At 39.2% G+C, this 115343-nt stretch carries 111 protein-coding genes, 1 other RNA gene, 2 pseudogenes and 3 riboswitches (2 of these 117 cut by a window edge); of the genes and pseudogenes, 89 read left to right on the top strand and 25 right to left on the bottom strand.

From position 1 onward, the window contains the following. From ACIQZI_RS18045 to ACIQZI_RS18025, 5 genes are all read left to right on the top strand, one after another. Positions 1 to 256, top strand: partial view of an alpha/beta hydrolase gene (locus ACIQZI_RS18045; protein ID WP_403075608.1) — the 3' portion only. It extends 491 nt beyond the left edge of the window; the window shows 256 of its 747 coding nt (coding positions 492–747); the start codon falls outside the window, past its left edge; it ends in the stop codon at positions 254 to 256. A gap of 42 nt (positions 257 to 298) precedes the next feature. Further along, entirely contained in the window at positions 299 to 2686 is a 2388-nt protein-coding gene (rnr, locus tag ACIQZI_RS18040; protein ID WP_403076199.1) for a ribonuclease R, read from the top strand. 186 nt (positions 2687 to 2872) lie between these two features. Continuing rightward, positions 2873 to 3340: an SsrA-binding protein SmpB gene (smpB, locus tag ACIQZI_RS18035; protein ID WP_062185752.1), complete on the top strand. Its 468-nt coding sequence runs from the start codon at positions 2873 to 2875 to the stop codon at positions 3338 to 3340. A gap of 126 nt (positions 3341 to 3466) precedes the next feature. Further along, positions 3467 to 3828: a transfer-messenger RNA gene (gene ssrA / locus ACIQZI_RS18030) on the top strand. Positions 3829 to 4055: 227 nt separating this feature from the next. After that, entirely contained in the window at positions 4056 to 4211 is a 156-nt protein-coding gene (locus tag ACIQZI_RS18025; RefSeq protein ID WP_082675187.1) for a DUF1540 domain-containing protein, read from the top strand. A 685-nt stretch (positions 4212 to 4896) separates the two neighbouring features. Here ACIQZI_RS18025 and ACIQZI_RS18020 read toward each other — a convergent pair. Further along, a complete protein-coding gene (locus ACIQZI_RS18020) occupies positions 4897 to 5340 on the bottom strand; it encodes a YfmQ family protein (RefSeq protein ID WP_062185754.1) in 444 nt (147 codons plus the stop codon). A 746-nt stretch (positions 5341 to 6086) separates the two neighbouring features. Here ACIQZI_RS18020 and pdxR point away from each other — a divergent pair. The 8 genes from pdxR (at position 6087) to ACIQZI_RS17980 (ending at position 15987) form a co-directional block, all read left to right on the top strand. Further along, entirely contained in the window at positions 6087 to 7511 is a 1425-nt protein-coding gene (gene pdxR / locus ACIQZI_RS18015) for a MocR-like pyridoxine biosynthesis transcription factor PdxR (RefSeq protein ID WP_403075599.1), read from the top strand. 234 nt (positions 7512 to 7745) lie between these two features. Then, positions 7746 to 7901, top strand: coding sequence for a DUF1540 domain-containing protein (locus tag ACIQZI_RS18010; RefSeq protein WP_082675187.1), 156 nt, complete (start codon positions 7746 to 7748; stop codon positions 7899 to 7901). 762 nt (positions 7902 to 8663) lie between these two features. Next, positions 8664 to 9407, top strand: coding sequence for a metal ABC transporter ATP-binding protein (locus tag ACIQZI_RS18005; RefSeq protein WP_403075595.1), 744 nt, complete (start codon positions 8664 to 8666; stop codon positions 9405 to 9407). Further along, the gene (locus ACIQZI_RS18000) at positions 9407 to 10279 is read left to right on the top strand and encodes a metal ABC transporter permease (protein WP_403075592.1); all 873 of its coding nucleotides are present in this window, start codon (positions 9407 to 9409) and stop codon (positions 10277 to 10279) included. The genes ACIQZI_RS18005 and ACIQZI_RS18000 overlap by 1 nt, the downstream gene beginning before the upstream one ends. Before the next feature lie 448 nt (positions 10280 to 10727). Continuing rightward, a complete protein-coding gene (locus ACIQZI_RS17995) occupies positions 10728 to 11654 on the top strand; it encodes a metal ABC transporter solute-binding protein, Zn/Mn family (RefSeq protein WP_062185761.1) in 927 nt (308 codons plus the stop codon). Between the two features lie 407 nt (positions 11655 to 12061). Further along, positions 12062 to 12907: an iron uptake system protein EfeO gene (gene efeO, locus ACIQZI_RS17990; RefSeq protein ID WP_403075589.1), complete on the top strand. Its 846-nt coding sequence runs from the start codon at positions 12062 to 12064 to the stop codon at positions 12905 to 12907. Between the two features lie 2 nt (positions 12908 to 12909). Continuing rightward, positions 12910 to 14211, top strand: coding sequence for an iron uptake transporter deferrochelatase/peroxidase subunit (gene efeB, locus ACIQZI_RS17985; protein WP_403075586.1), 1302 nt, complete (start codon positions 12910 to 12912; stop codon positions 14209 to 14211). Positions 14212 to 14241: 30 nt separating this feature from the next. Beyond that, the gene (locus ACIQZI_RS17980) at positions 14242 to 15987 is read left to right on the top strand and encodes an FTR1 family iron permease (RefSeq protein WP_403075583.1); all 1746 of its coding nucleotides are present in this window, start codon (positions 14242 to 14244) and stop codon (positions 15985 to 15987) included. A gap of 89 nt (positions 15988 to 16076) precedes the next feature. Here the strand turns inward: ACIQZI_RS17980 and ACIQZI_RS17975 are convergent, their stop codons facing one another. Beyond that, entirely contained in the window at positions 16077 to 17075 is a 999-nt protein-coding gene (locus tag ACIQZI_RS17975; RefSeq protein WP_403075580.1) for a YpdA family putative bacillithiol disulfide reductase, read from the bottom strand. 766 nt (positions 17076 to 17841) lie between these two features. Between ACIQZI_RS17975 and ACIQZI_RS17970 the strand changes: the two genes are divergently transcribed. From ACIQZI_RS17970 to ACIQZI_RS17895, 16 genes are all read left to right on the top strand, one after another. Next, entirely contained in the window at positions 17842 to 18810 is a 969-nt protein-coding gene (locus tag ACIQZI_RS17970; protein ID WP_403075577.1) for an ABC transporter permease, read from the top strand. Continuing rightward, on the top strand, positions 18807 to 19640 hold the full coding sequence (locus ACIQZI_RS17965) for an ABC transporter permease (protein WP_403075575.1): 834 nt from the start codon (positions 18807 to 18809) through the stop codon (positions 19638 to 19640). Before ACIQZI_RS17970 ends, ACIQZI_RS17965 begins: the two co-directional genes overlap by 4 nt. Further along, entirely contained in the window at positions 19637 to 21259 is a 1623-nt protein-coding gene (nikE, locus tag ACIQZI_RS17960; RefSeq protein WP_403075572.1) for a nickel ABC transporter ATP-binding protein NikE, read from the top strand. The genes ACIQZI_RS17965 and nikE overlap by 4 nt, the downstream gene beginning before the upstream one ends. After that, positions 21240 to 22841 carry an ABC transporter substrate-binding protein gene (locus ACIQZI_RS17955; RefSeq protein ID WP_403075569.1) on the top strand — a complete coding sequence of 534 codons (1602 nt, stop codon included), beginning with the start codon at positions 21240 to 21242 and terminating at the stop codon, positions 22839 to 22841. The genes nikE and ACIQZI_RS17955 overlap by 20 nt, the downstream gene beginning before the upstream one ends. Positions 22842 to 23103: 262 nt before the next feature. Then, positions 23104 to 23523 carry a nickel-responsive transcriptional regulator NikR gene (nikR, locus tag ACIQZI_RS17950; protein WP_049683860.1) on the top strand — a complete coding sequence of 140 codons (420 nt, stop codon included), beginning with the start codon at positions 23104 to 23106 and terminating at the stop codon, positions 23521 to 23523. A 132-nt stretch (positions 23524 to 23655) separates the two neighbouring features. Continuing rightward, positions 23656 to 24675: a HoxN/HupN/NixA family nickel/cobalt transporter gene (locus ACIQZI_RS17945; protein WP_403075565.1), complete on the top strand. Its 1020-nt coding sequence runs from the start codon at positions 23656 to 23658 to the stop codon at positions 24673 to 24675. 378 nt (positions 24676 to 25053) lie between these two features. Then, positions 25054 to 25626, top strand: coding sequence for a DeoR family transcriptional regulator (locus ACIQZI_RS17940; protein WP_403075562.1), 573 nt, complete (start codon positions 25054 to 25056; stop codon positions 25624 to 25626). Between the two features lies 1 nt (position 25627). Further along, complete coding sequence (locus ACIQZI_RS17935; protein ID WP_403075560.1) at positions 25628 to 27211, top strand: copper resistance CopC/CopD family protein; 1584 nt, start codon at positions 25628 to 25630, stop codon at positions 27209 to 27211. A gap of 30 nt (positions 27212 to 27241) precedes the next feature. Next, positions 27242 to 27898 (top strand): YcnI family copper-binding membrane protein, encoded by a 657-nt coding sequence (locus ACIQZI_RS17930; RefSeq protein ID WP_403076196.1) that lies wholly within the window; start codon positions 27242 to 27244, stop codon positions 27896 to 27898. A 287-nt stretch (positions 27899 to 28185) separates the two neighbouring features. Continuing rightward, positions 28186 to 28800, top strand: a complete 615-nt coding sequence (locus ACIQZI_RS17925; protein WP_403075557.1) for a PH domain-containing protein — start codon at positions 28186 to 28188, stop codon at positions 28798 to 28800. 491 nt (positions 28801 to 29291) lie between these two features. Further along, positions 29292 to 30332 (top strand): Delta(5) desaturase DesA, encoded by a 1041-nt coding sequence (gene desA, locus ACIQZI_RS17920; protein ID WP_403075555.1) that lies wholly within the window; start codon positions 29292 to 29294, stop codon positions 30330 to 30332. 247 nt (positions 30333 to 30579) lie between these two features. Beyond that, complete coding sequence (locus tag ACIQZI_RS17915) at positions 30580 to 31713, top strand: sensor histidine kinase (RefSeq protein ID WP_403075552.1); 1134 nt, start codon at positions 30580 to 30582, stop codon at positions 31711 to 31713. Next, positions 31710 to 32309 carry a response regulator gene (locus ACIQZI_RS17910; RefSeq protein WP_403075549.1) on the top strand — a complete coding sequence of 200 codons (600 nt, stop codon included), beginning with the start codon at positions 31710 to 31712 and terminating at the stop codon, positions 32307 to 32309. The genes ACIQZI_RS17915 and ACIQZI_RS17910 overlap by 4 nt, the downstream gene beginning before the upstream one ends. 258 nt (positions 32310 to 32567) lie before the next feature. Next, positions 32568 to 32861: an antibiotic biosynthesis monooxygenase family protein gene (locus tag ACIQZI_RS17905; RefSeq protein ID WP_403075546.1), complete on the top strand. Its 294-nt coding sequence runs from the start codon at positions 32568 to 32570 to the stop codon at positions 32859 to 32861. Positions 32862 to 32956: 95 nt separating this feature from the next. Further along, positions 32957 to 33478: a peptide-methionine (S)-S-oxide reductase MsrA gene (msrA, locus tag ACIQZI_RS17900; protein ID WP_062185795.1), complete on the top strand. Its 522-nt coding sequence runs from the start codon at positions 32957 to 32959 to the stop codon at positions 33476 to 33478. A gap of 327 nt (positions 33479 to 33805) precedes the next feature. Continuing rightward, complete coding sequence (locus ACIQZI_RS17895; RefSeq protein WP_403075542.1) at positions 33806 to 34759, top strand: LCP family protein; 954 nt, start codon at positions 33806 to 33808, stop codon at positions 34757 to 34759. Positions 34760 to 34940: 181 nt separating this feature from the next. Here the strand turns inward: ACIQZI_RS17895 and shc are convergent, their stop codons facing one another. The 3 genes and pseudogenes from shc to ACIQZI_RS17880 all read right to left on the bottom strand — a co-directional run. Next, positions 34941 to 36824, bottom strand: coding sequence for a squalene--hopene cyclase (shc, locus tag ACIQZI_RS17890; protein WP_403075539.1), 1884 nt, complete (start codon positions 36822 to 36824; stop codon positions 34941 to 34943). A 332-nt stretch (positions 36825 to 37156) separates the two neighbouring features. Further along, complete coding sequence (locus ACIQZI_RS17885) at positions 37157 to 37435, bottom strand: DUF1450 domain-containing protein (RefSeq protein ID WP_403075536.1); 279 nt, start codon at positions 37433 to 37435, stop codon at positions 37157 to 37159. A gap of 180 nt (positions 37436 to 37615) precedes the next feature. Beyond that, positions 37616 to 38074 (bottom strand): annotated as a pseudogene (locus ACIQZI_RS17880) (iron chelate uptake ABC transporter family permease subunit); the annotation flags it as partial. Between the two features lie 536 nt (positions 38075 to 38610). Here ACIQZI_RS17880 and ACIQZI_RS17875 point away from each other — a divergent pair. From ACIQZI_RS17875 to ACIQZI_RS17855, 5 genes are all read left to right on the top strand, one after another. Further along, the gene (locus tag ACIQZI_RS17875) at positions 38611 to 39567 is read left to right on the top strand and encodes an ABC transporter permease (RefSeq protein ID WP_062185803.1); all 957 of its coding nucleotides are present in this window, start codon (positions 38611 to 38613) and stop codon (positions 39565 to 39567) included. Next, positions 39554 to 40510, top strand: a complete 957-nt coding sequence (locus ACIQZI_RS17870; RefSeq protein WP_403075533.1) for an iron chelate uptake ABC transporter family permease subunit — start codon at positions 39554 to 39556, stop codon at positions 40508 to 40510. The genes ACIQZI_RS17875 and ACIQZI_RS17870 overlap by 14 nt, the downstream gene beginning before the upstream one ends. Then, entirely contained in the window at positions 40507 to 41274 is a 768-nt protein-coding gene (locus ACIQZI_RS17865) for an iron ABC transporter ATP-binding protein (protein ID WP_403075530.1), read from the top strand. The genes ACIQZI_RS17870 and ACIQZI_RS17865 overlap by 4 nt, the downstream gene beginning before the upstream one ends. A 161-nt stretch (positions 41275 to 41435) precedes the next feature. After that, the gene (locus ACIQZI_RS17860; RefSeq protein ID WP_403075527.1) at positions 41436 to 42470 is read left to right on the top strand and encodes a siderophore ABC transporter substrate-binding protein; all 1035 of its coding nucleotides are present in this window, start codon (positions 41436 to 41438) and stop codon (positions 42468 to 42470) included. Between the two features lie 89 nt (positions 42471 to 42559). Then, the gene (locus ACIQZI_RS17855; protein WP_062185811.1) at positions 42560 to 42892 is read left to right on the top strand and encodes an antibiotic biosynthesis monooxygenase family protein; all 333 of its coding nucleotides are present in this window, start codon (positions 42560 to 42562) and stop codon (positions 42890 to 42892) included. Between the two features lie 44 nt (positions 42893 to 42936). On the opposite strand, the gene ACIQZI_RS17850 is transcribed toward ACIQZI_RS17855, so the two are convergent. Further along, the gene (locus ACIQZI_RS17850; protein WP_403075523.1) at positions 42937 to 43251 is read right to left on the bottom strand and encodes a hypothetical protein; all 315 of its coding nucleotides are present in this window, start codon (positions 43249 to 43251) and stop codon (positions 42937 to 42939) included. 101 nt (positions 43252 to 43352) lie between these two features. Here ACIQZI_RS17850 and ACIQZI_RS17845 point away from each other — a divergent pair. From ACIQZI_RS17845 to ACIQZI_RS17835, 3 genes and pseudogenes are all read left to right on the top strand, one after another. Then, positions 43353 to 43588: pseudogene (locus ACIQZI_RS17845) on the top strand (ABC transporter); the annotation flags it as partial. 930 nt (positions 43589 to 44518) lie between these two features. After that, a complete protein-coding gene (ltaS, locus tag ACIQZI_RS17840; protein WP_403075520.1) occupies positions 44519 to 46498 on the top strand; it encodes a lipoteichoic acid synthase in 1980 nt (659 codons plus the stop codon). A gap of 497 nt (positions 46499 to 46995) precedes the next feature. Beyond that, the gene (locus ACIQZI_RS17835; protein WP_403075517.1) at positions 46996 to 47586 is read left to right on the top strand and encodes a YhcN/YlaJ family sporulation lipoprotein; all 591 of its coding nucleotides are present in this window, start codon (positions 46996 to 46998) and stop codon (positions 47584 to 47586) included. A gap of 160 nt (positions 47587 to 47746) precedes the next feature. Here the strand turns inward: ACIQZI_RS17835 and ACIQZI_RS17830 are convergent, their stop codons facing one another. Next, positions 47747 to 49195 carry an amino acid permease gene (locus ACIQZI_RS17830; protein WP_403075514.1) on the bottom strand — a complete coding sequence of 483 codons (1449 nt, stop codon included), beginning with the start codon at positions 49193 to 49195 and terminating at the stop codon, positions 47747 to 47749. Positions 49196 to 49430: 235 nt separating this feature from the next. Continuing rightward, positions 49431 to 49609: riboswitch (Lysine riboswitch) on the bottom strand. 180 nt (positions 49610 to 49789) lie between these two features. On the opposite strand from ACIQZI_RS17830, the gene ACIQZI_RS17825 reads away from it, so the two are divergent. The 3 genes from ACIQZI_RS17825 (at position 49790) to ACIQZI_RS17815 (ending at position 51766) form a co-directional block, all read left to right on the top strand. Then, on the top strand, positions 49790 to 50056 hold the full coding sequence (locus ACIQZI_RS17825) for a hypothetical protein (protein WP_403075511.1): 267 nt from the start codon (positions 49790 to 49792) through the stop codon (positions 50054 to 50056). A 151-nt stretch (positions 50057 to 50207) separates the two neighbouring features. Beyond that, entirely contained in the window at positions 50208 to 51392 is a 1185-nt protein-coding gene (locus tag ACIQZI_RS17820) for an FtsW/RodA/SpoVE family cell cycle protein (RefSeq protein WP_062185819.1), read from the top strand. A gap of 119 nt (positions 51393 to 51511) precedes the next feature. Then, positions 51512 to 51766, top strand: a complete 255-nt coding sequence (locus ACIQZI_RS17815) for a DUF2573 family protein (RefSeq protein ID WP_403075507.1) — start codon at positions 51512 to 51514, stop codon at positions 51764 to 51766. A 75-nt stretch (positions 51767 to 51841) separates the two neighbouring features. On the opposite strand, the gene ACIQZI_RS17810 is transcribed toward ACIQZI_RS17815, so the two are convergent. The 3 genes from ACIQZI_RS17810 to ACIQZI_RS17800 form a co-directional block, all read right to left on the bottom strand. Next, positions 51842 to 52120 carry a spore coat protein gene (locus ACIQZI_RS17810; RefSeq protein ID WP_062186043.1) on the bottom strand — a complete coding sequence of 93 codons (279 nt, stop codon included), beginning with the start codon at positions 52118 to 52120 and terminating at the stop codon, positions 51842 to 51844. An 81-nt stretch (positions 52121 to 52201) separates the two neighbouring features. Continuing rightward, positions 52202 to 52480 (bottom strand): hypothetical protein, encoded by a 279-nt coding sequence (locus tag ACIQZI_RS17805; RefSeq protein WP_062185823.1) that lies wholly within the window; start codon positions 52478 to 52480, stop codon positions 52202 to 52204. A 208-nt stretch (positions 52481 to 52688) separates the two neighbouring features. After that, entirely contained in the window at positions 52689 to 52820 is a 132-nt protein-coding gene (locus ACIQZI_RS17800; protein WP_082191192.1) for a YuzL family protein, read from the bottom strand. A gap of 207 nt (positions 52821 to 53027) precedes the next feature. Here ACIQZI_RS17800 and ACIQZI_RS17795 point away from each other — a divergent pair, with 207 nt between their 5' ends. From ACIQZI_RS17795 to ACIQZI_RS17700, 21 genes are all read left to right on the top strand, one after another. Beyond that, a complete protein-coding gene (locus ACIQZI_RS17795; protein WP_403075503.1) occupies positions 53028 to 55415 on the top strand; it encodes a 3-hydroxyacyl-CoA dehydrogenase/enoyl-CoA hydratase family protein in 2388 nt (795 codons plus the stop codon). A 112-nt stretch (positions 55416 to 55527) separates the two neighbouring features. Next, positions 55528 to 56706 (top strand): acetyl-CoA C-acetyltransferase, encoded by a 1179-nt coding sequence (locus ACIQZI_RS17790; protein WP_403075501.1) that lies wholly within the window; start codon positions 55528 to 55530, stop codon positions 56704 to 56706. A 60-nt stretch (positions 56707 to 56766) separates the two neighbouring features. After that, on the top strand, positions 56767 to 58551 hold the full coding sequence (locus ACIQZI_RS17785; RefSeq protein WP_403075498.1) for an acyl-CoA dehydrogenase family protein: 1785 nt from the start codon (positions 56767 to 56769) through the stop codon (positions 58549 to 58551). 297 nt (positions 58552 to 58848) lie between these two features. Beyond that, on the top strand, positions 58849 to 59205 hold the full coding sequence (locus tag ACIQZI_RS17780) for an arsenate reductase family protein (protein WP_062185829.1): 357 nt from the start codon (positions 58849 to 58851) through the stop codon (positions 59203 to 59205). Between the two features lie 77 nt (positions 59206 to 59282). Beyond that, the gene (gcvH, locus tag ACIQZI_RS17775) at positions 59283 to 59666 is read left to right on the top strand and encodes a glycine cleavage system protein GcvH (RefSeq protein ID WP_062185831.1); all 384 of its coding nucleotides are present in this window, start codon (positions 59283 to 59285) and stop codon (positions 59664 to 59666) included. 122 nt (positions 59667 to 59788) lie between these two features. Further along, complete coding sequence (locus tag ACIQZI_RS17770; protein WP_157279659.1) at positions 59789 to 60136, top strand: toprim domain-containing protein; 348 nt, start codon at positions 59789 to 59791, stop codon at positions 60134 to 60136. A gap of 15 nt (positions 60137 to 60151) precedes the next feature. Further along, on the top strand, positions 60152 to 60463 hold the full coding sequence (locus ACIQZI_RS17765; protein WP_062185835.1) for a thioredoxin family protein: 312 nt from the start codon (positions 60152 to 60154) through the stop codon (positions 60461 to 60463). A 319-nt stretch (positions 60464 to 60782) separates the two neighbouring features. After that, positions 60783 to 60889, top strand: a riboswitch (SAM riboswitch). 109 nt (positions 60890 to 60998) lie between these two features. Continuing rightward, the gene (locus ACIQZI_RS17760) at positions 60999 to 62312 is read left to right on the top strand and encodes an O-acetylhomoserine aminocarboxypropyltransferase/cysteine synthase family protein (protein WP_062185838.1); all 1314 of its coding nucleotides are present in this window, start codon (positions 60999 to 61001) and stop codon (positions 62310 to 62312) included. A 421-nt stretch (positions 62313 to 62733) separates the two neighbouring features. Continuing rightward, positions 62734 to 62845, top strand: a riboswitch (SAM riboswitch). 173 nt (positions 62846 to 63018) lie between these two features. After that, entirely contained in the window at positions 63019 to 64056 is a 1038-nt protein-coding gene (locus tag ACIQZI_RS17755) for a methionine ABC transporter ATP-binding protein (protein ID WP_403075492.1), read from the top strand. Continuing rightward, entirely contained in the window at positions 64046 to 64714 is a 669-nt protein-coding gene (locus tag ACIQZI_RS17750) for a methionine ABC transporter permease (RefSeq protein ID WP_062185842.1), read from the top strand. The genes ACIQZI_RS17755 and ACIQZI_RS17750 overlap by 11 nt, the downstream gene beginning before the upstream one ends. Positions 64715 to 64730: 16 nt before the next feature. After that, complete coding sequence (locus ACIQZI_RS17745; protein WP_403075487.1) at positions 64731 to 65591, top strand: MetQ/NlpA family ABC transporter substrate-binding protein; 861 nt, start codon at positions 64731 to 64733, stop codon at positions 65589 to 65591. A 360-nt stretch (positions 65592 to 65951) separates the two neighbouring features. Then, a complete protein-coding gene (locus ACIQZI_RS24310; RefSeq protein WP_483878424.1) occupies positions 65952 to 66104 on the top strand; it encodes a YuzK family famiily protein in 153 nt (50 codons plus the stop codon). A gap of 447 nt (positions 66105 to 66551) precedes the next feature. Continuing rightward, complete coding sequence (sufC, locus tag ACIQZI_RS17740; protein ID WP_062185846.1) at positions 66552 to 67337, top strand: Fe-S cluster assembly ATPase SufC; 786 nt, start codon at positions 66552 to 66554, stop codon at positions 67335 to 67337. A 15-nt stretch (positions 67338 to 67352) separates the two neighbouring features. Further along, positions 67353 to 68660 carry a Fe-S cluster assembly protein SufD gene (gene sufD, locus ACIQZI_RS17735; protein WP_403075484.1) on the top strand — a complete coding sequence of 436 codons (1308 nt, stop codon included), beginning with the start codon at positions 67353 to 67355 and terminating at the stop codon, positions 68658 to 68660. Next, a complete protein-coding gene (locus ACIQZI_RS17730; RefSeq protein WP_062185851.1) occupies positions 68660 to 69889 on the top strand; it encodes a cysteine desulfurase in 1230 nt (409 codons plus the stop codon). The genes sufD and ACIQZI_RS17730 overlap by 1 nt, the downstream gene beginning before the upstream one ends. Then, positions 69879 to 70307 (top strand): Fe-S cluster assembly sulfur transfer protein SufU, encoded by a 429-nt coding sequence (gene sufU / locus ACIQZI_RS17725; RefSeq protein ID WP_062185853.1) that lies wholly within the window; start codon positions 69879 to 69881, stop codon positions 70305 to 70307. Before ACIQZI_RS17730 ends, sufU begins: the two co-directional genes overlap by 11 nt. A gap of 183 nt (positions 70308 to 70490) precedes the next feature. Further along, a complete protein-coding gene (gene sufB / locus ACIQZI_RS17720) occupies positions 70491 to 71888 on the top strand; it encodes a Fe-S cluster assembly protein SufB (RefSeq protein WP_062185855.1) in 1398 nt (465 codons plus the stop codon). A gap of 413 nt (positions 71889 to 72301) precedes the next feature. Then, entirely contained in the window at positions 72302 to 73150 is an 849-nt protein-coding gene (locus tag ACIQZI_RS17715; RefSeq protein ID WP_403075480.1) for a DUF72 domain-containing protein, read from the top strand. 179 nt (positions 73151 to 73329) lie between these two features. Further along, positions 73330 to 74712 (top strand): bifunctional metallophosphatase/5'-nucleotidase, encoded by a 1383-nt coding sequence (locus tag ACIQZI_RS17710; RefSeq protein ID WP_403075474.1) that lies wholly within the window; start codon positions 73330 to 73332, stop codon positions 74710 to 74712. A gap of 60 nt (positions 74713 to 74772) precedes the next feature. Then, on the top strand, positions 74773 to 75075 hold the full coding sequence (locus ACIQZI_RS17705; protein ID WP_062186045.1) for a YunC family protein: 303 nt from the start codon (positions 74773 to 74775) through the stop codon (positions 75073 to 75075). Positions 75076 to 75801: 726 nt separating this feature from the next. Further along, positions 75802 to 76890: an HD-GYP domain-containing protein gene (locus tag ACIQZI_RS17700; RefSeq protein ID WP_403075471.1), complete on the top strand. Its 1089-nt coding sequence runs from the start codon at positions 75802 to 75804 to the stop codon at positions 76888 to 76890. Positions 76891 to 77230: 340 nt separating this feature from the next. Here ACIQZI_RS17700 and ACIQZI_RS17695 read toward each other — a convergent pair whose 3' ends face one another. After that, positions 77231 to 78184, bottom strand: coding sequence for a M23 family metallopeptidase (locus ACIQZI_RS17695; protein ID WP_403076191.1), 954 nt, complete (start codon positions 78182 to 78184; stop codon positions 77231 to 77233). A 222-nt stretch (positions 78185 to 78406) separates the two neighbouring features. On the opposite strand from ACIQZI_RS17695, the gene lipA reads away from it, so the two are divergent. Further along, the gene (gene lipA / locus ACIQZI_RS17690; protein ID WP_062185862.1) at positions 78407 to 79324 is read left to right on the top strand and encodes a lipoyl synthase; all 918 of its coding nucleotides are present in this window, start codon (positions 78407 to 78409) and stop codon (positions 79322 to 79324) included. 119 nt (positions 79325 to 79443) lie between these two features. Here the strand turns inward: lipA and ACIQZI_RS17685 are convergent, their stop codons facing one another. Further along, positions 79444 to 80091, bottom strand: coding sequence for a YhcN/YlaJ family sporulation lipoprotein (locus ACIQZI_RS17685; protein ID WP_062185864.1), 648 nt, complete (start codon positions 80089 to 80091; stop codon positions 79444 to 79446). A 114-nt stretch (positions 80092 to 80205) separates the two neighbouring features. On the opposite strand from ACIQZI_RS17685, the gene ACIQZI_RS17680 reads away from it, so the two are divergent. Next, on the top strand, positions 80206 to 80478 hold the full coding sequence (locus ACIQZI_RS17680; RefSeq protein WP_028393699.1) for a YutD family protein: 273 nt from the start codon (positions 80206 to 80208) through the stop codon (positions 80476 to 80478). A 161-nt stretch (positions 80479 to 80639) separates the two neighbouring features. Here ACIQZI_RS17680 and ACIQZI_RS17675 read toward each other — a convergent pair whose 3' ends face one another. After that, on the bottom strand, positions 80640 to 80924 hold the full coding sequence (locus ACIQZI_RS17675; RefSeq protein WP_403075466.1) for a cytosolic protein: 285 nt from the start codon (positions 80922 to 80924) through the stop codon (positions 80640 to 80642). Between the two features lie 352 nt (positions 80925 to 81276). On the opposite strand from ACIQZI_RS17675, the gene ACIQZI_RS17670 reads away from it, so the two are divergent. Together ACIQZI_RS17670 and ACIQZI_RS17665 are read left to right on the top strand one after the other, a co-directional pair. Continuing rightward, positions 81277 to 81714, top strand: a complete 438-nt coding sequence (locus tag ACIQZI_RS17670) for a DUF86 domain-containing protein (protein ID WP_062185868.1) — start codon at positions 81277 to 81279, stop codon at positions 81712 to 81714. A 26-nt stretch (positions 81715 to 81740) separates the two neighbouring features. Next, positions 81741 to 82508, top strand: a complete 768-nt coding sequence (locus ACIQZI_RS17665; RefSeq protein WP_403075462.1) for a TIGR01457 family HAD-type hydrolase — start codon at positions 81741 to 81743, stop codon at positions 82506 to 82508. Between the two features lie 84 nt (positions 82509 to 82592). Here the strand turns inward: ACIQZI_RS17665 and ACIQZI_RS17660 are convergent, their stop codons facing one another. After that, positions 82593 to 83087: a phosphatidylglycerophosphatase A family protein gene (locus ACIQZI_RS17660; protein ID WP_062185872.1), complete on the bottom strand. Its 495-nt coding sequence runs from the start codon at positions 83085 to 83087 to the stop codon at positions 82593 to 82595. Positions 83088 to 83761: 674 nt separating this feature from the next. On the opposite strand from ACIQZI_RS17660, the gene yutH reads away from it, so the two are divergent. The 5 genes from yutH to thrB all read left to right on the top strand — a co-directional run bounded on the left by yutH (position 83762) and on the right by thrB (position 89430). Continuing rightward, a complete protein-coding gene (yutH, locus tag ACIQZI_RS17655; RefSeq protein ID WP_403075457.1) occupies positions 83762 to 84781 on the top strand; it encodes a spore coat putative kinase YutH in 1020 nt (339 codons plus the stop codon). 81 nt (positions 84782 to 84862) lie between these two features. Further along, positions 84863 to 85831: a 2-hydroxyacid dehydrogenase gene (locus ACIQZI_RS17650; protein ID WP_403075451.1), complete on the top strand. Its 969-nt coding sequence runs from the start codon at positions 84863 to 84865 to the stop codon at positions 85829 to 85831. 304 nt (positions 85832 to 86135) lie between these two features. Continuing rightward, positions 86136 to 87434, top strand: a complete 1299-nt coding sequence (locus tag ACIQZI_RS17645) for a homoserine dehydrogenase (RefSeq protein WP_062185874.1) — start codon at positions 86136 to 86138, stop codon at positions 87432 to 87434. Next, the gene (gene thrC / locus ACIQZI_RS17640) at positions 87431 to 88495 is read left to right on the top strand and encodes a threonine synthase (RefSeq protein ID WP_403075446.1); all 1065 of its coding nucleotides are present in this window, start codon (positions 87431 to 87433) and stop codon (positions 88493 to 88495) included. The genes ACIQZI_RS17645 and thrC overlap by 4 nt, the downstream gene beginning before the upstream one ends. After that, positions 88492 to 89430, top strand: coding sequence for a homoserine kinase (thrB, locus tag ACIQZI_RS17635; protein WP_403075443.1), 939 nt, complete (start codon positions 88492 to 88494; stop codon positions 89428 to 89430). Before thrC ends, thrB begins: the two co-directional genes overlap by 4 nt. Before the next feature lie 79 nt (positions 89431 to 89509). Here thrB and ACIQZI_RS17630 read toward each other — a convergent pair whose 3' ends face one another. After that, positions 89510 to 89746 carry a NifU family protein gene (locus ACIQZI_RS17630; protein WP_049683041.1) on the bottom strand — a complete coding sequence of 79 codons (237 nt, stop codon included), beginning with the start codon at positions 89744 to 89746 and terminating at the stop codon, positions 89510 to 89512. 315 nt (positions 89747 to 90061) lie between these two features. Between ACIQZI_RS17630 and ACIQZI_RS17625 the strand changes: the two genes are divergently transcribed. Further along, positions 90062 to 90394: a YuzD family protein gene (locus ACIQZI_RS17625; RefSeq protein ID WP_403075440.1), complete on the top strand. Its 333-nt coding sequence runs from the start codon at positions 90062 to 90064 to the stop codon at positions 90392 to 90394. Positions 90395 to 90534: 140 nt separating this feature from the next. On the opposite strand, the gene ACIQZI_RS17620 is transcribed toward ACIQZI_RS17625, so the two are convergent. Continuing rightward, entirely contained in the window at positions 90535 to 91602 is a 1068-nt protein-coding gene (locus ACIQZI_RS17620) for an NAD(P)/FAD-dependent oxidoreductase (protein ID WP_403075437.1), read from the bottom strand. Positions 91603 to 91903: 301 nt separating this feature from the next. On the opposite strand from ACIQZI_RS17620, the gene ACIQZI_RS17615 reads away from it, so the two are divergent. Beyond that, positions 91904 to 92140: a YuzB family protein gene (locus ACIQZI_RS17615; protein WP_062185883.1), complete on the top strand. Its 237-nt coding sequence runs from the start codon at positions 91904 to 91906 to the stop codon at positions 92138 to 92140. 156 nt (positions 92141 to 92296) lie between these two features. On the opposite strand, the gene ACIQZI_RS17610 is transcribed toward ACIQZI_RS17615, so the two are convergent. Then, positions 92297 to 93010 (bottom strand): DUF2225 domain-containing protein, encoded by a 714-nt coding sequence (locus tag ACIQZI_RS17610; protein WP_062185885.1) that lies wholly within the window; start codon positions 93008 to 93010, stop codon positions 92297 to 92299. Between the two features lie 189 nt (positions 93011 to 93199). Here ACIQZI_RS17610 and ACIQZI_RS17605 point away from each other — a divergent pair, with 189 nt between their 5' ends. Continuing rightward, the gene (locus ACIQZI_RS17605; protein WP_062185887.1) at positions 93200 to 93562 is read left to right on the top strand and encodes a HesB/IscA family protein; all 363 of its coding nucleotides are present in this window, start codon (positions 93200 to 93202) and stop codon (positions 93560 to 93562) included. 254 nt (positions 93563 to 93816) lie between these two features. Here the strand turns inward: ACIQZI_RS17605 and ACIQZI_RS17600 are convergent, their stop codons facing one another. After that, positions 93817 to 94812 carry an NAD(P)/FAD-dependent oxidoreductase gene (locus ACIQZI_RS17600; protein ID WP_403075433.1) on the bottom strand — a complete coding sequence of 332 codons (996 nt, stop codon included), beginning with the start codon at positions 94810 to 94812 and terminating at the stop codon, positions 93817 to 93819. A gap of 545 nt (positions 94813 to 95357) precedes the next feature. Between ACIQZI_RS17600 and ACIQZI_RS17595 the strand changes: the two genes are divergently transcribed. Both ACIQZI_RS17595 and ACIQZI_RS17590 read left to right on the top strand, forming a co-directional pair. Beyond that, positions 95358 to 95675, top strand: coding sequence for a YuiB family protein (locus ACIQZI_RS17595; protein WP_403075431.1), 318 nt, complete (start codon positions 95358 to 95360; stop codon positions 95673 to 95675). 337 nt (positions 95676 to 96012) lie between these two features. Then, positions 96013 to 96627, top strand: coding sequence for a 3D domain-containing protein (locus ACIQZI_RS17590; protein WP_403075429.1), 615 nt, complete (start codon positions 96013 to 96015; stop codon positions 96625 to 96627). Positions 96628 to 96869: 242 nt separating this feature from the next. On the opposite strand, the gene ACIQZI_RS17585 is transcribed toward ACIQZI_RS17590, so the two are convergent. Further along, positions 96870 to 97349 carry a divergent PAP2 family protein gene (locus tag ACIQZI_RS17585; protein WP_403075426.1) on the bottom strand — a complete coding sequence of 160 codons (480 nt, stop codon included), beginning with the start codon at positions 97347 to 97349 and terminating at the stop codon, positions 96870 to 96872. A gap of 315 nt (positions 97350 to 97664) precedes the next feature. Between ACIQZI_RS17585 and ACIQZI_RS17580 the strand changes: the two genes are divergently transcribed. Then, positions 97665 to 99167, top strand: a complete 1503-nt coding sequence (locus ACIQZI_RS17580) for a leucyl aminopeptidase (protein ID WP_403075424.1) — start codon at positions 97665 to 97667, stop codon at positions 99165 to 99167. Positions 99168 to 99397: 230 nt separating this feature from the next. On the opposite strand, the gene ACIQZI_RS17575 is transcribed toward ACIQZI_RS17580, so the two are convergent. After that, complete coding sequence (locus ACIQZI_RS17575) at positions 99398 to 99763, bottom strand: YuzC family spore coat inner layer protein (RefSeq protein WP_403075422.1); 366 nt, start codon at positions 99761 to 99763, stop codon at positions 99398 to 99400. Between the two features lie 228 nt (positions 99764 to 99991). Here ACIQZI_RS17575 and ACIQZI_RS17570 point away from each other — a divergent pair, with 228 nt between their 5' ends. The 5 genes from ACIQZI_RS17570 to kapD all read left to right on the top strand — a co-directional run bounded on the left by ACIQZI_RS17570 (position 99992) and on the right by kapD (position 104510). After that, entirely contained in the window at positions 99992 to 100738 is a 747-nt protein-coding gene (locus ACIQZI_RS17570; protein WP_403075419.1) for a GTP cyclohydrolase II, read from the top strand. Positions 100739 to 100751: 13 nt separating this feature from the next. Continuing rightward, positions 100752 to 101852, top strand: a complete 1101-nt coding sequence (ribD, locus tag ACIQZI_RS17565; protein WP_403075416.1) for a bifunctional diaminohydroxyphosphoribosylaminopyrimidine deaminase/5-amino-6-(5-phosphoribosylamino)uracil reductase RibD — start codon at positions 100752 to 100754, stop codon at positions 101850 to 101852. A gap of 87 nt (positions 101853 to 101939) precedes the next feature. Further along, on the top strand, positions 101940 to 102503 hold the full coding sequence (locus ACIQZI_RS17560) for a 5' nucleotidase, NT5C type (RefSeq protein WP_062185905.1): 564 nt from the start codon (positions 101940 to 101942) through the stop codon (positions 102501 to 102503). Positions 102504 to 102803: 300 nt separating this feature from the next. Further along, the gene (locus ACIQZI_RS17555; protein WP_062185908.1) at positions 102804 to 103202 is read left to right on the top strand and encodes a hotdog fold thioesterase; all 399 of its coding nucleotides are present in this window, start codon (positions 102804 to 102806) and stop codon (positions 103200 to 103202) included. Positions 103203 to 103883: 681 nt separating this feature from the next. After that, positions 103884 to 104510, top strand: a complete 627-nt coding sequence (gene kapD / locus ACIQZI_RS17550; RefSeq protein WP_062185910.1) for a 3'-5' exonuclease KapD — start codon at positions 103884 to 103886, stop codon at positions 104508 to 104510. A gap of 37 nt (positions 104511 to 104547) precedes the next feature. Here the strand turns inward: kapD and kapB are convergent, their stop codons facing one another. After that, the gene (gene kapB, locus ACIQZI_RS17545) at positions 104548 to 104934 is read right to left on the bottom strand and encodes a kinase-associated lipoprotein KapB (protein WP_062185912.1); all 387 of its coding nucleotides are present in this window, start codon (positions 104932 to 104934) and stop codon (positions 104548 to 104550) included. Positions 104935 to 105244: 310 nt separating this feature from the next. On the opposite strand from kapB, the gene ACIQZI_RS17540 reads away from it, so the two are divergent. The 3 genes from ACIQZI_RS17540 to ACIQZI_RS17530 all read left to right on the top strand — a co-directional run bounded on the left by ACIQZI_RS17540 (position 105245) and on the right by ACIQZI_RS17530 (position 107184). Next, positions 105245 to 105835 (top strand): peptidylprolyl isomerase, encoded by a 591-nt coding sequence (locus ACIQZI_RS17540; RefSeq protein WP_403075409.1) that lies wholly within the window; start codon positions 105245 to 105247, stop codon positions 105833 to 105835. Between the two features lie 179 nt (positions 105836 to 106014). Beyond that, positions 106015 to 106761, top strand: coding sequence for an AAA family ATPase (locus tag ACIQZI_RS17535; RefSeq protein ID WP_403075406.1), 747 nt, complete (start codon positions 106015 to 106017; stop codon positions 106759 to 106761). Between the two features lie 198 nt (positions 106762 to 106959). Then, the gene (locus ACIQZI_RS17530) at positions 106960 to 107184 is read left to right on the top strand and encodes a hypothetical protein (protein WP_403075404.1); all 225 of its coding nucleotides are present in this window, start codon (positions 106960 to 106962) and stop codon (positions 107182 to 107184) included. A gap of 91 nt (positions 107185 to 107275) precedes the next feature. Here ACIQZI_RS17530 and ACIQZI_RS17525 read toward each other — a convergent pair whose 3' ends face one another. Continuing rightward, positions 107276 to 107914 carry an NAD(P)-dependent oxidoreductase gene (locus ACIQZI_RS17525; RefSeq protein ID WP_403075400.1) on the bottom strand — a complete coding sequence of 213 codons (639 nt, stop codon included), beginning with the start codon at positions 107912 to 107914 and terminating at the stop codon, positions 107276 to 107278. Between the two features lie 80 nt (positions 107915 to 107994). Next, positions 107995 to 108405, bottom strand: coding sequence for an Rrf2 family transcriptional regulator (locus ACIQZI_RS17520; protein ID WP_049683020.1), 411 nt, complete (start codon positions 108403 to 108405; stop codon positions 107995 to 107997). A gap of 212 nt (positions 108406 to 108617) precedes the next feature. Here ACIQZI_RS17520 and ACIQZI_RS17515 point away from each other — a divergent pair, with 212 nt between their 5' ends. Continuing rightward, positions 108618 to 109370 carry a TraR/DksA C4-type zinc finger protein gene (locus ACIQZI_RS17515; RefSeq protein WP_403075398.1) on the top strand — a complete coding sequence of 251 codons (753 nt, stop codon included), beginning with the start codon at positions 108618 to 108620 and terminating at the stop codon, positions 109368 to 109370. Between the two features lie 397 nt (positions 109371 to 109767). Then, positions 109768 to 110268 carry a superoxide dismutase family protein gene (locus ACIQZI_RS17510; RefSeq protein WP_403076189.1) on the top strand — a complete coding sequence of 167 codons (501 nt, stop codon included), beginning with the start codon at positions 109768 to 109770 and terminating at the stop codon, positions 110266 to 110268. A 412-nt stretch (positions 110269 to 110680) separates the two neighbouring features. On the opposite strand, the gene ACIQZI_RS17505 is transcribed toward ACIQZI_RS17510, so the two are convergent. After that, positions 110681 to 111850, bottom strand: a complete 1170-nt coding sequence (locus ACIQZI_RS17505; protein WP_403075396.1) for a MalY/PatB family protein — start codon at positions 111848 to 111850, stop codon at positions 110681 to 110683. Positions 111851 to 112118: 268 nt separating this feature from the next. Here ACIQZI_RS17505 and ACIQZI_RS17500 point away from each other — a divergent pair, with 268 nt between their 5' ends. Next, complete coding sequence (locus ACIQZI_RS17500; protein ID WP_403075393.1) at positions 112119 to 112379, top strand: DUF1871 family protein; 261 nt, start codon at positions 112119 to 112121, stop codon at positions 112377 to 112379. A gap of 440 nt (positions 112380 to 112819) precedes the next feature. Here the strand turns inward: ACIQZI_RS17500 and ACIQZI_RS17495 are convergent, their stop codons facing one another. After that, positions 112820 to 113638 carry an alpha/beta fold hydrolase gene (locus ACIQZI_RS17495; protein WP_403075390.1) on the bottom strand — a complete coding sequence of 273 codons (819 nt, stop codon included), beginning with the start codon at positions 113636 to 113638 and terminating at the stop codon, positions 112820 to 112822. Between the two features lie 513 nt (positions 113639 to 114151). On the opposite strand from ACIQZI_RS17495, the gene ACIQZI_RS17490 reads away from it, so the two are divergent. Together ACIQZI_RS17490 and ACIQZI_RS17485 are read left to right on the top strand one after the other, a co-directional pair. Beyond that, entirely contained in the window at positions 114152 to 114655 is a 504-nt protein-coding gene (locus ACIQZI_RS17490; protein ID WP_062185930.1) for an Lrp/AsnC family transcriptional regulator, read from the top strand. Next, positions 114652 to 115343 carry the 5' portion of an aminotransferase gene (locus ACIQZI_RS17485; protein ID WP_403075385.1) on the top strand. 475 nt of this gene lie beyond the right edge of the window, so only the first 692 of its 1167 coding nucleotides appear in the window; it begins with the start codon at positions 114652 to 114654; the stop codon falls past the right edge of the window. The genes ACIQZI_RS17490 and ACIQZI_RS17485 overlap by 4 nt, the downstream gene beginning before the upstream one ends.

Genomic DNA, 115343 nt, shown 5'->3' with positions numbered 1-115343 from the left:
AGCATTACGAGCACTTATGGCAGATGTTCGGGATCATATCGACCATGTGTATGCTCCGACATTCGTCGTTCAAGGTAGGCATGATACGATGATTAATACAGATAGTGCCAATATTATTTATAATGAAGTGGAATCAGATAAAAAGGAACTGAAATGGTATGAAGAATCTGGTCATATCATTACATTTGATAAAGAGAAGGAACAGCTTCATGAAGACGTATATCAGTTTTTAGAAGGCTTAGACTGGTCTAAATAACCTTTAATTAATAATAAATTACCCTACTAAGGAGGGATTATGATGGAAGATCAAATCCGTGATTATATGGATAAGCTTCTTTCTTATATGAAGGAAGAAGCATACAAGCCATTAACAGTACAGGAGTTAGAAGAAGCATTAGGTATTGAAGATTCTGCTGACTTCAAAAGCTTTGTTAAAGCACTTGTGAAAATGGAGGAAAAAGGGCTTGTCATCCGCACACGTGCCAATCGTTATGGCTTGCCGCAAAAAATGAATTTAATCCGCGGAAAGTTATCTGGGCATGCGAAAGGTTTTGCATTTGTCACACCGGACGAACCTGGAAGCGATGATATTTTCATTCCGCCGAACGAAACGAAAAATGCGATGCATGGCGATATTGTTTTAGTAAGAGTAGCAACAGAAAGTTCAGGTTCTAGAAAAGAAGGTACAGTTGAAAAAATTATCGAACGGGGCATCACAGAAGTTGTCGGGACGTATTCAGAAAGCAAGAACTTTGGCTTTGTGATCCCAGATGATAAGAAAATTGCGAATGACATTTTTATTCCTAAAAATGTTTCTGGCGGTGCAGTGGAAGGTCATAAGGTCGTTGTTCGTTTAACATCGTACCCTGAAGGTAGAACGAGTGCTGAAGGAGAAGTTATTCAAATACTTGGACATAAAAATGATCCAGGTGTTGATATTTTATCCATTATTCACAAGCACGGATTACCGCTCGAATTTCCGAAGGATGTCTTGGAGCAAGCCCATGCCGTTCCTGATGCCATTTCCGAAAGCGAAATAGGCAATCGTCGTGATTTGCGAAATGAGACACTAGTAACGATTGATGGAGCCGATGCCAAAGACTTGGATGATGCTGTTACGGTGACGCAGCTTGAGAATGGCCATTATAAGCTTGGTGTACATATTGCGGATGTTAGCCATTATGTAACAGAGAATTCACCACTTGACCGTGAAGCGTTTGAAAGAGGGACGAGTGTTTATTTAGTAGACCGAGTGATTCCGATGATTCCACATCGTTTGTCAAACGGCATATGCTCATTGAATCCGAAAGTCGACCGTTTCACATTATCATGTGAAATGGAAATCAATGAAGCAGGTCAGGTCGTGAATCACGAGATTTTTGAAAGTGTGATTAAAACAACCGAACGAATGACATATGATGATGTAAGAAAAATCCTTGTCGATCAAGATGAAGCATTAATGGAACGCTATGAACCGCTCGTTCCGATGTTTCAAAATATGGAGAAATTAGCTGCGATTCTTCGTAAAAAACGAATGGAACGTGGCGCAATTGATTTTGATTTTAAAGAAGCCAGAGTTCTTGTTGATGAAGATGGACATCCGAATGATGTTGTCGTTCGCGAGCGGTCTGTTGCAGAGCGTCTTATTGAAGAATTTATGCTAGCGGCAAACGAAACAGTTGCAGAGCATTTCCATTGGCTGAAGGTTCCGTTCATTTATCGGATCCATGAAGATCCTAAGGAAGAAAAGCTACAACGATTCTTTGAATTTATTACAAACTTCGGCTATATTGTTCGGGGCAGTGCGAATTCAGTCCATCCAAGAGCATTACAATCGATTATTGAAGAAGTACAAGGCAAGCCTGAAGAGATGGTCATTTCAACCGTCATGCTAAGGTCGATGCAACAAGCAAAATATGACCCAGATAGCCTAGGACATTTTGGACTTTCTACAGAGTTCTATACACATTTTACATCGCCAATTCGTCGTTACCCAGATTTAATTGTCCATAGACTCATACGGACTTATTTGCTTGAAGGGAAAATGGATGACGCCACACAAGCGAAATGGGATGCACAGCTTGATGAAATTGCTGACCATACGTCGAAACGTGAGCGCCGTGCCGTAGATGCGGAACGTGAAACAGATGATTTGAAAAAGGCAGAATTTATGCTCGATAAAATTGGCGAAGAATTTGAAGGAATTATCAGTTCTGTTACCAATTTTGGGATGTTCGTTGAGCTTCCAAATACAATTGAAGGGCTTGTCCATGTCAGTGCGATGTCTGACGATTATTATCGCTTCGATGAAAGACAGCTAGCGATGATTGGGGAACGCAAAGCGAAAGTTTATCGAATCGGTGATGAAATCTCCATTCGTGTGGCGAATGTAAACAAAGATGAACGTGCAGTGGACTTTGAAATCCTTGGTATGATTAATAGCCGTCCGCGTATATCTGGAGAAAAGAAAATCTTTAAAGCGAATGCAGGTACCAGCAGGCGTCGTAAAGGGGATCATCAAGACGACAGTAAAGGTGGAAACCGTAGAGGTAGTAGTCAAGGCGGCAGAAAACGAAGTGCAACGAGCAGTGAAGGATCGGGATCTGCACGTAAATCGAAAAAGAAGAAAAAATTCTTCGAAAATGCTCCGGCTGCTAAACGGAAGAAGAAACCGAAAAAGAGATAAAATGAAACTCCAATTAGAGGGAGTTTTGACTTTCCGTTAATGCGGGATAAAATGTAGGGAAGCTGTCCCAAAAACGGTCAGAGCCTGCAACTATACATTGTCAGCTGAATAACACTAAAACTATGTATGGAATGCAGGTTTAACCCCTTTTGGGACGCGGACTAGTTTTTTGAAGGGGAGATCAAGATGCCAAAAGGCACAGGAAAGCAATTAGCACAAAATAAAAAAGCTTATCATGACTATTTTATAGAAGAAACGTTTGAAGCAGGAATCGTGCTGCAAGGAACAGAAATTAAAGCCATTCGTGCTGGCAAGGCGAATCTTAAAGATTCCTTTGCGAAGATTGAAAGAGGAGAGCTCTATTTACACAATATGCATGTCAGCCCGTATGAGCAGGGAAACCGTTATAACCATGATCCGCTCCGTACGAGAAAGCTGCTACTTCACCGTAAAGAAATCAATAAGCTGATCGGAGAAACGAAGGAAACAGGGTACACAATCGTTCCATTGAAAGTATATTTGAAGAATGGTTTTGCCAAAGTGTTAATCGGACTTGGTAAAGGGAAGAAGCAATATGATAAGCGTGAAGATTTGAAAAGGAAAGAAGCGAAACGAGACATTGAGCGTGCATTTAGAGATCGGCAAAAGATGTAGGTATTTGCAAAACCTTACAATTGATTTTCTCGTGGAATCTGCTATAATAAATCTTGTACCGATGATGACAACTGAATATCAGCAAAAAGCTTTTGATTCATCTCTCGTACGCTCCATTCTTATATTGGGGACGCTACGGATTCGACAGGGATAGTTCGAGCTTAGGTTGCGAGTCGAGGGGATCGGCCTCGTTAAAACGTCAACGCCTATAACTGGCAAACAAAACAACAACTTCGCTTTCGCTGCTTAATAACAGTCGATAGCGGTTCCTCCCTCCATGGCCCATGTGGTAGGGTAAGGGACTCACTCTAAGTGGGCTACGCCGGATTCCACCGTCTGAGGATGAAGGAAGAGACCAATCAGACTAGCTGCTCTGCCGCCTGTCGATAGGCAAATGAGTAAGCGAAACAATAATATGTCGACTACACTCGTAGAAGCTTAAGTGCCGTTATGTCTGGACGTGGGTTCGATTCCCACCGTCTCCACCAAATACATATTGTTGGTGGCTAAATACGAATTGATACACGGACTTGCCGATTATGGCAAGTCCGTTTTTATTGTGAAGCTGGAGGTAATTTTTCTAAAAAGTTATAGATGCAACTCTGGGACTTATCTAACAATGATTTGAATACATGTAAAGATACTTAAAACGTTAGATATGTAGTATTAACTTTCTCGATTTTGTTAAAGATAACAAAGGAGGGGGTGTGATACCATGGCTCAAGATGTTCTATGTGAGGTAAATAACTGTCAGTATTGGAGTTCTGGAAACCACTGTCAAGCAGAATCTATTTACGTAGTAAGTAATAAGGGCAAACACGCATCCAATAGTGAAGAAACGGATTGCAAAACATTTGTACCTGAAGTTTAAGTAAAGATTGAGGGGATGTCCGATGGGTCTAGCCGAGCACACAACAAACAGTTTATCCACTACAGTGTAAATTGTTTGTCGTAGTTGTGGGGTCGATCTATCTAGGACATCCTTTTCCTATTTATAGTATTGATAATAACTATCATTTTCATTCAGACTAATGGAAATTATTTTTAAAAGGCTTTATCCCGTATTAACGGAAAGTCAAGACCCCACTTCAAGGCTTAGAGGAATCGAAGAAGCGTTAGGACAACTGCCCGTAATCTAGTTGTGGCTCCTAGCCCGTCTGAGGTCATAATAAGCTGTAATACTCTGTGGCAAACTACGCCACAGAGTATTACAGCTTATGCTTGTCGGACTACCACAGGATGTGATGGCGTCTCTGTTGCTCACAGGACGTGATCGATCTTAGGAGACGTTCCTTGTACCAGTCGCCTTGCTTTTTAATGTAAAAGCCCGATTGGTGAGATACAGTGAAACTTACCGAGAGTTGCGCAGAGGTTTAGTTGAGGCTCACAGGATGTGGGTCACACAAACATTGCCGCAGGACGCGGCGCACTTAGTCTGTGATTCATTGATTCGGGTCCGTACTGTCGATTGATCGAAGCTGTCGCTGCGATCTTAGCGACAGTAGAACGGGATTAACAAAGAAACCCCCACTGATTGAAGTTTCACTTTATTACATTTATGCTAATCCCTTAGTTGACATAGTAAATGTTTGTAGATTATCAGAACTAAGACTATAAGAAACAACTTTCTCTTTGTACTGCTTGACTACATCAACGTGATTATCGTAATTATAAACAAAGAAATTAACATCTTTTTTGCCTTTTTTTACGTTGATGACAAATGGAGTAACATTAGTCTCTGGATGTAAAAATAATTTTTCATTGCCTGGAAATATATAATATTTTTTTAAAAAGTTAGCTTCATTAAAATAGTCAGTAAATCTAACTTTTTCTTCCTCTTTTAAATTCTTTCCGTTAAATGTTACAGTAACCTCTTTTGAATCAAGTTTTGGATGAAGTTCAAATTTACCTATGACCCATCCCACCATTGCACTTGGAGGACTAAGTAAAAATTTGAGAATAAATCCAATTACTAAACTAATAACAACAGTCCATGTCATATTATATTAACTCCTTTTTTAGTTCCAGTGAAAATGAAATCGTTTTGATCGTTTAACTGATTCACTATTGTTGATTTTTATAATAAAGACACCAATTTTAAAATGCAATTAAATATGAGATGTGTCACTAATTGTTCAAATAAGAAAAACTTTTTTTTACCGGATATTTAGCTGTTTAATCGGGTTCTAAAATCTTTAAATAACTTGATATATGGGCTTTTATTAATAGCTAAATATGAAGGGAAATGGTGTAAACAATCAAGTGGATGGTAAAATTCATTAAAAAGTGGATGGGTACAAGTGTTGCAAATTATTTTATAGTGATAAATTAGATGAAATATTATATATGGGCATTTTGATAGAACTTTTTATTCCGCTTTAACGGGCAGTAAACCCCCCCCACTGATTGAAGGTTCACTTTATAAAAATACAATAAAGAAGTGGACTATGAAAATGTTGATTGCTTTTGTCGGATCAGTATGGGAAGTGAGTAAGAGTAACAAAAATTATAGTGGCTCTACTAAAAAAATATTACAAACTTAACATTCATATATGTCATCGTTATTCTATTGTCTATCATTGCACTTGGTGCGTATATTAGTTTTTCCGTTTAGTAGAAATTAACGTAAATAACCTATTAGTCGTGATGACTCAATAGGTTATTTATAATGATTGAATCTAAGATAAAAGTAAGGAGAATTAGGGTACAATATTTAAAAAGAGTTTTTAAAAAGGGATGCAAATAAATGGACTGGAACATTGATCGAAAAGCTAAAAAACCGATTTATAAACAAATTGCTGAGTATATTGAGAATGGCATTGCTGATGGAACTTTCCCCCCAGATAAACCTCTACCCTCTGAGAGATACTTAGCGAAAGAGCTAAATATAAATAGGAGTACTGTTGTAGCCGCATATGATGAGCTTGAATCAAATGGTCTCATTCAACGTAATCATGGAAGTGGTACCACTATAAGTAAGGATATATGGGGGATAACTAAAAAACGTATACCTAGTTGGAACAGATACATTGAAGCAGGTTCATTTTTACCTAATCTACCGGTTACTCAAAGAATACGTAAAGAGATGGAAGAGCAAAAATTAATCAATTTAGCCAGTGGTGAATTATCGGAGGACCTCTTTCCAGTGAACGCCTTAAGGGAAATTACTTCAACTCGGTCTTTTATCGGTAGGCTAGGTTATGATCATCCACAGGGTAATGCAGTATTAAGGACTACCATTACAAAGCATGTGAAGGGATTCCGAAATATTGAAACAAATCCATCATCCATACTTATTACTTCTGGAGCACAACAAGCTTTACACCTAGTCGTTCAATGCTTATTAAAGCCTGGTGATGCAGTGGTGATTGAAGATCCGTCCTATCATTATAATCTCCCAATATTTAAATCAGCAGGTTTAAAAATTTTATATTTACCAGTAAATGACAATGGTATAGATCCTAATGAGTTACTGGAATTACATAAAAAACATCGTATAAGAATGATATTTTTAAATCCAGCTTTTCAAAATCCAACTGGAACTTTGCTAAAAGAGAGTCAGCAGAAAGCGATTTTAGAAATATCATCAGAACATGGAATTCCTGTTGTGGAAGACGATCCGTATAGTTTAACGTCTTTTAAAGGAGAAGAAGTTTCAACATTAAAATCTCTGGATAAACACGGAAATGTTCTATATATTAGTTCTTTATCGAAGTTCGTAGCATCAGGTTTAAGAATTGGCTGGATTATAGGACCACGATCGGTAATAGAGAGATTATCTGATGCTAAACAACAAATTGATTTTGGACATGCTAGCTTTACCCAATGGATCGCTAACGATTTTTTAGAATCAGAGCATTTTCATTCTCATCTCAAGAAATTAGTAAAGGAATTAGAAAAGCGGCGCAATCAAATTGTATCAAGTTTTAATTATTTTCTAAAAGATCAAGTGGAGTTTACTATTCCTCAAGGTGGAATCCATATTTGGTGCCAATTAAAAAGAGATGTGGATGAAATGAAATTATTGGAAAATGCTATAAATCGAGGAGTTATTTATGTTCCCGGGTCTATGATGGGAACTAAAAAATGTTATGCACGATTCACTTTTGCTAGAGAGAATGAAGAGAACATAAATGAAGGAATAAAAAGGTTTGCAGATGCACTCAAATAAAGCCAGATGAAAAAAGAGGCGGGACTTCGCAAAATCAGCGCAGATACCCACCTTCGTAAGGTGATGCAATTGGAGAACCTGAATTCTTTTCATCGTTGGGTTGCGTGTAGTCGCTCATGGATGTTTTTTATGGTCTAGGAGTAAATTGGATGGGCGATCATCCAAAATGAGTTTACGCAATAGTATTAACTTTCCTAATTTTGTTAAAGATAACAAAGGAGGGGGTGTGATACCATGGCTCAAGATGTTCTATGTGAGGTAAATAACTGTCAGTATTGGAGTTCGGGAAACCATTGTCAAGCAGAATCTATTTACGTAGTAAGTAATAAGGGCAAACACGCATCCAATAGTGAAGAAACGGATTGCAAAACATTTGTACCTGAAGTTTAAGTAAAGATTGAGGGGATGTCCAATGGGTCTAGCCGAGCACACAACAAACAGTTTATCCACTACAGTGTAAATTGTTTGTCGTAGTTGTGGGGTTGATCTATCTAGGACATCCTTTTCCTATTTATAGTATTGATAATAACTATTATTTTCATTCAGGCTAATGGAAATTATTTTTAAAAGGCTTTATCGACTTTTAAATTTATCCTAAATGAATTCCACAAAATTAGTATGTATTGTTATTTCCAAAATGCAGCCTAAAGAAGGATAATTAAATACAAGAGATGTAATGAGGGTCTGACTCGCACTCTAAATCAGTATGTAGGAACGCTTATCCTATACTGTATTTAGTTGTTGCTGGGTCTGACCCTTTTTTTGATCTACTTTTTCCCGTATTTCTTCCTATGTTTTTTTATTAACTGGAGTAATTTCTTTTTCATTTTAGAACCATTCGCTTTTATAATGTGAAATCTTAAAAGTTTGTCATTAATTAATCTCTTCTATTGTCAACAAAATAGATATCTAATACCGTTCAAACAAAAATCTGTAAACAATAATACGTTATTTAATTTAAAATTATCAAATTATTGTTTACAAAATGACAAGAGCATAATATTATATAAAGTATAAAAGTTTCCCAAGGGAAACAAACTTGATGTTGAGTTAAATATTTATGCTTGGTCTAAAAAAATAACCCTAGCTATAATCTATGACTAAAGGAAAGACCTTTTATAGAACATAATGAAGTGGGGAGTTGTCTACAAAATGACATATGCAATGTCTGTTCAAAATTTATTTGTTTCATATCATGGCGAGGAAGCTTTGCATGATATAAACTTCACCATTGAAAAAGGAAAATTGGTTGGAATTATCGGACCAAATGGAGCAGGGAAGTCTACACTACTTAAATCTTTGCTTGAACTTATTCCAAAAGATCAAGGTACAGTTGAAGTGTTTGGTAAATCAATCAATGAGATGCGTAAAAAAATTGCTTATGTTCCACAACGAAGTGATATGGATTGGACCTTCCCGATATCAGTGATTGATACAGTTCTTCTTGGAACTTACCCAGGTTTAGGCGTATTTCGCCGTCCAAACAAGAAACATAGAGAATGGGCCTACCACTGTTTAGAAAAGGTGGGAATGGAGAAATTTAGCCAGCGGCAAATTGGCGAGCTTTCCGGTGGACAGCAGCAGCGTGTTTTCCTTGCGAGAGCGTTAGCGCAGAAAGCCGATTTATTTTGTCTAGATGAGCCATTCGTCGGGATTGATATAACAAGTGAGGAAACGATCGTGAGAATTTTAAAAGAATTACGTGACGAGGGAAAGTCCGTGTTTGTAGTCCATCATGATTTGAGTAAAGCAAATACGTATTTTGATGAACTTATATTATTAAATAAGGAGCTGATTGATGTAGGCCCTGTTAGTGAGGTATTTCGTCCTGAAATTATGATGAAAGCTTACGAATCACAACTTACATTTATGAAACAAAATGAGGTGACCGTCTAATGGAGTTTATCCATGCATTATTGGAATATACATTTTTACAAAAGGCTTTATTAACTTCGGTAATGGTCGGGATTATATGTGGTGTGATTGGCTGTTTTATTATTCTAAGGGGAATGGCATTGATGGGAGATGCTATATCACATGCCGTGTTACCAGGGGTCGCTATTTCTTACATGCTAGGTATTAACTTTTTCTTTGGGGCAGTGTTAACTGGAGTACTAACTGCCGTTGGAATTGGATATGTCAGTCAAAATAGCCGAATAAAAAATGATGCTGCAATCGGCATTATTTTCACAGCATTTTTTGCGATTGGGATTATTCTTATATCATTGGTCAAAAGCTCGACGGATCTTTATCATATATTATTTGGCAATGTGCTGGCCGTCCGTTCTTCTGACATGTGGATCACATTAGTTATTGGGATTATCATTCTTGCAGCGGTCTACGCCTTCTATAAAGAGTTGCTTGTAAGTTCTTTCGATCCAACTATGTCAGCAGCATACGGACTACCCAATCGATTAATTCACTACTTCTTAATGACATTATTAACGATGGTGACAGTCGCTTCATTACAGACTGTAGGGGTCATCCTCGTCGTTGCGATGTTAATTACACCTGCTGCAACAGCCTATCTATTGACAAATCGCTTATCAGTCATGATTTTCATGTCAGCAGCATTTGGAGCAATATCAGCAATTTTCGGTTTGTTTTTAAGTCTTATTTACAACGTAGCCTCTGGAGCGGCAATCGTCTTGGTAAGTACATTTCTCTTTGCTTTGGCATTTATATTCTCGCCTAAGCAAGGCGTGCTGTTTAGAACCATTAGAGCAAGAAAGGCGAAATCTGTACTTCGAGATAAGTCACTCTCTTAAAGGATAAAGTGAAACTTCAATCAGTGGGGCTCAGCCCCACTGATTGTTAGTCCCGTTCTACTGTCGCTAAGATCGCAGCAAACGATTCGATCAATCGACAGTACGAACCCAATTCAATGAATCACAGACTAAGTACGCCGTGTCCTCATGGCTTCGTCTGTGAGACCCACATCCTGTGGGCCTCAACTAAATCGCTGAAGATCACAGCGGTAAGTTTCACTGTATCTCACCAATCGGGCTTTACTTCAAAAAGTGAGGCGACTGCCCAGCCGCAACAAGCGTAAGATGGAATACGGCGTGGCGTAGTTTGCCACAGCGTATCACAGCTTATGACCTCAGACGGGCTAGGAGCCGCAACTAGATTGGGCAGGTATCCCCCTCTCCACTTCTTCGATTACTGTCCGTTAATGCGGAATAAATAAAAAGTAAAAATAAGGAGGAGAACGTAATGAAAAAAATCGGATTATTATTTTTAGTTGCACTATTCGTAATCAGTGGATGCTCACCTAAAGCGAACACGTCAACGAAGGGTAAGGATGATAGAATAAAAGTAGTCACAACTTACTCCATTCTTTACGATATTGTAAAGAATGTCGGAGGTGACAAAGTCGATATTTACAGCATTGTTCCTGTTGGAACGGACCCACATGAGTATGATCCATTGCCAAGAGATGTTCAAAAAACAGCGGATGCTGATATCGTATTTTCTAATGGATTGAATTTAGAAACGGGAAATGGTTGGTTTGATCGACTGCTAGAAACAACAGATAAGAACGGAAAAGATGCACCTGTATATGTATTAAGTAAGGGAGTTGAACCACAATATCTAACTTCCAAAGGCAAGGAATCAGAACAGGATCCTCATGCTTGGCTAAATATAGAAAACGGGATTAAATACGCTGAAAACGCTCGTGATGTTTTAGTAAAAAAAGACCCTGATAATAAAGAGACCTATGAAAAAAACGCTGAAAATTATATTAGCGAACTACAAAAGCTGCATGATGATGCAGTTAGTCGATTTTCTGATATTCCAAAAAATCGACGTATTTTAGTGACAAGTGAAGGTGCGTTCAAGTATTTCTCAGCTGCTTATGGACTTGAAGGTCAATATATTTGGGAAATCAATACGGAAAACCAAGGGACACCAGATCAAATGAAACGAATCGTTGATATTGTAAAGGATAAGGAAGTACCTGCATTATTTGTAGAAACAAGTGTTGATCCGCGAAGCATGGAAAGTCTTTCAGACGAAACTGGAGTTAACATTAAAGGTAAGGTCTTTACCGATTCAACAGGAAAACCAGGTGAAGATGGCGATAGTTACCTGAAAATGATGGAATGGAATTTAGATATGATTCACGGTGGATTAGAATAATAAAGCGCGAATTAGTTCTATAGTTCGGGATAGTTGCTTGCGATATAACAAAAAGCTCCTCCTAGGTGTTTGAATAAATATGGTTCGCTAACCAATATTCAAACACTAGGAGGAGTTTTTATGTCAAAAGATAAATTCATTTTTAGTATACACAACATAATATTGTAACTACCATATTGTTTTCGCAGCAAAGTACAGAAGGTAGATATATATGAAAAAATCAAAAAAAGATATAGATCGGATATGAAGAAAGCTATACTGCATCGTGAGTAATAAATGCGATTGTGGTTTTTGTATATCTTTATAAAAATAATGGTAGTTATCAGAAAAAGTTGAAAATTAGTAGCGCCGTTGTATAATATAGTGAGAATGATTTTCAATATAAGTGAAAAGGGGAATTATAGTTTATGAGAATGTTTGGATTATCTTCCGTTTTATTAATATCTATGAGTCTTTTATTTGGTTGTTCAGCGAATGAACAAACTCCAAAAAAAGATACAAAATCAAAAGAAACTGCTGCTCCAGCCGCCGATCTAGAAGATGTAACAAAGGCTTATCGAGAATTTGCAATAGGTGAAATTAGTCAATTTGTTAAAGCGACAGAAGAGTTTACAGAAGCAGTAAAAAGTGGAGATATTGAAAAAGCGAAAGAATTGTATCCAACAGCGCGGATGTATTATGAACGTTCAGAGCCGATTGCCGAAGTATTTGGCGATCTCGATCCGAAAATCGATGCACGTGAAGGGGATGTTCCAGAAGAAGAATGGACTGGTTATCACCGAATCGAAAAGGGGTTATGGGAAGAAAACACAACAAAAGGGTATGAAGAATACGCTGATCAATTGTTGAAGGATACAAAGCTGCTTCGTGCAAAAGTTGAAACGGTAGAAGTAACACCAGATGTGCTAATTACAGGTGCTGTGGATTTATTAAATGAAGTATCTACTTCAAAAGTTACTGGTGAAGAAGATCGCTATTCACATACTGATTTATATGATTTTGCTGCCAATGTCCAAGGAGCTGAGAAAATCTATGAATTGCTACAATCCGATTTAGCGAAAAAAGATCAAGCCCTTTCGGAAAAAATTGGCGAACATTTTAACCAAGTCAACCAATTACTTGAAAAACATAAAAAAGATGATAAATATATTCTTTACACAGAATTACAGGATTCTGAGATTAAAGAGTTAAGCCAAGCGATCGATGTTTTAGCTGAACCATTATCACAGCTGGGCATTGTTATGGAGGGATAAAATTGTCCGATTCATCCAAGAAACCAGATAAGGAACCCACATTTTTGGATAAGCCAGTGACACGTAGAAATGTCTTAAAATATACAGGCATAGGTAGCCTTGGGGCCCTACTTGGGGCTTCTAGTCTTGGTGGTGTCTTTGCTATGACGAATCAAGCGCCATCTAAGACTGGAAAAGCTGATCAAAATGAAATTATTCCTTTTTATGGGGAACATCAAGCCGGGATTATAACAGAGGCGCAAAATAATGTTTATTTCGTTTCTATGGACGTAATAACTACGAAGAAAGAAGAGTTAAGACTGTTATTTAAGGAATGGACAGAAGCAGTCGCGCTGATGACAGCTGGAAATCCAGTTGGGGAGCCATCTACGAATCATTACATGCCACCGAAAGATACGGGTGAAGTGATGGGTCTTTCACCTGCGAATTTAACAATAACTTTTGGAGTTGGTCCCAGCCTATTTGTTTTGGACGGTAAGGATCGCTTTGGGCTAAAACATAAACAACCAAAGGAATTAGTTGACTTACCGAAATTCCCATTTGATTCATTGGAAAAAGAATGGACTGGTGGAGATTTATGTGTTCAAGCATGTGCTGATGATCCACAAGTTGCATTTCATGCTGTACGAAATTTAGTACGCATTGCAAGAGGGAAAGCAACGATTCGTTGGACACAAGAAGGGTTTCAACGTTCAAAGCAATCCGACCCAAAACAGGAAACGCCGCGCAATTTATTTGGGTTCAAAGATGGAATTGTAAATCCTGATATAAAGAATAACCAAGAAATGGACAAGGGCATTTGGGTTCAACCCGATGACGGACCAAATTGGCTTGAAGGCGGATCTTATTTAATTGTGAGAAGAATTCAAATGTATATTGAAGTATGGGATCGTTCCACTTTAAAGGATCAAGAGGAAACATTTGGACGTTATCGAGAAAGTGGTGCACCGTTAGGCCAGAAACTAGAAAAGGATCCCGTTAATCTTGAATTAAAGGATCAGAGTGGAAAACTTATGATTCCGGAAAATGCCCATGTACGGCTAGCAAAAGGTGATGGAAAGCAAGTGATTCTTCGCCGCCCTTATTCCTATACAAATGGAATGGATGCGAAAACAGGGAGCTTTGATGCAGGATTACTATTTATTTGTTTTCAACGCGAGCCTAGTAAACAATTTATTCCTATGCAGCAACGCCTCGCGAAAATGGATAAATTAAATGAATATACTGTCCACAAAGGAAGTGCAATTTTTGCTTGTTTACCAGGAACATCATTAGGCGGTTTCATAGGGGAAACATTATTCTAGATTAAAATGTCCGTGGAAGAAGGAATGTCTATGCGATCAGTAATTTTTCGGAAATGCTGGATCTTACTATTTATCGTATTGCTCAGTTTTGTAAAATCACCATCGATTTTAGCAGCAGAAAATCATGATGAGTTATTTATCTTTATTGGTGATGCCTTAATGGATACTAAGGATGCCAAATGGGAGTCTGTTCTTGACTCTATGGAACAATTTGAACAAGAGTGGAATTCTATTAAAAAGTCGGATAGTCCGTTTGCGGAAAAAGTTGATACCCAATTGACTACAGTAAATTCCACTTTAAAACATAAGGATCAGCAAGCGGTAAATCAGGTACTTTCTGATTTATCAAAAGCTGTTCAAAAATATGATACTGAGCAAAATCCAGTGAACAATGAGAAGGAAAAAGTGAACGTAAAACGGCTACTTCCAATAGTGGAAAACATGCAAAAAACCGTTGATACAGGCGATTTTATCAAAGTAAACGAGGAGTATAAAGCTTTCCTCTCTGAATGGAATTCCAATGAGCTCATTGTTCGAAATGAGAGTGTCGTCTCTTATGGAGAAATCGAAAAGCAGTCAGCCTTTTTGCGGATTGCTATCACGCAAGATCCTCCGAATCAGCAAAAAGCGTTGTCGGCATTGAATGATTTAAAGATGGCGATAAGCAATTTTCTAAGTGGAAATGTTCAAAAAAAGTCAACGGATACGCATAAGTTAAATGATGGCTTACATTTATTAAACAGTGCCGAAAAAAAAATTCAAGATCAGGAATTTAACGGAGCCATTTCTGACCTGAACGAATTTTTAACAATATGGCCCATGATTGAAGGAGAAGTACGAACAAAGAATAACCAGTTGTACAATGACATTGAAATGAATGTTCCAATGATTATTAGTATAATTAGTTCCAAAGAGATTGATACAAATAAGGCTGAATCGATGACGAATGACCTTATTGATCGAATTGGTTTGGTTATGGAGAATACTAGTTACTCAGCATGGGATGCAGCGCTTATTTTATTGAGAGAAGGTCTAGAAGCACTTTTGATCATTGCAACATTGGTGGCATTTCTTAAGACTACAAATCAAGCAAATAAACAAAAGTGGGTTTGGGGAGGCGTAGCAGCTGGGGTTTTCGCAAGTGGAATTATAGCGATCATCATTAATCTTATTTTTTCAAAAATAACCGCTGCTTCAAGTCGTGAATATATTGAAGGAATTACAGGGATCGTCGCCGTACTAATGATGCTAACGGTAGGAGCATGGTTACACAACAAGACGAACATCAGAAATTGGAATCAGTATCTGGATCGACAAATGAAACAAGCAGTTGCAACGGGGAGCTTATTCTCTTTTAGTCTCATTAGCTTTCTATCAATTTTCAGAGAAGGGGCAGAGACCATCATTTTTTATGCCGGAATGGCACCAGAAATGAGCATGAGCCAGTTATTACTAGGAATCGTTTCTGCTTTACTCCTATTGATTGTAATTGGATATATCATTATTCGGTTTAGTGTCAAAATACCAATTCGTCTGTTTTTTATCATTGCTACACTGCTCATTTATTTCTTTGCTTTTAAAATTCTTGGTGTTAGCATTCACGCATTACAAATCGCGAATGTCATACCTACAAATCCTATCAAGTCATTTGTATTTATTCAATCGATAGGTATTTATCCTACATTTGAAACAATCATCCCACAAGTGGTTCTGCTAGTATTTATTATCGTTGCTGCGATATGGGTACGAATACAGAATCGGGTAAAAATGGTGTAACCAGATTATCTTATGGATAATCTGGTTTTATTTCATTTGAATGAAAAGAAAAGAAATCTTCAAGTTTATTTGCCTGTTTCCCCCATGAACTAAGCTATGAAGTCTAGGCGACGGCCAATTTCTCCCGCAATTTTCAATCCATGGAATCGTCCATCTTCAATGTAAATACGATTTGTAGTACCTCCAGTTACAACACCTGCAAGAAAGACGTTATTAACGTTTGTTTCATAAGTGTCTGGATTAAAGGTAGGTACTAATGTCTGAGAATCAATTGTAATCCCCGTGTCTTGAAGCATCGTTGTATCGGGTTGATACCCAATCAGTGAAAATACATAGTCATTTGGAATCGTGATTGGACCTTCTGGCGTTTGTAAACAAACTGTTGTTTCGTCGATCTGCTCAACGCTGGAATTAGGATAAAATTTTATTTTTTCCTTTTCGACAAAATTTCGAATATCTAAAAGTAAAGATGGTTTAATTCCTTTGTAAACAGTGTCCCCACGATGGACAAGTGTGACACGCGCCCCGCTGCGATAAAGGTCAATCGCTGCCTCAACAGCGGAATTCTTCCCGCCAACTACGGTTACGTCTTGTCCATGGAAGGAATGCCCTTCTTTGTAATAATGCATAACCTTTGACATATTTTCGCCTTCAACGCCGATTCTTTTCGGGTGATCAAAAATTCCGGTAGCGATAACAATCATACGGGCTTGATAAGAACTATTTGTTCCTTTGCGATCAACGGTATGTACAGTAAAAAAATCTGTATCTTTCGTTACACGATCAACTTTTTGATAGCATTTAATATTAATAGCTTGTCGTTCTGTAACGAGGCGATAATATTTTAACAACTCTGTTCGTGTCGGTCGTACTTCTTGGGATAGGAAAGGGATACTCCCTATTTCCAGACGATCTGAAGTACTATAGAAGCGCATATCCAATGGACAATTAACAATTGAATTCACAATCGCTTCTTTTTCAATAATGATATAACTTATTCCTTTTTCTTGTAGAGCAAGGCCGGTAGCTAAGCCGCATGGACCGCCGCCGATAATGACAACATCATACATGATTTGATAATCCTCCATTTATGATTTCGCTTTTTCTTCTATCATCTTTACCTACGTTGAGGATAAAGATACTTTCGTTTGCTCTTTTTTCGCTATAATCAATTGGATTCACCCTTTTGTTAACTAAAAAGTACTACTATTATTTTGAGAATAAATTATTTAGTTAGACTGTCATAATTAAAAAAAACAATTTTCCCATACTGTCGCTTAGGTGTACATATTGAAAAATTAGTATCACCTGAATTAGCAATGATTAGATTGTTAAGTAATTGACACACCGACCAGATGACATTGTAGAATATTTTAAAAAAAGACTGTCATAAAACTTGCATAGTAAGGGTAAGGATTATAATATAAGTATTGGTGTTTTTAAAATTTACTTCGATGTGCATGTCCGTGTTACAAATTAGAATAATCGTGTTACTCAGAATGAACTCTTTGGCATTAGGGAAGTCTCTTTACTAATTCAGAACAAAAAATAAATTTTTTTGATAGTGTATCTGGTTATCACCACCAATTCTTCTTTACTTTTTGAGTAACAGCATCGTCTCTGTCATATTCTTTCTAAAACGCATCAAAATGCTATCGAGTATCAGAAACAGAAGAATTTCATCATAAAAGAGTACATAGGGGAATCTTCTTAAAGAGTAGTTTGCCACTCAGGTACATTCGTGTTACGTAATGTTAAAAATGTGTCACTTTTATAAAAATTGGTAATCAATTTCATGAATGCAAGACAAAGCAGTCCGCTCTTTGATTTGCATAAGGAAAAAAGGGAGGGCTTATGACTAGATATATTGTTTCAAGATTATTTGAGGCGCTGGTGGTGCTTCTTATTGGAAGTATTCTCTGTTTTGCGTTTATTCGAATGTTGCCGGGAAGTCCTGCAGCAGCCATGTATGGGGATCAGATTCAAAAAATGAGCCAGGCTGACCAGGTACGTATTGCTGAAAATCTCGGTTTGAATGAACCGTTATATACTCAGTATGCCAAGTGGTTTATCGGTGTGCTACAAGGAGAATGGGGGCGGTCATACACGACGGGTGAAGAAGTTAAAATTATGATTGCTCATGCGATTGAACCGACCATTATCCTCATATTGGCGTCTGCGGTTTTCACAGTAGTCCTGTCTCTTTTTTTTGGAGTCATAACCGGGCTCCGGCGCTACTCATTTTTAGATCATGCGACCACCGTTGCTTCTTTTATTTTCATGTCACTACCATCTTTTTGGTTTGCCTTAATGCTCATGTTATTTTTCTCCGTCTATTTAGGTGTGCTACCAACAGCTGGTTTAGGTCAAGAAGGAGTAGGAGATTGGTTGAAGCATCTTATCATGCCAGCTTTTGTTCTGGGCATATCTCATATTGGGTATTATATTCGTATATTGCGCAACCACGTCGCTGTCACGCAGGAAAAAGAGTTTGTTTGGGCTCTCCGGGCACGTGGCATTTCTGAGAAAACGATTCTTTGGAAGCATATATTTCCAAATGCTTCACTTCCTTATCTGTCTTTTATGGGGATGTCCCTTTCGCTTACAATCGCCGGATCTGTTGTGGTAGAGACACTGTTTTCATGGCCAGGTCTTGGGAGTCTTTCATTAAAATCAGCGCTTGCCCATGACTATCCCGTTTTGATGGCTGTCATTTTGCTGAGTATGAGTATCGTTATTCTTGGTAGCTTTGTGGTTGATCTCATTTGTGCATGGATTGATCCGAGAATGAGGCAACATCTGTTGAAGGGGGAAGGCAGATGAGGGGAAAAAGAAAGTGGTTTGTAAATGTTCTACTTTGTTATTTATTAATCTTGCTTTTGGTGACCTTTTTGGCACCAGTCTTAACACCATATGATCCTCTTTCAATTGGGTTAGCGAAAACTTTGCAACCACCAAGTGCTGCTCATTTATTTGGAACGGATGAACTGGGCCGTGATGTATTGACACGATTGCTGTACGGGGGGCGTATATCACTTACTGTCGGAGCGGCGGCTATGATGATGGCAATTGTGATTGGCGCAGGCTTTGGGGTTATTAGTGGATTTTTGGGCGGAGTGGTTGATCGCATTATGATGAGAATACTTGATGCACTCCTAAGTATTCCGAGCATCTTGCTTATGATTGGAATTCAAGTATTGATCCCAGCCAGCTTACTTTCAGTTGTGGTTATTATCGGCATGACAAGTTGGATGCCGATTGCCCGTTTAATCCGGACAGAGATTTTAGCTTTGAAAGGAGAGACTTTCATTCAAGCTTCGGTTGTGGTTGGCGCTTCATCCTCTCAATTGTTAACTCGGCATTTACTGCCACAATGCTTACCGACGATTATTGTGATGTCCATTAGTGGAGTGAGTCATGCCATTTTATCAGAGGCAACTCTGAGCTTTTTAGGGATTGGCATACCACCTCATGAACCGTCATGGGGAAATATGTTAATGGGGGCGCAAAGTTATTTATTATCAGGCGCATGGTGGATTGCTTTGTTTCCTGGCCTATTAATTACTTGTACGGTTCTGGCCGTTACCTATTTAGGTGATGTGTTGCAAGACCGCTTTGCTCTACCACAGTTAAAGAAAGGAGGGAGATCATGAAGGAACATGTATTAAGAGTTGAAAACCTTTCTGTATGTCTTCAATCAAATAAGGAACAGCAGCTTTTGGATAATGTTGCATTTGTTGTGCCAGCAGGTGAGATTGTCGCCATTATTGGTGAAAGTGGTTCTGGAAAAAGTATCACAGCAAAAGCGATGCTTAACTTATTGCCAAAAGGAATCGCCATCTCTTCCGGTAAGATAGAATTTTTGCATGAAAATGTGCTTACTATGAGTAAAAAGCAACAGCAGGTTTATCGCGGAACCCAAGTGGGATTTGTGTTTCAAGATACATATGCTACTTTTGATGCCATGCGAACGATTGGGCAGCACTTTAGAGAGTTGTTTTCCACCCATACGAATCTTTCGAAGCAAGAAGTAAAAGAGCGAGCCATTCAATTATTGCAAGATATGCAGCTGCAAAATGCAGAGAATGTTTATGAATCGTATCCGTTTGAACTTTCCGGGGGAATGAGACAGCGTGTTCAGCTCGCACTTGCTTTAGCACTTGATCCAGTGTTGTTAATTGCGGATGAACCAACAACAGCATTAGACTTGCGTATTCAGGCGGATGTCCTTCATCTAATCAAGGATTGGAGCACCCGCACAGGGGGCAGCGTTCTTTTTATCACGCATGATCTTGGAGTGGTTGCAGAGATGGCAGACTATGTTGTCGTTATGCAAAATGGAACGGTTATTGAGACTGCAACAGTCATGAATTTATTTGATCATCCAGTTCATGAGCACACGAAGCAATTGTTGCACCACCACCGGGAGCTTACAAATATACGGGAACAGCTACAAATAGTCGAAAGTAGGCCGCTCCTTACAGTAGAACATGTAGGGAAAGCTTATTTCAAAAAGAAGTGGTTCCGCAAACATTCTGTACAAGCGGTGAGCGATGTTAGCTTTCCTATTCACAAGGGGGAGATTGTTGGGTTAATTGGTGAGAGTGGGAGTGGAAAAAGTACCCTTTCCCGCTTATTACTGCAATTAGAGTCATACGAGAAGGGTAAAATCATCTGGCATGGATCCTCTCCCTTTCGAAAAGGAGTCCAATGGGTACACCAGGATCCACTGGCGTCATTTGATCCTCGCTGGGATGTCGAGAAGATTGTTGGGGAAGGACTGGATTATTGGAAAGAGGATGGTGAGAATAAAAAAGAAAAAATCAAGGAAGTGTTACAAAAAGTCGGGTTACATGGACATATCCTTTCAGTTCACCCTTATGAGCTGTCAGGAGGTATGAAGCAACGGGTTGCCATTGCAAGGGCACTTCTACTAAAGCCGGAACTTCTCATTTTAGACGAGCCGTTTGCCAGTCTGGATATGAGTTCTCAGGCAAGAATGCTTTCGCTATTGCAAGAAATAAATAAAAGGGAAAAAACAGCTATACTATTTATCTCACATGATATTCGCGCAGCAATGGCACTTTGCCACCGTATTCTTGTGATGGAAAAGGGGAGAATTGTTGAAGAGGCACATGCAAATGAGCTGGTCTCTTCAATAAATATCTATACAAAAAGTTTATTATCGTCGATGCTCACTTTGCATCCTAGTGATCGATTAAAAGAAAAAAGTACAATGGAGGAGAATGAATATGCCATTCAAAAAAACTAAAGCAGTCCTTATATCAACATTTGTATCAAGTATGCTGTTATTAGCAGGATGTGTCGGGGACAAATCGGCAGAAAAACCTACAGATAAATCTCATCAAGCAACCAAACAGCTCGTCTATGGAATAGAGGCGGAAATCGAACAAGTAAATCCAGTACTAAATGAAGAAGAACATAGTGAGCTTGATAGCTTGATATTCCGGGGCCTCACTAAACCGACAGAGAAAAATGAAATTGTCGCTGACTTGGCAACGGATTGGAAGATCTCTCCCGATCAGCTGACGTATACATTTACTCTTCGTGATGATGCAAAATGGCAAGATGGAAAGCCGGTCACAGCTGAAGACGTGAAGTTTACATTAGATAAGATAAGGGATCCTAAGACAAATTCGCCGATTTCTGGTGACTTCAATGAGATAAAGGAAGTTAACGTCCTTGAAGAAAATCAAGTGCAAATTACCTTAAGCAATCCGTTCCCGCCTTTGCTTGACAAGCTGAAGGTCGGTATTGTACCAAAACATATATTGCAAGATGAAGATATTAACACAACGGATTTTAACCAAAATCCAGTTGGGAACGGCCCTTTTAAATTGAAAGAGTGGGCAAATGATCATACGATTACGGTCGAGCGCAGCGAAACGTATTATGGCGTGAAACCAAAACTTGATGAAGTCGTCTTTAAACCAATACCGGACGCTAATACACGTGCCTTACAATTAAAGACTGGAGAAATAGATCTTGCTCTCATGGAACCTAATCAACTTGCAAGTGTAAAAGAAAACGATGATTTTACTGTAAAGACGATTTCAACAGCGGATTACAGGGCCGTCATGTATAATTTCCGAAATCCTTTATTCAAGGATGCAAGGATTCGCCAAGCAATGAATTTAGGGATTGACCGTGAGGCAATTGTAAGTGGTATGCTAGCTAATAAAGGAGAGCCAGCATACGGTCCACTACAGAAATCATGGGCTAATGCACCACAAAAAGACATGTACACCTATCAACCTGAAAAAGCAAATCAATTACTAGAAGAAGCAGGCTGGAAAAAAGGGAGCGACGGTGTCCGTGTTAAAGATGGCAAAAGACTGGAGTTTGATCTTGTTTCACCGATCAGTGATCCTGTTCGAGTTGCACTTGCTAATGTTGTAGCAGAGCAATTGAAGCCGCTCGGGGTTTCCGTTATTTTAAAACCATTAGACTGGTCGGCGATAAAACTGGATGAAGTAGATGCCTTTGTAATTGGTTGGGGCAGTCCATTTGATCCTGATGATCACACATACCGTATTTTCCACAGCAGCCAAATTGGTGATGGTCTTAATAATTTGACTGCTTACAAAAATTCAAAAGTTGATCAGCTATTAACAGATGCGCGGATCAATCCGGATAAAGAGAAGCGAATACAATTTTATGAGCAGTTCCAAAAGGAATTAGCAATAGATCCGGCCTTTAACTTTCTTGTTTATTTAGATGCGTTATATGGTGTAAATAAACAAGTGAGTGGCATTACCACCCGTACATTAGGACATCATGGTTCTGGAGTGCTATGGAATATTGAAGAATGGGATAAAGTGAAACTTCCATGATTAGGGGGGAGCTTTTATCCCCCAATCATAGGTAGTCCCGTTCTACTGTCGCTGAGATCGCAGCAAACGCTTCGATCAATCGACAGTATGAAATGAATCACAGACTAAGTACGTGTGGGCCTCAACTAAACCGCTGAAGAGCAGCGTTAAGTTTCACTGTATATCACCAAACGGGCCTTTTTATCCTTCTTCGAATCTGCTAAGCGTGTTCAAGGGGGCTTACTACTCGTTAATCTGCGATAAACAATAGGGGGAAGATGCAATGGAAGATTCTACACTAAAAAGATTTGGCGTTTCCATGGAAGGTCATTTGCTCAGAAAGTTTGACCACTTAGTCCAACAGAAAGGATATGAAAACCGTTCTGAAGCCGTTCGGGACCTTGTTCGTGATGCCCTGATTCAACAGTCATGGGAAGAGGAAGAACAAATTGTGGCAGGAAGCATCCTTTTATTCTACAACCATCATCAAAGAAATCTTCTAGATGAACTAACAAAAGTCCAACATGATATGCATGATTTTATCCTGGCTACTACACACTTCCATTTAGATCATGCCAGCTGTCTTGAGCTCATTGTAGTAAAGGGGAAGGCGAAAGACATTCAGCAGCTCAGTAATAAATTGACCAGTCTAAAAGGCGTAGGTTATGGAAAGTTTACAGTGGCACCAGTAGAGCAAGTATAAGGGGTAATTGAAATTTTTTATCCAGGTTTAACAAGCTGTAATACCCTCACCTAAATGCATGTATAGCGAATCAAGAAAATAGGTGGGGGGATTCCTGGCTAATCTAGCTGAGGGAAGGAAGTCGTTGACGAGATGAAAGCAAGAGACTGGAAAGAATTTATCTGGAATCGGTATATGTTATATGTTTTAGTGATCCATGTTGCCGGATTCATAGCATTATTTACAGCAGTACCAACTCATCCAACCTTTATTGGCTTGGGGATCGCTGCGTATGTTTTTGGTATTCGTCATGCATTTGATATTGATCATATTGCTGCAGTCGACAACACGATTCGTAAATTAGTTGCCCAAAAGCAAGATTCAAGAGGAGTCGGATTCTACTTCTCATTAGGCCATTCAACAGTCGTCTTTTTATTAGCTGTCTTAACAGCTGTATCTGTAAAGTTTGTCGCAAAATACATGTCTAGCATGCAAGATATAGGTGGGATTATCGGGGTTACAGTATCAGGTGTTTTTCTAGTATTCATAGCTATCTTAAATTTAATGTTATTTATGCAACTATGGAAAATTTTCCGTCGATTGAAAGAAGAAAAAGTTTCTGAATCAGAACTAGAGAAAATGTTTGAGGCGAAAGGCTTTTTTACGCGTTATTTAAAGCCGTTATTTAAAGTGGTGACGAAAAGTTGGCATATTTATCCGATTGGGTTCTTATTTGGTCTAGGATTTGATACCGCTACAGAAATTTCATTATTGACGATGTCAGCGGGTGCAGCGAAAAGTAATTTACCTGTACTTGGTATTATCTCACTTCCATTATTATTTGCAGCTGGTATGAGTTTATTTGACACGTTAGATGGTATTTTAATGACGAAGAGTTATGCTTGGGCACATAATAAACCCGTTCGGAAAGTTTACTACAATTTAACAGTAACAGCGATTTCTGTTGTTGCAGCATTAGCAGTTGGGATTGTTGAACTAGCGCAAATTACGACCGAAAAACTTCATTTATCCGGTGGTTTGTGGAATGATCTTGCGGCAATCGATTTTGGCAATTTAGGTTATTTTTTAGTTGCTGCGTTTTTAATTATTTGGGGTGTATCCGTATTTATCTGGAAATATTACAGAATTGAAGAACGCTATACACTTAAATAACTCATTAATGTAATTGGATGTCCCATTTTTCACTATTAGGTGAAGTAGTCTAAATAGGAATAAAGAGACGATTTTCCCTAAGGTTTGGGTAAAATCGTCTTTATTTTATGTACTGATGTTGGCAGATGAAAAAAATGACTTGAGTCTGCCCAGTAGCGAGGGGATCAGATCCTTTTGGGATACCCTCATCTGATGTACCCAGCAATAGAGGCTGTTTAATAAGGGAAAGTCATACAATTGTCATAAAAATAAGGTTTTAATGATTGTTAGGTTCTTATCATAATTGTATTCTATAAATAGAAATGTTAGATTTTGTTTAAAGTTGTTATAGTTTGTATATCAGAAGTAATTAAAGAAAGGGAAGGGGGAGGTGATAAATTGTTAGCGAGTGAGAGGCAGAAACAAATTAAAGAGTTAGTCGTACGCCGCAAAGCGCTTAAGATATCCGAGTTAAGCGAAAGGTTTCAAGTTTCAGATATGACGATTCATAGAGATATAAAAGCGATGGTTGCATCTGGATTTGTTGTAAAAACTTTCGGTGGGATAAGTTTAGCTAATCAAGACACAAACGTATCGAATCGAAATGAATGTGTGGTTTGTTATAAAACTATTAATAATAGACTCTCTTGTCGCTTAATTCTAACAGAGAATAGAGTGGAAACCGCGTGTTGTATGCATTGTGGCTTCATACGTAACGAAATGCTAGATAATGAGGTACTTGAGATATTGTGTGATGATTTTTTTACAAATACAACGATAAGTGCTAGGAATGCTTATTTTGTGTTGGAAACAACTCTTGATCTAGGTTGTTGCCAGCCTCAATTTCTTCCCTTTAATCAAAGTGAACATGCAAAAAGGTTTGCACGAGGATTTGGCGGAAACGTTGTAACATTTACAGAAGCGATGGAAAAAGAAGCTAAACAAAGGGAAAAGAGTAAAGGTTGCTGTTAGTATGAATAAGACTGTTCTAAGAAATATTTTAATAGTATGTGTGATATTTTTTATTTTTGCGGTTCCACAAGGAGTTTTTGCGCATGCATTGCTAGAAAAAGCGACTCCTGCCTCAGATAGTCACTTAAAGTCTTCTCCAAAAGAAATTGTTCTTATGTTTAATGAAAGACTTGAAAAAGAGCTTTATTCGATAAAAGTATTTAATGAAGATGGCGAACTAGTTAGCAAAAGTAAAACAGAGATTGGTAAGGATCAAAAATACATAAAGCAAGCTTTACCGACTCTTCCTAACGGCAACTACGCCATATCGTATAGTGTACTATCAGCAGATGGTCATCCAGTAAAAGGGTCTTATGTCATTTCAATAGGTGAAGGAACGGTTCTAAAAAGCAACATGAACCAACTTGATGTAGATAAAGCCGGTAACGAATCTTCACTGTATAGCATCTATAATTCTATAGTAAGGATTCTTTATTATATTATATTGCTCCTTGCTACTGGTTGGATTATATGGGGCACTTTGAAAAAAGTAGACATTCCAGAAATGAGGACAAGTTATCGACAGTGGGCTATCTATTTGCAAATTATGCTTTTGACTACAACCATTGGCATGGGGTTTATGCAATTTATAGATCTGTTAGATAGTTGGACTTTAAGTGATATTTGGTCCGTATTAACGGGTACGACAATAGGGATATCTTGGTTTCTATCCATGGTATTATCTCTTTCTGGTTTTGTACTTTTACTCCGTTTTAACTGGTTGGATAGATTGTGGGTATTTATGATTCTTGCGGTAAAGAGTATAAACGGACATGCCATGGCCTTTGATCCACCGATTCGTACAATTTCAATAGATATCATCCATTTACTCGCAGCTGCGATATGGGCAGGGGGGCTATTTTATATCCTTGTCTTTTGGAACAAGCAACGAGAGCATGTTCGCCGATTTTTGCCGATGTTCTCTCAAGTAGCGTTAATAAGTATCCTTGTTCTATTCGTAACGGGAATTGCTTCAACCTTGATCTTTTTACCCAAAATTGATTATCTACTCTATACGCCATGGGGAATTATGCTATTAATCAAAGTTTCCTTAGTCTTATTGGTAATTGTAACGGGCGTTATTTTACGATATACAATGAAAAAGGCGAAGGCAGATGCGATCGGGAAATGGTTGAAAATCGATTTTAGTTTGATGATCATCATTTTAATCATAGTGGGGATTTTCACTCACTTAAGTCCTATGCCGCAAAACGAACCGCTAGTGTGGCATGAACGAGAAAAGAATATCGAATTCACAACAACGATTTCACCAAAGGTACCCGGTACGAATCATTTCATGGTTGAAGTAAACTCTCATGAAGAGGGTATAACGATTAAACGGGTTGAGCTATTTTTAAAATACCAAGATAATCCTGATGTCGCTCCGATTCAAGTACCTTTTTCCGAGATAAACCAATCAATGGATGTTCAATACATGGTAGATGGCCAATATCTACCTTTTGCTGGGAACTGGATTGTGGAGACGCGAATATTAGATTCAGAGGATAATGAGCATGTATTCAGTCAGGATTTTATTGTGTACTAAAAGCTAATATAAAAATTGGGGGAATTTATGATGAAAAAATTATTAACATTCACGGTAATGATGATTGCTGCATTTTCTTTATTTGCCGGTATGGCAAGTGCCCATGTTACGGTTCAGCCAAAGGAAACTTCACAAGGGCAATATGAAGTGTTTACAGTCCGAGTTCCGTCTGAAAACGAAGAGGTTCCAACAACTAAAATTGAAGTGAAATTCCCAGCTGAGGTAAATATCACTCGTTTTGAGCCAAAAGCAGGCTGGAAATATGAAGTTCAAAAAGATGCGTCTGACAAAATTACGAGTGTTACGTGGACAGCAGAAGGAGAAGGCTTAACACCAACTGACTTTGGACAGTTTAATATGCAAGGAAAAGTAGCCGATGATGCGACAGAAATCGTTTGGAAAGCATATCAAACGTACAAGGATGGCAGTGTAGTCGAATGGGTTGGGGCACCGGATGCTGATAAACCAGCTTCTGTGACAGTAGTAAACCCAGGTGACGGATCTGGTCATGATCACGGACATGGAGACGTATCACCGGATTCTACAACCAAAGACAATGGAGCTAAAGAACAGGTGTCTGAAGAAACAACTACATCAAGCTCGAGCAATGCACCATTATACCTTTCTATTGCGGCCTTAATTGTAGGATTGTTATCACTAGGGTTGTCTTTTAGAAAAAGAAGTTAAATACACTGCGAGGCAAGAGAATAGACTCTCTTGCCTCCTTTTAATTGTCTATATTCATTTGAATGAACCTCGTCAAATTCAGGGAAGACTACTTAATTCAGGGGAAATAGATGAAGAAGAGCAGATTCCAAATATGAATTTTGAAATCTGCTCTTTGGGTTATAAGTGGCTCATGGCCTAGAACTGCGGTTCGTATAATTCTTTCAACTTCAACTGAAAAAATACACATCACTTCAATCTCCTGTTAAAATTAAACGGAATACTGATTAATGGGAGGAGTTCGTACGATGTTTAAAAAAATTGCTTCAGACGCATTAGGTTTATCAGATATCGGAACCATTATTTCACCTTCGGATTATGACAAAACAGATGCCGACGATTATATCATGCATGAAGATGATGAAAAGATCTATTTTTTAATTAAGACAAAAATGGATGAGTACTGCTTTACGAATTTGGCGATCGTTCATGTGGATGGAGAAAGTGCGATTTCCTCTAAAAGAACATTGAAACGATATCCGTATTCCCAATACATCATATCTGATGTGTTCCTTGAAACGGCAGGAAAAATTGATTTAGATGTTGAAATTAAATTTAAAGTAGGAAAAGAGCAATTTGATATTGATGTAAAAAAAGACCAAATTGAACAATTAAAAGATTTATATAAATCACTTTTACGTATATCTGAAATCACTCATGAAAATAAGATCTATATCGATCTGGCATCGCAAAGCTTAGATAAAGCAGTAAGTATTCTACAAAACTCACGAACGGATGACAATAAATTAGCAGATACATACAGAGACTTAACTGATTTTGGCTTTACGTGGTTAACTTCTGTTCGTGAGCAGTACCATACGAAAGACTTTGGTGAAGTATACGAAAAGTATATTAATAACTAAATATGAGACTGCAAAGTCATCGACCTCAGAAGCTGCTCTTCTGGGGTCATTTGTGTGCTCATTTACAGAGAATAGCGGATGTGAAATGTCAAAGTAGTTTATGATTATGAAGGAATTGCTAAAAAACAACAGTTGGAAATAGCAATGGACAATCAGATGAAATGAGTAGATCTATTAACAAAATCCCTAAATTGGATGGAAGAGCATCGGAACTCTTCCATTTTTAATGTAAAAAAAGAATAATTGAGAATACAACTGGGAAATCCTACTCTATATTAGAAGAATAGGTTAATTAAAAAAACAAAGTTTCAAGTTTTAGTGCCTAGCACAATTAGCTTCGTTTCCTATGAACTGGGCACTTGCGCATGGTGTACATGATATTTGTCATATAGACCACTTGACGTTTATGCCTATCATTACCTGGTGTTATATTCTACTATAAGTATATAAGAGGGCTGAATGTTAAGCCTAATCGGTATTAGGAGGACGTCATGAGTAAACAAAAGACTGCAGAACTAAGAAAAAATGTTGCTCCATTTGAGAAGTCAGATATGATGAGAAGCGTAAAACAACTTTTTAATACATTCCCGCCGTTTTTTTTACTTTGGTTTGCGGCTTATCAAAGCCTAGCGGTATCTTATTGGTTAACACTTGTGTTTGCCATACTAGCTTCCGGGTTTGTAGTAAGAATCTTTATCATTTTCCATGATTGTACCCACGGCTCGTTTTTCAAAAATAAAAAGGCCAATACAATCCTCGGCACGATTAGCGGGATTATCACGATGTTTCCATACGAACAATGGAAAAGAAGTCATTCCATTCACCATGCTACAAGCGGTAACTTGGACAAGCGCGGAACAGGTGATGTTTGGGTCATGACAGTAGAAGAATATGTCGCTGCCACTCCATGGGGCCGCTTGCAGTACAGGCTCTATCGAAATCCAATTGTCATGTTTGGACTAGGTCCGATTTATCTATTTCTCGTGTCTAATCGGTTTAATCGAAAAGATGCAAGACGCAAAGAGCGTTTGAATATGTACGTAACGAATGGTTCAATTGTAGCGATTTATGCACTTCTATGCTGGGCAATCGGCTGGCAGGCTTTTCTTCTCGTGCAAGCTCCGATTCTCTTTGTGTCAGGGTCCCTCGGAATTTGGTTGTTCTATGTACAGCATCAATTTGAGGATTCCTATTTTGAAAATGAATCAGAGTGGGATTATGTGAAGGCGGCAGTGGATGGAAGCTCTTATTATAAATTGCCGAAAATCTTGCAATGGGTAACAGGGAATATTGGATTCCATCATGTTCATCACCTATCTCCAAGAGTTCCGAACTATAACTTAGAAAAAGCTCATGAATCGACACCGCCATTGCAAAAGGCAACGACGATTACACTGGGGACAAGTTTAAAGTCTCTTCGTTTTAGACTTTTTGATCAAAAGAATAAAGCGTTCGTTAGCTTTAAAGAAATTAAGCATTTGCTTGATACGGCTAAAGTAAATCCAGACCAGCAAAGCTTGCAAGAAAAATAAGATTCACACAATATATCCATGAGCGCCTGCCCTAACCCAACGATGAAAAAGGTTCAGGTACTATAAAGTGAAACTTCAATCAGTGGGGGTTTTACTGCCCGTTAATGCGGGATAAACTGTGTCACTGTATAAAGGTGGCGGTGCCCGCCCCTTATCCACTCAAAAAACCATTCCGTAAGCCAAAGAATGGTTTTTTGTTAATTTAGTAGTATATACTAGAATGAACGATACATGTAGGAGGCATCTCATGCAGAAATGGTATCATATTTTTCCTAAAAATACGGGCCTTAGCCCATATGTTGGGATTATCTTTTGTATTCTTCCTTTTTACTTTATTTTTAAGTCCTCGTCATTATTTGTCATTTTCTTTGGAATTATTATGACTATCCTGTTTTTTACTTCCTATCGTTTTGCGTTTAAATTAAAGGGGTGGCCGGTATACGTCTTTGTCGCTATTCAAATCGTGATCAGCGTGGCGATGACCGCTCTATTTGGCTATATTTATTTTTCTTTATTTTTGGCCTATTTCATTGGGAATGTCCAAAATAAAGCTGGATTTATCAGCTTGTATATTGTTCATCTTGTTTCAACCATTGCCGCTGTTAGTTTAGGGTTTATTTTTCAAAAGGAGATATTCGTATCACAGCTTCCTTTTATCGTGATTAGCGTAATTGGCGTTATCCTGCTCCCAGTTAGCACCTATAATAGGAACAAGCGTGAAGAGCTGGAAGAGAAATTAGAAGATGCAAACAAGCGGATCTCTGAATTGGTGAAAATTGAAGAACGTCAGCGCATTGCCCGTGATCTGCACGATACGTTGGGACAGAAGCTTTCCCTTATTGGTTTGAAAAGCGATCTTGCCAGCAGGTTAATGGAGATTAATCCTAAGTCTGCCAAAAATGAAATTAACGATATTCGTCAGACTGCTCGAACGGCACTGAATGAAGTGAGAGAAATGGTTTCCGAAATGCGAGGTACAAAGCTTGAAGATGAGGTTCTGAGGATCAGGCAAATTTTAAAAGCAGCTCAAATGGACTTTAGTATGGAAGGGGATACGAATTTGCCCCATACCCCTTTGTTAGTAGAGAATGTGTTAAGCATGTGTTTGAAAGAAGCTGTAAATAATGTTGTCAAGCATAGCAAAGCGTCTTGGTGCAAATTGTCTATTGAGAAACTGCGTACAGAGCTGCTTATAAAAGTACAGGATGATGGGGTTGGCATTCAAAAAACTGAATTTTTTCATGGAAATGGCCTAAAAGGGATGAAGGAGCGATTGGAATTCGTGAATGGTAGCCTAGAAATCCAATCTTCTGAAGGCACGACACTTTACATTCGAGTACCGAACGGAATTAAGAAGGCAGAACAGGAGGGGATGGTATGATGCGAATCGTCATTGCAGAAGATCAGCGCATGTTACTTGGCGCACTAGGATCTCTACTTGATTTGGAAGAAGACATGGAAGTAGTCGGAAAAGCGAGCAATGGTGAAGAGGCACTTGCTCTTGTTCATCGTCTTTTGCCCGATATTTGCATCATGGATATTGAGATGCCGGCGAAAAGCGGGCTTGATGTAGCGGAAGAATTAAAGGGTCACTCTTGCAAAATCATTATTCTTACGACGTTTGCCCGCCCTGGTTATTTTGAACGTGCGCGAAAGGCAGGAGTTGGCGGATATTTATTGAAGGACAGCCCTAGTGAAGATTTAGCAAGTTCGATACGAATCATTATGGATGGACGACGCATTTATGCACCAGAGCTCGTTGATATGGCCTTCGAAGAGGAAAATCCATTAACCGATCGGGAAAAGCAAGTGCTTGGCCTGATTGCTGATGGGAAGAACACGAAAGAAATTGCCAAGGAACTGTTTATTACAACAGGAACAGTACGTAACTATATTTCTGTCATTCTTGATAAATTAGATGTAAGTAACCGGATTGAGGCGATTTCGCGGTTTAAGGAAAAAGGTTGGTTTAAATAAGAAATGAAGAGCCTTTGGACTGTACTAGAAAAAAGCTGCTTTCACAAAACTAAAAAATGATCTTCTCTTTAATAAGATCTTAAAACGGCTTCCCATTAGGGCAGTCTTTTTGTTTTTCAGCTCTAAAACGTAATAGACCGAGATTCAAGCATAGGCTATACTTAGGGATGAATTATCTGATTTTTTTAACTTCATTAAATATACAGTTGTGCCTATGTGGGGGTATTGTTATAGTATCTTAAATAGGGAGCGATCGTCTTGATATTAGAAGCGGCTTTTTTACAAGTTAAACAAGGACTGGAAGATGAATACGAAGAAACTTTTCGTGAAGCTTCCAAGATTATTTCCTCGATGGATGGCTATGTTACTCACAGTTTGCAGCGTTGCCTGGAGGTAGAAGGGAAATATTTGTTGTTAGTGACGTGGGAATGTTTAGAGGATCATACTGTAGGCTTTAGGGAATCTGCAGAATATCAGGAGTGGAAGAAGCTTTTGCATCATTATTATGATCCATTTCCTATCGTTGAACATTTTGAAAAAGTTAGTCTCTAAAGGAAGTGAAAAAATATTTCGGTCATTAGATTTCTTTCTCGTGGAGCAAATAAGTTATGATTATATTTACGCAAAATAGAAAGGGGACATCATTTATGCAAAAAGCAACATTTGCAGGCGGCTGTTTTTGGTGTATGGTGACACCGTTTGAAGAATTACCTGGTATTGGTGGAATTGTTTCTGGATATTCTGGTGGACATGTTACAAATCCGACATATGAGCAAGTAAAAACAGGCACGACTGGTCATTATGAAGTGGTTGAAATTACATACGATCCAGAGCTTTTCCCTTATGAGCGTTTGTTGGAACTGTTTTGGCAGCAAATTGATCCGACAGATCCAGACGGTCAGTTCCAAGATCGCGGCAATCAATACCGAGCGGCTATCTTTTATCATGACGAGAAACAATTGGAATTGGCTCAAAAGTCAAAAGAAGAAATGGCGATGAGCGGCAAATTCAAGAAGCCGATCGTAACGGAAATCCTACCAGCTCAAACGTTTTATGAAGCGGAAGATTATCATCAAGATTTCCATAAGAAGAATCCGAAGCATTATAAAGAAGATCGCAAACAATCTGGGCGTGATGAGTTTATTGATCAGCACTGGAATGACAAATAATAACTGAATCAAGGGTGTCTCATAAGGGTCTGACCTCGCACGCTAAAACAGTATGTAGTGTTTAAGACACTTATCTTACGCGTATTTAGTTGTTGCGGAGTCTGACCCTTTCTTTGGGACTTCCCGTTTCATTGACACTCACGGTCATTCTGGATAGATCAAAGAAAATAATTGTAATATTTATAGAGGGATCGTGTGATAATACCCCTAATAGATGAAAAGTAAAAAGTGTCACATTACTTACCTGTTTTCTCTAGGGTTACTAACTTGGTTTGACTACTGCAATGAGTTGTTAATAAGTGGATCAAACGAAAAGGGCGTACAAACATGACAAAACCAAACAAAGGGACAAGATCAAGCAAGTATCGAAGGAAGAAAAAGAAGAAAGTCTTTTTATCGATTTTTCTAATACTCGTTCTCATCGGTCTTTCTGGAGCAGGATATTTATATTTTGAATATAAGATGGCATTACAGAAGTCTGAAGCTGAAATTGACACGAACATAAAGTCAGATATTGAGTTCAAGGGTGTAGAAGATCAGTTGGGGCGGGTTAATATCCTCCTACTTGGAGTAGATACAAGGGGTAAAGAAAAGTCCCGAACAGATACAATTATGATTGCTCAATATAATCCAGAAACGAAAAAATCAAAGTTAGTATCTCTCATGCGGGATATCTATGTAGATATTCCTGGACATAAAAAAAATAAACTGAATGCAGCATATGCATTTGGAGAAACCGAATTATTAAGAAAGACGATCAAGGAAAACTTTGATGTCGATCTACAATATTACGCCATTATCGATTTCAAGGGATTTGCTAAAACAATTGATATCGCTTTCCCTAAAGGAGTTGAAATCGATGTGGAGCAGAAAATGTCAAAAGGAATAGATATGACACTAAAACCAGGCGTTCAACAATTAGATGGCGATCAATTGCTCGGATATGTCAGATGGCGCGGTGGTCCGGATAGTGACTTTGGTCGTGTCAAACGACAACAAAAGGTTATGCAAATATTGGCTGATAAAATGGCAAGCGTTCAAGGGGTATTCAAACTACCAAGAATGATTGGAACAATTCAGCCGTACATCCAAACGAATCTTAGTTACGCCAATCTATTAGGAATGGGCACTTCGTTTATATCAGATAGTAATCAAGATATTCAAAAGCTTATGATACCAATCGATGGTACGGCAAAAGACGCAAGGCATTCGGTAGGTTTGGTCCTGGAAATTGAGATGGAAAAGAATAAAGAAGCATTAAAGGCATTTTTAAATGAGTGATGTGTTAAAGGATGATGGATAAGAATAAGGAACCAAGTCATTATGGAATTGGGAGTTACTCTTATCTATCATCCTTCTTTGACTCGTGTAGAAAGAGGTTTGAGTATGATGATTGCGTGGTCCGGCCCTTTCGTTATGGGATCTGTATTTTGATGAATATTCCCGATTTTTACCTTTTTACTTACGAATGATCATATTTATTTTGATAATGACTGAGGGCAAGTAGCGGAAAAATAAACCGGTAGCTGTGATAATGCATATACACATAACCTGGCAAACCTTGGCCCGCTGGATAGTCGTTGGTCCAGTTCTGGCTTTGTCCTTCGCCAATAAGATAAGCGATACCTTTTTCAATGGCAGGTGTAGATGTAGGAGAAATGGATACTAGCGCATCAACAGCCCACGCAGTCTGAGTAAGGGTGCTTGCGCCTAGGGGCATATACTTCTTCCCAATATCGCTTGTGCAAGATTCTCCCCACCCACCATCTTCGTTTTGAATGCTCATCAGCCATTTTGCTGCCTTTTGAATGGCTGGATGATTACTCACAATGCTTGTAGCTCGAAGGCCTGTTAATGCTGCCCAAGTTCCGTAAATATAACAGATTCCCCACCTACCATACCAAGATCCGTTTTTTTCTTGAGCGTGAAACAGCCATTTTACTGCTTTTCTGATGGCGCTTGCGGTTTGTTTGCCATTGGTAAAATTACCGAGAAATTCAAGTGTTCGTCCAGTTAGATCAGGTGTGGAAGGGTCTGTAAGAAAAAATTCTGCTTGTTCGATTGGCAAGAATTGCAACCATTTTTTATCAACATTTTTTTCAAAGGCAGGAAATCCACCATCATCATTCTGTGTCGAAAGCACATAGGCCAACCCACGATTATAGGCAGTTTTTATATATGGCTGAGTGGAGGTGGCTGGATATATCGCCCTTAGTGCAGCCGTTGTGTCATCGATGTCTGGGTTCATCGTGTTGCCGTCCGAAAAGCCCCATCCACCTGGTAGAGCATGAGGATTATGCAGACGCCAATCTCCGTATTTAACTTGCTGCCGGGTGGTCAAATAGTGATTTGCTTTATGAACAATTGGATTATCAGGTTCTAATCCAGCTTCCTGAAGGGCGTAATTAATGAGTGCCGTATTCCAAATTTCAGGCCTTGTGAATTGAATATGCAGCTGTCCATCAATGGAAGTAGCCATGGCTCTTAAGCCTTCAACGGCTTTTAGAATGATCGGATCCTTTTTTGAATAACCTTGTGAGAGTAAAGCAAAAATCATAAAAAATGTAGCACTAAAAAAGTTGTAAAGAGTCCCGTCTTGCTCAATTCGTTCAAGCATATACTTTTTAATACCCTCGACTGCCATTTTATGCAGTAGGGAAGGAAGCCCGATCAGGTTTTTGACACCATAGTAAATCGTTTGAACCAAGGAACGGCCCTCCTCGCATCTGAATTCTTCCCAGAGATCGTCTGAACGGGAGGGAAGCAATGCTTTCAAATTAGGCCCTGAAGCAATATTGATCTGAAATTTATGATCAGAGCATAAAAGGAGTGGGAGAAAGTTTGACCTCGCATATACGGATAAATCATACATGCTAATGGGAAAGGTGGGGGGAAGCAATACGGCTTCGACTGGAATCGGAAAGATAAGCGGCCATTTCAATTGACCGGTAAGTATCAACATAATTTTTGTAATCGAGCTTGCCTTGCTCAACCCTCCGTTAGTAACAATGAATTGTCGAGCCTTTTCCATATGCTCATCATTCTCATGATGCAGACCAGATAAAAGCAATGCATAATAGGCCTCTATTGTCAGTGAAACATTCCCGTCCTGTTCATCATGATATAACTTCCACGCGCCGTTTTTCTCCTGACGGCTTATAATTCTTGCTGCTAAAGCTTGAATGAGTTCATCGTCCCGTATGTCGAGTGCTTTTAATAAAATGATCATAAACGCATCAGGTGTAATGCCGATTTCAAATGGATAGTGCCAAGACCCATCTTCTTGCTGGTCAGTCTGTAGCCGAATGATCAGACGGTCGATTTCATTCTTTACATATTGATTCATTACACTCACTCCTTTAAAGACTGCATGAATACACTATTTAACGATATGACTAGTACGCACTTGTTATGAAAAAACTTATATTTATAATGAGTGAAAAGGAAAAGTGGTTAGGAAAAAAGCAATACTGGTTAGTAAAAGGGTCAAAGAGCTGAGTCGGGGGGAAAGAGGTTCAAAGCGACTAGCAAAATACCTAAATCGATATTCCTGAGAAGCTAACTTCATCTTTTCATCACAAAACAAAGAGCAAATGCGAGAAGAACCTAGGCATTTGCTCTTTTTGGTAATGAATCGATTATTTCAGTCTGAAAAACAGCTCTTGAAATTCTAGTTTTTTACTTGTTGGCATTCACTTTATCTTTCAGCTGAGCCAGTAAATCACCAGAATCAATCCCTGTAATCATGGCACCATTCAGCTTCGCGTAAGCAGACTTCTTACACAGCTTACATTCGCTTAAACATTCATACTCTTTATAGGAAACTTGTGGACTTTTTAAAAATTCTCCATACTCTTCTGCATATTCTTCCTCTAAAAAACGATCCAGGTTCGTTTGGCAGAATTCAAGTGTGACTTTTGGTTTTTTCGTAAATAATTTGCTGATAAATGCCAACATAAAATCTCTTCCTTTATATTAAGCTTTTTCCAGGGAATGTTTACTATAGCTTGTATTATATCATCCTAAATCTTATCGTGATACTTTGATGATTTTCCTTCAACTACTAAAAAAGGCTAAAAATTAAAAATTCATACTGTTTTGGGGTAATATAATAAAGGGAATACCAGTTTAGCTAAATGAGACTAAAAAATAGAAGATGGATGCCGGGATAACATGTTTACGCTTATATGATTTAGTAAATTGAGATGCGACATTCGCCACCATCAATCCAAGAAATGTGGTAGGTCCGACAAGTGCAGTCGATACAAAAGTTAAAATAGCAACTACTATTAATATTCGCTTCATTACATAATCGTAATCGACACCTAAATTAATGGCCTGTGTACTTCCAAACAACATCACATCTAAATATTTTGCAAATCGTAGGAAATAAAGCGTTGTAATAAGCATTAAAATTGCTACTATTAAAAGTAAATCAGTTTTTATATTGTTAAAGCTTGCGAACATTTTGTTTTGAACAATTTGGTATTCGTTTGGATCTATTAATACTTGCGTGAAAGAAGACAAGCTTGAGAGAAGCGTCCCGAAAATCATTCCTATTAGTAGAAGGAAGTAGATATTTCGGCCTCCTTCTTTTCTAAACGGCATTATTCCTATTTTATTAAATAGGCCCTAACATTGCCACATAGGACTGTGAAGGTATTGGCTAAGTAACGTAGCAATTACTGCGAGCACCGTTAATTAAAACTTATTATTCATATGCCTTTCTCCTCATTAATAGATAAATAAATATCACGCTGTCAAATCCCTACTACAAGGCCAATTAGAATTTCAACTGGATAAATAATCAGTCGGCCCACTATGTCGCAGAATTTTTAATAAGGCCGGATCATTGCCAAATTCATTGGCCCTTTCATTTAATAAACTCTTAAATTGGCTTTTTTTATATCTTCAATTTCTAGGAAAATAAGGTTATCGAAACTTGGTTTTTCATTCCTTACTTAAAAAAATTCTCTGTCTGATTGGGTCCATGGCTATGTCGGAAATTCAAAATGAACTTATATAATTATTGATTTTTGGCAATTTTGTGCTTATAATTTATATGTACTCGAGATTGAGAATCATTTTCATTGTTTTACATACTTGAGAATAAATAGAATATGGGGATAAAAATGAGACTGTGGATGTTAATGATCGCTGCAATCATTCTCTCGTTTATCTCGCTATTTGTTGGTGCAATTGATATTAAGCCGAGCGACCTTCTAGATTGGGATTCTGATAAAACACAAATTTTCTTAATTAGTCGTGTGCCTCGTTTAATGGCGATTATTCTAGCGGGTGCGGGGATGAGTATTGCAGGATTAATAATGCAAAGTGTAAGCCGTAATAAATTTGTATCACCAACAACGGCGGGTACGCTAGATGCAGCTAAGCTTGGTATTATTATTTCAATGCTTTTCTTTACAAATGTAACGTATTTTCAGCAAATTATATTCAGTTTTGCATTCGCTTTAGTTGGAACGCTAATTTTCATGCAATTACTTGATCGCATTAAATTTAAAGATGTAATTTTCGTACCGCTAATCGGGATTATGTACGGGAATATTCTATCGGCGATTTCGACGTTTTTAGGTTATGAAGCTGAAATTTTACAAAACGTTCAAGCATTCTTCATGGGTAGTTTTACTTTAATCGTATCTGGACGTTATGAATTATTGTATGTAGCTGTCCCAGCCATCATATTAGCTTACATATATGCGAATAAGTTTACGGTAGCTGGAATGGGTGAAGATTTTGCAAAAAATTTAGGACTAAGTTATAAAATGGTTTTAAATTTAGGTTTAGTTTTAGTAGCTATCATTTCGACTACTGTCGTACTAACTGTTGGTATTATCCCTTTCTTAGGGTTAATTGTGCCGAATATCGTGTCGATTTATATGGGGGACAATTTACGTAAAACGATTCCACATACAATCATGCTAGGAATGGTTTTCTTGCTGGCATGTGATATTCTTAGCCGCTTAGTTGTATACCCTTATGAAATTCCAGTAAACCTAACAGTCGCAGTTTTTGGTAGTGCGATCTTCTTAGTAATGTTATTTAGGGGGAAAGCATATGCGAAAAAATAGTACGAAAATAATTATATTAGCGGTAATTGCGATAATATTCATTTTGCTTTTTGCTTTTTATAATATTCGGGGCGGTTTTGATTATGCCTTCCCACGTCGTTTAGTACGAATTGGAGCAATGGTAATCACTGGGATAGCAATATCATACGCTACAATTATTTTCCAAACAATCACTCATAACCGAATTTTAACGCCTTCTATCATGGGGCTTGACTCGATGTATGAGGTTGTACAAACCGTTATTTTTTTTGCTTTAGGTTCGGCGTCTATTTTTGTTGTAGACCGTTATTTAAACTTTGGAATGGCAATTATTGCAATGATTCTTTTTGCGTTAATTCTATATCGATTCTTATTCCGAGCGGATAAATATCCGATCTTTCTATTATTACTAGCAGGAATGATTATCGGGACATTACTTGGAAGTTTAGTGAATTTCCTCCAAGTAGTGATAGATCCAGTTGAATATCTAAGTTTACAAAGCCGATTATTCGCAAGCTTTAATAACGTTAAGTCAGAGTTATTGTATCTTTCAATGGCGATATTAGGGGCAGCTTTCATCTATGGTAAAAGAATGTTAAGTGATTTAGATGTGATGTCTTTAGGTCGTGATGCGGCAATCAATCTAGGTATAAACTACGATAAAATGGTGTTAAAAGTATTAATTTTATCATCCATTTTGATTGCAACTTCAACTGCACTTGTTGGTCCTATTACATTTTTAGGATTAATCGTATCGAACGTGGCCTATCAATTTATTAATACATATCGACATTCAGTTTTAATTGTAGCATCTAGTTTAATAAGTATTATTGCATTAGTAGGCGGACAGTTTTTGGTATTACACGTATTCCATTTAAATACGACAATTAGTGTCATTATTAACTTTATCGGTGGTATTTACTTTATTTACTTATTGCTGAAAGAAAGTAGGGCTGCTGGATGATTGAAATCAAAGGTATAACAAAGTATTTTGGCAAAAATCCTGTAGTAGAAAATGTAACAGTGACAATCCAACCAAAAACGATTACGTCATTTATCGGGCCAAATGGTGCTGGTAAATCGACGTTATTGTCCATGGTAAGTCGCTTATTAGATTCTGATACAGGTGAAGTCCTTCTAGATAAAGGTAATGTTAAAAAGATGAAGTCTGATGAATTTGCAAAACGAGTGGCCATTCTAAGACAATCCAATCATTTAAATGTTCGCTTAACAGTTCGAGAGCTAGTGTCATTTGGGCGTTATCCGTATTCAAAGGGTCGACTAAATAGTGAAGATGAAAAATTTGTTGATCAAGCCTTAGAATATATGAATTTAACCGATATCCAAGATAAATATTTGGATGAATTATCTGGTGGTCAAAAACAACGTGCGTTTATTTCCATGGTTATTGCACAAGATACAGAATATATCTTATTAGATGAACCGTTAAATAACTTGGATATGAAACATTCTGTTCAAATTATGAAAATTTTACGTAAGCTGGTTGATGAATTAGGTAAGACCGTTGTGATTGTATTGCATGATATTAACTTTGCATCAGTATATTCAGATCGTATCGTTGCTCTTAAAGATGGACGTGTTGTGAAAGATGGTCTAACAAATGAAATTATAAATACTGCTGCATTGCGGGAAATATATGATATGGATATACCAGTCCAAGAACAGGACGGGTGTCGTATTTGTGTATTCTTTAATTCGCATTCGTAAACTTATGGTTTAGAAAAGGGTGATTTGGCATGCTTTTCTAAATCGTTTTTTTGAATAAAGTTGTATAAAATAAATGAAAAATGAGTTGACCTATCATTTTTACATGTTATAATGATAATGATTATCAATATCATTATAAAGGGAACGGGAGAGAATAAAAAATGAATAAATGGAAAATTTTAGCTGTAACAACTTTACTATCTTTAGTTTTAGCAGCATGTGGATCAAATGAAGAAGCGACAACAGATACACCTGAAACTAATACAGAAAAGACAACTGAAGGAACAGAAAAGGCTACTGAAACTTCTGCATTCCCAATGACAGTTGCATCTTTAACTGGTGAAAGAGAAGATAAAGAAGCAGGAACAAAAACGGTGTTTGAAGATGTTACTTTAGAAGAAATGCCAGAACGTATTGTTACTTTAGACTTTGGTTTCTTAGATAATCTTGACGCTTTAGGAGTGGAGGGCGTTGTTGGTCTTCCTAAATCAAATCTGCCAGCAGACTTAAAAGAAAAATATTCTTCTGACGAATATGCTGACTTAGGTACTTTAAAAGAAATCGATTTCGAATTAGTAGCATCACTTGAGCCAGATGTAATTTTCATTTCTGGTCGTCAAGCTCCAATGTATGAACAATTAAAAGAAATTACTCCAAACGTAATATTCGTTGGATCTGATAATGAAGATTATATTAAAGGTATTAAAGAAGGCGCAGAACTTGCAGGGCAAATTTTCGATAAAGAAGAAGAAGCTAAAGCTATAAATGCAGATTTAGATGCAAAAGTAGCCGAACTTCAAGAAAAAGCTGCAGGTTATGAAAATGCATTAGTAGCTATGTATAATGAGAAGAAAATCGCTGGTTTCGACAATGGTCCGGATTCTCGTTTCGCTTATGTATATAACGACTTTGGATTCAAACCAGTAACTGAAGATATTGAGTCAAGTGCACATGGTTCTGATTTCAGTTATGAGTCAATTTTATCAGCTAACCCAGAAGTGTTATTAATCATTGACCGTAATGCTAATGACGATGATGCACTTAAGACAGATATTGAAAACGACATTATTAAACAAACTCGTGCTTACAAAGAAGGCAAAATCGTTTACCTTTATGGAGGTAACTGGTACTTCGCAAGTGGTGGCGTACCAACTGAAATGGAGAAAATTCAAGAAATCTTAGACGAGTTAAAATAAGATTGACATAAATATTTGACTTCAAAAGAGCAGGCTGTCCAATAAATAGGACAGCCTTTACTATAATTAAGAATTAAGGGGGAAGACAGATGTTTGTTCAAATTCGTAAGTGGACAATTACTGAAGGAAATTCAGAAAAGATATTAGAACGTTTTAAAAAGAAACCCGGCCAAGGCCCATCATTAGTGGAACAAAGAGAAGGTTTTATTAGCCGTGAGTTACTTGTAAAAAATATACGTCGTGGGGAAGAAGAAGTAATTATGATTATCCGCTGGGAGTCTGAAGATGCTTGGAAAGCTTGGGAAAAGAGCCCGGAGCATATTGCTGGTCACAAAGAGAAGATTAAACAACATGGTGGTAAACCACCAAAACCAGACTATATTATTAATATGGAGCACGGTAACTACACTGTAGTAGAATAAGTACCAGACGTTCTCTAGAAGCGTTTTAACTTTTTATTAAGACTCTATAATCCGAACATATTCCCTAGACTTAAATGGTTTATATAAGCGTGATCAAAACAACGAGCAAGTAATTCTACCTTTTTCCTACGATTTCGGTCATTAACAGAATCATCAACAATGATTTTGTTAATGACCGTTCGTGTGTCCTCATTGTATGCAACGAAAGGTCTCCCATCGACAAACTCCACTTTATAGTCTTTTAAATCAAAAAGCTCTGTCTCAATATGTGGATGTTGGCCTGCTTTCGTTAGCACCTCATTTACAGAAATAGCTGTTTTTGCCCCGATTAATGCCCCTGATATACCTAATAATTTCATGATGATCCTCCATGCTAATCAGTATTATTGCGTTAGTTGGGGGCAAATGTTGGTCGAGAGAGTCTTTACCTTTTCGACAACACTGGGTATCATCATTCACTAACTTCGAATACATTGTCGAAAAAATCCTGATTATCTATTCGTAGTTGATCGAGATGCAGTTGTAGGTGATAGAGCTGTTACTAAAACAACGATAGAAAATGATTTAGTAAAAGGTACAAAAGCTTTCAAAGAAGGGAATATCATCTATTTAGACCCTGCATACTGGTACCTATCAGGCGATGGACTTGGATCCGTTCAGGAAATGGTGAATGAAATTGCTGAGGGTCTTAGATAATTCTAAAAAACAAACTAAGAATGTCTTAAAGGGATCGCCCCCGTAGCCTATAAAGGATAAAGCGTTAGTTTAACGCACCTAATTCTTTATAGTAGCTGCGGGGTCTGGTCCTTTGCACGTAAGACAAACTTCGTTTATTTTTTTGTTGTGAACAGGACTTTTTTTGATACAAAGAAAAGTGGACGAAGTTTTTAAGTGGAATCCTCAATTTGCCTGTCCGTATCAAGCGTAAACAGCACCATCCCCCACAAGAAACCAACTTCTAATCGAGATTTCCCATCCATCATATACTTGTCGGTTTAGCGCAGATTGTGCTGACTTCGACGTTTATTACAGGAAACGGCCGATTTTAATCAAAGTTCCTAAATAAGTACTTGAGTTTTGTTTATCGTTTGTAATTTAGTGGAAAAAATAGTGGAGTTGTGATATAATAAAAGGATTCAACTCAAGAATACTGTTACATTTATCTTTCTGACAGATGCTAAGTTTATTTACTATTCATTCGGAACTTTGTAAAGGCAGTGTAAAAGCAACCGGAATTGCAGTGGAATAGGGATGGATTGAGACTGCATTTGTACTTGGGAAATATGGAAATGAAAAAAAGTGATATTTAATGGAAGTTCAAGTGAAAGTCCGTTATAGTAGTATTTGTGACGTTAGAAATAAGCATTAATTTGTTATCTTTTTCGGATCGTGTTCATATGATAATGAGTATTTAGCACCTTTCATTGTCTATACTGAATTGTTACAATTTCTTTACAATATAATACGAATGGGAATAAAAGGATAATCACTCAACTAATCTTGACTTATTGAATGAAAGTGATACTATGTATTTTATGCTCGAAATGTCATTTACTTATCAAGATAAATAATCAGGATCTGTATCATCGATTAAGGCTCAGATTACTAGATTAATAGAGGTGAAACATGAATAATTTTCTTAAAAAGGGTCAAAGCATTTTACAAACTAAACTTCTTAGTTTCTTCATAATAGCAGTTACATTATTTTGGATTAAAACATATATTGGCTATCAGGTGGAATTTAATTTAGGGATTGATAACAAACTTCAATCGTTTCTACTGTTTGTTAACCCGATTAGTTCAGCCATTCTTTTCTTTGGAATCGCATTGTTGGCCAAGGGGAAAAAGACATATAAATGGGTGATTCGATTAAATTTCATTTTATCAGCCGTCTTATTCTCTAATATCGTTTATTACCGTTCTTTTACGGACTTCATTACTTTACCAACACTTACGCAAGCATCAAATTTTGGTGACTTAGGTCCAAGTGTATTAGCATTATTCAAACCTTATGATATTTTGTATTTCTTGGATACAATCATCTTGATCGCATTGTATTATTCTAAAGCAATCAAGCCAAGTGAAATTAAAATGAAACGCCGTACGGTTGCAATGGTCTTCCTTGCTGGACTTGCTATTTTCTCAGTAAACCTTGCTTTAGCGGAAAAAGACCGTCCGCAACTACTTACTAGAACATTTGACCGTAACTATATTGTTAAATATTTAGGCATGTACAATTACATGGTATATGACGCAGTACAAAATACGAGAACATATGCACAGCGTGCAACGGCAAACAGCACAGACATTGCTGAGATTGTCAATTTTACAAAAGCGATGTATGCTGAGCCAAACCCAGAATATTTCGGTGCGTCAAAAGGTAAGAATGTGATTTATCTTCATTTGGAATCGATGCAGAATTTCCTTATTGATTACAAGCTTAATGGAGAGGAAGTTACACCATTCCTAAATTCATTAGCGCATAGCACAGACTTTATGTATTTTGATAATTTCTTCCATCAGGTTGGTCAAGGTAAAACATCTGATGCAGAGTTTATGCTTGAAAATTCATTGTACGGTTTGCCACAAGGTTCAGCATTCACGACACATGATCAAAATACGTATCAAGCTGCACCAGCTATTTTAGGTCAAGAAGGGTATACGTCTGCTGTTTTTCATGGTAACTATAAGACTTTCTGGAACCGCGATAAAATTTATAAAGCACTTGGGTTTAATCGTTTTTACGATGCAAGCTATTACGATATGAATGTAGAAGATACAATGAGCTATGGCTTGATGGATAAGCCTTTCTTTCAAGAATCCATTCCGATGCTTGATAAATTGCCACAGCCATTTTATTCGAAGTTTATAACGGTGTCACACCATTTCCCGTATTCGATAAACCAAGACTTAACAACAATCGCACCTCATACAACGGGTGATAAGTCAGTTGATAATTACTTCCAAACGGCCAGATATGCGGATGAAGCACTTAAAGAGTTCTTTACCTATTTAAAGGAATCCGGCTTATATGATAATTCCGTAATCGTGATGTACGGTGACCATTATGGAATCTCAGAAAACCATATGAGAGCTATGTCTCAAGTACTTGGAACTGAAGTTGGGGAATTCGAAAACGCACAACTACAACGTGTGCCTTTACTGATTCATGCACCAGGTGTCAAGGGTGGAGTCAACCATACGTATGGCGGACAAATTGACTTAATGCCGACACTTATGCATTTACTGGGTGTAGACACGAAAGAGAATGTTCAATTTGGTACAGATTTATTGTCTAAAGATCATCACCAATTGATTCCATTCCGAAATGGAGATTTTATTACACCATCTGTAACTTCTCTCAAAGGAAAATACTATGATACGAATACAGGGGAATTAATCGAAGAAACGGAAGAGATTGCTGCGGATAAACAACTTGCGCAAAAACTACTTCAGTACTCCGATAAGGTTGTGAATGGAGATTTATTACGCTTCTATACACCTAAGGGATTCACGCCAATTAAACCTTCTGACTATAATTATAACAATGAAGAAGATAAAGAAACTCCGGTGGAACCATCTACTCAAGAAACATCTGGAGAATAAAGGAACAGGCAGGAAGAATACTCTTCTTGCCTGTTTTTTTGTGTGAAGGATATGGTACAGGGCCTCGCGACTTACTAATATAGCCAATCTCTTAGCGGGTATACTCATTTTATCGAGAAAGCAGCCAAAATTTCGGCTCCGCATCGCCACCATTATGATTAGATGAGTGTAGCGTTTTTAATGAGGGATCCTTCAAAAGTAACTGGTGGAAATTTAACGCCATTTTAGGTTTTGTATGCAAATAAACGAAAATTTGGCACTGGCATGCAAATCATAAATCCCGCTCGAAAAGCGTTAGTTCTGGCGTGAAAATCCTCCATTCTGGCGCGTAAATTTGATTTCCGGATCGTCATTTGATTAAAAAGTAGGCCGGTGCAGATAACAGGACCAGTATTTTACATGGAAGGAATTGTTGCAGGAAATTTAGTTGGGTTCTTACATATTTCATCTTCTCTGGCGAACACTAAATTTGTAATAATGAAAAAGGAGTGATGGATATGAAGAACGCAATTATGGTGGGTGGAATAATAGCAACATTATTTGTTGGAGGATGTACAGCCAACAATACTAAACAGGGTAGTGAGAAAATGGGTGTGAATCATCCGACAGGTGTAAATCATCCGACAGACGTAAATCATCCGACAGACGTAAATTATCCGACAGACGTAAATTATGACAGAGCCATGTTTCCGAATGAAGCCCAAAATGTACGAAATAATGTCAACTATAACACAAGGAATGTCACATATAATAATGATATTAGAGAGGGGAGCAACCTTTCTGCTGAAGTCGATAAGCTAAAAGAAGTGAAGCATTCTACAGTAATGGTGATGGGAAACAGTGCCTATGTTGCAGCCGACTTATCGGACAAAGGAAGCAATGAGTTAGCGAAGAATGTAGAGGAGAAAATTGCTGACAAAGTAAGGGCAGCTGATGCAACGATTGAAAACGTGTACGTGTCTTCAAGCCCTGACTTCATTGATCGTATGCAAGGCTATTCGACTGATGTGAGGAATGGTCATCCAATCGCAGGATTTGCTGATGAGTTCACTGAAACGGTGAAACGCGTTTTCCCGTCTGCACATTAATGATTGTAAGGAAGATGACATCATCCACCTGCTTATGAAGTGATGTAAGAATCTTGAATACCTTGACTTAATTAATTTGATAAGAAGCTGTCCCATACAAAAAAGGGTCAGACCTCACATCAATAGTGTGAAGTCTAACCCTTTTTGGATATCCTTGTTATTATTTAGTTTCAAAATCACAGTCTTTTAAAGGAATTAATTTTGTTTTGTTTTTAACTTTATAGACGAGCCAAACGATTAAGAAAAGAGGTAAACCAATATAAGAAACAAGTACTCCGTTCCAATCGACCCCGCCTCCCGTAAAGGCTTGGTAGTTTTGACCTAATATAATGAAAATACATAAAAATAGTGCTAATAATGGACCGAGTGGGAACCACTTTGCTCGATATGGAAGATCCTTTATGTCGTGTCCTTGTGCGATATAGGCTCTGCGGAAGCGGTAATGGCTGATGGCAATCCCGAGCCAAGTAACAAATCCAGCCATCCCTGACGCGTTTAACAACCAAATATAAACGGCACCATCGCCGAAGAAAGTCGTTAAGAAAGCTAGTGATCCAACTAAAGTAGTTGCGATTAAGGCATTAACTGGCACACCTCTTTTATCCAATTTTCCTAAGAATTTAGGTGCTTTACCATCGCGTGCTAAATCCCAAAGCATACGAGTAGAAGCATACATGCCTGAGTTACCTGCAGACAAGACAGATGTTAAAATAATGGCGTTCATGACGGATGCAGCGAAGGCAAATCCTGCGCGTTCAAAAACGAGTGTGAATGGACTTACAGAAACCGCATCACTTAATAATCGTTCATCTGTGTATGGAAGAATCATCCCGATGACAAAAATAGATAAAATGTAAAAAAGGAGGATTCGCCAAAAAACAGTGCTAATTGCTTTTGGAATATTTTTTTCTGGCTCTTCGCTTTCTCCAGCAGCTACGCCGAGTAATTCAGTCCCTTGAAAAGAGAAACCCGCTGCCATGAAAATTCCTAGGATGGCAAAGAATCCGCCATTAAAAGGTGCATCCTCGATTGTGAAGTTTGTAAAGCCAATAGACTCTCCGCCCATAATGCCAAAAATCATTAAAAATCCAGTAATAATAAAGATGATGACTGTTACAACTTTAATCAGTGCAAACCAAAATTCCGCTTCTCCAAAGCCTTTAACAGACATATAGTTGAAGCCGAACATAATGACAAGTGCCAGTGCACTCCACATAACTGAAGGACTTTCTGGAAACCAAAATTTCATAATGAGTACAACCGCAGCAAGCTCCGCGGCAATCGTAATTGCCCAGTTATACCAATAGTTCCAGCCGATCGCAAAACCAAAAGCCGGATCAACAAAATTCGTGGCATACACTTTGAATGAACCAGCTACTGGCATGTAGGCTGCCATCTCGGCAAGACTGGTCATTAAGAAATAAACCATGATTCCAACAGCTGCATAGGCGAGCAGCGCTCCACCTGGACCAGCAGTATGAATAGCGCCACCACTTGCTAAAAATATCCCAGTTCCGATTGATCCTCCAAGAGAAATCATCATCAGATGGCGTGCTTTAAGAGTTCTCTTTAATTGAGTAGGGTTAGATGTTTGGGTTGAATTCGCCAATGATCGTGTACACTCCTTTTCTGTGGAAAAGGGGCGGGGCTTCGCAAAAATCCGCTCCGTACCGCCACCTTCATAAGGTGATACAATTTGAGTGCCTGAACCTTTTCATCGTTTTAGTTGGGATCAGATGCTCATGGATGTTTTTTTATGATGGAAGGTTAAATGGTATTTAAGGCAAATAAAAAAACAACAGTCGAAAAAGATCGACGGCTGTTTGATGAGTCCGTTAAATCCTTCCGAAGATAGCCCTCCACGTTACTAAACGTGACAGTGATGTTCCTGTTCGGAAACATCGCCAGCATGGATAGTCAATGATTTATCCAAACTTCGGCAATTTATCCTTTCAAACGGAGTCATCAATTTCATTGAATCTCGTCCGCTTTACTATTATAAGTTGCAGCCTCTATCCCATCGGTGAATGGGAATATTTAATTAAATATGATTGTAGTATAGTATATTTCAAATGGACAAGCAATGTTTAATTTTGAAAGGGAAGTAATAATTAGACAAGAATAGATGAAAAGACCCGATACATTGGAGCGAACAAAGAGAAAACGTGGACCATTATGTTTACAGTTTTTTTAGTTTAACCTCTTGTTCGAATTCGCACTTGTAACGACGATTTTTATTGTAAAGAAAAAGGCATTTGATTCTGGATTGGCTTGCGCGATAGGAATCCCGGTCGTTTTCTTTCACTATTTATTAATGGGCTATTACACAGCAGTGATGCTAGATGCTTCGATAGCAGGATGTATGGTCAGTGTTGCGGGTGTGATCTTTGGATGGGCTTTTCTATTTTCGCCAAGTCAGGGACTTGTAACTACCTACATGAAGAGAAGGCGACTTAGCGCAGAAAGATGATAAGTTGGGACTTCGTGGGGGAAAATCAATATACGATATAGTTGTGATTTTGTCTGTTTACAGTATAATGGATAGGTGTACGAAAGGGAGTATTTTCTCAAAAATATGCTATGGATCATAGTTCCCTTAATCCTTCTTATGGGAGAGTTATATGGAATCAAATAATAAAATTTCATCCAGAATTGATTATACCTTAGCTTTTATACTATTTCTTCTGTTTATTACGAGCTGTATTGCGATATACAGTGCGCAGACATCTGGGCAGTATGTAAATAACTTTTTAATTCAACAAGTATTTTGGTACGCGGTTGGTGTAGGTATTGTTGCAGCCATCATTACCTTTGATTCAGATCAATTAAAGAAAATAACTTGGTATGCGTATGGCTTTGGGCTTTTTCTACTTTTCTTGCTAGTGGTAGCTCCAGATACGTTAGCTCCTAACATAAATGGAGCCAAGAGTTGGTTTGTCATTCCCAAAGTGGGTTCGATACAACCATCAGAATTCATGAAGACGTTTTTGATCGTCGCTCTTGCCAATGTGGCGACTACTCATCATGAAAAAAATCCAATGAAGACGATTAAAACGGATTTCTGGCTGTTGTTGAAATTAGGTCTTGTAACGATGCCGCCAATTATGTTAGTTATGCTACAACCTGACTTAGGAACATCTCTTGTCTTAATTGCGATTTTAGTTGGAATCATTTTTGTTTCAGGTGTTTCATGGAAGATACTAACACCCATTTTTGCAGGTGGGGCAGCAGTCGCAGGAACGATATTTTATTTTGTTCTATGGCATCCTGATATTTTAGAAAAGTATCTAGGAGTTAAGCAATATCAATTTGGACGGATTTATTCTTGGTTAGATCCTTATAATTACGCCAGTTCAACAGGGTATCAATTAACGAAATCATTGCTGGCTATCGGATCAGGCCAAACGACAGGGAAAGCATTAGAAGGTGGAATCGGTGCTAGAGAGGTGTATTTGCCGGAAAGTCATTCGGATTTCATCTTTAGTGTAATTGGCGAAGAATTCGGTTTTCTTGGGTCCAGTATTGTCGTTAGTTTGTTTTTCTTGCTGATCTATCACATTACGAAATCTGGAATGGACACGAAGAATAACTTCTATACGTATATTTGTGTGGGTGTAATTAGTATGATTACATTCCATGTATTTCAAAATATTGGCATGACGATTGGCGTTTTGCCGATTACAGGTATTCCGCTTCCTTTCATTAGCTATGGTGGAAGCTCGCTGATGGGGAATATGATGGCGATGGGTTTAATTTTTAGTATTCGATATCATTATAAGAAATACATGTTTTCTACCAATAAATAAGAGAAACGCAAGCGTTAGACACCAACGAGGACTCGAAAAAACATAAAGTGAAACTCCCATCAGTGGGGGGATTGCAGCCTGTTAAACCAGGATAAAGTCACTTGCAAAGGAGTATTGATATGAACGATCAATTTACTGAGCAATTTGATGGTCTGATTGAGAAATATACGAAACTTCTTACTGGAGAAAGTGATCTTGAACTTCAGGAAAAAGTCCGGTACTGGGCACTTTATTCGTATATTGCCAAATCGATGCCTGCCCTTGCTAAGCATTGGAATTCAACTTATCCAGAGGCAAAACAAGAAATGGTTAAGCTGATTCAGGAAATAAAAAAACTGAACGACGACTATCGAGAACAAAAGGAGAAGGCTTAGCCTTCTCCTTTTGTTTGGTATAAATGTTATCCTACATTAACAGGAAGTAAGACCCCTATTAATTGACGTTTCACTTTATTGTATTCCAGCATCATAAGGGAATTGGTTTTTATAGCCACTGAATTGTTGGTAGGCTTGACCGACTTTTTGAGGGTCTTCTTTTTCAAGAGTATACCAGCCTTTTTCGAACATTAAGTAATAGAGCTCCCTTTGCGCTGTCTCTACTTCGGTATAGATGGATTGAATATCCTGATACAAAGTCTGATTGCTCAATTCATTCAATGCCACTCCATAAGAACTTTTTAAATATTTTTCTGTACTTAGTATATCATTAACGAAATCACGTTCATTCATTTGCGGTGTCTTTGGAATGGGAGCTTCAGGGTTTTGTACTTTATTTTGATTGGGCAATTTGCATATCTCCTTTCATCATGATTATTGGAGCTGTTGACTTTGTTTGGCTGGATCAAGATGTGTAAGGATGGTATTATAATGGCGCTGATGCATTAGGCCATATTTATTTAAGGCTTGCACGACTTGTTGATCTTGGCATTGAGCGGCGAAGAAATGAGCTTTCTTCATAGCAAGTAAATTCCAGGACAGCATATCTTTTAAATAAAGGCTATCTTTCGTTGAAACCATTTTGGGTGGCTGTTTCATAGTGCCAACAGGTACATTACTCTGTGGTTGGTTTCCTTGAACATTTTCTTGCATCATATCCACCTCCTTAAAATGATGTTTTTCTAAAGAATACTGTTGTTACAAGCGTTACATACCATGGAGAGTAACGAATTTACTCCGATTTAACGGTTAATCCCACAACCCTATTTTGCAAAAGAATCAAGAAAAAATAGGAAGGAAATAAACAACCTGTAAAACGTAACTACCCTCAGTGGAGGATGAAACGGATGGACGTTTCACTTTATTTTTTAAATTGATTGTTTGTACTGTTCACTTTGTTTTGTCCATGTCCTTCAACACCAGGACCTGCGTTTCCTTTCACACTCGCCGCACTTACTGCAGCTTTGGATGGATTATCTTTACGCTTGACCATTTGCGAATCACCTCCTACCTCGTTATTCTTTGTGGTTAGAGAAATAATATGTCACCATTTGTTGAATGAAAAAATGACGTTTTTAGCCATTAAAGATTGCGCAATTTTCTGAAATATTCTATATTTAAAGTAGGAGAGAGGTCGCTTATTTTTAATGAAAAAATGAATGAGTATTCATTCAAGACATTTGAATAAGGGGGATTGAATTTGGTGCGACGAATCAGAAGGGCTGCTGTTCTGGGGTCAGGGGTTATGGGCTCAGGGATTGCCGCACACCTTGCTAACATAGGAATTCCAACTTATCTTTTAGATATCGTTCCCGCGGAGCTTACAGAGGATGAAAAGAAACAAGGATTGTCACTTAAAGATAAAGCGGTGAGAAATCGAATCAGCCAAACGTCTATTCAAAAGCTATTAAAACAAAAGCCCGCACCGCTTACTTCAAAAAGCAAACTTGCATTGATCGAAGCCGGTAACTTTGAAGATGACTTAGAAAAGCTTGCTGAAGTGGATTGGGTGATTGAAGTTGTTGTTGAAAACCTGCAAGTGAAAAAAGACATTTTCGCAAAAGTGGATCAATATAGAAAGCAAGGTAGTATCATTAGCTCCAATACATCAGGCATTTCGATCGAAGCTATGGCGGATGGGCGTTCGACGGACTTTCAAAAGCACTTTCTAGGCACTCATTTCTTTAACCCACCACGTTATTTAAAGCTACTTGAAATTATCCCAACAAAATTGACTGATCCAAAGGTACTCTTATTTATGAAACAATTTGGTGAAGATGTCCTCGGAAAAGGGGTTGTTGAAGCAAAAGATACCCCAAACTTCATTGCTAACCGAATTGGAACATATGGTTTACTTGTAACTGTACAAGAAATGTTAAAAGGCGGTTACAGTATCGGTGAAGTAGACTCCATCACAGGACCGATGATTGGCAGACCGAAAAGTGCAACGTTTCGTACACTTGATGTTGTGGGGTTAGACACATTTGCTCATGTAGCAAAAAATGTTTATGACCAGGTGGATGGTAAAGAGAAGGAAGTCTTTCGGATACCTGATTTTGTAACAAAAATAGTTGAAAGAGGGTGGCTGGGAAGCAAAAGTGGCCAGGGATTTTTCATGAAAAAAGGAAAAGAAATTCTTGAACTTAATCCGCAAACCCTAGAATACGGACCGAGAAAGAAACTAAAAACAGCCTCTACTGAAATGAGCAAACAGGCAAAAGGCTATTCAAATCAAATGAAGGCGCTCATTTATTCGGATGATCGTGCCGGACAGCTCTTGTGGAAGATATTAACCCCAGTACTTACTTACTCTGCTACACAACTTGGTGAAATTGCAGACGATATCGTGGCAATCGATCAAGCGATGAAGTGGGGATTCGGCTGGTCAAAAGGTCCGTTTGAAATATGGGATGCGATTGGACTAGAGAAGTCCGTTACACAATTAGAGCAAGAAGGCATTCATATACCAGAATGGTTAAAAGAAATGCTCAGAAACGGATTCACTCACTTTTACAAAGAAAATGAACAAGGTGAAACGCTGTACTTCCATCATGGTAAATATAAGCAACTCATCGAAAATCCTAAAGCAATCAATTTAAAAAAAGTGAAAAAGCAAAAAGGGGTCATCAAAAAGAACGCTGGCGCAAGCTTAATCGATATCGGTGATGGTGTGGCATTGCTAGAATTCACCTCACAAAACAATGCAATAGGACTTGATATCATTCAAATGATTAACTTTGCAATTGAGGAAGTAGCCACAAATTACAAAGGTCTTGTCATTGGGAACCAGGGGAAGAACTTCTGTGTCGGAGCGAATATCGCATTAATGCTAATGGAAGCCCAAGATGACAATATTTTCGAACTAGATATAGTCATCACTCAGTTCCAAAAAGCCATGTTGAAGATTAAATACAGCCCGAAACCAGTTGTTGCTGCACCATTTAATATGACTTTAGGTGGAGGGGCTGAAGTGTGTCTTCCGGCGGCCCGTATTCAGGCATCGTTGGAAACATACATGGGTCTTGTTGAAGTGGGAGTTGGTTTAATTCCAGGCGGCGGTGGAGCAAAGGAACTGTATTATAAGACGATAAAGAGTTTACCAAAAGGTGTGGAAGTTGATTTACAGAAAGTCGTAAATAAAGTATTTGAAATGGTGGCGACGGCAAAGGTTTCCTCTTCAGGAGAAGAAGCACATGAAAATAATTTCTTGAATGTTACAGATGGAATTAGTGTGAATCCAGATCACTTAATTTATGATGCGAAGCAAGCTGTTCTTGCATTACATGAGCAAGGCTATACGGCTCCGATAAAGACAAAAATGCCAGTAGTCGGCGAATCGGGATATGCAACCCTTCTACTAGGAGCTGAGTCGATGCGTCTAACAGGATATATCTCTGAACATGACATGGTCATAGCGAAAAAGCTTGCCTTTGTTCTTGCAGGCGGGATGGTGCCATTCGGTACAGAAGTGGATGAACAATACTTATTGAACTTAGAAAAAGAAGCATTCCTAAGCTTAATTTCTATGCCGAAATCTCAACAGAGAATGCAACATATGCTTCTTAAAGGAAAGCCGCTACGCAACTAATCTTGATAATCGTTCATATAGCATTACAGAATAATGACTTACATGTATCCCAGATTCATGGAAAGTCAAAACTCCACTGATTGAAGTTTCATTTTACGTAAGGAGGGTCCTCATGAGAGAAGCGGTAATAGTAGCTGGAGCAAGAACGCCAGTTGGGAAAGCGAAAAAAGGCTCTCTTGCAAAAGTACGCCCGGATGACTTAGGTGCTCTTGTGGTGAAAGAGACCTTAAAACGTGCTGGCGATTATGAAGGAAACATTGATGATTTAATCATTGGTTGTGCCATGCCAGAAGCAGAACAAGGCTTAAACATGGCAAGAAACATTGGTGCACTGGCCGGCTTGCCTCATTCTGTGCCGGCCATTACGATCAATCGCTATTGTTCAAGTGGTTTGAACAGTATTGCCTATGGTGCAGAAAGAATCATGCTCGGGTTTAGCGATACCGTCATTGCCGGTGGAGCAGAATCAATGAGTATGGTGCCAATGATGGGACATGTAACTCGTCCGAATGCGAAGCTCGCAGAAACGGCTCCTGAGTATTATATGGGAATGGGGCATACAGCTGAAGAAGTAGCGAAGAAATTCGGCATCTCTCGTGAAGACCAAGATGCTTTTGCAGTTCGTAGCCATCAAAAAGCTGCGAAAGCAATTGCGAATGGAAAATTTGCTGATGAGATTGTTCCTGTTGACGTGACGATTCATTCTGTTGGTGCAGATTTCAAGCCAGAGTCAAGAAGCTATCAATTTACGACAGACGAAGGTGTACGTGAAGGGACCACGATAGATATTCTAAGCAAATTACGACCAGCCTTTTCAGTAATGGGCTCCGTAACAGCGGGTAATGCATCACAAACAAGTGATGGAGCGGCGGCTGTTATGGTCATGGATCGAGAGAAAGCAACTTCACATGGCTTGGTTCCATTGGGGAAATTTCGTTCATTTGCAGTAGCTGGCGTTCCTCCTGAAATCATGGGGATTGGTCCGGTAGCGGCGATACCTAAAGCATTAAAACTAGCGGGACTTGCGCTCTCAGATATTGGTTTATTTGAATTGAATGAAGCGTTTGCTTCTCAATCGATCCAAATCATCCGTGAGCTTGGTCTAAATGAAGAAATTGTGAACGTAAATGGCGGTGCAATTGCCCTCGGCCATCCACTTGGTTGTACCGGTGCAAAATTAACACTTAGCCTGCTTCATGAAATGAAACGAAAGAATCAGCAATTTGGAGTAGTAACAATGTGTATCGGCGGCGGAATGGGAGCTGCTGGAGTATTCGAATTGATCGGGTAATAACTTGTGCGGTAGAAAAAAGGGGTCTGACCCAATGATCAGATTAGGAGGCACGAGAAGATGGCTAACGAAACTGAAAAGTTAATCAAAGGCGGCGGTTTTTTAGTAGAAGACATTACGTATGATCAAATGTTCACCCCAGAGGATTACACAGACGAGCAAAAAATGATTGCAAAAACAACGGAGGATTTCGTCATTAATAAGGTAGTACCAGAAGTTGAATATTTAGAGAAGCACGAATTCGATCGTTCAGTAAAATTGTTGAAACAAGCCGGTGACCTTGGACTACTAGGAGCGGATGTTCCAGAAGAATACGGTGGACTTGGTCTTGATAAAGTCAGCTCAGCATTAATTGCTGAAAAAATGTCTCGTGCAGGTGGTTTCGGAATTACACACGGTGCTCATGTAGGAATTGGATCTCTGCCAATCGTTCTTTTCGGGAACGAAGATCAAAAACAAAAATACCTGCCATTGCTTGCAACTGGTGAAAAAATTGCCGCTTACGCTTTGACTGAGCCGAGTTCAGGATCAGATGCTTTAGGAGCAAAAACCGTAGCAAAACTGAATGAAAAAGGAACTCACTACGTATTAAACGGTGAAAAACAATGGATCACCAATTCAGCTTTTGCGGATGTATTCATTGTATATGCAAAAATCGATGGGGAAAAATTCTCAGCATTTATCATTGAACGTGAATTCACTGGTGTATCTGTCGGTGCTGAAGAGAAGAAAATGGGTATCAAGAGTTCGTCTACACGTACGTTGATCCTAGAAGATGCCGAAGTGCCGGTTGAGAATCTTCTTGGTGAAGCTGGTCGTGGACACGTTATTGCTTTCAATATTTTAAATGTCGGACGTTATAAATTAGGTGTAGGTGTAGTCGGTGGAGCTAAGCGTGCCTTCGAATTGGCCGCTAGCTATACGAACCAAAGGCAACAATTTAAAACAGCCATATCCTCTTTTAACTTAACAAAGGAGAAATTGGCGACAATGGCTGCGAGAATTTATGCAGCAGAAAGTTCTGTTTACCGTACAGTTGGTCTTTTTGAACAAAGAATGAGTCAGCTGTCTGATGAAGAGGTAAAAGACGGCAAGGCCGTTGCAGCATCCATTGCCGAATATGCGATTGAATGTTCATTAAATAAATTCTTTGCGACTGAAGTTTTGGACTATGTTGTGGACGAAGGCGTTCAGCTACATGGAGGCTATGGTTTCATGCAAGAATACGAAATTGAACGTGCATACCGTGATTCCAGAATCAATCGTATCTTTGAAGGAACGAATGAAATCAATCGTTTATTGGTACCGGGAACATTCTTGAAAAAAGCGTTAAAAGGCGAGTTGCCCCTTCTGCAAAAAGCTCAAACGCTAAAAGAAGAGTTATTGATGATGATGCCTGAGGAACCAGGTGATGAGCTATTGGCACAAGAAAAAATGCTAGTAAGAAATGCAAAGAAAATCGCTTTGCTTGCTGCAGGGCTCGCTGCACAAAAATTCGGACCTAAGCTTGAAGAAGAGCAAGAAATTCTAGTGAACATTGCTGATATTGCATCTCTTACTTATGCCGCTGAATCAGTTCTTTTACGTACAGAAAAAGCAATCGCTACAACTGGAATAGAAAAGAACCAACAAAAAGTTCTTTACACAGAAATCTTCGTTCAAGAAGCGTTCAATGAAATCGAGCAGCATGCAAAAGAAACATTAATTGCTGTAGAAGTCGGTGACCCATTGCGTATCATGCTTTCTTCCCTTCGCAAATTAACTAGACACATGCCAATCAATGTTATTGCCAAAAAGCGTGAAGCCTCTGTTAAATTAATTGAAGCAGGGAAATTTGTGTTATAAAGTGAAACTTCAATAAGTGGGGGGCTTCATCCCCCACTTATTGAAGTTTCACCAATCGGGCTTTTACAGGCAGTTATCCTCCAACTAGGCTTCCTCGATTCTTCTGAGCCTTGAGGTGGGGGTTTTATTGCCCGTTAATGCGGGATAAATTGAGAAATGAGAAAAGATTCCGGATTCGGACCTAGAGTTTAAGCATCTCCAGTGTTCAATATTGCTGGGAGTCTTTTTCTATTTTCGTTGCTGAATCTTTTGTGTTGCTATTGAAAAAAGGGTATTCTATCAATAGGTGGTGAGAAAATGTCCTTAACATTTTATTGGTATCCAAAATGCGGAACTTGCCGCAATGCTAAGAAGTGGCTTGATGCACATGAACTTACATACAAAGACATCCACATCGCGGAAAATCCGCCTTCAAGTTCTGAATTGAAAGAGTTGTTCCATAACAGTGGTCTCGATTTAAAGAAATTCTTCAACACAAGTGGTCAAAAGTATCGTGAATTGGGTTTAAAGGATCGTTTGAAAGAGGCATCTGAACAAGAAATGTTGGAAATTCTGGCTTCTGATGGGATGTTAATAAAACGTCCGATTGTTACGGATGGCAGGAAAGTAACGGTAGGTTTTAAAGAAGAAGAATTTGAGAAGAACTGGATCTAAAGTTTGTACTTCCAAATTGAAAAATCTACTTATATACTATAAGAGAGTTACTACTACATACTTGGAGGGATTTACTAATGACAACACCAAAAGAATTACGTTATTCAGAAGAACATGAATGGGTAAAAACAGAAGGCGAAACGGTTCGTATCGGGATTACACACTTTGCGCAATCAGAGCTTGGTGATATTGTGTTTGTTGAGCTTCCAGAAGTAGGCGATGAAATTAAAGCGGACGAGCCATTCGGTAGCGTTGAATCTGTAAAAACGGTTTCTGAATTATACGCACCGATCAGTGGTAAAGTCGTTGCAGTGAATGAGGATCTAAATGATAGCCCTGAGTTTGTAAACGAGTCTCCTTATGAGAAGGCTTGGATGGTTGTAGTCGAGCCGTCTGACAGCACTGAAATTGAGAAATTAATGACAGCAGAGGCATACGAAGAAATGACTAACGAAGGATAAGATGTTAAATGAGGAAGGCTGTAGCAACGGTCTTCCTTGTTTATTATTCGGGCAATAGGTAGGCCACTTGTTTCAAGTTTCTAGTATTTTGAAAGAACTCAAGATGGGTGATGATGTTGTTCATGCAGTCTGAGGTTGAAAAAATTCTTATTGTCGAAGGAACTTCTGATAAGCGTCAAGTAAAAAAGATTTTGAACGAAGATGTAGAGATTATCTGTACAAACGGAACAATCTCTTTAGTGAGATTGGATGAACTTGTGGAGGAATTGGAAGACAAGGATGTATATATCCTCGTTGATGCAGATAAATCTGGAGAAAAGCTTCGGAAACAGCTGATGCGCGAAATGCCAAACGCTTCCCATATTTATATAGACAAAATGTATCGTCAAGTAGCGGATGCTCCGCTAAAACATCTTTCAACTATGCTACTGGCAGCCAAAATAGACGTGAAAGTGGAATATTTAGAATAGAGGATGAGTGTTACCATGCAAGAATGGAATGAAACAGAATTAAATGACGCAATTCAACGGGATAAGACGGTTTGTTTATATTTGTATACCCCGATGTGTGGAACTTGTCAGGTCGCTTCAAAAATGCTGACTGTTGCGTTAGAGCTTTATCCTGAATTAAAAAGCGGTAAGATGAATATGAACTATAGCCCAGCTATTTCGACGCAATATAAAGTAGAAAGTGTTCCTTGCTTGCTGCTTTTTAAAGAAGGACAATTGATTGAAAAAGTTTATGCTTTTCAATCAGTACCGTATCTGTATGCTCTCTTAAAGGAGCTAGAATCATGAAGAATGATTTTCTATACTACGGATTCATGCCCGAATGATGGAGAAGCTTGCTATCCATTATTCGGGTATTTGCTATTCATTTGATGAGAACCGTTTACATATTCATTGTGGATCCTATTAAGGGATTGATCTTTAAACGTCTATTTCTCGGGAAATAATGACAAGAAATGTTTTTTGATGAAAGTTTTGTCGAAGGAAAGAGAGTAACGTCTGATCGTGGGATGAAAAAAGCTGTGAAATAAAAGAAAGATGCGGTTGACTGGCATTATTGCTCATGATATATTTATCACAAGAACAATTTACCGAAAATTAAATTAATTTCTTATCAAGAGTGGTGGAGGAACTGGTCCTATGAAGCCCGGCAACCGGTATGTGATACATACACGGTGCTAATTCCAGCAGAGTATTAGCTCTGGAAGATAAGGAGAGTTTATAATAAACCTCTTCTTAAAGAAGTGGTTTTTTTTGATTCTCATATACCTATCATTGCGGAGCGAATAGGATCGTAAAAATGAAGAAATGGGAGTGGGACTACATGGGAGAAGAAAAAAACAATTATCGTTTTGAGACATTGAGTGTACATGGGGGATTAGAGGCAGATCCGGTAACTGGAGCAAGATCATTGCCGATTTACCAAAGTAATGCTTTCGCGTTCAAAAGTACGGAGCATGCTGCTAATTTGTTCGGATTAAAAGAGCCTGGGTACATTTATTCAAGAATTCACAATCCGACAGTTACAACATTTGAGGAAAGAGTGGCCTTATTGGAAGGTGGAATTGGCGCTTTAGCGGTATCGAGCGGAATGGCTGCAATCACTTTAGCCATTTTAAATATTGCTGGTGCGGGAGATGAAATTGTAGCAGCTTCAACTTTATATGGGGGTACATATAATTTATTTGCCAATACACTTCCGAAATATGGGATAAAGGTCCGATTTGTTTCACCTGATGATCCTGAAAATTTCAGAGATGCGATTACTTCACGAACAAGAGCAGTTTTTGCAGAAATAATCGGCAATCCAAGTTTGCGTGTGTTTGATATTGAAGCTGTGGCTGACATTGCACATGAAGCAGGCGTTCCACTCATTATCGATAACACGTTTGCTACTCCATATCTGTGCAGACCGATTGAGTTTGGCGCGGATATTGTCGTTCATTCCGCAACAAAATGGCTGCTTGGAAATGGAACAACAATGGGGGGAATCATTGTAGACGCAGGGAAATTCGATTATAATTCACCTAATTTCCCAGGGTTCACTGAACCAGATCCAAGCTATGACGGAATCGTTTATGCAGAAGCAGTTGGTCCAGCCGCCTTTATTACCAAAGCACGTGTACAGCTACTCCGAGATCTTGGACCAGCATTAAGTCCGCAGAGTGCTTTCCAATTCGCAATTGGGCTGGAAACATTGCATGTGAGGATGAAGGAACATATTTTGAATACAAAGATTATCATCGACTATCTGCAAAATCATCCAGCTGTCTCATGGGTCTACTATCCTGGTAATGAAGATCATCCTGATAAGAGCTTGGCTGACAAATATTTGCCAAAAGGAGCAGGTTCCATTGTGACGTTTGGCATTAAAGGTGGTAGAGAAGCAGGTGCGAATCTGATCAATTCCATTCGCCTATGGTCTCATGTAGCCAATGTTGGGGATGCGAAGAGTTTAATCATCCATCCTGCGAGCACGACGCATCAGCAACTTTCAGTCAAAGAACTTGAAAAATCAGGTGTGTCTGAGGATTTGGTACGTTTATCGGTTGGAATTGAGAATGCCCAAGACTTAATCGATGATCTTGAACAAGCGATTGAAAAAGCTACAGGCATTCATTCACTTGCAGTAAAATAATTTTTCCCACTTTTAAGCAGTAAGACCCCCACCTCGAGATTCTGAGCATGCTAAAAGAAGATAGGTGGGGGGATCGACTGCCCGTAAAAGATACAGTGAAACTTACCGATGCATGAGCAGAGGTAAAGTTTACGCCCACAGGATGCGGCGTATGTAGTCCTTAGTTCGTACTGTCGATTGATCGAAGCGTTTACTGCGATCTTAGCGACAGTAGAACGGGACTAACAATCAGTAGGGGATGAAGAAAACCGCCACTGATTGAAGTTTCACTTTATCTAAAGGGATTGTTGCCAAGTTTTTTAACGATTTTTCAATAAATAGAAATATAATACATTGACACTCTATCTTTTTGCATGGTATTATTCCAACGAAAACGAAATGAACTTTAATTGATGATTTGTCAATTTCTTATACTTGTTTGCTCTTATCAAGAGAGGCGGAGGGATGTGCCCGATGAAGCCCGGCAACCGGCAAAGCTAATGCTTTGAAAAGGTGCCAATTCACGCAAAGCTGATTGCTTTGGGAGATGAGAGGAAGGTCTTTTTTCACAATGCCTTTCTGCTCACGCGGAAAGGCATTTTTAATTTCCGATTATGTAAATAAACAATGCATGAATGGAGCAGTTCGTGAAATCTTATTTAGTAGAAGGTTTTTACAAACAACATGAGTAGGTTCATAGGGTTTATTGCAAAAAGAGGTGAGTTCAATGATAACATTGTCGAAAGTTAGTAAGGTATTCAGTACTAAATCCGTGCAAACAAAGCCAATTAAGGCTGTTGATGAAGTGAATTTAACGATTAATAAAGGTGAAATATTTGGAATCATTGGGTATAGTGGCGCTGGAAAAAGTACCCTCATACGCATGCTGAATGGTCTAGAAACCCCTTCATCGGGTTCTGTCGTAGTAGCAGGAAATACCATTTCAAGCATTAAAGGTCGTAACTTGCGAAAGGCACGTCAAGAGATTAGCATGATTTTTCAACATTTCAACTTATTGTGGTCTCGTACTGTACACGATAATATCGCGTTTCCACTTGAAATTGCAGGTATAAAAAAAAGTGAACGCCAAAAACGAGTCAATGAATTAATTAAGCTGGTTGGCTTAGAGGGCAGGGAGGGGGCCTACCCTTCTCAATTGAGTGGTGGACAAAAGCAAAGGGTTGGGATCGCCCGGGCATTAGCGAATAACCCGAAAGTACTCCTTTGTGATGAGGCGACATCTGCACTTGATCCGCAAACAACGGACTCCATTCTAGAGCTTTTGGTCGATATTAATAAACGATTAGGGTTGACGATTGTTCTTATTACTCATGAAATGCATGTCATCCAGAAAATTTGTCACCGGGTAGCTGTCATGGAAGGCGGCAGAATTGTTGAGCAAGGACCGGTTCTTGACGTATTTAGGAACCCTGCTGAGCAAATAACAAAAAGGTTTGTTCAACAAGTAACGGAGCCTGAGGAAACGAAGGACACTGTGGAACATTTACTAGAGCACTATCCACAAGGCAAGGTTGTACAATTAACTTTTGTCGGCGAAAATACGGAAAGTCCACTAATTACAAAGCTTATTCGTAATTTTCAATTGGATGTTAATATCGTACAAGGAAAAATTTCGCAAACTCAACATGGATCGTATGGCACATTGTTTATTCATATGGATGGTAGTGATGAAGAAATCGCCCACGCGATTGAATTCATCAAAGAACAGCAGGTTGGCGTGGAGGTGATGTCAAGTGCTGAGTAATTGGTTTCCGAATGTCATTTGGGAAAATATCTGGCTTGCAACGAAAGAAACATTATATATGACAGGTATTGCTTTACTTGCGACTTTTATATTAGGCATCTTACTAGGGTTATTGTTATTTTTGACGTCTAAAGGACAGATGTGGGAAAACAAATTTATCAACGTGATTATTTCTGCGGTGGTCAATATCTTCCGCTCAATCCCATTTATTATTCTGATTATCTTATTAATTCCGTTTACAATTTTTGTGGTAGGTTCTATGTTAGGTGCAAAGGCGGCTCTCCCAGCATTAATTATCGGGGCTGCGCCCTTTTATGCGAGGATGGTCGAGATTGGCCTTAGAGAAGTGGATAAGGGCGTGATTGAAGCCGCGAGATCTATGGGGGCTAAAACGAGTACCATCATTTTCAAAGTACTATTACCAGAATCCATGCCTGCACTTGTTTCAGGTATTACGGTTACTGCGATTGCATTGATCGGTTATACAGCGATGGCGGGAGCAATTGGTGCGGGGGGACTAGGAGATCTTGCTTATAAAGAAGGATTCCAGAGAAACAACAATGATGTAACGATGTTAGCGACGATTCTTATTTTACTTATTGTGTTCGTCATCCAATTTATTGGGGATTATATAACTTCAAAATTAGACAAAAGATAAGATGGAGGGTAAGGAAATGAAGAAGAAAAAATGGTTATCAACATTAGCAATTACTTCCGCGTTATTATTAGGTCTTACTGCATGTGGTTCTGCCAATAATGAAAAGGAAAGTGGCAATGGTTCTGCAGGTTCAGCTGATGAATCAACTACACTTGTAGTCGGTGCTTCAAATATTCCACACGCGGAGATTCTTGAACAAGCAAAACCCATTCTAAAAGAAAAAGGAATCGATCTTGACATTAAAGTTTTCTCAGATTTTATTTTGCCAAATAAAGCATTGGCTGGAAAAGAAATTGATGCGAATTTCTTCCAACATTTACCGTATTTAGAAGAGGCGAATGCGGATGAGGGCTATGATTTGGTTAATGCTGGCGCCGTGCACATTGAGCCAATTGGGATTTATTCAAAAAAGTATAAAAGTTTAGATGAAATCCCTAAAGGCGGAAAAATTATTATGCGTGATGCTGTATCAGATGAAGGAAGAATTCTTTCTATTTTCCAAGAACATGGTTTGATCAAGTTAAAAGAAGGCGTAAATAAAACAAAAGCAACGATCAATGATATTGTTGAAAATCCGAAGAAACTTGTATTCCAACCTAATATTGAAGCGGCATTGCTTCCACAAGTCTTTAAAAATGGCGAAGGAGACGCTGTAGTAATCAATGCAAACTATGCATTAGATGCTGGACTTGATCCGATCAATGATCCAATTGCAGTTGAGTCAGCAAAAGATAATCCGTACGTAAATATTATTGCCGTTCGTGCTGGTGATGAGAAACGTGAAGACATTAAAGCATTAGTAGACGTTCTCCACTCAAAAGAAATTCAAGATTTCATTACTGAAACGTATAAAGGAGCAGTTATACCTGCTGAATAAATATTGTGAAGAAGGGTGTCCCAAACAAAAGGGTCAAGCCTCGACTACTAATATACAATTTAAAGTAAGTGGGCTAAATCACTTATAAACTGTTGTTAGAGTAGGGGCGAGATCATTGGGACACCCTTCTTCTCTTTTGTGAATTTTGCAAATGGAATGTCGGAGGATATACATATCACATAGCAATGGTCCGTAATAGCAAGGATATTAGTTGTATTCCTAAGCTGATCAAGTGTAATCGACTCTGTGCCAAGTATATGGATTTTGAAAAGTAAATTGCTAAGATGTTACACTAAAATCCAATAAAAAATGGAAGGATGATTCATTATCAACTCTCTAGAGTTAACCGTAACGAGCGAAATGGAAAAAGCGATGCAACAATCACATGGGATAGGCTACAGTGAGTATAGCAGGCGATTGGATGTGCGACTCCAGGTCGAGGAACGAAGAGAGAGGGATTATGAAGAAGGCAACCGAATCGTGAATAATCTGCAGCGCCAGATTTATTCATAATTCCATTTGAATAGACAGGCAAAAGATCGGCCGAAGTTCATTTAATGGACTTCGGCCGATCTTTTTTTTGATTGCTGTGGTAAACATTATTGTTGAGAAAATGATGAGGGTGTCCCATAGCGAAAGGGCAGACTCTTGGGAATAGCCTGATCAACCACCTTTACATAGTCTTCATTATAATAACTTTATCAGAATCGAATCATTGTTTCTTTTCATGGGAAAAATAATGGGATGCCTGTAGGGAATTTCTAGGGACGGGCTTTACTTGCATTGTGGATTGGAAAATACTATCCTTATAGTAGAAAAGCTTCTTAATTAGTTGCTTACAGTTTAAATTTGATATAAGATTATAATGAGAATAAAGTGAGAATCATTTTAACGGTCATAGAAAAGAAGGTATCTTACTTTCTAGCTATAAAATAGGATTTAGATCACGGAGGTATTACTATGTCAGGTTCAACATTAACGGTTAAAGATCTTCATGTTTCAATTGAAGGAAAAGAAATTTTAAAAGGTGTTAACCTTGAAGTTAAAGGTGGAGAAATCCATGCAATCATGGGACCTAATGGAACAGGTAAGTCTACACTTTCTTCAGCAATCATGGGCCACCCTAAATATGAAGTAACTAGCGGAAGCATTACATTTGACGGCAAAGACGTTCTTGAAATGGAAGTTGACGAACGTGCCCAAGCTGGTCTTTTCCTTGCTATGCAATATCCAAGTGAAATCAGCGGTGTAACAAACGCAGACTTCCTTCGTTCAGCAATTAACGCACGCCGCGAAGAAGGCGATGAAATTTCATTAATGAAATTCATTCGCAAAATGGATGAGAAAATGGATTTCCTTGAAATGGATCAAGATATGGCGCAACGTTACTTAAATGAAGGATTCTCAGGCGGAGAGAAAAAACGTAATGAAATTCTACAATTAATGATGATTGAACCAAAAATTGCAATCCTTGACGAAATTGACTCAGGGTTAGATATTGACGCTCTTAAAGTCGTATCAAAAGGGATCAATGATATGCGTGGCGAAGATTTCGGTTGCTTGATCATCACTCACTATCAACGTCTATTGAATTATATCACTCCTGATTTCGTTCACGTTATGATGCAAGGACGTGTTGTTAAATCAGGCGGTCCTGAGCTTGCACAACGCCTTGAAGCAGAAGGATACGAGTGGATTAAAGAAGAATTAGGCATTGAAGACGAAACTGTTGGCCAAGAAGCGTAAGTAGGAGGATTTGTCATGACTACCGAAACAAAATTACCAGTTGAACAAGAGTATATCAGCTCTTATTCGCAACAAAACAACGAACCAGCTTGGCTGACAGAACTTCGAGTTCATGCATTTACAGGACTGGAAAATCTGCCGATGCCAAGACCTGATAAAACAAAAATAGATAAATGGAATTTCACATCTTTCAAATCTCATACTGTTGAGAGTGAAGCATTCACTTCATTGAATGACCTTCCAGAAGCTGTGAAATCGCTTGTTGATTTAGAAGAAAGCAAAAACTTATATATCCAACGCAATAATACGCCTGCATTTTTTAGATTGTCTGAAGAGTTGAAGGCAGAAGGTGTTATCTTTACAGATATCTTCACAGCAGTACGCGACCATGGAGAACTTGTACAAAAATACTTCATGAAAGACGGTGTAAATGCTGATGAGCATCGCCTTGTGTCATTCCATGCTGCGTTAATGAACGGTGGAGCGTTTTTATATGTTCCGAAAAATGTTGAGATAAAAGAGCCGATTCAAACTATTTTCTTAGTAGATCATGCAGATGCTACATTATTCAACCATGTATTAATTGTAGCGGATGACAATAGCTTAGTAACGTATGTTGAAAACTACATTTCTACAGTAGAATCAGCATCTGGAATTGCGAACATTGTGACAGAAGTCATTGCTAATGCGAATGCGAAAGTTACGTATGGAGCTGTTGATACACTTTCTTCAGGGTTTACTACGTATGTGAACCGACGCGGTGTAGCAGGTCGTGATGCTCGAATTGAGTGGGCGCTTGGATTAATGAATGATGGCAACACTATTTCTGATAACACAACGTATTTAATGGGTGATGGTTCATTCGGAGATACGAAATCAGTTGTCGTTGGTCGCGGAGAACAAAAGCAGAACTTCACAACGCAAATTATTCATTATGGAAAACGCTCTGAAGGATATATTCTGAAGCACGGCGTAATGAAAGATGCTGCACAGACCATTTTCAATGGTATTGGGAAAATCGAACACGGAGCGACAAAAGCGAATGCAGAGCAGGAATCACGTGTGTTGATGCTTAGTGAAAAAGCTCGTGGAGATGCGAACCCAATTTTGCTTATTGAAGAAGATGACGTAACGGCAGGACATGCTGCATCAGTTGGTCGAGTAGATCCGCTGCAATTATACTACTTAATGAGCAGAGGAATTCCAAAGACTGAAGCAGAACGCTTGGTCATTCATGGCTTCCTTGCACCGGTCGTAAATGTTCTTCCAATTGAAGGCGTTAAGAAGCAACTAGTTGAGGTTATTGAAAGGAAAGTTAGATAATGAATCCATACGAAATTCGTAAGCTTTTCCCAATTTTAGATCAAGAAGTTAATGATCAGCCTCTAGTTTATCTCGATAGTGCTGCAACTTCCCAAAAGCCAAGCGCAGTGATTCAATCCATTGAAGATTACTACCGCGGCTACAACTCCAATGTACACCGCGGAGTTCATACACTTGGAACAAAAGCTACGGATGCGTATGAAGGAGCCCGTGAAAAGGTTCGCAAATTCATTAATGCCTCTGCGATGGAAGAAATTATTTTTACAAGAGGCACAACGACTTCTTTAAACATAGTAGCGAAAAGCTATGGTGGCGCCAATCTATCTGAAGGTGACGAGATTGTCATTTCTTATATGGAACACCATAGTAACATCATTCCATGGCAGCAGATCGCCAAGCAGACTGGAGCGGTTCTCAAGTATGTACCGCTCACACCTGATGGAACAATCTCGTTAGCTGACGTAAAAGCAACGATAACAGATGCAACGAAGATTGTTTCGATTGTGCATGTTTCGAATGTATTGGGCGTGATTAACCCGATTAAAGAAATTGCTCAGATTGCTCATCAGCATGGAGCGATTATGGTGGTGGACGGTGCCCAAAGTACACCACATGTAAAAGTAGATGTTCAAGATTTAGATTGTGACTTTTTTGCTTTCTCAGGTCATAAGATGGTCGGACCGACTGGTATCGGCGTATTATATGGTAAGAAAGAGCTTCTCGAGAAAATGGAACCGGTCGAATTCGGCGGTGAGATGATTGATTTTGTAGGCCTATATGAATCTACATGGAAAGAGCTCCCTTGGAAATTTGAAGGGGGTACCCCGATTATCGCTGGTGCCATTGGTCTAGGAGCAGCTATTGACTTTCTTACTGAAATTGGCTTAGAAAATATTGAAGCACATGAGCATCACTTGGCTGCCTATGCACTAGAAAAGATGGCAGAGATTGAAGGGATAACTATCTATGGCCCGCTTGATCCAATGAAGCGTGCTGGAGTAATAACCTTTAATGTTGCTGATGTTCATCCACATGATTTAGCAACTGTTCTCGATATGGATGGAATTGCCATTCGTGCAGGTCATCACTGTGCACAGCCATTGATGAAATGGCTCGATGTATCAGCAACGGCTCGTGCCAGTTTCTACCTGTATAACACCGAAGAAGATATTGATAAGCTTGTAAAAGGGCTTGTCAAAACAAAGGAGTATTTCAGTAATGTCCTTTAATAACTTAGATACACTTTATCGTCAAGTCATTATGGATCATTATAAAAAGCCACGTAATAAAGGCGTTTTGGAAGATGGAAACTTAACCATTGATATGAATAACCCGACATGCGGCGACCGAATCCGTTTGACTTTGAAAGTGGAAGATGGGAAAGTTACCGATACGAAGTTTGAAGGTGAAGGATGTTCGATTTCAATGAGTTCAGCTTCGATGATGACTCAGGCGATAAAAGGGAAAGATATTGAAACAGCACTCAACCTTTCAAAAACATTTTCCGAAATGATTCAAGGGAAAGAATATGATGATACTCTAGACCTTGGTGATATTGAAGCTCTTCAAGGAGTTTCGAAGTTTCCTGCTAGAATCAAGTGTGCAACATTAGCTTGGAAGGCGATGGAAAAGGGCTTGAAGGAATAAAGTGAAATAAATCGAGACCTGACAGATTGTGTATGTGCACTAGCCTTTTCTAGATCATTATTTGTTTGAAGAAGGAAATTGCAGTCTGTTAAAATAAACACAGTGAGTAAGAAGCTGTCTCAAACGTAGGGTCAGACTCTAATGAGACAGCCTCTGCCATTTTGAAATGGAGGAAAACGAGCTATGGCTAAGAAAATGCCTGATATCGGTGATTATAAATATGGCTTTGCGGATAGAGACGTATCGATTTTTCGGTCAAAACGTGGTTTGACAAAAGAAATCGTCGAAGAAATCTCTCGTATGAAAGAAGAACCGCAATGGATGCTTGATTTCCGATTAAAGTCATTGGAGATTTTTTACAATATGCCGATGCCTCAATGGGGCGGCGACTTAAACAGCTTGAATTTCGATGAAATTACGTATTACGTAAAACCGTCTGAGAAATCTGAGAAATCTTGGGATGAAGTTCCTGATGAAATTAAACAAACGTTTGATAAGTTAGGGATTCCTGAAGCCGAGCAAAAGTATTTAGCTGGGGTTTCGGCTCAATATGAATCAGAGGTTGTTTACCATAACATGAAGCAAGATCTTGAAGACATGGGCATTGTTTTTAAAGATACAGATTCAGCACTTAAAGAAAATGAAGATATTTTCCGCGAGTATTTTGGAAAAACAATTCCGCCATCTGATAATAAATTTTCTGCTCTAAACTCAGCAGTTTGGTCTGGTGGATCGTTCATTTATGTACCTAAAGGCATCAAAGTAGATACACCACTACAAGCTTATTTCCGAATCAATTCAGAAAACATGGGACAATTCGAACGTACGCTAATCATCGTTGACGAAGGCGCAAGCGTTCACTATGTTGAAGGTTGTACAGCACCAGTTTACACAACAAACTCTCTTCATAGTGCGGTTGTTGAAATCATCATCAAGAAAGATGCTTACTGTCGTTATACAACAATTCAAAACTGGGCGAACAACGTATTCAACCTAGTTACGAAGCGAGCAGTATGTGATGCGAATGCGACGATGGAATGGATTGATGGCAACATTGGTTCTAAATTAACGATGAAATACCCTGCTGTTATTCTTAAAGGAGAAGGCGCACGAGGTATGACATTATCGATTGCAATCGCAGGTAAAGGACAGCACCAAGATGCAGGAGCGAAAATGTTACACTTGGCACCGAATACATCTTCTACTATTGTATCCAAATCAATCTCGAAACAAGGCGGAAAAGTAACGTACCGTGGTATTGTTCACTTTGGACGTAAAGCGGAAGGTGCTCGTTCAAACATCGAGTGTGATACGTTAATTATGGATAATAGTTCAACTTCTGATACGATTCCATACAATGAAATTTTAAATGACAATATTTCTTTAGAGCATGAAGCGAAGGTTTCTAAAGTATCAGAAGAGCAATTATTCTATCTGATGAGCCGCGGAATCTCTGAGCAAGAAGCTACAGAAATGATCGTTATGGGCTTCATTGAACCGTTCACAAAAGAACTGCCAATGGAATACGCCGTAGAAATGAACCGCTTGATTAAGTTTGAAATGGAAGGTTCAATCGGATAACACACCCTAAACACCACCAAACCTGCCGATTCACTCGGCAGGTTTTTCTTTCGGGAAATAAAGTGAAACTTCAATTAGTGGGGGTTTTTCTTTATCCCCCACTAATTGTTAGTCCCGTTCTACGGTCGCTAAAATCGCAGCAAACGCTTCGATCAATCGACAGTAATGAATCACAGACTAAAGTGCGCCGCGTCCTGCGGCAACGTCTGTGAGGCCCACTTCCTGTGGGCCTCAACTATACCTTTGAAACCACAAAGGTAAGTTTCTCTGTATCTTACCAATCGGGCTTTTACGGACAGTTGTCCCCCACCTATGCTTCTTCGATTCCTCTAATCTTTGAGGTGGGGGGCTTACTGCCCGTTAATGCGGGATAAACTGGGAAATGGGGTCTGACCCCTAAAAGGAGGGGTTCGATGATTTATATTGGTGTGACTGGTTGGGGGGATCATGATCGTTTGTATGGCGATGGGGTTTCGAAGCGTGATCGGCTTCGGGAATATGGGGCGCATTTTCCGACGGTCGAGGTCGATTCGTCGTTTTATGCGGTGCAGCCTAAGCGGAATAGTGATAAATGGGTCACTGAGACTCCTAATTCCTTTCAGTTTGTTGTGAAAGCTTATCAAGGGATGACAGGGCATTTGCGCGGGGAAAATCGCTATGAGACTAAAAAGCAAATGTTTGATGCGTTTCACGCTTCTCTGGAGTCTTATCAAAAAGCGAATAAACTCGGAATGGTCCTATTTCAGTTTCCACCTTGGTTTGAATGTAAACGTGAAAATGTGAATTACTTACGCTGGTGCAAAGCGGAAATGGGTGAGGTTCCCGTTGCTCTAGAATTTCGCAATCAAAGTTGGTTTGCGCCAGGGATGTCTGATAAGACACTCACGTTTTTGGAAGAAGAAGGGTGGATTCATACAGTCTGTGATGAGCCTCAGGCAGGAACTGGTTCGGTACCACTTGTTCTCGCAACGACTAATCAAACAAAAGCACTTGTTCGTTTTCACGGTCGAAATGTCCATGGCTGGCAAAAGGCAAGCGGCGGACAAAATTGGCGTGAAGTCCGCTATTTATATCGCTATAATCAAGAAGAATTGCAACAATGGGTAAGTAGGCTCAGAAAACTTGAAGAAACGGCTAAAGATGTGTATGTTTTATTTAATAATAATTCAGGTGGAGACGCGGCAGGTAACGCGAAACAAATGATTGACTTGCTCGGAATTGAGTATGGTGGATTAGCCCCTAAACAGCTGGATTTATTTTGAATGAAAAGTTTAAATTGCCCACATATAATGAATTTTAAAGTCATGCACGGCGTGAACATATTCAAGTTCTATCTTACTTTCCTAAGAAAATAGAGCATATCTTTAGAGAAAGCAAGCAATAGACAACAGTGGGTTTTAAATTGTTCGAAGGGATATTTAGATACATAGGGGGAAAAACATTGTCAGAGATCATCCATTTATATCATACAAATGATGTCCATAGCCATTTTGAAAATTGGCCTCGTATCGCTCACTTTTTACAAAAAAGAAAAAATATTCACAAAGAGACTGGCGAAGACACGCTCCTACTGGACATTGGTGACCATGTTGATCGGTGGCATCCCTATACAGAAGGGACACTTGGTAAAGGAAATGTACGTTTGCTGAATGACTCAGGCTATCAATACGTGACGATTGGGAATAACGAAGGCATTACGCTTCCACATGAAGCGTTGTCCGCTCTTTATGATCAAGCATCATTTAAAGTTCTAGTAGCCAATTTATATAATGAAAAGGGAATTCGTCCAGATTGGGCGCATCCATATTTCATCCATACTACCAATCATGGGACAAAAATCGCTTTAATTGGAATCACTGCCTATTTTCAAAAATTTTACGAAACTTTAGGCTGGTATCTTAATGAGCCTTTTGATGAATTAAAAAAGCAGCTTCAAGCAATTCATAATCAAGCGGATTTGGTTGTCGTCCTTTCCCATTTAGGCATTCATGACGATGAAAGAATGGCAGAAGAATTTCCTGAAGTGGATGTGATTCTTGGTGCCCATACCCATCATGTTCTTCACCACGGAAGAATGATAGGGAACTCGCTTCTATGCGGGGCTGGGAAGTACGGGCAATTTGTCGGTCATGTTGAGATCAAGTTGGATGCCAAGAAAAAAATAATGAATAAAGCAGCGCGATTATATGATACAAATGAGTTGGAAGAAGCACCGAACGAGGAGCAATGGGTTTTGAACTTACATGATGCCGGCGGGGTGAAGCTTGAAGAAGTGGTAACAACACTATTAGAACCCATTGAAAATGACTGGTTCAAACCATCGCCTCTACCAAAGTTACTTTGTGAATCATTAAAAGACTGGACAAGAGCAGACTGCGCTTTTCTCAATGCTGGACTTCTTCTGGAAGCATTGCCGAAAGGGCCTGTGACAAAAGGGGATATTCATCGGGTTTGTCCACATCCTATTAATCCTTGTGTGATTCAATTAAATGGGGCAGAATTGAAAGAAATACTTTTACAATCCAAAGATGAAGAATGGCCACATATTCAGATAAAAGGATTAGGCTTTAGAGGGACAATCATGGGCATGATGGTGTATGAAGGAATTGATTTTGTAAGGAATGATGAAGGGCTTATAAAAAAAGTCATGATCAATGGAAATGAATTACAATCTGATCAAACGTATAAACTCGCGATTCCTGATATGTTTACGTTTGGTCACTTTTTTCCGCAAATACAGCGGACAGAAGCAAAAGAATATTTCATGCCAGAATTTCTGCGAGATCTTCTAGGTTGGAAATTAGTAAAGAATAATCTTGGATAATAACACATAATGGCTCTTTTATTCATACAGTATGATGAATGAAAGGGGGCGATTACATTGATGAATGTAACTCCTATTACCATAGCGGGTAAGACATTTATCGGCATTTCTGTAGCCTTGCCAAAAACAGACTTACTGGCTGTTGCTTCAGAAACCGGATATATCATGTGTGGTGCGCTAGATGTAGCCCTGCTTAATGAAAAACTGAGTGCCCGCAAAATTGTTGCTGGCCGAGCGACAGGTGTACGTACAATTGAACAGCTGCTTACGGCACCATTAGAATCGGTAACGCTAGAGGCAGAAAGATTAGGAATTTCCATTGGCATGAAGGGTAGCGATGCTTTACTGCTCATGCATGGGTGATATATATAGTAGTGTGAAAGAGGGCGACTAAAAAGGGCCTAACTCCTACAAAATGATCTGTATTAGGATGGAGACACATTCTTCTAATACTAGATCTTGCAGTACGGAGTCTAACCCTTGTTTTTAGTCGACCTTTTCTATTTGTAAAAGATAAACAAAAATTTAGAAAGTTACTTTAAAAAACTGGATGTATGACCGATAAAAAACAATATGGATTATAAAGTGAAACTTCAATCAATGAGGTTTTACTGCCCCGTTAATGCGGGATAAAGTAAGAATAAGTGACCTAAGTAAAGGGTGCCTAATGAATGAATAGATAATACATGATTCTTTGTATGAAGGACATGGGGACGGGGCTTGGCAACTTGCTAGTATGGCCAATCTATTGATCCCGCTTTAACGGGCAGTAAGACCCCCGACCTCAAGGCTTAGAGGAATCGAAGAAGCGTAAGGTGGGGACAACTGCCTGTAAAAGCCCGATTGGTTCAACTAACAATCAGTGGGGGATGAAGAACCCCCCACTGACTGAAGTTTCACTTTATCAGGTATACTAATTTTATCGAGAAAGCATCCACAATTCCGGCTCCGCACCGCCACCATTGAGATTAGGTGAGTGTAGTGTGCTTCATGATATATCCTTCATAGTAAATGGTGGTGCTTTAACGCCATATTAGTTTTGGATGAAAATTTCAATGGTTCAGTTATAGAGAGGATATAGAATATGTTATGAGGTTACTAAAAACGCAAGCGTTAAAGCCAGGTATGCGGCTGGGTAAAAGTATTTTTAATGACCGGGGAACGATTCTGCTTGGCGAAGGCTGTGAAATATCCGACAAAATCAAACAAAGATTACTCTCATTGGATGTTTCTTTCGTTTATGTTCAAGATGAGCGAACCAAGGATATTAAAGCGGAATCTACCATCTCCAACGAATTGAGGAGAAGTACTGTTAAGACCATTGAGACTATTTTTCTTGATGTTAGGTCGATGAATATACATGAACGTTCGTTTGTCATTGAAGGAGCAACACAACGATTTAGTCAATTACTCGAAGACATTATTACCGAAATCAAAAGTAGCAAGCGACTTTTGACATTGCTTGCTGATGTATATATTCACGATGATTATATCTTTACCCACTCCATGAATGTGACATTGTATACTTTAGCGATTGCTAAGGAGATGAAAATGAAGCCTAAGCAAATGACAATGCTCGGTCTGGGGGCGATTCTTCATGATGTTGGAAAAATGCTGGTATCCCCAGACATATTAAAAAAGCCAGCTGCATTATCGGAAGAAGAATATTCCATGATCAAACAACATTCGGAATATGGGTTTCAACTGCTTAGAAAAATTCATTCAGTCCCACTTTTAGTTGCTCATTGCGCATATCAGCATCATGAGCGGTTGGATGGTTCAGGATACCCTCGTGGATTATGTGCAGACAATATCCATTATTTTGCTAAGATTATTGCTGTTGCAGATGTATTTGATGCAATCACGTCCAATCGAATATATCGACAGGCGATGCTCCCACATGAAGCCCTAGAAATTTTGTATGCAGGCTCTGGCACTCAATTTGAAACAAAGATTATTGAAGCATTTCGGCGTTCCGTTACGATTTATCCAGATGGCTTAACCGTACAATTGAACGATGGGCGAAAGGGAGTCGTCTCATCGCAAAATGTCGGATTAAGTGATCGACCCATTCTCCTAATCATTGAAGAAAATGGTATAGAACTTGAACATACATACACCTGTAATCTAAAAGACCATAATCATTTGTTGATCACGAGCTGTTTAGTAGATGAATGATGGGAAGTGTGGGACAAGTACTTAGTAAGAAATAGAGTGGTGGGCGGCTTTATCCCGAATTAACGAGCAGTAAGCCCCTGACCTTAAGGATTAGAGGAATCAAAGAAGCGTAGGTCGGGCCCAACTGATTAAAGCTTCTCTTTATCTGACGTTTCCGCTATTGTTCTTGTTTATCCTAAGTATTTGATCCTTGAATTTGTCTATCGACATCCAGCGCAAGCAGCCCCCTTTTATTCATAAGATGAACAATCCGATGGGGAGTAGTAACCTATTTTTCTATCTAGATTGCTCATCTTTTACTTGTGGAAGTTCCTTGATTTGTGCTTGCAATTCTGTGTTTTTACTTTGAAAGTTCTTTGCGTTCCCATACACGTAGATGTGGTGTTGGGTCAAAGCTCCATTCGATTTTTCCGTTATCTTTGTACATCCCGAAATGAAGATGGGGAGGGAACTTTCCGGAAGTTCCTGGAGGACCGTAGCCTGTGCTACCTACGCCGCCAATCACTTGCCCGGGTTCAACGATATCGCCAACCTTGATTCCATCTTTAAAGCCATTTAGATGAGCGAAGTAATGATACGTATTATTAATATCACGAATACCAATTCGCCATCCTCCGTATTTATTCCAGCCTTTCATTTCAACAATCCCGAAGCACGTAGCGCGTACCGGTAAACTATAGTTGGCAAAGATATCTGTCCCTTCATGGGTTCTTCGCCCACCCCACCCCCGCGCAACTCCCCATGTACTGCGATAGGTGTAATTTGTCTTTACTGGGACAGGAAATGCTTTTTCTTGTAAATCAATTCGATTAAATTTCTTAAATAACTTTGCATTACCCATTATGATTCCGACGGACTTATCTCTTTTATAAAAGTTCCACAATCCAATTCGAATGTTATCTTCATCTGTTCCGTACGCCAATAGATGAGTAGCGAATGTAAATAATAGGTCTTCATCATTCGTGAGATCGGCAACATTATCCCCATTTCCGTCTTTTCCTATCCCGTTGAATACTGAGATGGAAAATGGATTCGTGTCAGCTTGGTTTGGATTTAAGGCTCCACTCCATTGGGCCGGATTTATTTGAATGGAGATGTTCCCCTTTACAGATTTTTCATCATTTCTTGCCAGCCGGATGCTACGTTCATATTGATCGGCAGCAGCAAGATAATACCAGGGGATTTGGACAGCAGTCTCCATATTTTTAAATAACTCTAACCGCTTTTCCAACACTTCCTTTTCTGAAGCTGCTGTCGATGAAGCAGCAGAGTGGCCCCCAGGAAAACTGAACATGGAAAGCAACAGAAATGGTAGCAAGATTTTATGCTTCACTTTCTAATTCTCCCTTCTGATGATAATGAATATCGTTAGTTTGCTGAAATATTAGAGAATTAATTTAATTAATTTTTACCAGTTGAGTGATTTAGTTGTATCCGCTTGCTTTATTGTGATATCGTGACAGTTGTAGGGAATGTATCCCAATTTATCTAATAAAGAAATGGAGTGAACCTCTTCATGACCACAAAAGAAGAATATCTTCGTAAACCAGATTGGTTGAAAATCAAACTGAACACGAATGAAAATTACACTGGCTTAAAAAAAATGATGAGAGAGCAGAACCTACATACAGTGTGTGAAGAAGCAAAATGTCCCAATATCCATGAATGTTGGGCTGTTCGTCGGACTGCGACTTTCATGATTCTTGGCGCGATCTGTACAAGGGCATGCCGCTTCTGTGCTGTTAAAACAGGTCTTCCAACTGAATTGGATTTGGCAGAACCGGAACGTGTTGCAGATTCAGTGGTAACGATGAACCTAAAGCATGTTGTTATTACGGCGGTTGCTCGCGACGATTTGAAGGATGGGGGCTCCGCTGTATTTGCTGAAACAGTGCGTGCCATTCGTAGAAAAAACCCATTTACTACGATTGAAGTATTGCCTTCAGATATGGGGGGAGTGTACGAGAACTTAAAAACCCTTATGGATGCGAAGCCGGATATTCTAAATCATAATATTGAGACAGTTCGTCGCTTATCTGATCGAGTTCGTGCTCGTGCTAAATATAACCGTTCATTGGAATTATTACAGAGAGCGAAGGAGATGTATCCGGAAATTCCAACGAAATCGAGCCTTATGATTGGCCTAGGCGAAACGAAAGAAGAGATCATTGAAACGATGGATGATTTACGTGCACATGATGTTAATATTATGACAATCGGTCAATATCTGCAGCCATCGAAAAAACATTTAAAGGTAGAAAAGTATTATAGCCCTGAAGAATTTAACGAATTGAAACAAATTGCTCTTACGAAAGGTTTCAGTCATTGTGAAGCAGGACCATTAGTTCGTTCTTCCTATCATGCAGATGAGCAAGTAAATGCTGCTGCAAAACATATGCAAGCACAAGGCGATAAAATTCTTGAAGCGAAATAATTCGCCGTCCCATAACGAAAGGGTCAGACTCTATAGATACTATATACCGTACTAAACGGTGTAAAGAGTGTAAGGTCAGACCCTTTTGGGACGGCCTTTTTTCAATTTAGATGAAAATGTTATCGATTTGTATTCATACGTTCATCTTTTTGATGAATCATTTCCCCATTTTCATTTTCTCCTTTACTATAGTCTTTTCCTTGTGGTGATTTCAGCATATCTTGTATCGTTTTATCAATGGTATAGTCGATATGTTTATCATTGGAACCTAAAGTAGCGAAGTTTTCAATATCTTGAGCAAGTTTCCAATCATCACTTACATATGCGTGATAATAGCGAGGAACAACTGACATAGCCGTTCGCTTCACTTGATCAGCGGTTTCTGATCGGTCTGATGAATGGGTTTCATATACGACAAGAACGTCCTCATCTGTAACAAGCGTAGCTGCACGCTTCACATTTGGAAGTGATGCTGCAAGAGAAGTAATGACACTAGCCAATTGTTCCCGATCAATGGCCATCTTTTCATTCGCAACGTTTGCAATATTTTTTCCGTTAATCGTTGTACTGTCCATTCGAGTAAAGCCAAAATCAGATCCTTGATAGGTGCTGTTGTTATAATCTTCATCATAGAATTTGGTTGATGCGTTGATTTTTACCGGATTTGAGATGTTATCGGTTACTTCGCTCCCTTGTTGTTTGGAAGCTTGACATCCTGCAAATAACGTAACAGAACATAAGCTTAACGCTAGAACTGCTTTTTTCAATGAAAACACCCCCCTAAGACATAGGATGGGCAAATTCCTCTAAATTTCGCTTAGTAATTGATGGCTAATCAGGTATAATTTAAGAAGGAACTGGACTAAAAAGAGGTGATATGGATGATAAGCATCAATAATTTAGCCTATGATATTGTAGAAGAACGAAGAGATGGCTACAATGAAGAAGCGTTTAAAGCGCGATATAGTGAGATATTGACTAAATATGATTATATTGTAGGCGATTGGGGATATGGACAATTACGTCTGCGCGGTTTCTTTGAAGACGATAATCAAAAAGCCACCTTTGATACAAAGATTAGTACACTAACCGAGTACCTGTATGAATACTGTAATTTTGGCTGTCCATATTTTGTTTTGAAGAAAATAAAGTGAAATAAGAACTAGAGTAAGGTCAAAATGGAAAGAGGTTGTTCCGAAAGGGTCAGACCTCACACTCTTTACACCGTTTATTGTCATTTACACGTCATATAAACGATATATAGGAGATGTGAGGTCTGACCCTTTCGTTAGGGAGCAGCCTTTTTTTCCTCTAATCAGGGGTTGTAGAATACGGAGGTTTGTTCGTGTTTGTCAGGATTGTCATGAGGCGGGTCGGCACCGTCTATTTGACGGGGCAGGCCTTCATGAAGCGATTTGTTTTCGTAATTGAAGGCACTTGTATAGCGCTGTCCTTCTTCCCATGGTGAGTTTTTGTTTTCAACAGGTGTCATCTCGCCACGGGGTGCACCATAAGGCCCTTCAGGTAGTTCTTCAGGAAGTAAATCATTCTTTTGTTTTTCCACATTTGAGATCTCATGGGAACGCTTTTTATCGTTCATATCCAACATCCTTTCTACTTCACTGTGAACTTTAGGATGTCCTTTTCATTTGAAAACATGATGTAGTGCAATAACTATTTAATAGGTACTTTTTTCAAACATAGATCCTCATACAACAATTGTGTGAACTATGATAAAATTATAGTAGTATCATCTTGCATCATGTTGAAATCTAACTAGAATAAAGTCGTTTGGTTAAGATACTTACAGATATTAATGTGGAGTTTTTCAAAAGGTGTTTATAATCTCGCATAAGTCGATAAAAAGCACATCATACATAGGAAATTATGTTTACGCCAAGAATAGTGAAGAGGGCATGGTGGCCTTTTCAGTTAGAAAGGATTGAATATCTTTGTATTTTGTTGACAGAGAGCAAATTGAAAAACATTTAGTTTATTTGGAACAACGGCTTCGCATTTTCGGGGAACAATCAAATTGGGATAATGAACTTGCAGGTCTTGCTCTTTGCCGAATTGTTCAGACTTCTATTGATGCTATATTAGATACAGGGAATGCAATTATTGATGGCTTTATTATGCGTGATCCAGGAAGTTATGAAGACATCGTCGATATTTTATTAGATGAAAAAGTAATAGATGAAAAAATGGCTTATCAATTTAAACAAATTCTTCCGCTTAGAAAAATGCTCGTTCAGGATTATTTAGTAGTAGACACGAAAACGGTGGCCACCGTTTTTAACGAAAATATTCAAGCATTTATCGAATACCCTAAAGTCGTAAGGAACTATGTAATAAATGAATTAGGCCCGGTTTCAGCATTCAAGAATTAACAGAAATGAAGAACGAGAGGGATTATATGAAAAAAGAATATAAAGGCTATCTAATTGATTTAGATGGCACCATCTATCGAGGTACTGAAGAAATTAAAGAAGCAGCCGGTTTTATTGAAGGCTTAAGAAGCCGAAATATACCTTATTTGTTCGTGACAAATAACTCATCTAGAACGCCGATGCAGGTGGCTCGAGTGCTTTGTGATTTCGGGATTGAAACAAAAGCAGATCAAGTATTCACAAGTGCGATGGCGACTGCGACCTTTATTGCAGAACGTCAAACAGAGGCATCTGTCTATGTTATTGGCGAAGAGGGGCTTTTGCAGGCAATTCAAGAAAAAGGCTTCACTCATTCTGATGAAAACCCTGATTTTGTCGTGATGGGTATTGATAGAAAGATCAATTATGAAAAACTTGTAAAAGCAAGTCTAGCGGTACGGAATGGTGCCACCTTTGTTGCAACAAATGGTGATGCAGCACTTGTAACTGAACGAGGTCTTCTGCCGGGAAATGGCTCGTTAGCTTCAGTTATATCAGTATCAACAGGGGTACAGCCTATTGTTATTGGCAAGCCGGAATCCATTATTGTTGAACAAGCATTAAAGGTTCTCGGTGTTGATAAGGAAGATACAATCATGGTTGGCGATAATTATGATACCGATATTCTTGCTGGCATTCATGCAGGGATTGATACATTGTTAGTACATACTGGCGTTACGACGAAAGAATTATTGAAAGATTATCAAGAACAACCGACACATGTTATTGATACATTGGATGACTGGAAATTTTAAAAAAGAAGAAGCTTGGATATGTAATTCTACGTCCAAGCTTCTTCTTTTTTATTTGTTTTTAGAACATATCTTGAAACTCTTCGATTATTTTCCATTTTTGGATCGGTGTGCTAATCGGCTTGAAGCAGCAGCGGCGATGGCACCGACGATATCATCGAGAAACGTATGAACTTTTCCTGTGCTTTTATCATTCAAAGTTTTTAGAATACCTGGTTTTTGCTTATCGATGTACCCGTAGTTCGTGAAGCCGATTGAACCGTATACGTTTACGATAGACAAGGCAAGGATTTCATCTACGCCATACAAGCTTTCATCTATTTCCACAATTTTTTGTAGCGGTTCCTCAAGCATCTTTTTTTCAGCAAGGACATCCAGTTGAATTCCAGTCAGAATTGCGTTTTGAACTTCGCGTTTTGATATGACGCGTTCCACGTTTTCAATACAGTCCTTCATCTCGAGGTTTTCATGATAGCTTGCTTGTAAATACATTACGAGCTCCGCAATATCTTCAATCTTCACTCCTCTTTCTTTTAACCATCTTCTTGCTGTCTGTTCTGATACGTTAATAACTTCATCCATTACAGATCACCCATTTCGTCTGGATTTCAGTAGCTATGTATACATATGTTTATTCCGGAATTTAATAAACATTCAGAAAACCAATTGTTCTTCATATATATAAGTTAAGTGGCATATTTACTTGTTATCCCGCTTTAACGGAAAGCCCCCCACCTCAAGGCTTAGAGGAAGCGAAGGTGGGGATAACTGCCCAATCTAGGTGCGGCTCCTAGCCCGTCTGAGGTCATAAGCTGTAATACTCTGTGGTAAACTACGTCACGCCGTATTCCATCTTATGCTTGTCGGGGCTGGGCAATCACCTCACCCTTTGAAGTAAAAGCCTGATTGGTGAGATACAGTGAAACTTACCGATGCGTGAACAGAGGTAAAGTCGATTGATCGAAGCGAAAGCGGAGATATTATCTACACTAGAACGGGACTAACAATCAGCGGGGATGAAGAAAACCCCACTGCTTGAATTTTCACTTTATCGTACATTTAAATTGCCCAAATTCTCGGTTACTATGCTTTTTTTTTAAGTGCGTGTTCAAAAAGGAGAATAAAAAGAGCCAAGAAGTTCGAGGGCGCATCTCGAGAGGACCGGAGCGACAGAGCTTTGAAGCAATTCGACAGCTATTTTTACCGGAATTTTTGAATATCCTCTTTAAACCACAGACGAAATGAGAATCAGATAAATGAAAGGTGCGGATCGTATGATTGAGGAGATTATTTTTGAATCGTATGGTATTCATCCTGAACGTGAAGAAGCTTTAGGGAAATATCCTTCCTTTATATCGGGCCCAACCATTTATAGTATTATTCCGCTTGGCGAGGTGAATCAAGAAGAGTTGAAGGAAAGAAAAATGATGGCTGATCAATTAGTCAATCAAGGAGATCGGTATATAGCAGAGTTTGTGATGGCGAATCATGGGAGCTATGTATCAGAGGCAGAAGAACAGCCATTTGTGCTCGTAGCGGCCAGAACCTTACATGAACCGAGAAGTCATCAGATCGGTAGAAAGGTAGCCAAATTCCATTATCGAGCGCGCGGTATCCCTACGCCTATTAAAGTTTGTTCGAGAATCGGTCAGTGGAAGGAGCTGTGGGAACAACGGATTGATCAGCTGGAGCAAATTTGGAATGAGAAATTGAAGGCTCATCCAAATAATCCTTTTGAGGAGGCGTTTATTGCCACATTCCCTTACTATATGGCATTAGGTGAAACATCGATTCAATATTTAGTTGATACCGAAATGGATGATACCCCCACTGCCAGTGATAGCGGTACGGTTTGCTATGACAGATTTACATCTGAGACATGGAACGGGAAATATTGTATAAAAAATCCGTTTGATTGGATATTTGACCATGGAAGCAGAGATGTCGCGGAATGGATTCGGCATCACTATTTACAGAATCAACATACGTATCAGCCGGGTATTTCCACTTTTATGAGCGATTATCAAACGATTGGACCGCTTTCAAGCTTTTCTGCGCGTTTGCTTTATTCACGTTTGATGTTTCCCATCCATTATTATGAAGTGGTAGAGGAGTACTTTTCAAGTCCAAAAGAGGCAAGAGCAAATGAATTGGAAGAACAGATTCAGACCATGGCTAATACGTCTACTTACTACGAAGAATTCCTTCGCCGCTTTTATGAGATCGCCCATATTCCTTCCAAGCAGCTTCGGCTCCCAGATGTAAATTGGTTGTGAGAAACGCTTACAATTTTCTCCATTCTAGGATTCTCTTATGATATGATTGAGGGAAATATAAAAGAGAAGGATATGAATTCAATGACGAAACCTTATATTTTTATCACAAGAAAGATTGAATCGGAAGCACTAAAAGGATTAAAGGAAACCTTCGAAGTGAAAATATGGGAATATGAGGAACAACCCGTTCCACGAGACATTTTACTGGAAGAAGCAGCGAAAGCAGATGCATTACTGACCATGCTTTCTGATAAAATGGACCGAGAATTACTAGATGTTGCAAAAAAATTGAAAGTCATCGCGAATCTTGCTGTCGGTTATGACAATATTGATGTCCCAGCTGCAACTGAAAGAGGAATCACTGTGTGTAATACACCTGATGTCTTAACAGACACGACGGCAGACTTAGCGTTTGCCCTATTAATGGCGACGGCAAGGAGAATTGTTGAAGCGGCTGAAATCGTGAAAGAAGGGAAATGGACCGGCTGGAGTCCGCTACTGCTTGCAGGACATGATATCCACCATAAAACGATTGGGGTTGTAGGCATGGGGAAAATTGGTGAGACTGTTGCCAAACGTGCTACAGGCTTTGACATGGATATTCTCTATCATAATCGTAGCAGAAATGCAGAAGCCGAGGAAAGACTAGGGGCTCGTTACACAAGCTTTGATGAGCTAATTACAACGGCGGATTTCATTGTTTGCTTAACCCCATTAACAAATGAAACAGCAGGAATGTTTAATAAGGAAGCATTTAAGAAAATGAAGCCGTCGGCCATCTTTATTAATGTCGCCAGAGGTGCGGTCGCGGATGAAGAAGCTCTTTACGAGGCACTTGTGAAGGGTGAAATAGCAGGCGCAGGTTTGGATGTGTTTAAGCAGGAACCGATTGGACCAGATCATCCACTACTTACATTACCAAATGTCGTTGCACTACCGCATATCGGTAGCGCAAGTGTAGAAACTCGTCAAGAAATGATTATGCTTTGTATAGAAAATATTGCACGTGTCCTTTGCGGCGAGCGGCCTAAAACGATTGTGAATCCATAAAGTGAAACTAAAATCAATGGGGCCCCCTGCGCTTCTTCGATTCCTCTAAGCTTTGAGGTAGAGAAAGGTGCCGGTTAACTAATGCGGGATAAAATATTATTAGTCATCACGAGAGATGGTAGCCTAAAGGGTCAGATCCTTTAGCCTACCATTATTTCGTGTATTTTTTTTGACTAAAAGAACAATTTGCAGAATAATAAAAAAAAGCGTTGTCTAACTATTGTAAAAATAAAAATTAACACGTATAATGTCTACTATACAAACACAAATGTATTTTTGATAAAAACATAAGAGGTGGAGCCGTATGAAAGCAATGTCAATTGGATTATTAGGCCTCGGTACGGTCGGATCTGGGGTTGTAAAGATTATTGAACAACATCAAGATAAGCTGATGCATCAAATTGGATGTCCAGTTACTATTAAGAAGATCCTTGTGAATGACCCTGCGAAAGAACGTCAGGTTATTATAGATAAGAGCGTATTAACGTCTAATGTAAATGATATTTTAGACGATCCTGAAATTGATGTCATTATTGAGGTTATGGGAGGAATTGAAGAAACGAAAGATTATCTCCTTCGGGCAATAAGAAATAAAAAGCATATTATTACTGCCAATAAAGATTTAATGGCTTTATACGGTTCACAGTTATTAAAAGAAGCAACTGCAAATGAATGTGATTTATTTTATGAAGCAAGTGTTGCTGGGGGAATTCCGATTCTTCGTGGACTTGCAGATGGACTTGCTTCTGACAGAATTACGAAAATGATGGGAATCGTGAACGGTACAACGAATTTCATCTTAACGAAAATGAGTCAAGACGGAAGCGCTTATGAAGACGTATTAAAGGAAGCTCAAGAATTGGGATTTGCTGAAGCGGACCCTACAGCGGATGTGAGCGGACTGGATGCTGCCAGAAAAATGGCGATTCTTGCTACGCTTGGATTTTCGATGACGATTGATCTTGAGGATGTAACCGTGCAAGGGATTACCGAAATTTCTGAAGAAGATTTAGAATACAGTAAGAAGCTTGGTTATACGATGAAGCTAATCGGCTTGTCTTCAAGAGATGGTGAGAAGGTTGAAGTAAGCGTACAACCAGCACTATTGCCTGAACATCATCCGTTAGCATCTGTGCATAATGAGTATAATGCAGTTTATGTGTATGGTGAAGCCGTCGGTGAAACGATGTTCTATGGTCCAGGTGCTGGTAGTCTTCCAACGGCCACATCTGTAGTTTCTGATTTGGTGGCAGTGTTAAAAAATATGCGACTTGGTGTGAATGGTCGAAGTGCAGTTGCACCACAATATCCGAAGACAATGAAACAGCCATCTGAAATTCATGCGAAATTCTTCATTAGATTACATGTGAAAGATGAAGTAGGCGTACTTGCAAAGATCACAATGCTGTTCGCGGAGCACGGAGTAAGTTTTGATAAAATCCTTCAGCTGCCGTTAAATGAAAAAGGATCATCTGAAATTGTACTTGTAACGCATCACGCAACATTAACTGAATTTGAAAAAATCCAACAAAAGCTAAATGACTATGAAATGGTTAAAGAAATCAAAAGCACATATCGTGTTGAAGGAGAGAATGGCAAATGAGCTGGAGAGGGCTATTAAGCGAATATCGAGAATTATTACCTATGACTGAGGACACCCCTGATTTATCCCTTCATGAAGGGAATACGCCTCTCATTAAATGTGACAACCTTTCGAAGGAATTGGGGATTGAACTGTATGTGAAATACGAAGGCTTGAATCCGACTGGGTCGTTTAAGGACCGCGGAATGGTAATGGCGGTTGCTAAAGCGGTCGAAGCAGGCAGTAACGCTATTATCTGTGCATCAACAGGAAATACTTCAGCTGCCGCAGCTGCCTATGCAGCACGTGCGAATTTGAGATGTATTGTTGTTATTCCAGAAGGGAAAATTGCGATGGGCAAACTTGCGCAAGCTGTCATGTATGGTGCGGAAATCGTCTCTATTGAAGGGAACTTCGATGACGCCTTGCAAATTGTTCGAAGCATTAGTGAAAAAGCGCCGATTACCCTTGTTAACTCTGTAAATCCATACAGAATTGAAGGACAAAAAACAGCAGCATTTGAAATCTGCGATGTGCTTGGTTCTGCTCCAGACATCTTAGCTCTTCCTGTTGGAAATGCCGGCAATATTACGGCTTATTGGAAAGGGTTTAAAGAATATAACGAACTCAAGCAGACAGGTCTACCACAAATGCGTGGATTTGAAGCAGAAGGATCAGCTGCTATCGTTCATGACCGTGTCTTTAAAGAGCCGGAAACGATTGCGACAGCGATTCGTATCGGCAATCCTGCCAGCTGGAAATTCGCAGTTGAGGCTGCAAATGAGTCAAATGGAAAAATTGATGAAGTGTCAGATGAAGAAATTCTTGAGGCGTATCGCTTACTTGCACGTTCTGAAGGTGTATTTGCTGAACCGGCCTCATGTGCTTCAATCGCAGGGATCATCAAACAATTAAAGAACGGTGAAATAAAAAAAGGCAGCAAAATTGTCGCTGTCTTAACAGGAAATGGATTGAAAGATCCGAATGTTGCAGTTGATCATAGTGAGATTAAACCACAATTGTTACCAATGGATGAGAAAGTGATCTTAGAGCATTTGCAACAAGGCTTGGTTCAATCATGAGCGTAGAAAGTGCAATGTTTTACATCCGGGTCCCAGCAAGTACAGCAAATCTGGGACCCGGATTTGATTCAATTGGCATGGCGCTCGGTTTATATTTAGATATTCAAGGCCGATATTCTGATCAGTGGGAAGTTATTCCATTGTCAGAAGAACTAAGCAGTTTTCCAAGTGATGAGACGAATTATATCGTTAACGTTGCAAAAGAAGTGGCTGGATATTATGGCAAACAGCTCAGACCGTGTAGATTGGAAATCGCTAGTGAAATCCCACTGGCAAGAGGTTTGGGAAGCAGTGCTTCTGCAATCGTTGCAGGAATCGAACTGGCCAATCTTACAGCAGAATTGGGCCTGACAACTAAAGAGAAATCGAGACATGCTTCTATGATCGAAGGGCATCCAGACAATGCGGCTGCTTCGGTAATGGGAGGACTGGTTGTCGGCTGGCATTCCGACGACGCCACAGATGTATTATCGTTTCCAATTGAAGGTATCAAGGCGATCGCTGTTATTCCAAATTATGAGTTGAAGACAGAAGACTCTAGAAATGCTCTCCCAGACAAATTAGCGTTTAAAGATGCTATCCATGGGAGTGCAGCAGCCAATGTCTTTCTAGGAGCTGTATTGTCGGGGAATTGGTCATTAGCTGGAGAAATGATGAATCGAGATCGTTTTCATCAATCCTATCGAGCTCATTTAGTGCCGCATTTACCACGAATCGAAGCGATGGTAAAAGCAATCGGTGCTTATGGTACGGCATTAAGCGGGGCTGGTCCGACGGTACTATGCCTAGTTCCGGAAAATGCTGCTTGTAACGTGCAGAAATCGCTTCAAAATGAATTTCCTGATTTCGATGTTAAAGTTTTGGATATCGATAACGAAGGAAGTAAAATATTGGTTTTAGAGGATGAACATACAAAACCTGCTTGGATTGGATAAGTAAATATTGATTCAATAAAAAAGCTGACTACCGTTCATGCGCAATGCAGAGGTGTCAGCTTTTATTTTATTCCTAATATTAGAATACTTGTTCTACTTCAACTACTCCTGGAACTTCCTCAAGAAGAGCACGCTCTATACCGGCTTTAAGGGTAATTGTAGAACTCGGACAGCTTCCGCATGCACCAAGCAGACGTAATTTAACAATTCCATCCTCTATATCTACAAGTTCACAGTCACCGCCGTCACGAAGAAGAAACGGACGAAGTTTATCAAGTACTTCTTGTACTTGAACTTCCATCGTTTGTTCAGACATTACAATCGACTCCTTTCATACTCCTTATTATAATAGCATGATATGAAAAAATCCATCGGAAAGATTATAGAGAATGTTCAAAAAGTCCGGAAAAAGCTTGCGAACTGTATCGAAGCACATTAATGACCTTCTGCCACAATGAAGCACGTTCTGAGCAAGCCGGGTTCTCACGTATTCCTGATTATGGAAGGGGAGAGCCTCTCTTTTTATCCTTCTTTTTGAACACGCCTTTATAGGGGAGCTGTAACCTTTTCGTTCCTTTTTTTAAAAATTCAGGTAAAATGAAAGTAAGAATACATGGAAAGGGAGATCGATATGGAAAAGAAGCTGATTGAAATACAAGTGTATGGAGCTGAAAGAATCTGTGCAAGCTGTGTAAATCTGCCATCATCAAAGGACACCTATGAATGGCTGGAAGCAGCGCTATCCCGGAAATTTCCAGGACAGCCATTCGCCATTACTTACATTGACATCTTCCAACAGCAAGAGAATCCTAAACGTCAGGAAATGGCCGAAAGGATTGTAGAAGAAGACTTATTTTATCCGCTTGTTCTCATTGGTGATGAAATTGTCGGTGAAGGAAATCCACGCCTTAAAGCAATTGTAAAGGAAATGGAGAGGTATGGATATCAAGCGCTAGAAGCATGAGAAAAATAGAGGATATCCTAAAAGGGTCTGACTACGCAGTCTATACATAGTTCATAGTAGCACTTACGCTTAACATGAACTGTATATATTGGTTGCGGGGTCTGACCCTTTCGTTTTAGGACATTCTCTACATCAACTGATTAACCATTATGATATTTGTATAACCATAGAATCCCTGATTTTAATAATCGCGCCATTCTTCCTGTGATTGGGCGTTCACCGACAAGACCAAAACCATGTTTACTACCGAGTGAGCCAAGTGTTCCTTTTAATTTAATGACAGGGAAGCTTTCAGGTAGCGGCTCGTTTGCCCATTTTTTCACTAAAACGGTAACGATTTGTTCCGCTTGGCCTTCGGCTAATTGAGCACTTGGGGCTTGCGGTAAGCTCGCGCAGTCACCCACTACAAAAACGCTGTCGTCATTTGGAAGGAAATGCTGTGGTGTAAGGATAACCCGCCCTTGTTTGTCCTTTTTAACATCAAGGTCGCGGACAATTTTGCTCGGCTGAATACCGGCTGTCCAGACGATTACATCACTATGAACAGGCTCATCGCCATTATAAAGAGTATTCGGTTCAACTCTTGTGATATTTGAATGATGAACGACATCGATTGTATGTTTCTTAAACCAGCTTTCCACGTACGTGCTTAATCGTTCAGGGAAGGCTGACAAAATATGCGGGCCGCGGTCAAATATCCGAACATGTAAATCAGGACGGCTTTCAATTAGCTCACTTGCTAATTCCACTCCACTAAGCCCACCGCCAACGATGGAAACGGTTGCTCCGTTCCCCAAGTTATTTAAGGCTTGATACGTCTGGCGTGTTTTATCTATTGTCTGAATGCTGTAAGTGTGTATATCTGCTCCAGGAATATTATGGAACTTATCTTCACAACCTAGGCCGATAACTAAGTCATCATAAGAAACAGGTTCTTGATCTTTTAGCATGACTTGTTTATTCTCTAAATCTACTGAAAGAATTTCACCGTAGACGGAATGTAGACGAGGGTGTTCAGGAAAAGCTACCCGAATATGGTGATCAGGAATTGTTCCTGCAGCAAGTCCATAGTATTCGGTTTTCAAGCAATGATATGGATTGCGATCGATAAGTGTAATGGACATATTGTCTGGCAGTTGATTTGGTAGCAACCTATGTAGCATTCTAAGTCCCCCATACCCACCGCCAAGTATAACTAAGTTCTTCATTGTGAATATCCCCTTTGTTTGTTTTACATAATAATTTATGTAGCTGTCTGGGATGCCCAAAAAGGGTACAATCCTTTTTGAACACCTTCTCCTCCACTTTGTCACCGTTGCGTACATATCCCTAATTATTTTTTCGTATATATGCTGTCGAAAAAGTTTACATACCAATAAAAATTATATCGAAGTTGGTATAAAACTACAACAGCATCGTCCTAATTAAAGGGGATTTACCATTGTATTTTGTTTGACTAATTTTAAAATAAGGAGTAGGATAATCTGTTAGTAACAGTGAGGTGAGGGAATGAAGCCGCTAATTGAATTTTGCGTCAGCAACTTGGCAAGCGGTTCGCAGCAAGCGATGGAGGAATTAGAGAGGGACCCGGATTTAGATGTCATTGAGTACGGTTGCCTTAATTTCTGTGGAAAATGCGCGCGTTCCATGTTTGCCCTTGTAGATGGAGAAGTTGTCACAGGAGAAACGAATGAAGAGCTGGTCAAAAATATCTATCAACATATTGAAGAGAATCCATTCTTTTAACATATAGGTCAATCAAGAAGTAGAGCCCGTCTTGTTGTGGACGGGCTCTACTTCTTGATTTTATCCCGCATGAACGGAAAGTCAAGTCCCTCAGCTAAAAGGCTTAGAGGAATTGAAGAAGCGCAGCTGGGGGCCATTGCTTGATGTTTCACTTTATTAAGAGTTGACTAGTTCATGGTCTTGGTTATTATCTCGCTGTTCCCGAATTTCCTGCCAGCGTTCTCTGGCCATGTCTATAATGGTTGTTTCGACAGCCCTGCTTTGCTGCTCGATGACGATGGAAAAATATTTAACTGCTGTTTGGACATCAGATATACGTCTGGACAGCTCCCCGATTAAATACAGAATCCGAATTTCGGAAACTTGTGTACCTTTAAAGTCATCTGTTGAGTAGGATTCTATATATTCTTGTCGCGCGATTTTTAAGAATCGGATCTCTTGCTCATGATTTTTATTACCTCGGAATAGCCATGCAAGGCGCAAGAAAATTCCAGCTATTGTGATGTGCTTTTCCTTTTTTAAAATAGCAGAATAGCCAGCTAGTTTATATGTACTGATTGCATCGTGAATCGTTCGTTTGTCTCCGAAGTGATGAGGAACCCAGTGAGCGGATATCTTTGTTTGGATTTCTTCCTTAGTAAGCGGAGGGAAATATTTTGAGAAATCATCTGAGCTGGAAAAGCCGCAACATGGACAGACGTGAATATTATAATAAAGAGCATTGCTTTCTTCGTCATTGTATGAAGGGCAAAAGTCAGTATCGTACGCGTTTACTTTCACGAACCGTGAGCGGATTTTCTTAGATGTAAATGAATGTTCACACACTAGGCATTTCAATTGTTTATCGTATAATGGTTGTATCGTCTCCACAATGCTCACCTCTTTAATCAGAAAAATAGTTCTATATGCTCGGTCTTATATTCCTATTATAGAGGATAAACAGAAAATAAGCTGTACTAATTTCCTATGACAATGTTGGGAAGTTGAGAATAATGGTTTTGATAGTATATACTAGTTATAGAGTAATTCTCATGTGAAATGGAAAAGGGAGGGTAAAACATGAGTCAAGTTGTGATAATTACAGAAGCAGCTTCTTTTCAAATAAAAGAAATGATGAAACATAACGGTGAAGAAGGTTCGTTTTTACGAGTTGCTGTAAAAGGAGGCGGCTGTACGGGACTTACTTATGGAATGGGCTTTGAGCCAGATGCTGGTGAAGCAGACGAAGAGCTTGAACAGTTCGGAATAAAGATTCTTGTCGACAAACAAGACAGCCCAATCCTAAACGGTACAGTCATTGATTATAAACAATCCCTAATGGGTGGCGGCTTTACGATTGAAAATCCTAATGCAATTGCATCATGTGGCTGTGGGACTTCATTTAAAACGGCGAAAAATGCTGGGACACCTGAAAACTGTTAACAATATTGATATAGATAAGGCTCCTAACTGATTAAATGGTTAGGAGCTTTTTTTATCCCGCATTAACGGAAAGTCAAGACCCCCACCTCAAGGCTTAGAGGAATCGAAGAAGCGTAGGTGGGGGGAAACTGCCCGTAAATGCCCGATTGGTTCAACTAACAATCAGTGGGGGATGAAGAAAACCCCCACTGATTGAAGTTTCACTTTATAAAAAATGAGACAGGTAAGTAACCTGTCTCATTGGTAATTATTTCTTATTCAAACATAGAAGTACTGTGCATCGGTTGAACTTTTGCTTTAGGATCCATATATTGCTTCGCGTTGTTAACAGCAGTTGGGGCTTCGCCAAATCCGCTTGCAATTAACTTGACTTTACCATCATATGTGCAAATGTCACCAGCAGCATAAATTCCAGGAATGTTTGTTTCCATTTTGGAATTGACGACGATGTTATTTTTCTGGATGTCAAGGCCCCAATCTTTAATAGGTCCAAGGGAGGATACGAAGCCATAATTGACAATGACTGCGTCCACATCATAAACTTCACGTTCCTCACCCTTCGCATCCTGTAGAACAACTTGAGTAATTTCGCTGCCATTACCAATTAACTCAGCTGGTACGTATGGTGTTTTGATTTCGACTTTCGAATTCCTTAGGTTTTCTACACTGTGTTCATGTGCGCGGAATTTATCGCGACGGTGAACAAGTGTTACTTTTTCAGCAATTGGTTCAAGCATGAGTGCCCAGTCAACTGCTGAATCGCCGCCACCAAAAATGACAACCTTCTTGCCTGCAAAATGGTTTAAATCATCGATATAGTAGTGAAGATTGCTTTTTTCGTATTGAGTGGCATCTTCGATTTCGATTCGACGCGGTTGGAACGCCCCGTTTCCAGCTGTAATAATGATTGATTTCGTATAATGGACGTCATTTTCAGTTGTTAACTTGAAGACACCATCCTCTTGCTTTTCCACCGTTTGCACAGCTTGTTCAAGGACAATCGTTTGTTCGAATTTCGCCATTTGCTCTTTTAAGTTATCAATTAACTCTTGAGCGCGTACCTTTGGAAAACCAGCTATATCATAGATGTATTTTTCCGGATATAGAGCTGATAACTGTCCGCCTAGTTGTGGTAAACTTTCAATTATTTTCACAGAGGCTTGTCGCATTCCGCCGTAGAATGCCGTGAATAAACCGACAGGGCCGCCCCCGATTATTGTAATATCATAAACCTTTTGATTTTCTTCCAAAATGAATCCCTCCGATTAGAGTATCAACTTCATGATAGTATTTTAACATAAAATGAGTAAATGATAGCATGATATTTGCTTAGTTTAGATGGAATGTTCGGGAAATTATCCAGTAAAACGTGTATTTGTATGAAGGGCATGGGGACGGGGCTTCGCGACTTACTAATATAGCCCATTTATTTATCAGGTATACTGATTTTATCGAGAAAGCATTCAAAATTCCAGCTCCGTACCGCCACCATTGAGATTAGGTGAGTATAGCGTGCTTCATGATACATCCTTCATCGTAAATGGTATCGTTTTAACGCCATCTTAGTTTTGTATGAAAAATATAAGTAAAATGACTTTTTAGATAGGGCTGGTTTTATGTCAAATGATTCTTAGTTTTAAAAAAAGTGAATAGAATATGAAACTTGTGTAATCCTGTCTAATGGTTTAATCAGAGTGTTTGCGCAATTCATATATTTCGTGGTGTATTTCATTGACGTGTCTTGTCTCATTAAGTACACTTATAGTGAGGCTTTTTGAGGAGGATTTGAAAGAATATGGCACTTCCTACATTAATTATATCTGTTGTTCTTTTCTTTTTATTGTTTTTTGGAATCGGTTTTTTATTAAATATGCTATTCCGCTCTTCTTGGATTATGGTCGTCATATTTCCGATTATAGCCATTTATATTGTTAATGAATTAAAGCTGATTGAGTATTTCAGACACCCGGGTGTTGCTTTTGGCGGCTTAGGCGAGAAGTTGACTGCTCTTTATGCAGCTGATATAACGATATTATTAAGTGGACTAGTAGGAGCAATCTTGGCTGGGGTTATCATTAAGGTCTTGAGAAAGAAAGGCTATCAAATGTTTTAAACAAGCAGGCTGTCCTTTTGGGCATCCTGTTTTTACATGAAGGACATGGGGACTTAGGCTTCGCGACTTACTAAATAGCCCATTTATTTATCAGGTATATTGATTTTAACGAGAAAGCATCCAAAATTCCGGCTCCGCACCGCCACTATTGAGATTGGGTGAGTGTAGCGTGCTTCATGATATATCCTTCATAGTAAATGATGGTGTTTAACACTATATTAGTTTTCTGTGTCTGATGCCTAGTTAAGGTGGCAGCTGATCAAGCTTTTTCCTCTTACATGAATATTTCAATTCCGTTCGGGAAAGAAATATATGGTGTGGAAGGAGAGAGTATTGTATGAATAGTATAAAAGGGTTAGTGAAAAGAGTAGTAGTTATCATCTTGTTTGTAGCTGCACTTCACGCTACGTTTTATCATGTTACAGGTGTAGAAGCAAAAATCGTAAATAAAGCGCTAGTTTCTTCAAGTGAGATGATTCAAGCTACGGAGGAAACAGGAGCACCGCAAACTTTAGATGATACAATGAACTTCAGTCAATACCCTGTCAAAACTATGATTGCTACAGGCTATACAGCGGGCTATGAATCGACAGGAAAAAAACCGGGACACCCTCTATATGGCATCACGTATTCAGGTGTGAAAGTAAAGCGTGATGTATATTCAACGATTGCTGCAGACCCGAATGTGTTCCCGATTGGAACGATTTTATGGATCCCAGGATACGGCTATGGGGTTGTTGCAGATACGGGAAGTGCGATACAAGGAAACAAGCTAGATTTGTATTATGATACCGTTTCGGAAGTTTATGAAAATTGGGGTAAAAAGACCTTGGATGTATACATTGTGAAAGAAGGAGAAGGTGTACTTACTGAGGATACCCTGACTTCACTTAATGAAGATAAGACCATTCAAGTGTTCCGTCAGCAATTTAAGAAAGATAGAGCGAACTAAATCAGATATGTAAAGTCCCAGTTCTTAAAAAGATTAGCTGGGTTTTTTTGTTTTTTAGGAATGTGATTCACTTTGTTAGTTATGTCTGTCTACATCCCGCTCCTCTAGTCATAAGCCAATCAATTTGATGAGACACTACCTTTCCATGGAGATTGATTGGCTTACACTAGTTTAGATAGGCTCATTTGATTTCCCTATTTTACATATGTTTCCCATCAAACTAGATCATGACGATGTGTTTCTTATTTAAATACGAAAAAGTATAAAATAACGGCGATGAAGATGCCAGTCAGTCCGCCGAAGAAAACTTCAATGGGCTTATGACCAAGTAATTCCTTTAATTTATGCTGTTTATGCTGTTCTTCTTTGTTTTGCCAGTTTTTGGCTTCGCTAATAAAAACATTGAAATCGGCAACAAGTTTATTGAGAACAGCAGCTTGTTCACCGGCCTGTCTTCTAACGCCTGTTGCATCAAACATCGTGATGATCGCAAATACAGTTGCGACAGCGAAAATTGGAGATGAGATGCCTGACTGAATGCCGACACCTGTCGCAAGTGCTGTCACAGCAGCAGAGTGAGAACTGGGCATTCCGCCTGTAGAAGTAAGCAAAGACCAGTCAAGCTTGCGCAGTGCGATATAGTGAATAGGTACTTTAATAAATTGAGCAAAGAAGATCGCGATAATAGATGCAACGAGAGGGAAATTAAAGAATAATTCCATGTATGTCCGCCTACTTTCTTTTCAAAGAGTACTTTTTTAACATAATGCGCATGCAATTTTAATGAAATGATAGTTCCGGTAACTCTGTATTTTCTATATTCCCCTAAAACGGTTCTAACCCTGCAGTGTAATTCTAGTTTTACTTGAAAAATTAGATGATGTATCATACGTAGTGATATGATTCTATAATTTTCCTGTCTTTGTGTTTATATACTAAAAGTTAATCACATAAAATTCAAGCATGTGTTAGGGACAGAAAGGATTCGTTCGAACCAGATTGAAAAATTCGTTATAATAAAAGGAGGAGTGATCATCATGTTTACAGTGAAAAATGAATTGAATTTTGATCAGCACGAAGAGTGTTTATTAATCGGTGTGTTTGAGAAGCCGGTTAAATTAGAAGGAATAGGACTTACAGCAGATCAACTGTTAGATGGTCAGTTAACGGAATTGATAAAGGATGGAGAGATTTCGGCAAAGAAGAAATCCGTCTCTAAAATACATACATTAGGCAAGGTTGGCGTTAAACGCTTAATTTTCGTCGGACTAGGGAAAGAAAAGGAATTGACCTTTGAAGCATTGCGCGAGGCTTTTGGAAAAGCATTTAAAACGTTGAAGGATGCGAAAATGACAACAGCAGCAGCTGCGTTAGATACGTTTGTCACAGAGAAAGTCGATGTCCTAGATGCAGCTCATGCATTAAGTGAGGCATTCGAACTTGCGACTTATCAATTTGCAGGGTATAAACAAAAATCAAACTCCGTTGAAAAACAAATTGAGTCCTTTACGGTTTATAGTAAAGAGGATGGAGATGAGGTCTTATCTTCATTAAAAGTCGGGAAAGTATATGGAAGTGCAACGAATTCAGCACGTACGCTTGTGAATACGCCAGGAAATCTATTAACATCAACAGATCTTGCTGATTATGCGCGTGAGCTTGGGGAACAGTATGATTTTGAAGTGGAGATTCTTGAAAAAGAAGAGATGCTAAAGCTTGGAATGGGAGCTCTCCTTGCTGTGAACCAGGGATCTGTTGAACCGCCAAAGATGATTGTTCTAAAATATCAAGGCAAAGATGAGTGGAAAGATGTAATCGGTCTAGTAGGGAAAGGAATAACCTTTGATACAGGTGGTTATTCCCTGAAAACGAAAGCCGGTATCGTCGGCATGAAAACGGATATGGGCGGTGCAGCGGCTGTTCTTGGAGCGATGGAAATCATCGGTGAGTTGAAGCCGGAGCAAAATGTTGTGGCAGTCATTCCATCCACCGATAATATGGTGAGTGGAAGTGCTTTTAAACCGGACGATGTGATTACGTCCATGAGTGGTAAAACAATCGAAGTTCTGAATACAGACGCAGAAGGAAGACTTGTATTAGCAGATGCACTAACATATGCCTTACATCAAGGCGCTGATTACCTTGTTGATATCGCTACATTAACAGGTGGGGTGATCACAGCACTTGGTATGGATATGACTGGAGCTATGACGAATAATGAAGCATTCTTTGAGGAAGTACTATTAGCCTCTTATGAAACAGGAGAACCAATGTGGCGCCTTCCTATTACGGAAAAAGACAAAGAGCGCGTACGAAACAGTAAGCTTGCTGATTTGAACAACTCACCGGGTGCTGCAGGACATGCGATCATGGGTGGAGCATTCATCGGCGAGTTTGCTGAAAACAAGCCTTGGGTACATCTTGATATTGCTGGAACATCTGTAACGAATTCAGCGTATGACCTAGGTACTGCTGGAGCAACAGGTGTTATGGCAAGAACATTGGCTACACTTGTAGAACGATTTGGTGAAGAAGACTGAAGAAAACCGGAGGCCTTTGCTTCCGGTTTTTTACTCCATGCTAGCAAACCGGCTGATAAAATCCTGTTTTGGCCGATATAAATGGAAAACGGCTTAAATACTTGCGTACTCCGCTGATATAATAAAAAATAGGCTCATATATGTATAAACCTTAGTATTCAAAATGAAAAAAGACGGATTCAATTTACGTTTATGAATCCGTCTTTTTTTAGAAACTTCCTCATTTTCTATTAAAAATTCAACCATTTCAAGCTAACGATAATATGACAGCAGTTATCTTCGGTTTTTGGGTGGAAATCGAAACGGATTCCATCAGGGCTATAGGTCGTGTCTGGCATTGTTTTTACGCCGGTTTTTCGGATCATATCTGTTACAGTAGCTGTTTTTGATTGCTGCGCTGCTGCCATAAGCCGCTCTGAAAATGGACGAGACATGGCGAAAGAGTTTACAACCTTCTGTGCATCAAGTAGTAAGGACTGTGAATGTTTTGCCGATTGAATGAGCAAGTCCGGATTAACAGAAGGAAACTGGCGAAATATATCATGATGATGGGAATGTCGATAGGCATCAGGAAACCCATCATGATTTTCTGTCAAAAAACCCTCTCCTTTCAAGATCTTCTTTTTCCAACATATGAAGTAAATACAAATGCTATACTGCTACAAGTAAAATTTTAAAAAATAAATGTTAGGAACAAAAAAAGGAAAAATTTAAAAATAAGAGCCTCATTATTTGTATTTTAAATGTGATAGGTTTATGATATTATTAATACCTAGTTACAAAAAGTAAGGAATTTAAAAATCCTAATAGGTCAGGTGATCGATATGATTATTACGCCACAAATTAAAGAAATATTAATAGATAAAATGCAAATGATCAAAAATCCAGGTAAAAGAGAAATATGTCTTGTAGGACCGGTTAATCTTCCTGTAGAGCAAGGTGACTTTTCAGCTGTATTCCAGTGGTACACATGGATTGAGCTTGATGATAAGGTTCAAACGAAAGAAGATGTACTTGAATCGTTAGCAACGGCTAATTTAGCTTCCTCTCAACAATCTTCTGTGTTGGTTTATGGTGATTTCAAAGAGTCTGAACAGGCGTTAGTTAGAATGCATAGCATCTGCCATACCGGCGATATTTTCGGCAGTCAAAGATGTGATTGTGGCTATCAGCTTCATCAATCGATGAAAATGATAACAGAACATGGTAGTGGCGCTCTCTTTTATTTAGCTGATCATGAAGGGCGAGGCATTGGTCTGTTCTCGAAATCACTTGCTTATATCTTGCAGCAAGAAGGTTTAGATACAGTAGAAGCGAACCATGCGTTAGGATTTGAAGATGATACGCGTTCTTATGAAGGAGCCATACAAGTGCTAGAAGAACTGAGAGATAAACCAGTCGTCCTCATCACAAATAATCCGAAAAAGCTACAAGCATTGCGAGAGCATGGTTTGGCTGCGGCTGAACATATTCCATTATGGGGCGGCTTGACAGAAACAAACAGCTTTTATTTAGATACAAAAATAAAAAAATCAGGACATATTCCACAAGAGAATACTTTTGCTATATAGGAGCGCTGATAAAGTGAAAACAGACCAAGAATATATGCAGCTGGCGCTTGATTTAGCAGCCACGGCTAAAGGAAAGACGAATCCGAACCCAGTTGTCGGGGCGGTTATTGTAAAAGATGGCGTGATCGTCGGCACTGGAATTCATCGAAAAGCAGGAGAACCCCATGCTGAAGTACATGCTTTTAAGATGGCTGGGGACTATGCATGCGGAGCAACTCTTTATGTAACACTTGAGCCTTGTTCACATTTCGGAAAAACACCACCTTGTGCCAATTTGGTTAAAGAGTCTAGAGTAAGCCGCGTGGTCGTAGCTACTCAAGATCCGAATCCATCTGTGGCAGGAAGAGGGATTGGATTACTGAGAGATGCAGGAATAGAAGTTGAAGTAGGCGTTCTGGAGAAAGAGGCCTTGCTACTAAATGAACGGTTTATTCACAATATGAAAACACAACGACCTTTCGTCATCTCTAAAACGGCTATGACGCTAGATGGCAAGCTCGCCACTCACACCGGCCATTCGCAATGGATTACTGGAGAAGAAGCACGCCGTTCCGTTCATCAATTACGAAATGAAGTCGATTCGATTTTGGTTGGGATAGGTACCGTATTAGCAGATAATCCATCGCTTACAACTCGCTTGCCTGAAGGAGGCAAGAGTCCAATCCGCATCATTGTGGATAGCCAATTGCGTACGCCATTAGAAGCAAAAGTGACAGATTGCAAAGAGGCAAAGACGTGGATTGTCACGTCAGAGGGAACAGATGCTGAGAAAAGAGCGGCCTTAATCAAGAAGGGTGTTGAGCTCATCGATGTGCCGTTAACTGCCATGGGATTGAACCTGGAGTATTTATTAAACGAACTTTATCGTCGAGGTGTTACCGATGTCTTAGTTGAAGGTGGCGGAGAGATCAATGCCTCTTTTTTACGAGCTGGTTTGATTGATAAATATATCGTCTATGTAGCGCCAAAAGTTCTAGCTGGCAAACATTCACTTACTCCTTTTGCGGGCGTCGATGCTGAAACGATGGATGAAGCGATAGACCTATCCTTCCACCACATTGATAAAATTGGTGATGATTTATGCATCACGGCTTATCCTACATTCAAGCAATGAAAGAAAAGGGGATGTAGCCGCAAAAACGGGTTTACTGACCGTTATTTGCTGATTCTCAGACAGACGATTATATGAGGAGGGAAAGAGTTGAGATTTGGCTTCGATATCGATGATACTTTAATCAATTTACGAGAGCATGCCTTTCATTTATATAACAAAAAGTTGAACAAAGATGTGGAATTAGCGGCTTTTAAAGCTTTGACCACATTGGAAATTCATGAACCGTTTGGACTAACCGCAGAAGAAGGCACAGCGATGTGGAATAGCTTAGCAGAAGAAATCTACTATACAACCTGTCCAGCTTTTGATGGAGCAGTTGAAACGTTGCAACAGCTTGTCAAGGACGGTCATGAGGTCTTCTATATTACGGCAAGGAATGCTGAACATTGCGAACGGACCAAAGACTGGCTTATCCAAAACCAATTCCCAGTTCAAGAAGGCCATTTCTTTTGCGGCATGAAGGACGGCGAAAAGATCCGAATTATAGAGGATCTACAATTGGATTATTATTTTGACGATAAACCTGCTGTACTAGAAACGTTATTGGATGCCCCGACAAAAGTATATGCGATTGACAACAGCTATAATCGGGAATTGAAGATCCCAAGGCTAACAAGCTGGTTTGAACTAAAAGAGATCATTGCTAAATAAAGAACCTGACCTGAACAGACTCTGAACTGTTTAGGCCAGGTTTTTTTTAGCCGATTATTGATTAGGATGACTGAAGTACCGAAATCAGAAAATATGCGTCGAATCCAAGAAATATAAAATTGAATCATCGTATTTCCTCAATAAAATTATATTGTAGTTGTAAGCGGAAATCACATTCACAAAGACAAGCAGTAAATTTGAGTAAAAGTACATTCTGAAAATGCCCTAAATTAGTGAATACGTGTAAAATAAAATGTGTATGTATGTTTTTATTTCATTTTTAAGGAGGCTAAAGTCTATATGGAATTCAATATTGAGAAGTCGTTGTTGAAGTCATTGGGGATTGAAATAACAGAGTTGAGTAAAGGGAAAGTCATTGCGACGATGCCGGTTGATGAAAGGACGTGGCAGCCAGTTGGATTGCTTCATGGAGGCGCTTCCGTGGCACTTGCTGAAACCGCTGCGAGTATTGGTGGCTATGAGCTTGTGGACAAATCAAAAGAAGCTGTTGTTGGACTTGAAATCAACGCCAATCATATAAAAGGAAAACGATCAGGAATAGTAACAGCTGAAGCAAATATTCTACATAGAGGAAAAACGACCATGGTTTGGGACATTAAAATTCGTGATGAAGAAGAACAGCTTATTTCCGTTTCCCGCTGCACACTGGCAGTTATTTCTCTTAATCAGAAAAGCTAAGACTTATATGACGTTAGCAAAAAGAAGGAGCGCAAACTGCGTTCCTTTTAGTTTTCCAACGCATCATCTGTTTCCACATCTAAGGGCAGTAAGGCTTAGAGGAGTAAGAGAAGCGTAGGTGGGGGCCCGGGGCTTCCACTGATTGAAGTTTCACTTTATAGTCGATCCAGGTTGACACTAGCTTTGAAACATATGACTGAAAGAATTTTTTTATAATTCTTTCTTTCCCCCAATCAACGAGACAAGCTGATGCGTATGATGCTGTATAACGACTGTAGCACTATCTACTCCAGCATTCTCGATTTATTTTGAAATCTTGCCTTTCGAGCGAATAAGAAAGAAACGCGAACAAAGAGAGGGTAGGAAGCGATAAAAGGTTTAGGGCTTTGCGTAGAAACATGCGCATAGAACAGCTCCCTAGCTAATATATTTTCGTATAGAATATGTTGCTATTTTATCCCGGTTTAACAGGCTGTAATACCCCCGCTTCAATTTTGGTGGCAGAATCAAGAAAAAATAGGTAGGGGATGGATGAACAAGCAGTGAGGTATGATCTAACAAAATAGGAAGAGGAATTGTTCATAGAGATGTAGAACATTGTTATTGAAAGAAAAAACGTAATTTATTTAAATATTCTGTTATAATATCACAATAAGATTTTAGAAAAGGGGGATGGAAGACATGGAACAAAACATGCAACAATACTTATTCATTGATTTTGAGTTTACTATGCCAGAGGGGAAGGGGAAGCCTGCTGGTTTTTATCCGGAAATTATTGAAGTTGGCTTTGTTTCCGTAATAGATGATGGATTGGGTGATCAATTTTCTTCGTTTGTTGTTCCGGATAAGTTTTCGCAGTTAACAGAACGCTGTAAAAGATTTCTTCATATTTCGCAAAGTCAGGTGAATCAAGGCATTAATTTTGTTGAGCTTGTTGCATTATTAAAAAGCTATGATCAGAAATGTCCAACGAAGATTGTCACATGGGGAAATATGGATATGAAGGTATTGCGTAATAATTGTCAAAGAGCGGGAGTCGAGTTTCCTTTTACCGGGGAGCAAATTGACTTATCAATGGAGTACAAACGCTTTTTTGGCGATCAAAATCAAACGGGTTTGTGGAAAGCGGTACAGGCTTATGGAAAAGAAGGAACAGGAAGGCACCACCGTGCACTTGATGATGCGATGACAACGTATAATATTTTTAAATTAGTAGAAAAAGATAAAAGCTATATGAAGAATCACCAGCCTACAACGATTGGAGATCGAATTGATTTGTCTAAAGTTTTAAATAAACTTGTATTATAAAAGCCAAATCATGAGAATTGATTTGGCTTTTAGGTATTTATTTAAAATAGTCTTTCTCCAGTTCTTCGATATGTTGCAGACTTCTTTGATTCCATTCGTCTTGGGTCTCGGACAGCTTCTGTTTCATCGAATCAACGGATTGGTGCAGTGATTCTTTATAATTGGGAATTTCACTCGTGTACGCTCTAACCATATTCTTAGGCACATTCATCTGTTCACGGAAAGCAAGTGCTCGGCGCTGATGAAACAGGGCGACATCCACTTGTTTTGGATTGTGTAAATCACCTTGCATAGGATGCTTGGCGCAAGCGAGAACACGGACAAGATACGCATTTGGCCTCTCTTCAGTAATTTCTCCAATATATTTCCCTGTGCGATAAATCGCAGACACTTTGTCCCCAACTGCAAATTGCTCTTCGCTCATTTCAATTCCCCTTTTCCTACTCATTCTCTCTTTATCATACAAAATTCAGAGAAGGCTTTCAAATAATGGGGAAGGAAGATCTTAAGTAAGAATCTTGGTGTGTAACAACAGATCATAATTGAATAAATGGACAGGTTGTAGATTGAATCCTTTCGAGTAGTAGAATAATGTCGGATTTAGCCGGAATTCATCATTGCCGGCAAGTCGCTTGCACTTTGCTAATGAATTCGTGTAAAGTGTACAATTGAAGGCACATAATAGTAGATTCATGATTATGGGCGGATTATTTATAGGAAAGAAGGGATTTTAGATGACAAACTATCCACAATTAACATCTGAAGTATTAGAAAATGAAAAAGCGGCCATTATGGAAACAAACCAAGGAAATATCAAAATTAAATTTTTCCCTGAATTAGCACCAAAAACAGTTGAGAACTTCTTAACACATGCTGAGAATGGTTATTATGACGGAATTGCTTTCCACCGTGTTATTAAAGATTTCATGATCCAAGGTGGAGACCCACAAGGAACTGGTATGGGTGGAGAAAGTATTTGGGGTGCTCCATTTGAAGATGAATTCTCTATGCAACTTTTCAATCTTCGCGGTGCATTATCGATGGCCAATGCTGGACCAGGAACAAACGGAAGCCAATTCTTTATCGTTCAAGCACAACATGTTGACAGCAGAATGGGCGGGCAAATGAAACAAGCGGGCTACCCAGAAGAAATCATCGAAGCATACATGGCGACTGGTGGTACTCCATGGCTTGACCAAAAGCATTCTGTTTTTGGACAAGTTGTCGAAGGCATGGATGTAGTTGATGCCATTGCTAATGCAAAAACGACATACGGTGACAAACCAGCGGAAGACATTGTGATTCAATCGATTAAATTAGTGTAAAGTGAAACTTCCATCAGTGGGGGGCATCCCCAAGCTGATGATTAGTTGAACCGTTAATGCGGGATAAATCTTATGAAGCGGGAGGCTTTTGTCTCCCGTTTCTTTTTTGATAACCACTTTAATCGCCTCATGAAAACACCTCAAGTAAATTTTTTGAAAAATAGAAAAGGAGCAGAGCCATGTTTCCTCTAGAAAGTTATATTCGAAGAGTTGAGTTGAAAAGAGATGCCGTTCCTTCATTTGATATTTATCCGTTCTGTTTACCAGCTGTTCGTCCGTTGACTGATGTTGAGCTTCATCCGAATGTCACATTTTTCGTCGGGGAAAATGGCATGGGGAAGTCGACATTATTGGAGGCAATCGCCGTTGCTTTTGGTTTTAATGCAGAAGGTGGCACGATTAATTTCAACTTTTCTACGAAAGAGTCTCATTCTAATTTGTACGAATATGTAAGACTTGTGAAAGGGACGAGAAAGCCGAAAGACGGATTTTTTCTCCGTGCTGAAACGTTCTATAATGTCGCGTCTACGATTGAAGAATTGGACATAGGTGGCTTCGGACCGAGAATAATTGACTCTTTTGGCGGGAAGTCACTTCATGAACAATCCCATGGGGAATCATTTTTCGCTGCATTTACGAATCGATTTAGCGGACAAGGAATCTATATACTAGATGAGCCTGAAGCTGCCTTATCTCCGCTCCGGCAGCTATCTCTATTATCAAGAATGCAGGAGCTCGTTCAATTGGATTCACAGTTTATTATTGCCACCCATTCCCCCATCATCATGGCCTACCCAAAAGCAAAGATTATCGAAATGACAGAAGAAGGACTGAGAGAAACAAAGCTTGAAGACACCGATCATTATGTGATCATGAAGCAGTTTTTTGAAGATAAAGACCGCTTGCTTTATCATTTGTTAAAATAGTGGGGAGATTTTTGTTATATATTGGATTGACGTATATTTTACAAATCCGACGCGTAATTTCTCGATTTGACGCATATTATGCGATTTAAAGTTCTAACTGAAGCCTTCTTACAAATCGATTCAATTTAAGTCGCGAAATGGAAAGGTAGTTGTTATAATTAAGATACAAGAATTGGTATTTTAGAAAGGATGTAATCAATGAGCGTTCTTTTACCTACTGTACTTGGCTTGTTTCTCTATTTTCCAGAAGACAAGTCAGAATATTTTCCTGCTATCATTTCGTTCACCATATTCATGATTGCTTGTGCTTTTACGATGAGGTGGATTATCAAAAAGTCACAAAGAGAAGCACTAAAAACGAAGGAATTAGAAGAAGAAGTAACGCGTAGGAATCAACATTTAAAGAAAAACTCGATGCATTAAAGCGGGATAAATAATCAAAGGATCTCCTAAAAAGGGCCTGACCTCTAAGTTTAAGAGATCTGACTCTTTTTTATAGGACATCCTTTTTTACTTATGCTTCTTCAGAAACGACAGTGAAGCGTTCGTTTACATGTTTAGGATTTTCAAGTTCATCAAGCACAGCTACAGCGTAGTCTTCGTAGCTTACATAGCTATTTCCTTTTGAGTTTACGAGAAGGTGATCTTTGCCGGCTTGATATGTTCCTGTTCTTTTGCCAACTGCAAATAATGCGGAAGGACTGAGGAATGTCCAAGCAATCGAATCCGTACCTTGCAGGATTTCGAGATTCTTCCCTTGATTCGAAGCAGTAGGCTTAAACATATCTGGGAAGTCGGGCGTATCAATGACACGGACTTTTTTATCTGGATCAACAAACAGGCTACCTGCTCCACCGACTACGAACAATTTTGTATTTGGTGCTCCTTTTAAAACTTCAATTAGAACGTTTCCAGCATCAACATGTAAATGCTCTTCTCCAAATGGTGCACCAAAAGCATTGACTACAACGTCAAAACCTTTAACATCATCAGTTGTTAAATCGAAAACATTTTTTTCTAAAATAGCTACTCCCTCTACTTGAAGCTTTGCAGCGTCGCGAACGATGGCTGTTACTTCATGATTCCGCTCTAAAGCTTCCTTTGCGATACGGCTCCCTGCTTTTCCAGTTGCTCCAATTATTCCTATTTTCATAATTATGATTCCTCCTAGTAATTGTCTATTTGTAACTGAATTTGTTACAACTTGGTGGTGAAAAAGAGGTTGACTCTAAATCAAAGGGCCATCCTCGTTCTGATATCTTGTAACGATTTGCTTGCCAGTTCTTTTTCCATTGCAGTCTGTGCTGTATGAAACGTATCTTCCAAAGCAGATTGAATGTTTTTACCGACAGGGCATTGTGGATTTGGATTTTCATGCATCGAAAATAAATCTTCTTTTTCTTGAACGGCGAGATAAATGTCTAAAAGCGAAATCTCTACTGGATCTCGGGTCAAGACAGCCCCTGGCGTTCCAACTTGTGATTGAAGAAGCCCTGCTTTTTTTAGCATTCCTGTAATTCTACGAATGACCACTGGATTGGTGTTCACACTACCGGCAATATATTCTGACGTAACCTTTTCACGCGGACCAGATGCAATAAGGGAAAGAATATGAATGGCAACAGCAAAGCGACTGTTAATCATCGTATTCACCACCTATGTAACCATTATAGTTACAATCGGTTTGATTGTCAAATTAAGTAGCTAATATTGCTCTACACATAACTTACCCATTTTTTTGGCCAAAATACTTATTTGAATCTTTTTTTAAAAGGGAAGAAACTTCCGCTAGTGAAGCGTAATACTTAGGAAATACTACAAGAAGGAAATCCATTTGCCAAGAAAGGATGGGGGATATGCCTTCAAAAGAACAATTAAACCAATTGAGACAGCAATTACAGCAGACAAAACAGGAGCTAGAGGAAAGATTAAGTGATAATGGAAATTTCGGGTTGCTTAGAAGCTTTGCTCATGATTCAACAGGAGAATTATCGAGTATTGATAATCATCCAGGTGATGAAGGGACAGAATTATATGAGCGAGAAAAAGACATCGCGCTCTATGAACACGCACGTCAGCATGTAGATGAAATTAATCACGCGATCCATGCGATGGAAGCAGGAACGTATGGGAAATGTGAAGTGTGTCAATCAGAGATTCCACTTGATCGATTGCAAGCGATTCCGACAACAACATTTTGTAAGGAGCATTCACCCTCCCAGAATACTTCCCATAATCGCCCTGTTGAGGAAGAAGTATTAACCCCTCCATTTGGGAAATTCGATAATGATGACCAGAATGAATCGGTGATTTATGATGCGGAAGATACTTGGCAGGACGTAGCCAGTTTTGGGACTTCGGAATCGCCATCTGACTTCGCCTATCCTCCCGATGATTATGAGGATATGTATGTTGAATCAGAAGAAAATATCGGCTATGTGGAAGATTATGAGAATTTTGTCGGCGTTGATATGGACGGCAAGAATATTACGGTGTATCCGAACTCGCAACACGAAAAATATGAGGCTGCTTTAGATGAGGAAGGGATTATGACTACATTCGGTGACCTGCCGCAGTATGAACATGACCCTTATGTAGAAGAAGACTGATTTTGGATAAGCGTAAAAGCCATTGTGCTTTTGCGCTTAATTTCTTTAAAGTGATAGAACATTACTGCACGTAAATTTCGATTCTAGCACGAAAAGGGTTCAATCTGGCGCGCAAAGAGGTTCATCCGGCACGCAAATCTTAATATGGGCACGTAAAGTGTCCCATTCGCAGCAGAGTCTTAATTTATAGTCACTTTAGAGTCAGAAAATTTTTCGGGTGCCCGCGATTTACATATACTTGTTGTAAATAGAGGTAATTAGTCTAAAACCATTCGTAACAAAGGGGATTTAATCATTCAAGTATTCAGATGCAAGTTTTTTAGTATACCTTTTTCACTTTAGGAAAAAATAGATGGGATAAACGGAATGGGCGGGAGGTAGTATATTGAAAACGAGAATGAGTGTGATGATCATGATGCTTTTGCTAGCCGGTTGTGCAACGGAAAGTCCCAAGAAAATTGATGTAACGATGCGAAATGTAGATGGAGACTCACTTGGAGAAATTACTGTTCAGGAGAAGTCTAAAGGTGTTACGCTAGATATTGATTTAAAGGGACTGGAGCCTGGTGTGCATGCCATTCATATCCATAACAAAGGTTCATGTAAGGCACCTGATTTTATTTCAGCTGGTGATCATTTTAACCCAGATAAAAAAGAACATGGTTTGCTTCATCCGAAAGGGGCACATGCGGGAGATTTGCCAAATTTAATTGTCAAAGATGATGGAAAGACGAAAGCGAAATTGGATGCTCCAAATGCAACGCTTAAAGATGGAAAAAATTCACTTCTTACTAAAGACCAAACATCTATCGTCATTCATGCATCAGCGGACGACGGCATGAGTCAGCCGGCGGGGAATGCTGGAGATCGAATTGCTTGTGGTGTAATAAAAAAATGATATCTGTAGGATGAATATATAGAAAAAGCCAGCTACTCTGTAGGGTACTGACTGTCATTTTTGAGACAGTCAGTGCCCTAGAGAACCCTGGTTTTTTCTTTTGCAATGTCGTTCGTGGCTGATTCACTTGGATGAACCACTTCAAACGAGCAAAAATACGCTTATGATAGTAGAAGAAAAGGGAAAGTAATCTATTGATGCGTCAAAGTGTAAAAGAGCAGCTACCACTGTACTAGTTGGCAACTGCTCTTTTTATAATACGGTTCATGATAGCGCTAGTCCAAGTGTGCCGAATCAAAGTAATCACTAATATACTCGTGAATCTCTAAGATTTGGAGCTTGATTTTCAAGCCCTTTTCATTTGCGTAGATTATTTTCACAGATAACAACTTGAAACAAAAGCCTTCTCTATTTAAATTAATGCTCGTTTCAATCTTTCTAGCCCCTCAAGTAGGACTGAACGTGGGCATCCAATGTTCATTCTCACAAAACCTTCCCCACCTTGACCATATTTCGGACCAGGTTCAAGAGCGAGTTTTCCTTTTTTTAGTAAAGTATCTTGCAGTTTTTCATCTGTCCAACCAAGGTTGCGACAATCAATCCAAATTAAGAAAGAGGCATCAGGATGCATAACGGTAAGGTTAGGTAGTTCTTGTGCGATGAAAGCTTTGGCAACTTGAATGTTTTCCTCAATATAAGGAAGTAATTCATTTAACCATGGTTCGCCATATTGATAGGCTGCTTCCATTGCGGTTAATCCAAGCAGATTTACCCCATGAAAGGCATTTTTAATTTGAATTTTTTCAATTTGTTTCTTGTGCTCGGGATTGCTGGCAAGGAGAAGCGAAGCCTGTAGCCCGGCAATATTAAATGTTTTACTTGGAGCCATTAAGGTAATGGTGCGACTTGCTACACTCTCACTTAGAGAAGCGATGGGAATGTGTTTGCTATGTGACAGTGCTAAGTCAGCATGAATTTCATCACTGACGATTAGGACGTCATATTGATCGCAAAGTTCGCCGATTTTTATTAATTCGTCTTTTGACCAAACTCGACCACCTGGATTATGTGGGCTACAAAGCAGGAATAGCTTGACGCCGGATTTTAATTTTTCTTCGAAGTCGTTAAAATCAATTTCAAATCTTGCGTTTTCGACTAATAAAGGACTATTGACAACCTTACGATCAAGATGTTCTATCATATCAAAAAAAGGTTTGTAAACAGGGCTTTGAATCAATATTTGATCACCAGGATTTGTGAAAGCACTAATGGCGGTTCCAATTCCAGAAACAACACCGGCGCTATATCCAATCCATTCACTCTCAATTTGCCAATCATGACGATTTTTCAACCAGTTCTGGATTGCGCTGTTTATCGCGTGTGAAGGGAATGTGTACCCGAACACAGGATGGTTAATTCGAGAGTATAATGCCTCTTGAATTTCTTTAGGACTAGGAAAATCCATATCGGCTACCCACATTGGCAGCGCGTCGCTCGTCCCGTAAACGGATGCTAATGCATCCCATTTTTCTGAACTTGTATTTCGTCTATCAATCACTTTATCGAAAATTGATTGCTTCATCAAATCCACCTCTAAATTTTAAATTATCCCGGTATAACAGGCTGTACGATTCCACATAAATGATTTGAGACAAGAAAAAGAGTGATTGGCAGTGGAAAACAGCCTGTAAAACCCCGATTGGTGAGATACAGTGAAACTTACCTTTGTGATCTTCAAAGGTTTAGTAGAACGGGACTAACCATCAGTGGGGAACCACCCACTGATGGAAGTTTCACTTTATGATACTATAATAACATGTACAGACTATTTTGAAGTAGGTGATAATTGGATGAACACACAACAAGTGAATATGGCAATGGCAGAAGTGTTACGAAATTGGGACCCATTTCAGCAAGGAGAAGATTTTTATGAACCTGAAATTGCGGATGTGCTTCTGGCAATACGCGATATCGAGAGTGGCTCTGAGCTTGCTGGTAAAATACAGGGGATTTATGAATTTTCATTTGAACAACAGCTTGCTTTTAACGATTGCTTGAAAATAGCTGAACAGCTACGTAACATTAAAGAGAATGAAAGCTGTACGCTATAATGCATGTAGGTGACCGAAAAGGGTCTGACCTCACATTCTATACACCGTTTATCCCGCATTAACGGCCAGTAAGCCCCACCTAAAGGCTGAGGAGTAGAATCGAAGAAGCGTAGGTGGGGAACAACTGCCCGTAAAAGCCCGATTGGTGAGATACAGTGAAACTTACCACTGTGCTCTTCAGTGGTTTAGTTGAGGCCCACAGGATGTGGGTTCACACAGACGTTGCCGCAGGACGCGGCGCACTTAGTCTGTGATTCATTGAATCGGGTTCGTACTGTCGTTTGATCGAAGCGTTTGCTGCGATCTTAGCGACAGTAGAACGGGACTAACCATCAGTGGGGGTGAAGAAAACCCCACTGATTGAAGTTTCACTTTATTGTGTCATTTAAACGAAATATAGTAGTTGTGGGGTCTGACCCCCTCGTTGTTTAGATACGTTTTTATTGCCTTAAAAAATCATGAATGTAGTTATACACTTCTTCTGGTTTTTCTTCCGGTATTAGGTGACCTGCTTCTTTAAGAACGATAAGCTTTGCATGAGGCAGGTCGGTCTGCAACCTTTTTCCGATTGAGAGCGGAACAACCTGGTCATGTTCACCCCAAATTAGCAAACAATCCGTGTTAATTGCTTGTAGGTCATCTTTAGATAAATCTCCCTCAAAATGCCGCGCCATTCGCCCGAGCGCTTGGAACATCCCTTTTTGTAAGAAAGGCTCTAAATAGCCGTTCCTCATTTCATCATCAATCATCTTTTTATCATACACAACATTGTGTAGATTTTTCTCAATCCCCGACTTTCCAAGATACCAACGTATAAGAAGTGGAAAAAAAGGAAGATAGGTCGCTTTCCTTATTGAGGGTCTCATCGGTGCTAAATAGCTAGAACCTGACAGTAACACAACTTTTTCGACAAGGTCGGGTCTACGCTTACAAATTTGCAAGCAAAGTTGGCCGCCCATAGAATGACCAATCAAGATTACCCTTTTCAGTTTTCTCATTTCCAAAAAATTGATAATCGAACAGGCGACATTTTGATAAGAATACGTATAGGAAGAAGACTTTTCACTTTTTCCAAAGGGCGGATAATCAATAGCAAGTACATTGTAGTCTTCTTGGAAAAAAGGAGTGAGTTTTCGGAAGCTGAAAGATGAGGATAAGAAACCATGCAGTAGCACAAGTGTTACTGCATCCGCATCTCTACTTATAGATTCACAATACAGATCAATCCCATATTTTTTCTTTTCAGTTATTTCTCTCAAGGAGCTCATCTCTCTTTGTTAAATTTGTGGAAATTTGTCTATAATTATGCTTAAGTGTGTGGTGTTTATCCCGCATTAACGGAAAGGCAAATTCACTTTATATAACAAATTCTACCCTAATTTGCTATAATAATTAAAGAATTCTGCTATAACAGAATCTTTATCCCACACTTAACGGATAGTCAATACTTCCACCTCAAGATTTTGAGGAACAATGGGGGACAACTGCCCGTAAAGTTCCGATTGGTGAGATACAGTGTAACGTACCTTTGTGGTTCTCAAAGGTATAGTTGAGGTTCCACAGGAAGTGGACCACACAGACGTTGCCGCAGGACGTGGTAACGTCTGTGATTCATTGTATAGGGTTCGTACTGTCGATTGATCGAAGCGTTTGCTGCGATCTTAGCGACAGTAGAACGGGACTAGCCATCAGTGGGGAACTATACCCATTGATGGAAGTTTCACTTTATCTTTATACATAGTTCTCGAATGAGACTAAAGGAGGCTGTACTTATGCATTTAACGGAAAAGGAACTAGAAATACTGCAAATCATTGAACAAAACAGCCGTATTGACTTTAATGACTTAGCGAAAATGGTTGACGCGGATGAATCAGAAATTGCGGATACTGTACAGAAGCTTGAAGATATGAATGTCATCGTTTGTTATGCGTCAATCATCAATTGGGCGAAGGTAGACGCTTATCATGGAGTAACGGCCATGATTGATGTAAAGGTAACACCCAAACGAGGTGTTGGCTTTAATGAAGTCGCCCAAAGAATTTACCGTTTTAATGAAGTAGAATCGGTTTATCTAATGTCTGGCGCATATGACTTGTCCGTTGTTGTGACAGGACAGTCGATGAATGAAGTGGCTCAGTTTGTATCGGAAAAACTATCTACTTTGGATTCAGTAATTTCCACGACTACTCATTTCATTTTGAAAAAATATAAACACGATGGAACGATTTTTGAGCCAATTAATGAGGAAGACAAAAGAATCGTGGTGTCACCATGATCCAGACAAGCTTTGTCTCGAAAACAATCGCTGATCTTAAACCGTCGGGAATTCGTCGTTTTTTTGATTTGGCTGTGAATATGGAAGGTGTTGTTTCGCTTGGTGTTGGCGAACCGGATTTTGTGACGTCATGGAATGTAAGGGAAGCTGCAATCTTATCGTTGGAAGAAGGTCGTACATCTTATACGGCAAATGCTGGATTAATAGAACTACGACAAGAAATCGCTTCATATATGAAAAAAGGATTTGCTGTCTCGTATCAACCAGATTCACAAATTATTGTGACGGTCGGGGGGAGTCAGGCCATTGATATTGCGCTTAGAGCGATTTTAAATCCTGGCGAAGAAGTATTGGTTGTTGAGCCATGCTTTGTTGCTTACAGCCCACTTGTGACGTTAGCGGGTGGTGTTGCGAAAACGATCCAAACAGTGAAGGAAAATGAGTTTAGGCTTACAGCTGCTGAGCTTGAAGAAGCCATTACGCCAAATACGAAAGCGATTATCATGTGTTCGCCTAATAATCCGACAGGAACCCAACTTAGGAAAGAAGAATTAATCGAAATTGCAAAAATCGTTCAAAAGCATAACTTAGTGGTCATTTCAGATGAAATTTATGCTGAGCTTGCTTATGATGATGATTTCACTTCAGTAGCAGCTATAGATGGCATGATGGAGCGAACGATTTTAAT

The organism is Peribacillus sp. NPDC096379, assembly GCF_044762875.1.
In the GTDB taxonomy this organism is placed as follows: Bacteria; Bacillota; Bacilli; order Bacillales; family DSM-1321; genus Peribacillus.
This window is presented reverse-complemented; position numbering and strand designations above follow the sequence as displayed.

Excerpts from the sequence above, each read along its gene's own strand:
- ACIQZI_RS17615 (WP_062185883.1), top strand. The coding sequence starts at position 91,904 with ATGAAGCCGCTAATTGAATTTTGCGTCAGCAACTTGGCAAGCGGTTCG.
- ACIQZI_RS17620 (WP_403075437.1), bottom strand. The coding sequence starts at position 91,602 with ATGAAGAACTTAGTTATACTTGGCGGTGGGTATGGGGGACTTAGAATG.
- nikE (WP_403075572.1), top strand. The coding sequence starts at position 19,637 with ATGAAGGAACATGTATTAAGAGTTGAAAACCTTTCTGTATGTCTTCAA.
- ACIQZI_RS17865 (WP_403075530.1), top strand. The coding sequence starts at position 40,507 with ATGATTGAAATCAAAGGTATAACAAAGTATTTTGGCAAAAATCCTGTA.
- gcvH (WP_062185831.1), top strand. The coding sequence starts at position 59,283 with ATGACAACACCAAAAGAATTACGTTATTCAGAAGAACATGAATGGGTA.
- thrB (WP_403075443.1), top strand. The coding sequence starts at position 88,492 with ATGAGCGTAGAAAGTGCAATGTTTTACATCCGGGTCCCAGCAAGTACA.
- pdxR (WP_403075599.1), top strand. The coding sequence starts at position 6,087 with ATGGACTGGAACATTGATCGAAAAGCTAAAAAACCGATTTATAAACAA.
- ACIQZI_RS17530 (WP_403075404.1), top strand. The coding sequence starts at position 106,960 with ATGAGCGTTCTTTTACCTACTGTACTTGGCTTGTTTCTCTATTTTCCA.
- ACIQZI_RS17800 (WP_082191192.1), bottom strand. The coding sequence starts at position 52,820 with ATGGTCAAGCGTAAAGATAATCCATCCAAAGCTGCAGTAAGTGCGGCG.
- ACIQZI_RS17910 (WP_403075549.1), top strand. The coding sequence starts at position 31,710 with ATGATGCGAATCGTCATTGCAGAAGATCAGCGCATGTTACTTGGCGCA.
- ACIQZI_RS17555 (WP_062185908.1), top strand. The coding sequence starts at position 102,804 with ATGGAATTCAATATTGAGAAGTCGTTGTTGAAGTCATTGGGGATTGAA.
- ACIQZI_RS17745 (WP_403075487.1), top strand. The coding sequence starts at position 64,731 with ATGAAGAAGAAAAAATGGTTATCAACATTAGCAATTACTTCCGCGTTA.
- ACIQZI_RS17855 (WP_062185811.1), top strand. The coding sequence starts at position 42,560 with ATGTTTGTTCAAATTCGTAAGTGGACAATTACTGAAGGAAATTCAGAA.
- ACIQZI_RS17645 (WP_062185874.1), top strand. The coding sequence starts at position 86,136 with ATGAAAGCAATGTCAATTGGATTATTAGGCCTCGGTACGGTCGGATCT.
- ACIQZI_RS17755 (WP_403075492.1), top strand. The coding sequence starts at position 63,019 with ATGATAACATTGTCGAAAGTTAGTAAGGTATTCAGTACTAAATCCGTG.
- ACIQZI_RS17570 (WP_403075419.1), top strand. The coding sequence starts at position 99,992 with ATGATTATTACGCCACAAATTAAAGAAATATTAATAGATAAAATGCAA.
- ACIQZI_RS17925 (WP_403075557.1), top strand. The coding sequence starts at position 28,186 with ATGTTTAAAAAAATTGCTTCAGACGCATTAGGTTTATCAGATATCGGA.
- ACIQZI_RS17540 (WP_403075409.1), top strand. The coding sequence starts at position 105,245 with ATGACAAACTATCCACAATTAACATCTGAAGTATTAGAAAATGAAAAA.
- ACIQZI_RS17935 (WP_403075560.1), top strand. The coding sequence starts at position 25,628 with ATGAATAAGACTGTTCTAAGAAATATTTTAATAGTATGTGTGATATTT.
- ACIQZI_RS17850 (WP_403075523.1), bottom strand. The coding sequence starts at position 43,251 with ATGAAATTATTAGGTATATCAGGGGCATTAATCGGGGCAAAAACAGCT.
- smpB (WP_062185752.1), top strand. The coding sequence starts at position 2,873 with ATGCCAAAAGGCACAGGAAAGCAATTAGCACAAAATAAAAAAGCTTAT.
- ACIQZI_RS17770 (WP_157279659.1), top strand. The coding sequence starts at position 59,789 with ATGCAGTCTGAGGTTGAAAAAATTCTTATTGTCGAAGGAACTTCTGAT.
- ACIQZI_RS17995 (WP_062185761.1), top strand. The coding sequence starts at position 10,728 with ATGAAAAAAATCGGATTATTATTTTTAGTTGCACTATTCGTAATCAGT.
- ltaS (WP_403075520.1), top strand. The coding sequence starts at position 44,519 with ATGAATAATTTTCTTAAAAAGGGTCAAAGCATTTTACAAACTAAACTT.
- nikR (WP_049683860.1), top strand. The coding sequence starts at position 23,104 with ATGGAAGATTCTACACTAAAAAGATTTGGCGTTTCCATGGAAGGTCAT.
- ACIQZI_RS17790 (WP_403075501.1), top strand. The coding sequence starts at position 55,528 with ATGAGAGAAGCGGTAATAGTAGCTGGAGCAAGAACGCCAGTTGGGAAA.
- ACIQZI_RS18010 (WP_082675187.1), top strand. The coding sequence starts at position 7,746 with ATGGCTCAAGATGTTCTATGTGAGGTAAATAACTGTCAGTATTGGAGT.
- ACIQZI_RS17730 (WP_062185851.1), top strand. The coding sequence starts at position 68,660 with ATGAATCCATACGAAATTCGTAAGCTTTTCCCAATTTTAGATCAAGAA.
- ACIQZI_RS17580 (WP_403075424.1), top strand. The coding sequence starts at position 97,665 with ATGTTTACAGTGAAAAATGAATTGAATTTTGATCAGCACGAAGAGTGT.
- msrA (WP_062185795.1), top strand. The coding sequence starts at position 32,957 with ATGCAAAAAGCAACATTTGCAGGCGGCTGTTTTTGGTGTATGGTGACA.
- ACIQZI_RS17760 (WP_062185838.1), top strand. The coding sequence starts at position 60,999 with ATGGGAGAAGAAAAAAACAATTATCGTTTTGAGACATTGAGTGTACAT.
- ACIQZI_RS17535 (WP_403075406.1), top strand. The coding sequence starts at position 106,015 with ATGTTTCCTCTAGAAAGTTATATTCGAAGAGTTGAGTTGAAAAGAGAT.
- ACIQZI_RS17895 (WP_403075542.1), top strand. The coding sequence starts at position 33,806 with ATGACAAAACCAAACAAAGGGACAAGATCAAGCAAGTATCGAAGGAAG.
- ACIQZI_RS17715 (WP_403075480.1), top strand. The coding sequence starts at position 72,302 with ATGATTTATATTGGTGTGACTGGTTGGGGGGATCATGATCGTTTGTAT.
- sufC (WP_062185846.1), top strand. The coding sequence starts at position 66,552 with ATGTCAGGTTCAACATTAACGGTTAAAGATCTTCATGTTTCAATTGAA.
- ACIQZI_RS17630 (WP_049683041.1), bottom strand. The coding sequence starts at position 89,746 with ATGTCTGAACAAACGATGGAAGTTCAAGTACAAGAAGTACTTGATAAA.
- ACIQZI_RS17590 (WP_403075429.1), top strand. The coding sequence starts at position 96,013 with ATGAATAGTATAAAAGGGTTAGTGAAAAGAGTAGTAGTTATCATCTTG.
- ACIQZI_RS18005 (WP_403075595.1), top strand. The coding sequence starts at position 8,664 with ATGACATATGCAATGTCTGTTCAAAATTTATTTGTTTCATATCATGGC.
- ACIQZI_RS17765 (WP_062185835.1), top strand. The coding sequence starts at position 60,152 with ATGCAAGAATGGAATGAAACAGAATTAAATGACGCAATTCAACGGGAT.
- ACIQZI_RS18025 (WP_082675187.1), top strand. The coding sequence starts at position 4,056 with ATGGCTCAAGATGTTCTATGTGAGGTAAATAACTGTCAGTATTGGAGT.
- yutH (WP_403075457.1), top strand. The coding sequence starts at position 83,762 with ATGAAAGGTGCGGATCGTATGATTGAGGAGATTATTTTTGAATCGTAT.
- ACIQZI_RS17805 (WP_062185823.1), bottom strand. The coding sequence starts at position 52,480 with ATGCAAGAAAATGTTCAAGGAAACCAACCACAGAGTAATGTACCTGTT.
- ACIQZI_RS17490 (WP_062185930.1), top strand. The coding sequence starts at position 114,152 with ATGCATTTAACGGAAAAGGAACTAGAAATACTGCAAATCATTGAACAA.
- ACIQZI_RS17915 (WP_403075552.1), top strand. The coding sequence starts at position 30,580 with ATGCAGAAATGGTATCATATTTTTCCTAAAAATACGGGCCTTAGCCCA.
- ACIQZI_RS17810 (WP_062186043.1), bottom strand. The coding sequence starts at position 52,120 with ATGAATGAACGTGATTTCGTTAATGATATACTAAGTACAGAAAAATAT.
- sufU (WP_062185853.1), top strand. The coding sequence starts at position 69,879 with ATGTCCTTTAATAACTTAGATACACTTTATCGTCAAGTCATTATGGAT.
- ACIQZI_RS17875 (WP_062185803.1), top strand. The coding sequence starts at position 38,611 with ATGAGACTGTGGATGTTAATGATCGCTGCAATCATTCTCTCGTTTATC.
- rnr (WP_403076199.1), top strand. The coding sequence starts at position 299 with ATGGAAGATCAAATCCGTGATTATATGGATAAGCTTCTTTCTTATATG.
- ACIQZI_RS17885 (WP_403075536.1), bottom strand. The coding sequence starts at position 37,435 with ATGTTGGCATTTATCAGCAAATTATTTACGAAAAAACCAAAAGTCACA.
- ACIQZI_RS17965 (WP_403075575.1), top strand. The coding sequence starts at position 18,807 with ATGAGGGGAAAAAGAAAGTGGTTTGTAAATGTTCTACTTTGTTATTTA.
- lipA (WP_062185862.1), top strand. The coding sequence starts at position 78,407 with ATGACCACAAAAGAAGAATATCTTCGTAAACCAGATTGGTTGAAAATC.
- ACIQZI_RS17680 (WP_028393699.1), top strand. The coding sequence starts at position 80,206 with ATGATAAGCATCAATAATTTAGCCTATGATATTGTAGAAGAACGAAGA.
- ACIQZI_RS17870 (WP_403075533.1), top strand. The coding sequence starts at position 39,554 with ATGCGAAAAAATAGTACGAAAATAATTATATTAGCGGTAATTGCGATA.
- ACIQZI_RS17780 (WP_062185829.1), top strand. The coding sequence starts at position 58,849 with ATGTCCTTAACATTTTATTGGTATCCAAAATGCGGAACTTGCCGCAAT.
- ACIQZI_RS17515 (WP_403075398.1), top strand. The coding sequence starts at position 108,618 with ATGCCTTCAAAAGAACAATTAAACCAATTGAGACAGCAATTACAGCAG.
- desA (WP_403075555.1), top strand. The coding sequence starts at position 29,292 with ATGAGTAAACAAAAGACTGCAGAACTAAGAAAAAATGTTGCTCCATTT.
- ACIQZI_RS17505 (WP_403075396.1), bottom strand. The coding sequence starts at position 111,850 with ATGAAGCAATCAATTTTCGATAAAGTGATTGATAGACGAAATACAAGT.
- ACIQZI_RS17665 (WP_403075462.1), top strand. The coding sequence starts at position 81,741 with ATGAAAAAAGAATATAAAGGCTATCTAATTGATTTAGATGGCACCATC.
- ACIQZI_RS17955 (WP_403075569.1), top strand. The coding sequence starts at position 21,240 with ATGCCATTCAAAAAAACTAAAGCAGTCCTTATATCAACATTTGTATCA.
- ACIQZI_RS17510 (WP_403076189.1), top strand. The coding sequence starts at position 109,768 with ATGAGTGTGATGATCATGATGCTTTTGCTAGCCGGTTGTGCAACGGAA.
- ACIQZI_RS24310 (WP_483878424.1), top strand. The coding sequence starts at position 65,952 with ATGGAAAAAGCGATGCAACAATCACATGGGATAGGCTACAGTGAGTAT.
- thrC (WP_403075446.1), top strand. The coding sequence starts at position 87,431 with ATGAGCTGGAGAGGGCTATTAAGCGAATATCGAGAATTATTACCTATG.
- ACIQZI_RS17605 (WP_062185887.1), top strand. The coding sequence starts at position 93,200 with ATGAGTCAAGTTGTGATAATTACAGAAGCAGCTTCTTTTCAAATAAAA.
- sufD (WP_403075484.1), top strand. The coding sequence starts at position 67,353 with ATGACTACCGAAACAAAATTACCAGTTGAACAAGAGTATATCAGCTCT.
- kapD (WP_062185910.1), top strand. The coding sequence starts at position 103,884 with ATGGAACAAAACATGCAACAATACTTATTCATTGATTTTGAGTTTACT.
- efeO (WP_403075589.1), top strand. The coding sequence starts at position 12,062 with ATGAGAATGTTTGGATTATCTTCCGTTTTATTAATATCTATGAGTCTT.
- ACIQZI_RS17785 (WP_403075498.1), top strand. The coding sequence starts at position 56,767 with ATGGCTAACGAAACTGAAAAGTTAATCAAAGGCGGCGGTTTTTTAGTA.
- sufB (WP_062185855.1), top strand. The coding sequence starts at position 70,491 with ATGGCTAAGAAAATGCCTGATATCGGTGATTATAAATATGGCTTTGCG.
- ACIQZI_RS17820 (WP_062185819.1), top strand. The coding sequence starts at position 50,208 with ATGGAATCAAATAATAAAATTTCATCCAGAATTGATTATACCTTAGCT.
- ACIQZI_RS17650 (WP_403075451.1), top strand. The coding sequence starts at position 84,863 with ATGACGAAACCTTATATTTTTATCACAAGAAAGATTGAATCGGAAGCA.
- ACIQZI_RS17595 (WP_403075431.1), top strand. The coding sequence starts at position 95,358 with ATGGCACTTCCTACATTAATTATATCTGTTGTTCTTTTCTTTTTATTG.
- ACIQZI_RS17660 (WP_062185872.1), bottom strand. The coding sequence starts at position 83,087 with ATGGATGAAGTTATTAACGTATCAGAACAGACAGCAAGAAGATGGTTA.
- ACIQZI_RS17945 (WP_403075565.1), top strand. The coding sequence starts at position 23,656 with ATGAAAGCAAGAGACTGGAAAGAATTTATCTGGAATCGGTATATGTTA.
- ACIQZI_RS17520 (WP_049683020.1), bottom strand. The coding sequence starts at position 108,405 with ATGATTAACAGTCGCTTTGCTGTTGCCATTCATATTCTTTCCCTTATT.
- ACIQZI_RS17675 (WP_403075466.1), bottom strand. The coding sequence starts at position 80,924 with ATGAACGATAAAAAGCGTTCCCATGAGATCTCAAATGTGGAAAAACAA.
- ACIQZI_RS17525 (WP_403075400.1), bottom strand. The coding sequence starts at position 107,914 with ATGAAAATAGGAATAATTGGAGCAACTGGAAAAGCAGGGAGCCGTATC.
- ACIQZI_RS18000 (WP_403075592.1), top strand. The coding sequence starts at position 9,407 with ATGGAGTTTATCCATGCATTATTGGAATATACATTTTTACAAAAGGCT.
- ACIQZI_RS17500 (WP_403075393.1), top strand. The coding sequence starts at position 112,119 with ATGAACACACAACAAGTGAATATGGCAATGGCAGAAGTGTTACGAAAT.
- ACIQZI_RS17970 (WP_403075577.1), top strand. The coding sequence starts at position 17,842 with ATGACTAGATATATTGTTTCAAGATTATTTGAGGCGCTGGTGGTGCTT.
- ACIQZI_RS17815 (WP_403075507.1), top strand. The coding sequence starts at position 51,512 with ATGAACGATCAATTTACTGAGCAATTTGATGGTCTGATTGAGAAATAT.
- ACIQZI_RS17705 (WP_062186045.1), top strand. The coding sequence starts at position 74,773 with ATGAATGTAACTCCTATTACCATAGCGGGTAAGACATTTATCGGCATT.
- ACIQZI_RS17835 (WP_403075517.1), top strand. The coding sequence starts at position 46,996 with ATGAAGAACGCAATTATGGTGGGTGGAATAATAGCAACATTATTTGTT.
- ACIQZI_RS17585 (WP_403075426.1), bottom strand. The coding sequence starts at position 97,349 with ATGGAATTATTCTTTAATTTCCCTCTCGTTGCATCTATTATCGCGATC.
- ACIQZI_RS17930 (WP_403076196.1), top strand. The coding sequence starts at position 27,242 with ATGAAAAAATTATTAACATTCACGGTAATGATGATTGCTGCATTTTCT.
- ACIQZI_RS17860 (WP_403075527.1), top strand. The coding sequence starts at position 41,436 with ATGAATAAATGGAAAATTTTAGCTGTAACAACTTTACTATCTTTAGTT.
- shc (WP_403075539.1), bottom strand. The coding sequence starts at position 36,824 with ATGAATCAATATGTAAAGAATGAAATCGACCGTCTGATCATTCGGCTA.
- ACIQZI_RS17980 (WP_403075583.1), top strand. The coding sequence starts at position 14,242 with ATGCGATCAGTAATTTTTCGGAAATGCTGGATCTTACTATTTATCGTA.
- ACIQZI_RS17975 (WP_403075580.1), bottom strand. The coding sequence starts at position 17,075 with ATGGAGGATTATCAAATCATGTATGATGTTGTCATTATCGGCGGCGGT.
- ACIQZI_RS18020 (WP_062185754.1), bottom strand. The coding sequence starts at position 5,340 with ATGACATGGACTGTTGTTATTAGTTTAGTAATTGGATTTATTCTCAAA.
- ACIQZI_RS17695 (WP_403076191.1), bottom strand. The coding sequence starts at position 78,184 with ATGTTCAGTTTTCCTGGGGGCCACTCTGCTGCTTCATCGACAGCAGCT.
- ACIQZI_RS17700 (WP_403075471.1), top strand. The coding sequence starts at position 75,802 with ATGAGGTTACTAAAAACGCAAGCGTTAAAGCCAGGTATGCGGCTGGGT.
- ACIQZI_RS17625 (WP_403075440.1), top strand. The coding sequence starts at position 90,062 with ATGGAAAAGAAGCTGATTGAAATACAAGTGTATGGAGCTGAAAGAATC.
- kapB (WP_062185912.1), bottom strand. The coding sequence starts at position 104,934 with ATGAGCGAAGAGCAATTTGCAGTTGGGGACAAAGTGTCTGCGATTTAT.